This is a genomic window from Geodermatophilus sp. SYSU D01176 (genome assembly GCF_054050015.1).
Genome location: NZ_JBJGYN010000021.1, coordinates 1 through 81,126 on the forward strand (window position 1 = coordinate 1; position 81,126 = coordinate 81,126).

An 81,126-nucleotide genomic window follows, 5' to 3' on the forward strand; every position below is an offset into this window, starting at 1 on the left:
CCGGGAAAACCACGCCCACCCACCCCCCCCCCCCCCCCCCCCCCCCCCCCCCCCCCCCCCCCCCCCCCCCCCCGCGCCCCGGCCCCCCCCCCCCCCCCCCCCCCCCCACCTGGGGTCAGGACTCGAGGATCGCGACGACGCCCTGGCCGCCGGCCGCGCAGATGGAGATCAGGCCGCGCTTGCCGGGGCCGGCCTCGTGCAGCTGCTTGGCCAGCGAGGCGACGATCCGCCCGCCGGTCGCGGCGAACGGGTGCCCGGCCGCCAGCGACGAGCCGTTGACGTTGAGCTTCGAGCGGTCGACGGCGCCCAGCGGGGCGTCGAGGCCCAGCCGCTCCTTGCAGAACGCCGGGTCCTCCCAGGCCTTCAGCGTGGCGAGCACCGTCGAGGCGAACGCCTCGTGGATCTCGTAGAAGTCGACGTCCTGCAGCGTCAGGCCGTTGCGGGCCAGCAGCACCGGGACGGCGTACGCCGGGGCCATCAGCAGGCCCTCGCCCCCGTGCACGTAGTCGACGGCGGCGGTCTGCGCGTCGACCAGGTGGGCCAGCACGGGGAGCCCCCGCGCCGCGGCCCACTCGTCGGAGGCCAGCAGGACGGCGGAGGCACCGTCGGACAGCGGCGTGGAGTTGCCCGCGGTCATCGTGCCGCCCTCCCCGCCGAAGACCGGCTTCAGCGTCGCGAGCTTCTCCACCGAGGTGTCCGGCCGGAGGTTCTGGTCGCGGGTCAGGCCCAGGTAGGGGGTGACCAGGTCGTCGAAGAAGCCCCGGTCGTAGGCGGCGGCCAGGTTCTGGTGCGAGCGGACGGCCAGCTCGTCCTGGGCCTCGCGGCTGATGTCCCACTGCTCGGCGGTGATCGCCTGGTGGTCGCCCATCGCGAGGCCCGTGCGCGGCTCGGCGTTGCGCGGCATCTCGGGCACGAACATCCCCGGTCGCACGCCGGCCAGCGCCTCGAGCCGCTGCCGGAGGGTCCTGGCGCTGCTGAGCGCGATCAGGACGCGGCGCATCTCGTCGTGGATGGCCAGCGGGGCGTCGGAGGTGGTGTCGACGCCGCCGGCGATGCCGGACTCGATCTGCCCGAGCGCGATCTTGTTGGCGACGAGGACCGCGGCCTCGAGCCCGGTGCCGCAGGCCTGCTGGACGTCGTAGGCGGGGGTGGCGGCCGACAGCCGCGAGCCCAGCACCGCCTCGCGGGTCAGGTTGAAGTCGCGCGCGTGCTTGAGGACGGCGCCGGCGACGACCTCGCCGACCTGCTGGCCCTGCAGCCCGAAGCGGGCCACCAGCCCGTCCAGCGTCGCGGTGAGCATGTCCTGGTTGGACGCCTGCGCGTACGCGGAGTTCGAGCCGGCGAAGGGGATGCGGTTGCCGCCGACGACGGCGGCCTTCCGGGTCTGCGGAGCCATCGGGCCCTCCCGATCACTGGATGGGGGCAGGACGGCACGGCACCGCCCCGACAAGTGTCTGGAACCAACGGTATCAGGTACTGTCGGTGCCGTGAAAGCCGAGACGTCGAGGCGTGACCGCCGCCACTCGCGCTGGGACGAGCACCGCCGCGCCCGCCGCGAGCAGCTGGTCGACGCCACGATCGCCGCGGTCGGCCGGCACGGCGCCGGCGTCGGCATGGACGAGATCGCCACCGCGGCCGGCACCAGCAAGACCGTCGTCTACCGGCACTTCGCCGACCGCACCGAGCTGCACGTCGCCGTCTGCGCCCGGGTGGCCGACTCCCTCACCGCCCGGTTGCGCGAGGCGATGGACAGCACCGACGAGCCCCGCCAGATGGTGGCCGCCGCCGTCGAGACCTACCTGGCGTTCCTCGAGGCCGACCCGGAGCTGTACCGGTTCGTCGTCCAGGCGCCGGACCGCCCGGCCGACAGCGATCCGATCGCCAACCTGTCCTCCCTCGTGGGGAACCGGGCGGCCGCTCTGGTCGCCGTCGCCCTGGAGCAGGCCGGCCGTGACCCTGCCGCCGCACTCCCGTGGGGCCACGGCCTGGTCGGCCTCGTCCGCTCGGCCGCCGACTGGTGGCTGCAGGCCGACCGCCCGATGCCCCGCACGGAACTGGCCGCGCACCTGACCGATCTCGCCTGGGCCGGACTTTCCGCGATCGGGACCCGCAAGGAGGACAGCGAATGACCACGAGCCTGCCGCACGCGGTGGACCCGAGGGCGCTCACCGAGGTGCTCGACGGCCGCTGGGGCCACGTGCGCCGCGACGCACGGGAGAACCTGCACGACCCGGACCTGCTGCCGGCGTACGGCGAGAACGTGCAGGAGGCCCGCACGCGGGTCACCCGGATGGCGCGGAAACTCGCCCGGTCCGGCCGCGTCGTCCTCGGCTTCCCCAAGGAGTACGGCGGCGAGGACGACGCCGGCGGCTCGGTCACTGCGATCGAGATGCTGGCCTTCACCGACCTGTCGCTCATGGTCAAGGCCGGCGTCCAGTGGGGCCTGTTCGGCGGCGCCGTCCAGGCGCTGGGCACCGAGCGGCACCACGACGCGTACCTGCGCGACATCATGACCTTCGACCTGCCCGGCTGCTTCGCCATGACCGAGACCGGGCACGGCTCCGACGTCCAGCAGCTGCGGACGACGTGCACCTACGACCCCGGGACGCGGACGTTCGACCTGCACACGCCGCACGAGGCCGCCCGCAAGGACTACATCGGCAACGCGGCGCAGGACGGCCGGATGGCGGTCGTGTTCGCCCAGCTGGTCACCAAGGGCCAGCGGCACGGCCTGCACGCCTGGCTGGTGCCGATCCGTGACGAGCACGGCGACCCGATGCCCGGCGTGACGATCGGCGACGACGGCCCCAAGGCCGGCCTGCTCGGCGTCGACAACGGCCGGCTGAGCTTCGACCACGTGACCGTGCCGCGGGAGATGCTGCTCGACCGCTACGGCCAGGTCGCCGAGGACGGCACCTACAGCAGCTCCATCGAGAACGAGACCCGCCGCTTCTTCACCATGCTCGGCACGCTGGTGCGCGGCCGGGTCAGCGTGGGGGGTTCCGCGGCCTCGGCGACCAAGCTCGCCCTGGACATCGCCGTCCGCTACGGCGAGACCCGCCGGCAGTTCTCCGCGCCGGGCGCCGACCGCGAGATCCTGCTCAACGACTACCTCGTGCACCAGCGCAAGCTGCTGCCGGCCCTGGCCGCCACCTACGCCTACCACTTCGCACAGGAGGAGCTGGTCGGCACCATGCACGACGTCCAGGGCGCGGAGGACCTCGACGAGGGTGCGCAGCGGGAGCTGGAGTCCCGGGCCGCCGGGCTCAAGGCCGCGCAGACCTGGCACGCCTCGCGGACCATCCAGATGGCCCGCGAGGCCTGCGGAGGGGCGGGCTACCTGCAGGAGAACCGGCTGCCCCACCTCAAGGCCGACACCGACGTGTTCACCACCTTCGAGGGCGACAACACCGTCCTGCTGCAGCTGGTCGCCAAGGGCCTGCTCACCGGCTACCGCGACGCGTTCGGCTCGCTCGACGGCTGGGGCAAGGTGGGGTTCATCGCGGACATGGTGCGCGAGACCGTGCTGGAGCGGACGGCGGCCCGCGGCCTGATCGCCCGGCTCGTCGACGCCGTCCCCGGCCGGGACGACGAGGTGCCGCTGCTCGACCGCGGCTGGCAGCTGAAGATGCTCGAGGACCGCGAGAAGCACGTGCTCGACGGCGCCATCCGGCGGCTGCGGCGGGGCGCGGAGGCTACGACCTCACCCGGCCCACCCCGGCCCTTCGACGTGTTCAACGACGTCCAGGACCACGTGCTGCGCACGGCGCAGACGCACGTCGACCGCGTCGTGCTCGAGGCGTTCGTCGCCGGCATCGAGCGGACCACCGACGCCGGCGCCCGCGCCCTGCTCGAGCGGGTCTGCGACCTCTACGCGCTGTCCACGATCGAGGCCGACCGGGCCTGGTTCCTCGAGCACGGCCGGCTGACCGCGAACCGCTCCAAGGCGCTCACGGCCACGGTGAACGCGCTGCTCCGGGACCTGCGCCCGCACATGGTCACGCTGGTGGACGCCTTCGCCATCCCGGAGGACTGGAAGGGCGCGGCGATCCTGCGCGAGGAGGCCGCCCGCCAGGAGGCCATGTGCACCCACGACGGGGCCACCCGCGACGTCCAGCTGCGCCGCGGGACGGCGACCTCGGTGGAGGTCCCGCCCGGCCAGTGACCCGGGAACCCCTCCCCCGCAGTTGATCATGGCGTTGTTGACGCCGACACGGCTCGACACGCCGCTGCGGCCGGCGACATCCCCATGATCAACTGCGGGGGGAGACGGCGGGGTCGGAAGGAGCGGTCAGCGGGCGGGCGGTGGCGGGAACCCGCCCACCAGCTGCTCGAAGGCGTGCGCGACCTTCAGCGGCGTGGTGTCCTCGAAGCGGCGCCCGACCAGCATCATGCCGACCGGGAGCCCCTGCGACAGCCCCGCCGGGACGCTGGTGGCCGGGTGCCCGCTGACGTCGAACGGCGCGCAGTTGACGATCATCTCCAGCGCGCGGGCCACCTGGGTCTCCAGCGGGTCGTCCGCCGCCGGGATCTCCGGGGCCACCATCGGCACGGTGGGCATGACCAGCAGGTCGACGTCGGCCAGCGCGGCGTCGTACTGCCGGCGCACCTCGGTCGCCAGGTTCTGCGCCATCGCGTAGTGCCGGGTCTGCTGCTGTTCCAGTGACCACCGCCCGGCCAGGGCGACCGCGGTGACGGTCGGCGACCACCGGTCGACCACCTCGCGCCGCTGGCGGCCGTAGTGGGCGACCAGCTCGGGGTCGTAGCGGCCCTCGTAGTTCCAGCCGTACCCGTTGCCCTCGATCATCTGCACCGTCGCGCCGTCGGTCGCGATCACGTTCCAGACGTGCAGCGCGTGCCGGTGCCACGGCAGGTCGACGTCCACGACCTCGATGCCCAGCTCGCGCAGCCGGCCGGCCGCGGCCCGCACCGTCTCGTCGACGCCGGGCTCGGAGAGCTCCGCCCAGCCGAAGCCCTGCGCGACCACGCCGACCCGCAGACCGGAGACGTCCCCGCCGAGCGCGGCGGCGTACTGCTCGGGCACCAGGTCGGCGGGCTGGCGCGGGTCGTCGCCGTCCCGGCCGCCGAGGACGTCGAGCATCATCGCGGCGTCGGCGACCGTGCGGGTCATCGGGCCCAGGTGGTCGAGGGTCAACTCGATGGGGAACGCGCCGGTGTAGGGCACCAGCCCGTGCGTGGGCTTGTGGCCGACGATGCCGGAGAAGGCCGCGGGCATGCGGATCGAGCCGCCCTGGTCCCCGCCGAGCGCCAGGTCGACCTCCCCGGCCGCCACCAGCGCGGCGCTGCCGCTGGAGCTGCCGCCGGTCGTCCGCGACGGGTCCCACGGGTTGCGCACCGGGCCGGTGACGGAGGTGTGGCTCCCGCCGGAGAAGCAGAGGTCCTCGCAGACGGACTTGCCGGTGATCGTCGCGCCGGCCTCCAGCAGGCGGGTGACGACGGTGGCGTCCTCCCGCGGGACGAACCCCTCGACGGTGTGCGAGCCGTTCATCATCGGGACGCCGGCGACCGCGACGTTGTCCTTGACCGCGACCGTCCGGCCGGCCAGCGGCCCGTCGGCGGCGCCGCGGACCTCGGTGGTCACGTACCAGGCGCCGAGCGGGTTGGCGGCGTCGTCGGGGCGGGTGCTCGGCCGGTCGCCGGGCGCCTGCGGGGCGATGCCGGCGTAGAGCTCCTCGACCGCGTCGTAGGAGCTGAGGAAGGCCGCGACGATCGGGGTGTAGGCGGCCACCTCCTCGGGGCTGCGCTCCATGCCGTAGCTGGCCGCGAGCGCGGCCACCTCGTTCTCGTCCGGCGGGCGTACGGGCACGGCTGCCTCCAGGTGAGCGGTGGGTGGAGCCGCAAGCTAGCGGGCGTCCCGGCGGTCCTGCCACCGGCGCCGACGGCCTGCCACGGGAGACCCCGGGCCATGGGGCACGATCCCGGCCGTGGAGATCATCGCCGCGGCGGCCGAGACGCTGCGGGTGCCGGCGCCGGTCGACCTCGCCGCGATCGTGATCGGGGCGCTGACCGGCGGGCTGCTCGCCGCCCGCGAGGGGTTCGCCGTCTCCGGCGTGCTGCTGCTGGCCTTCAGCGGTGGGCTCGGCGGCGGGCTGGTCCGCGACCTGCTGCTCGGCGACCTGCCGCCGGTGGCGCTGACGAACCCGGCCTACCTGCCCACGGTGGCGATCACGGCGGCGGTGACCTTCTACTTCTCCGGCTGGCTGTCCCGGCTGACCCGGCTGCTGGTGGTGCTGGACGCCGTCACGCTCGGCTTCTTCACCGTCATCGGCGCGCAGAAGGCGCAGCTGGCCGCCCTCCCCAGCGCCAGCGTGGTCTTCGTCGGCACGGTCACGGCGGTCGGCGGCGCGGTGATCCGCGACGTCCTGCTGGCCCAGCGCGCCGACATCGTCCAGCCCGGCCCGTACAACGCGGTCGCCGCGCTGCTCGGCGCGATCGCGCTCACCGTGCTGGCCGGCCCGGTCGGCCTGGAGCCCATCCCGGTCGCGGCGCTGGTCATCGTGCTGGTCGCCACGCTGCGGGTGCTGTCGGTGTGGCGCGGCTGGGAGGCGCCGGTGGCCGTCGACCTGCCCGGCCGGGCCCGCCGCAGGCTGCTGCGGGTGCGGGCCGGGCGGCCGACCCGCTGGCGCCGCCGCGACCGGTGAAGGACCCCTCGAAGGACCACCCTTCCCCCCACGCCTCGCACGCTCGGCGCGGGACCCTGAAAGGGTGGCCGCCGCCGGACACCGAGGAGCCGCAGCACCGGTGGTGTCACCTCGCGGTGCCGGCCTCCGGGTGCACCGCGGGGGCGGGCGCGAACCCCGGCGGGAGCTGCTGCGGCCCGGCCTCGGGCGGGCGGGGCCGGGTCTGGGAGTGCATCCGGACGGCGAGCAGCGCGACGTCGTCCTCCGCGTCGGGCAGGAAGAGCCGTTCGAGGACCCGGTCGCACAGGTCGGCCAGCGGCAGATCGGCGTACTCGGCCAGCACGGCCACCAGCTCGGTGGTCCCGGTGTCCAGGTCGCGGTCGCGGCGCTCGACGAGCCCGTCGGTGTACAGGAAGACCGTGCTGCCCGCGGGGGCGACGGCGACGCGGTCCTGCCGCGGGGCCGACGGGTCGACGCCGAGCAGCAGGTCGGGCAGGTCGTCGGCGAGCACCTGCACCCGCCCGTCGGGCTGCACCAGCACCGGTGGCGGGTGCCCGGCGCTCGACCAGCGCAGCACGGTGTGGTCGGCGCGCAGGTCGGCGTCCTCCTGCTCGAGCCGGGCGACCAGCGCGGTGGCCATGGTGTCCAGCCCGAGTCCGCGGACGGCGCGGTCGAGCTGGGTGAGCACCTGCGCCGGCGGGGCTCCGCTGGAGTAGCTGATCCCACGCAGCAGGCCGCGCAGCTGGCCCATGGAGGCGGCGGCGCCGGTGTCGTGACCGACGACGTCACCGATGGCCAGCACGGTCGCGCCGCCCGGCTCGAGGAATGCGTCGTACCAGTCGCCGCCGATCTCCGCGCCGGCCGCGGCCGGCACGTAGCGCACCACGATCTCGCAGTGGTCCGGCTCCGGCGGGGCGGTGAGCATGCTGTGCTGCAGTGCGCCGGCCAGCGCCCGCTGCTGCCCGTAGAGCCGGGCGTGGTGCAGCGCGAGGCCGGCCCGGCGGCCCACCTCGACGGCGGTCTCGATCTCGGCCGGTGTGTGGGGGCCCCGGTCCGCGCCGTTGAACAGCCCGAAGGCGCCCAGCGTCTGCCCGCGGGCCACCAGCGGCACGATGACGCCGGAGTCCAGGCCCAGCCGGCCCAGCAGCTCGCGGGTCGCGGGCTCGGGGATGGCACGCTCCACCCGCTCGGCGTCGATCCGGGGCAGCACCAGCGGGCGGCCGGTGCGGGTCACCACCGGCGCGGCGGCCTCGTCGGTCATCACCGCGATCATCGAGTGCACGTACAGCTCCAGCTCGGCGCGCAGCTCGGGGTCGCGGTGCGCCGAGGCCAGCTCGTGCAGCCGGCCCTGCTCGTCGGTGACGACCAGCCAGCACCAGTCCGTGAGGGTGGGGACGACGAGATCGGCCAGCTGCTCCACCTGCCGGGAGATCTCGAGCGTCCCCGACAGCACCCGTCCGGCGTCGGCGAGCAGCTGCAGCCGGGCGGTGGCCTCGGTCATCGCGGCCACCGCGTCGGCGCGGACGGCGTCGGCCTGCAGCCGGGAAGCGGTGATCGCGATCTGCGCGGTCAGTCCCTCCAGCAGCTCGACGTCGCGGTCGGGAAAGGGGTGCTCGGTGGTCCACACGACGACGAAGGCACCGAGCAGCCGGCCCTCCACCCGCAGCGGCAGGGCGGCCAGCGCCCGGCTGCCGAGCACCTCGTTGATCTCGGCCATCCGCGGGAAGCGGGCCTCGGCGGAGGCCGCGTCGGGGAACAGCAGCGGCTCCCCGTGCCGGGCGACCCACTGGGTGGGCAGCTCGTCGTCCAGCGGGGTCTCCACGCCGCCGGCCGGCAGTCGGACGTCGGCGGCGCTGGCCACGCTGTCGACGATGCGGCGGGTCAGGTGCAGGTACAGCCGGTCGTCGCGCGGGTCGAACACCGCCAGCCCGATGGACTCGGCGCCGAGCACGGCGGCGGCGCGCAGCGCGATCTCGGCCAGCTGGGTGATCCGCGTGGCACCGGCGAGCTCGGCGGCGACCTCGGCGATCGCGGCGGCCCGGCGGATGGCGTCCAGCTCCCGGTCGGCCTGCTCGTGGGCCTCGGTGACGTCGACGACCGTGCCCACGATCCGCTCCGGCGCGCCGTCCGGGCCCGCCAGGACCCGGCCGCGGCTGACCGTCCAGCGCACCGCGCCGTCCGCCCGCACCACCCGCAGCTCGACCGTGTACCGGGCCAGGGCGCCGATCGCGGCCTGCATCTCCTCCTGCGCCCGCACCCGGTCCTCCGGGTGCACGTGCCGGCCGAACAGCCGGTCCAGGCCCATGCGGACGGTGGAGTCGTAGCCGAAGATCGCCGCGCAGCGCTCGTCCCAGTCGATGGTGTCCCGCCGCAGGTCGACCTCCCAGGTGCCCACGGCGCTGGCCTCCAGCGCCAGCTCCAGGCGCATCAGGGAGGCGTCCGCGGCGGACCGGGCGGCGGACAGCTCGAGCTCGGAGACCACCGAGGCGGCCAGGTTCTCCAGCGAGGCGACCTCGTCGGCCGACCAGCCGCGCCGGACGCCGTCGAACACCGCGAGCGCCCCGACCACCTGCCCGGACGGTGCCCGCAGGGGGACGCCGAGGTAGGCGACCAGGGCCCCCCGGACGGCCGCGGGCAACGAGGCGAGGCGCTCGTCCTGCGTCGCGTCGGCCACGACCACCGGGGCGCCGAGCCGGACGGTGACCGCGCACGGGGAGCCGTCGAGGGGCAGCGGGCCGCTGACGAGCGACGCCGGCAGGCCGCAGGACCCGACGGGCACCTCGACGTTGGTGACGAGACAGACCAGGGCCGCGGACGCCGAGGCCAGCCGAGCGGCGAGCTCGGCGAGCCGGTCGTGGACGCCGGGGGTCGCCTCGGCCAGGAGCCGGCGGGCGGCGGCGACCCGCCCAGGGTCGGTGAGCAGGTCAGGCCCGGAGGGCGGGGGTGCCGACGACATGCCCCACTCCCTCGACCCGTGGGCGGCGGATGCGCCGGCCGCGTCAACACCCCATCCTGACACGCCGGTCGGCCGTGCAACGGGATCGTCCCCCGCACGTGTCGTCCCCGTGTCCCACCCCGACGTGTGAGCCGGGGTCGAGCGCGGCGGCGCGCGGACCGATGGGGTCCCCATGACGGCCACCCTCGCGACCGGCCTGCCCGACTGCCGTCCGCTGCTCGGCGACCCCGACGACCTGACGCTGGTGTTCCAGCCGATCGTCGACCTCGCCGCGGTGCGCGTCGTGGGCTACCAGGCCCTCTGCCGCTTCCCGGGGACCGCCGGTCCCGAGGTCTGGGTCGCGGCTGCCGCCGACTGCGGGCTGGCCGCCGAGCTCGAGGCGCTGGCGCTGGCCAAGGTTCTGGCCGCCGTCCCGCAGCTGCCCGACGACACGTTCCTCGCCGTCGACCTGAGCCCGCAGCTGCTGGGCAGCAGCCCCGTCCGGGACGCCCTCACGACCCGGCCGGACCTGCACCGCGTCGTCGTCGCGCTCACCGCGCACGCGCCCGTCGACGACCTCGACGCGCTGCGCCGGGAGACCGACGCGGTGCGCGCCCGCGGGGCCCTGGTCGCGGTGGACGACGCCGGCCCGGGCTTCTCGGGCCTGCAGCAGATGGCCGCCGTCCGCCCGCAGCTGGTCACGCTCGACCGGGCCCGGCTGACCGGCGTCGGCAGCGACCCGGTCCGCACGGCGCTGACCGGGATGGTGGGCGAGTTCGCCGGCCGGCTCGACGCCCGGCTGCTCGCCCGGGGTGTCGAGACCGCCGCGGACCTGGCCGCGCTGGCCCGGCTGGGCGTGCCGCTGGCGCAGGGCTGGCTGCTCGGCCGCCCGGCGCCCGGGTTCGCCCCGCTGGCGCCCGCGGTGGCCGCCCTGGTCCGGACGCACGTCGCCCGCACGCAGGTCGCCGCCGGCGTCGCCTCCCTGGTGCGCCCGGTCCGGCAGGCCGACGTCACCGAGCCGCTGCCCGTCGTCCCCCCGGCGGTCCTGGTGGCCGAGCGGGGCGAGCCGGTGGCGCTGTGGCTGGCCTGCCCCCGGACGAGGGCGCCCTACACCGCGCCCGTCTCGCTGCGCGCGCACCCGTCGGACGACGCCGCCGAGACGCTGCAGCGGGCCCTCACCCGGCCCCCGGCGCTGCGCTTCGACCCGGTCGTCTGCACCGACGCCGGCGGCGCCGTCGTGGGGCTGCTGCGCGTCGAGGACCTGGCCGCCGCCGTCGCCCGCCGCTGATCAGGCGCTGGCGGCGTCCAGCAGTCGGGTCTCCTCGTCGGTGAGCACGAGGTCCTGCATCGGCAGCAGGTCGGCCAGCTGCTCCACCGACCGGCCGCTGGCGATCGGCGAGACGACGGTCGGCCGGTCGGCCAGCCAGCGCAGCGCCACCGCCGCGACGGGAACCCCGTGGGCGTCGGCGACCTGGCCCAGCGCCGTCAGCACCCGGTCGCCGCGCTCCCCCACGTAGGCCGAGGCGCCCTCCGCCCGCGGGGAGTCGACCTGCGCGCCGGGCCGGTACTTGCCGGTCAGGAAGCCCTTGGCCAGCGCGTAGTAGGGCAGCACGCCGAGGTCGTGCGCGGCCACGACGTCGCGCAGCCCGTCCTCGTAAGCGGCCCGCTCCACCAGGTTGTAGTGCGGCTGCAGCGCCACGTAGCGGGCCAGCCCCAGCCGCTCGGAGGTCTCCAGCGCCTCGCTCAGCCGCTCCGGCGAGTAGTTCGACGCCGCGACGTACCGGACCTTGCCCGCCCGGACGAGCTCGTCGAACGCGCGCAGCGTCTCCTCCAGCGGCGTGGAGGTGTCGTCGTAGTGCGCGTAGTACAGGTCGATGCGGTCGGTCTGCAGCCGGCGCAGCGAGCCCTCGACCGCCGTCCGGATCTCGGCCGCCGACAGCGGGTGCTCCTTCTCCAGCCGCGAGGCCTTGGTCGCCACCACCATCCGGTCGCGCTGCCCGCGCTCGGCCATCCAGTTGCCGAAGATCTGCTCCGAGGCGCCCCGGCCGTAGGACTCGGCGGTGTCCACGAACGGCCCCTGGGTGCTGGGCGTCGCGTCGACGAAGCGGTCCAGCAGGGCGAAGGACGTCGGCTCGTCCGCCGTCCAGCCGAAGACGTTGCCGCCCAGGCAGAGGTCGCTGACGGTGAGGTCGGTCCCCGGGATCACTGGCATGGTCCAACGCTAGGTCGGGGGGTGCCGGCGCGCCCCTCGCGAGAGGGAGCCGCCCTGGAGGGACCGGTGGGACGTGGGGGACCCGTTCACCCCCCTCGGTGGCGGGCTGTCAGGGCGGCATGGCACGGTGCCTGCGGTCCGACCTCGCCGTCCGGCGCGGTCAGGCACGCTCTGTCACCGACACGGAAGGAACCCCGTGAACAAGGCCGAACTCGTCTCCGCCATCGCCAAGCGGGCCGACGTGCCCACCTCGACCGTGGACTCGGTGCTCGCCGGGCTCCAGGACGAGCTCGTCGACGCCATCACCCGCGGCGAGAAGGTCGCCGTCTCCGGCCTGCTGACCGTCGAGCGCACGCAGCGCTCCGCGCGCACCGGCCGCAACCCGCAGACCGGCGAGTCCATCGACATCCCCGCTGCGAACACGGTCAAGGTCACCGCGGGCTCGAACCTGAAGAAGGCCGCCAGCAACGTCCCGGTCTGAGTGAGGACCCCCTTGCCCCCCACCCCTCGCACGCTCGCGGCGGGGCCCTGCAAGGGGGCCGCCCTCCGCCGTCGGGACGGCGGCCGCCCCTATGCCCTGGCCCACGAGCACGTGGGTCAGGATGCCCGGGCAGTCGCCGTCCGACGGCGGGCGGCGCGAGGGACGGAGGACGCGTGACGGCACTCGAGGTGGACACCGACCCGGCCGAGGTCGGCTTCGACGCCGGTCGGCTGACCCGGCTGGACCGGCGACTGGCCCGCTGGGTCGACGACGGCCAGCTGCCCGGCTACCTGGTGACCGTGGCCCGGCACGGGCACCTGGCGCACGTCGGCTCCGCCGGGTACCGCGACGTCGAGGCGGGGCTGCCGGTCGAGCGGGACACCCGCTGGCGCATCTACTCGATGACCAAGCCGATCACCTCGGTCGCGGCGATGATGCTGTACGAGGAGGGCGCCTTCGAGCTCAACGACCCGATCTCCCGCTGGCTGCCCGAGTTCGCCGAGACCCGCGTCTACGTGGCGGGTTCGGCGCAGAAGCCGGTCACCGCCCCGCAGACGGAGCCGATCCGGGTGCGGCACCTGCTCACCCACACGTCCGGGCTCACGTACGGCTTCCACCACGCCACGCCGGTCGACGCCATGTACCGGGCGGCCGGGCACGAGGTGGGCACCCCGGCCGGCGCGGACTCCGCCGAGGTGTGCCGGCAGTGGGCGGCGATCCCGCTGCTGTTCCAGCCCGGCGCGGAGTGGAACTACGGCGTCTCCACCGACGTCCTCGGCCGGCTGGTCGAGGTCCTCTCCGGTCAGCCGCTCGACGAGTTCTTCGAGCAGCGAATCCTCCGCCCGCTCGGCATGACCGACACCTCGTTCGGCCTGCGCGAGGGGGACGACGTCGACGCGCTGGCCCGGCTCTACGCCGCCGTCCCCGGGCAGCCCGGTGGCCCGGCCACCGGCTTCGCCCCGCTCGACACGATGGGCGCCGCGGCGCGCAGCAAGCCGGTCTTCCTCTCCGGCGGCGGCGGGCTGGTCTCGACGGCCGCCGACTACCTGCGCTTCGCCGAGCTGCTGCGCCGGGGCGGCTCCTACGACGGCGGCCGGCTGCTCAGCGCGCGCACGATCGCCTACATGACCCGCAACCACCTGCCGGGCAACGCCGACATCGAGACCTTCGGCCGGCCGGTGTTCGCCGAGACGCCGCTGCGCGGGGTGGGCTTCGGTCTGGGGGTCTCCGTGGTGATCGACCCGGTGCGCTACGGCGTGCTGTCCAACGTCGGCGACTACACGTGGGGCGGGTTGGCGTCCACCGTCTTCTACGTCGACCCGGTGGAGGACCTCACGGTGAGCTTCTACACCCAGCTGGTGCCCTCGAGCACGCTGCCGATCCGCAGCCACCTGCGCCAGCTGGTCAACCAGGCCCTGGTCGACTGAGCGAGGTCCCTCGGCGGCGGTCCCCGCGGGGACCGCCGCCGAGGGACCCGGGCCTCACAGGTAGCGGCGGAAGAGGATCGAGGCGACCATCGCCGGCTTGCTCTGGCCCTCGATCTCCATGGTGACGCCCAGGTTCATCTGCACGCCGCCCTCGAACTGCTTGGCCTCGTCGAGGGTCGCCGAGGCGCGGATGCGGGCACCGACCGGCACCGGCGACACGAAGCGGATCTTGTCGGCGCCGTAGTTGACGCCCATCCGGAAGCCCTTCGCCTCGATGATCTGCGCCGACAGCGCCGACACCAGCGACAACGTCAGGTAGCCGTGCGCGATCGGGCCACCGAACGGGCTCTCCCGCTTCGCCCGCTCGACGTCGACGTGGATCCACTGGTGGTCGTGGGTCGCCTCGGCGAACTGGTTCACCTGCTCCTGGGTGATCTCGAGCCAGTCGCTGTGCCCGAGGTGCTGGCCGACCTTCGCCAGCACGCCCTCGATGCCCTCCACCGTGGTCTGCGCCATGAGCCCCTCCTCCTGATCCGCGGGTCTGGTTTGCTGACTCCACCACACGGAGGTCCGACCGGAGAGGGCGGCGTGCTGCGACTGGGGTCCCTGGACGTGCCGCCCGGCCGGCTCGTGGTCATGGCGATCGTGAACCGCACCCCCGACTCCTTCTACGACCGCGGCGCGACCTACGAGCTCGCCGCCGCCGTCGGCCGGGTGGACCGGGTGGTGGCCGAGGGCGCGGACATGGTCGACGTCGGCGGGGTCAAGGCCGCACCCGGCGAGGAGGTGAGCGCCGCCGAGGAGGTGCGGCGCACCGTCGACCTGGTCGCGGCCATCCGCGCGGCCCACCCGACGCTGCCCATCTCCATCGACACCTGGCGGGCAGAGGTGGCGCGGGAGGCGCTGGCCGCGGGCGCCGACGTCGTCAACGACGCGTGGGGCGGCGTCGACCCGCAGCTCGCCGTCGTGGCGGCCGGGGCCGGCGCCGGGATCGTCTGCACCCACACCGGCGGGCTGCCCCCGCGCACCCGACCGCACCGGGTGCAGTACGACGACGTCGTGGCCGACGTGGTGGTCCGGACGACGGCGCTGGCCGAGGCCGCGGTCGCGGCGGGCGTGGACCGCGACCGGGTGCTCGTCGACCCCGGGCACGACTTCGGCAAGAACACCCGGCACTCGCTGCAGGCCACCCGGCGGCTGGACGAGCTGGTCGCCACCGGGTGGCCGGTGCTGGTGGCGCTGTCGAACAAGGACTTCGTCGGGGAGACCCTCGACGTCCCGCTGGACGAGCGGCTGACGGGCACCCTGGCGGCGACGGCGGTGAGCGCCTGGCTCGGAGCGACGGTGTTCCGCGCGCACGACGTCGCCGCGACCCGCCAGACGCTGGACATGGTGGCCTCCATCCGCGGCGACCGGCCCCCGGCGCGCACCACCCGCGGCCTGGCGTGAGACCCCTGGCGGCGACCGGCCGGCAGGCCTAGCCTGCGCCGCACCGATCGGCACAGGAGGTGGCGGCGATGAGTGGCCGGGTCGTGCACTTCGAGATCCCCGTGGACGACGGTGAGCGCGCACGGAGCTTCTACAAGGAGGCCTTCGGCTGGCAGCTGCAGGAGATGCCGGGCATGGACTACACGCTGGTCGTGACCGGCCCCAGCGGCGACCAGGGACCCACCGAGCCGGGCTTCGTCAACGGCGGGATGCTCGCCCGCAGCACCGCCGCGGCCCCGGGGCCCGTGGTCGTGGTGGACGTGGAGAGCATCGACGTCGCCCTGGAGCGGGTGAGCGACCTGGGCGGCTCGACCGTGCTCGGCAAGCAGCCGGTCGGCGACATGGGCTTCACCGCCTACGTGCGCGACCCCGAGGGCAACGTCGTCGGGCTCTGGGAGACCGCCGGCAGCTGACGGCGACCGTCCCGGACGATCAGCTCAGCTCACCGGAACGCGTCCTGGCTCACCGTCGACGGCGAGCCAGCACCCCGGACGACCAGCTGAGCTGATCGTCCTGGGCCGCGGGCCGGTGGGGGCCGCGGGCTACGTTGCCCGGCATGGCCGCCACCGGGTTCCACACCGCCGACGAGCTCAACGCCCTGCTGCCGGGCACCCTCCCGGGCCTGCTGGGGCTCACGATCACCGCGCACGAGCCCGGCCGGCTGGAGGCCGCGCTCGACGTCCGTCCCGAGCTGCTGGCGCCCAACGGCTACCTGCACGCCGCGACCGTCATCGGGCTGGCCGACACCGCGTGCGGGCTGGCCACCCGGGCGCTGCTGCCCCAGGGAGCCAGCGGCTTTACCACCATCGAGCTGAAGAGCAACTTCCTCGGCACCCTCCGCGAGGGCCGGGTCCTCACCGTGGCCACCAACGCGCACGCCGGGCGGACGACGCAGGTGTGGGACGCCGTCGTGACCGCGGAGGGGTCCGGCAAGACCATCGCGCTGTTCCGCTGCACCCAGTCCGTGCTCTGGCCGCGCTAGCACACGACCGGGTACTCGCGGGTAACCCCATGGTGACCGGGGCCACCGGGGATGTGAGACTGGCGCCACACCGACGTGCGAAGGAGTTCAACCCGTGGCGCTGGCCAGCCGTTACCCCGACGTCGAGATCCCCGACGTCTCCGTCCCCGAGTTCGTCCTCGCCGCCGGGCGCGAGAAGCCCGACGCACCCGCACTCGTCGACGGCCTCAAGGGCGACGTCATCACCCACGGCCAGCTGGCCGCCTACGTCGACCGGGTCGCCGCGGCCCTGCACGCGCGCGGCCTGCGCAAGGGCGACGTCGTCGCGATGTTCTGCCCGAACACCCCCTGGTACCCGGTGGTCTTCCACGGCATCGCCGCCGCCGGCTGCGTCATGTCGCCGATCAACTCGCTGTACACGCCCGACGAGATCGCGTTCCAGCTGCGCGACTCGGGCGCCAAGGTGCTGATCACCGTCTCGCCGTTCCTCGACCGGGTGAAGGCCGCCATCGAGACGTCCCCGGTCGACGAGGTCGTCGTCATGGACGGCGCCGAGGGCCACGCCTCGCTGGTGGACCTGCTGAGCACCGACGCCCCGTCGGTCCAGGTCGACATCGACCCGGCGAACGACCTGGTCACCCTGCCCTACTCGAGCGGCACCACCGGGCTGCCGAAGGGCGTCATGCTGACCCACCGCAACCTGGTGGCCAACGTGGCGCAGTGCCGCCCGCTCATCCAGCTGGGCGAGGACGAGCGGATCATCGCCGTCCTGCCGTTCTTCCACATCTACGGGCTCACCGTCCTGATGAACCAGGGCCTGGCGTGGGGTGGCGCGGTCGTGACGCTGCCGCGCTTCGACCTCGAGGACTTCCTGCGCACCATCCAGGACCACAAGATCACCCGAGCCTTCGTGGCGCCGCCCATCGTGCTGGCGCTGGCCAAGCACCCGCTGGTCGACCAGTACGACCTGTCGTCGCTGACCTCGATCCTCTCGGGCGCGGCCCCACTGGACGAGCAGCTGGCCCTCGCCGCCGAGAACCGGCTGCGCAAGGGCGCCGACAGCGGCGTCACGGTGGCCCAGGGCTACGGGATGACCGAGCTGTCGCCTGTCTCCCACACGACCCCCGACCTCGGTGCCGAGCCGCCGGGTGCGGCCCCGGGCTCGGTCCCGAAGGGCTCGGTCGGCTTCGCCGTCCCGAACTCCGAGTGCCGGCTGGTCGACCCGGCCACCGGTGAGGACGCCGCTCCCGGCGCGCGGGGCGAGCTGTGGGTGCGCGGCCCGAACGTCATGAAGGGCTACCTGAACAACCCCCAGGCGACGGCGGAGACGATCGACGCCGACGGCTGGCTGCACACCGGCGACGTCGCGGTCGTCGACGAGGACGGCCGCTACACCGTCGTCGACCGGGTCAAGGAGCTGATCAAGTACAAGGGCTACCAGGTGGCCCCGGCCGAGCTCGAGGCCGTGCTCCTCGGGCACCCGGAGATCGCCGACGCCGCGGTCATCGGCGTCCCCGACGAGGAGAGCGGCGAGGAACTGCCCAAGGCCTTCGTCGTCCGGGCCCCCGGCTCGACGCTCACCCAGGACGCGGTCATCGAGTACATGGCCGGCAAGGTGGCGCCGCACAAGAAGATCCGCATCGTCGAGTTCATCGAGGCGGTGCCGAAGTCCGCGGCCGGCAAGATCCTGCGCAAGGAGCTCCGCGCCGCAGGCTGAGAGAGGACCCCCCTGCCCCCGCCCCTCGTAGAAGGCCCCCTCCTCCTCACCACTCGCAGGCTCGCGGCGAGCCTCTGGACGGGGCCTGCGGGACCCTGCAGGGGGCCGCCGGAGGTCAGGCGCCGGCCGCACCCGCCGCGGCCGGCGCCCCGGCGCGTCCGGGACCCCGCCGCGCCGCCGTGACCGGCGGAACGCCGACCACCCGCTTGTAGGCCCGGGAGAAGGCGGCCTCCGACTCGTAGCCGAGGTGCCCGGCCAGCTCGCCGACCCGCGCCCCGTCGGCCAGGGCGACGGTGGCCAGGTGCATCCGCCAGCGCGCGACGTAGCGCATGGCCGGTTCCCCGGCCAGCTCGGTGAACCGGGCGGCGAACGAGGAGCGGGACATCCGGGCCTCCCGCGCCAGGCGCGTGAGCGTCCACGCCGCTCCCGGCTCCCTGTGCAGTTTCGCCACCGCGCGCCCCACCTGCGGGTCCCGCAGGGCCCGCAGCCAGCCCGGACCGGTGGCCGCGGTGTCCAGCCAGGCCCGCACGGCCTGGATGACGACGACGTCGGCGAGCCGGGTGACCACCGCCTCCGCCCCCGGCCGGTCGTGCCGGGCCTCGTCGGCGATCACCCCCAGCAGCACCGGCAGCCAGCCGCCGCGTGCCGCGTCCCGCCCGTCGACGTGCAGGACCGGCGGCAACAGGTCCAGCAGGTGCGCCGCCCCGGGCCGGTCGGGCTCCACGATGCCGCAGACCAGGCCGGTGCGGGCACCCCCACCGTCGAGCCGCAGCACCGAGTAGTGCTCCCCGAGGTACTGCTGCGGCAGCGCGTCCGCCCGACCGGCGATCCGGGCGCCCGGCCGGCTGCGCAGCAGGTGCCCCCGCCCGTGCGGCACCAGCGCCAGGTCACCGGGGCCGAGCAGCGCCCCGACGCCGTCGACCTCCAGCAGGCAGCTGCCCTCGGTGACGACGTGGAAGCTCATGCAGCCCTCGAGGGCGGGCATCTCCAGGCCCCACGGGGCGGCGACCTCCGCGCGGCAGTAGAAGGTGCCCCGGATCCGCAGGTCCGCCAGCACCCCGCCGATCGGGTCGACCGGCACCCACGGGCGGTCGGGACGCAGGCCGCGGAGCTCCCCGGTGGTCATGGGTCCACCCTCGTCAGGCCGGCACCAGGCGTCCAGGCCGTCCGGACGAACGGGCACGGACCCCGGACGCGTGGTCATGGGCCGGGCGCCTCGGGCTCGCCACTCTCGGGAGTGCCGGTCGGCGGGCCGGCACCACCGAGAGGAGCAGGGACGTGAAGGTGTCGGTCGTGGGCGCAACCGGGGGATCGGGCCGGGCGGCGGTGGAGACGCTGGCCGGCCGCGGGCACGAGGTGACCGCCTTCGCCCGCCGGGCGAGCGCGGTGTTCGGGGACCGCCCCGGGGTCCGGGCGGTGGACGGCGACGCCACCGTGCCGGGGGACGTCGGGGGCGCCGTCCGTGGGCAGGACGCCGTCGTGGTGACGCTGGGGATCAGCGAGCCCCCGCTGCGGGTGCGGCTGCTCGGCAGCGCGGGGACCGCGCCGGACGTGCGCTCCCGCGGCACCGCCACCGTGGTCGCCGCCATGGCAGAGCACGGCGTGCGGCGGCTGGTCGTCCAGTCGTCCTACGGCGTCGGGGAGACACGCGACCGGCTGCCGCTGTCCAGCAGGCTGGCGTTCGCCCTGCTGCTGCGTCCGCAGATCGCCGACCACGAGGTGCAGGAGCGGATCGTCCGCGGCAGCGGTCTGGACTGGACGCTGATGCAGCCGGTGTACCTGACCGACGGCGACGAGCCGGCGGCCCTCTCCTGCACGGGGGACGCCGAGGGGATGCGGGTGTCGCGGCGGGCGGTCGGCGGCGTCCTCGCGGACCTGGCGGAGGTCCCCGGCGACGGCCGGCGCAGCGTCGCGGTCTCCGGCGCCCGGACGGCGGGAGCACGCGGCGGCCCCGTGCCGGCCCCGCGCTGAGCCTGCAGAGAGCTGCGAGGACGGCGGCCTCCCACGGTGGGGGGCAGGGGGTCCTCCTAGGGTCGGGGCATGCGCGCGGTGACCCTCAGCGGATCCGGTGGCCCCGAGGTGCTCGGCTGGGGCGAGGTCCCCGACCCGGAACTGCGGCCCGGCGAGGTGCTCGTCGACGTCGTCGCCACCGCGGTCAACCGGGCCGACCTGCTGCAGCGGGCCGGCTTCTACCCGCCACCGCCAGGGGCCAGCGACATCCTGGGCCTGGAGTGCAGCGGGGTGGTCAGCGCGGTGGGTGAGGGCGTGACCGGCTGGTCGGTCGGCGACGAGGTGTGCGCGCTGCTGTCCGGCGGCGGATACGCCGAGCGGGTCGCCGTCCCGGCCGGGCAGCTGCTGCCCCGCCCGGCGGGCGTGGAGCTGGCCACCGCGGCGGCACTCCCCGAGGTCGTCTGCACGGTGTGGTCCAACGTGTTCATGCTCGCCCGGCTGCGCCGCGGCGACACGTTCCTGGTGCACGGCGGGTCCAGCGGGATCGGCACGATGGCCATCCAGCTGGCCGCCCGCGCCGGCGCCCGCGTGCTCACGACCGCGGGCACCCGGGCCAAGCTCGACGTCTGCCGCGAGCTCGGCGCCGAGGTCGGCATCAACTACCGCGACGAGGACTTCGTCGAGCGGGTGCTCGAGGAGACCGACGGCGCCGGCGCGGACGTCGTCCTGGACAACATGGGCGCCAAGTACCTGGCGCGCAACGTCGACGCCCTGGCCACCGGCGGGCGGCTGGTCTGCATCGGGATGCAGGGCGGCACCAAGGCCGAGCTGGACCTCGGGAAGCTGATGCGCAAGCGGGCCTCGGTGCACGCCACGACGCTGCGGTCCCGTCCGGCCACCGGGCCCGGCGGCAAGGCCGAGATCGTCGCGGCGGTGCGGCACGACGTCTGGCCCGACGTCGAGCGCGGCGTCGTCCGACCGATCGTCGACCGGCGGCTGCCGATGTCGCGGGCCGCGGAGGCGCACCGCGTGGTCGACGCCAGCGAGCACGTCGGCAAGGTGCTGCTGGTCAACGAGCCCTGAGCCCGACCGCGGACCCGGCACGGGGGTCCTCGTTCAGCGCGGGCGGAGCGCGGCGACCGCGTCGATCAGGTACCCGACCTCCTCGGCCGTGTTGTAGTGCATCAGCCCCAGCTGCACGGCGCCGCCCTCCTCGTTGGCGCCGAGCGCGTCGAACAGCTCGCGGGCGGAGAGGTCGCCGTCCCACGCGCAGATGCCGCGCCGGGACAGCTCGTGGGCCACCTGCCGCGGGCGCATCCCGGCGACGGTGAACGACAGCGCCGGGGTGGGCTGCGGGGCCGAGCCGATCACGTGCACGTGGCGCATGGCCCGCAGCGCCTGGTCCAGCCAGTCGAACAGCCCGCGCTCGTAGGCGGCCACGGCGGTCATCGAGGCCCGCAGCCGATCCCGCCGGGAGCCGGTGGCGACGTCGTCCAGCGCGGCGAGGTGCTCGACGGCGGCGGTGACGCCGGCCAGCAGCTCGTAGGCGTGTCCGCCGCTCTCGAACCGGTCGGGCACCCGGTCGGACACCGGCGCCAGCTTCTCCGGTTCCAGGTCCCCCAGCAGCGCCGGGTCGGCCACCACCGCGCCCACGCGGGGGCCGCACCACATGTCGGCGGCCAGGGCGAGGAAGTCCGCGCCCAGCAGCCCGACGTCGAGCAGGTCGTGGGCGGCGGCGTGCGTCCCGTCGACGAAGACCAGCGCGCCCACCGCGTGCGCCCGCCGGGCGATCGCCGCGACGTCCGGGCGGGTGCCGATGGCCGAGCTGGCCGCCGTCACGGCGACCAGCCGGGTGCGCGGGCCGAGCAGCTCGTCGTACTGCCAGTCGGGCAGCTCGCCGGTCTCGATGTCCACCTCTGCCCAGCGCACCCCCACGCCGGCGCGGGTGGCCAGCTCGACCCACGGCCGCACGTTGGCGTCGTGGTCCAGCCGGCTGACCACGACCTCGTCGCCGGGCCGCCAGGTGCGCGCCAGCGCGCGGGCGAGGGTCCAGGTCAGCCGCGAGGGGTCCGGCCCGAGGACGACGCCGGTGGAGACCCCGCCGACCAGGTCAGCCACGGCGGTGCGGGCGCTGGCTACCAGCCCCTCCGCGCGGGCGGACGCCGGGAACACCCCGCCGCGGTCGGCCACCGGCACCCGCATGGCCTGGGACACCGCCAGCACGACGTTCTCCGGGAGCAGGGCGCCGGCCGGCCCCTCGGCGTGCACCAGACCGTCGGAGAGACCCGGGAACAGGCCCCGGACACGGGCGACGTCCAGCCGCCCCTCCCCCGGTCCCATGGGCCTCGACACTAGCGTTGCCCCGCCCGACCGGAGGGGGCCCGGTACCACCCCGGCAGGCCCGCCCGGCGCCGGGGAGGATGGGGACATGACCGCACCTGACAACGGCAGTGGACGCCCCCAGCAGGTCGTCGTCGTCGGCCCCGACGGCCGGCCCGTCGGCACGATGCCCGTGCCCGACACCGGAGCCGTTGCTGCGGACGGCGGCGGTGCCGACAACGGCAGCATCGGCGACATGGTCGAGCAGCCGGCGAAGGTCATGCGGATCGGCACGATGATCAAGCAGCTGCTCGAGGAGGTCCGCGCCGCGCCGCTGGACGACGCCAGCCGCAACCGGCTGCGCGACATCCACGCCTCCTCGATCCGCGAGCTCGAGCAGGGGCTGGCCCCGGAGCTGCGGGAGGAGCTGGAGCGGATCACGCTGCCCTTCAGCGAGGGCGAGACCCCGTCGGACGCCGAGCTGCGCATCGCCCAGGCCCAGCTCGTCGGCTGGCTGGAGGGCGTCTTCCACGGCATCCAGACCGCGCTGTTCGCCCAGCAGATGGCCGCCCGCGCCCAGCTGGAGGAGATGCGCCGCCGGGCCCTCCCCGGCGGTTCGCAGCCGGCGCCGGGGCCGCACCCGCACCCGGGCGGCGGCCAGTACCTGTAGACGGCGTCGAGTGGCGGGTTGCCGTGGTCTCCGTGCGGATGGGACCACGGCAACTCGCCACTCGGTACCGGACGGGCGGTCCTCAGACCAGCGGGAGGTGCTTGACCACCCGGGCCGCGATACGGCCCGCTCGCCGCCACTCCGCGACGGGCGCCCCGGCCGGCGTCGCGGCCACCGGCCTGCGCTCGGGCAGCGTGCCGTGGTGGACGGCGGCGGCCCCTGCGGCGTCCAGGCCGATGCCCACACCCAGCCGGGACTCCGCGGCGGCGGCGTGGGCCAGGGCGGTGGCGTCGGACACCCCGGGGACGTCCTGGACGTCGGTGGGCACGCCCTCCTCCTCGACACCGGCGCAGACCTGGCGCAGCACCGCGGCCGGGGCCCCGGGGTGTCGGTACACCAGCACGGCCGGCCGCGGGCCCGGCTCGGTCACCGGGCCTCCGCGGCGACGAGAGCGGCGGCGTGTGCCCGGACCAGGCCGGACGCGACCGCGTTGCGGGGCCCCTCGGTGCCGAGCACGTTGCCCGTCCCGCACACCACCCCGTGGGGGGCCAGCGCGTCGGCGATCAGGTCGGGGATCTCGAAGTCCAGGGCCGACCCGCCCAGCAGCACGACGAAGTCCAGGGCGCGGAGGTTGGCACCCGGCGCCACCTGGCGCAGCGCCCGCAGCGCGTTCACCACGAACACCCGGCGCTTCGCCTCGCGGCGCACCCGCCGGACGTGGTCCAGGCCGTGCCGGGTCGGGACCGGCGCGGGCCCGTCGGGGGTCAGCACCACGACCCGGGCGAAGACGTGCGGCGGCAGCGGCTCGTCGACGAACTCCACCGTGCCGTCCTCGTGGCGCAGGTGGAAGAAGCTCTCGACCTTGCCCAGCGGGTACCGCTTGACGCCCTCGGCGGCCTCGCGGTCGTCGAGGGCGAGCTCCGAGTCGATCAGCTTGGTGACCAGCTCCCCGGCGCCGGCCACGTGCACGGCCGTGCACTCGCCCTCCCGGGTGAGCAGGGCGGCGTCGGTCGAGCCGCCGCCCAGGTCCAGCACGGCGACCGGCCGGTCGACGCCCGGGGTGGTGAGCGCGCCGCCCACCGCCATCTCCCCCTCGACGCCGCCGATCTCGGCCGCGGCCCCCAGCTGCCGGGACACCTCGTCGGCGACCAGCTGCATGCGGCTGCGGCTGGTGCTCACCATCGCCGCCAGCGCGACGGCGTTCTCCAGGGCCACCTCGCCGGCCAGCCCGCCGCGCACCTCGGCCGGGACGAAGGTGTCGACGGCGAGCACGTCGCGGATCGCGATCTCCGACGCCGGGACGTCGGGCTGCCCGGCGACGTCCATGACGTCGACCATCGTGTCGCGCACCTGGGCGAGCATGCCGCCGACGTGGGTGCCCGGCTCGCCGCGCGCGTCGTCCAGGGGCTGCACGCGGGCGACGGTGTCCATGATCGCCTCGGCCCCGGCGTCGACGTCCACCCGGAGGGTCTTGCCGGCGCCGTGCAGCACGAGTTCGCCCACCGGGATCCGGCGGTCGGTCACGTCCCCGGTCGGGGTGCGCACCACCACGGCCGACCGGTTGCCGGTGAGCGCCCGTGCGACCGGGGAGACCTGCCGGGTCTGGGCGGGGTCCAGCCCGAACACGGTGGCCAGCCCGTAGGAGTTCGACAGCGTCCGGATCGTCCGCCCCGGCGCCGCCACCTCGACGGCGGCCAGCATGCCCAGCGGGACGCGCTCCACCGCCGCGACCTCGTCCACCACGGGGATCGGCCGGTCCAGCCGGTTGGTGACCAGCACCGCGTCGTCCCCCGCCAGGACGGCGGCGACCACCACCACCCCCCGCCGGACGGCGGCGTTCACAGTGGCGGCGACGTCGTCGAAGTCCTCCCCGGCCGAGACCACGCACACCACGGGCTCGCCGGGCGCCTGCTCGTCCAGCGCACCGAGCGGCACGGTCGTGCCGACGCCCAGCCCCTCGCCGCCGGGGGTCGCCGGGTTGTGCCCGATCATCGTCGACTCGGTGATGATCGTCTCGGTGATCGTCTCCATGGCCAGGCCGCTGATCACCGGCGTGGCCTCGTTGAGCAGGACGGTGTGGACATCGTCGACGCGTCGCCCAGCCCGGTCCAGGGCGCCCCGGATGGCGGTCAGCGCCCCGGCCGTGTTGTCCGGGGTGCCCTTGACGCCCGTCGTCCGGGTCAGGGCGGTCGCCAGGTGGCTGACCGCCCCGTCCGGGCCGATCGAGGCCAGGCTGGCCTCGGTCGTCGAGTTGCCGATGTCCACGCCGACGACCAGCCGCACCGGCGGGCGGGCGGGATCGAGCGCGGTCACGTCAGCCGGCGCGTTCCCGTCCGAAGACGGGTTCCACCTCGACCGCGGGACGGCCGGCCTGGATGCACTCGAACTCCTTGAGGTGCAGCAGCGCGGCCTTGGCCTGCCACCGGGGTCGGGCCATCTGGTCGTTGCGCGTCGGTACCGGCTGCGGCGACTCGCCCTTGGCGTACTGCGCGGCGTTCGAGCCGATCTGCCGGAAGACCTCGGGGTCCAGCAGCGGGGACTGCGGGAACAGCTCGAGGTTGCTCAGCCGGGCCAGGTCCTTCTGGTGGATCATCGTCGTCCCGCGGGAGAGGATCCCCACGGCGATGCCCGACCCGGACAGCTTCGCGCCGGTGTGCGCGATCGCCGCCAGATCGGCGGTGTCCCACACCCGGATGACGCGCGCGGTGATCCCCTGCTCCTCGATGCCGGCGAGCACCTGGCGCAGCACCTCGGCGTGCGGCACGTCGACGATGGTCTTGGTGAAGTGCCCGGCGAAGGCCGGTGACACCGCGACCACGACCTCGTCGGGGCGGGTGCCGCGGCCGGCCGGGCCGACCTCGCGGAGGCTGAGCGTGCGCCCGGACTGCGCGGGCGCCGGCGTGGCAGTGGTCATCTCTCAGCCCACCTCGGTCTCGGGGTTCTCGGCGGAGGTGACGTGGCGGAGCCGCTTGAGCTCCTCCCAGCGCTCCCCCGCCAGCCGGTAGCCGGTGCCCGGGCCGGCGTAGTCGTTGACGTCGTTGATCGCCGACAGCGGCGTGAAGTCGGCGGTGAGCACCGCCGAGGTCTGCAGCAGGTCGCCGGAGACCCGCTGCCGGAGCACGTTCAGCAGGCTCTGCGCCACGTCGGAGAAGCCGGTCGTCTCCAGCCCCTTCACCAGGTCCAGCCCGGTGATGCCGCGCTCCATCACCGACTGCGCGCCCTTGAGGTCGGACAGCACGTCGCGCAGTGGGTAGTCGTTCGAGGAGTCGGCGTAGGTGGCCGCCTCGACCTCCTCGTCGGTGATCGCGGGCAGGTCCAGGTGGGCGAACAGCGCCTGCAGCGCCCGCGCCGCCTTGTTGCGGGCCTGCAGGACCTCGGCCTCCCGGACGTGCCGCAGCCCGCCGTCGACCTGCAGGTCGCGCTGGATGGTGTTCCAGTCGTCGTAGTCCTCGGTGTCGAAGTTCGACCCGGCGAACATGTTGTCGGCGTTGGGCACCGCCGAGTAACCCGAGCAGACGAAGTCGGTGCCGGGGAGCAGCTGGGGCATCAGGCGCGCGGTCCGGCGCATCGACGAGTGCGAGAAGGACTGGTCGTTCCCGGAGGCGCACTCGAGGTCGACCATGCTCGCCACCAGGTTCTCGGCGGCGACCGCGCGGATCCCGCCCGGCACGGCCCCCGGGACGCCGATGCAGCTGATCGAGCCGTTCTGCAGCCCCTGCACCCCGGCCCCCTTGGCCATGAGGATGCAGCGGATCTCCAGGTACAGCATCGACCGGCCCTCGGCGTTGCCCATCTGCACCTCCGAGCCGGTGCCCGAGGTGAAGCGCATCTTGATCCCGCGCGAGGCGTAGGCCGACGCGAGGAACGCCTTGGACCAGGGGGTGTCGTCGCCGTCGACGAACACCGACTCGGTGCCGTAGATCGAGATCGTCTCGGCGTAGGCGGTGATGCCGCGCATGCCGAGCTCGAGCTCGGTCGCCTCCTCCAGCGCGCACTGGGTCAGCACGCCACCGCGTCCGACCTGGGCACCGACCTGCAGCGCGATGGCGACCAGCGGGGCGTAGCGCACCACCCCGAGGGTGGTCTCCAGCTCGGCGAACCCCCGGAGGGCTCCCTCCGCGGCGTCCGCGGCGACCTGCACGGGGTTGTCCCGCGCGCTCGTGGAGTGCGCCTGGTTGGCCGGCGTGCGGCGGGCCCGCATCTTCTGCATCGCCTGCATGATCTCGACGACGTTCATCAACTTGACGACGTCGAGGATCTTGGCCGGCGTGAGGCCTCGGGTCACCGCGAGGATCTCGCCGCGGGAGACCCCCGGGTCGATGAGCATCCGCGCGATCTGCCCCGAGGGGATCGCCATGGACTGCTCGGCCGAGGCGACGTCGATCGCGTGGTTGGCGATGAAGGTGTCCATGAAGTCGAAGTCGGCGCGGCTCCTGCCGTCGAGCTCGACGATGCGGCCGTCCTCCACCCGGACGCTCGGAGCCGGGTCGAAGTCGCTCTCCATCGCGACGAGACCCTTCTCGGGCCACTCCTCGACGAACCCGTCGAGGTTGACCGGGCGGCTCTCGAGGACCTCGGTGCGGATCGATGGCCGGGGCTCGGTGGTGGTCATGGGCGGGACGTCCCCTCTCGGTCCTGGGTCACGGGTCAGCCGACGTCGGCCGTCGGGCGGGCGAGGAGGTCCCGGCGCGCGTAGACCTCGGCGGCCTCCCGGACCAGAGCCGCGCAGACCGGCGCCCCGTAGGTGCCCTCCAGGCGGTCGGCCAGCTCGGCGAGCTGCGCGGCGCTGGACGCGCGGGGGCGCAGCGCGTTGTACATGGCGAGGACCTCGTCGTCGGGGATGGCCGTCATCTCGGCCGCCCGGCGGAAGTTCGCCGCCAGCTGCGGCCGGCCGCTCGCGTCGGCGAGCTGGGCCTGCAGCTGGAGGGTCTCGGGGGCGATCCGCAGGTCCTCGGCCGACAGCTCGCCGGAGACCACCGCGTCCATGGTCAGTGCCGTGATCGGCTTGCCCGTGGGGGTGCGCAGCAGCTCCGGGCGGTTGATCGACAGGGGGTAGTCCGCAGTGGTCAGCGCGGGAGTCGGATCGGTCATCGACGGCTCGCTCCTGGGTCGGTCCGCATCGTCGCGCCACTGTGGCACGCGCCACGTTGCACCGACGTTGCTCCGCCGCCGGTTCGGCGCGGGCCCGTCCGTCCGGACAGGGGCGACCTGCCCGACCGGAGAGGTGCCCGGTCCTCCCCCGTGCGGTTGGCTCCCGGCATGAGCGCCTCGCTGACGTACGAGTCCGCCCGCCGGGTCCTGGACGCCGGGATCGCCTGCGCCGAGGAGATCGGGCAGCCGATGAACATCGCCGTGGTCGACGACGGCGGGCACCTCCTGGCCTTCGGGCGGATGGACGGCGCCATCAGGGCGAGCATCGACATCTCCACCCGCAAGGCGGTCACGTCCATCCTCATGGCCCTCCCCACGGAGGCCCTGATGCCGCTGGTGCAGCCGGGTGCCGAGCTCTACGGCCTCGAGCAGACCGCCGGTGGCCTGGTGGCGTTCGGCGGTGGCGTGCCGCTGTACCGCGACGGTGAGATCGTCGGGGCCGTCGGCGTCAGCGCCGGGACGGTGGAGCAGGACGTCACCGTGGCGAAGGCTGCCGCCGCCGCGCTGGAGGGCTGAGGCCGGGCCCTGCGGCTTCTCTTGCTGGCCGGACGGGCATGGGCGATGATCCGCGGCGTGCCGACGCCGCTCGCCCCTGAGGATGTCCGGGGGTGAGATGACCCGTTCCGCGCGGCTCCGGCGCCCCTGCACCGGCGCCCCGGGCACCGATCCCGCCGCTCACGCCAAGCAGCTGGCCGAGACCTTCGACGCCGTGCTCGGGAGCGATCCGGTCCGGCGGGCCCCACGTCCAGTGGTCTCGGCGTCCTGGGAGCGCAGCCTCGCGGCCCGGGTCGACCCCGACCACCGGACGCCGCCGGTGGTGCACGCCCCCGACGAGCTGCGCGACATCCGGTCGGCCCACCCGCTGAACGCCGTCCTGCCCCTGTTGCGGGGCAGCCTGGCGGGCATCGCCGAGGAGGCGGTGCACCTCATGCTCGTCACCGACGCCGACGGTCACGTCCTGTGGCGGGAGGGTGCGGTCGAACTGCTCACGCCGGCCGACCGGGTGGGACTGTTCCCGGGCACGGACTGGAGCGAGGCGGCCATCGGGACCAACGCGATGGGCACCACGCTCGCGGTGGACGCGCCGGTGCAGATCCACTCCGCCGAGCACCTGGTCCGCACGTACCACTCCTGGACCTGCGTGGCCGCGCCGGTGCACGACCCCGACACCGGGGCGGTCCTGGGCGCGGTCGACGTCAGCGGCCCGCTGCGGTCGATGCACCCGTCACTGGCGCAGCTGGTCGCCACGACCGCGCACCTGGCGGAGACCGAGCTCCGGGTGCGGTTGGCCGTGGCCGACCAGCGCTTCGTCCTGCGGAACAGCCCCCACCTGGCGCACCTGGGGGGTGCGCCGGGCGCGCTGGTCACCCCGACCGGGCGGGTGCTGGCCGCCGACCCGGCCGGCGGGTGGCCCGACCGCGTCGAGCTGGACGGCGCGACCGAACGCCTCCTGCTGCCCGACGGCCGGGAGGTGCTGGTGGAACCCCTCGCCGAGGGCTACCTGCTCCGGGCGTCGCCGCGTTCCTCCCGCGCTCAGGGCCCGGCGCGCACGGCGGCGCTCTCGCTGAGGTCCACCGGCAACGGCACGCCCAGCGCGGTGCTCGACGGCCGCCCCATCCCCCTCCCGCTGCGCGCGGCGGAGATCCTGACCGCTCTGGTCGTCCACCCCGAGGGCCTCACCGCGGAGCAGTTGGCCTACCTGCTCTACGGGGACGACGGCAACCAGACGACCGTGCGGGTCCAGGTGCGCAGGTTGCGGGCGCTTCTCGGTGCCGACGTGCTGCGGACCCGGCCCTACCGGCTCGTGGGGGCGGTGGACAGCGACTTCGGGTCGGCCCGCCGGGCCCTGCGGACCGGGCAGGTGGCCGCCGCCCTGCGGGCGTGCGCCGGTCCGCTGCTGCCGCGGTCGGACGTGACGGAGATCCGCCAGCTCCGTGAGGAGCTGACCGCCGGGCTCCGGTCCGCGGTGCTGGCCACCCGCGACGTCGGGCTGCTGCACACCTTCGCCGTACACCCCCTCGGCGAGGACGACCTCGACGTCCACGAGCGCCTGCTCGACCTCCTGCCGGCCGGTGACCCGCGGGCGGCCGGGATGGCCCTGCGGGCGGCCCGCCTCCGCGCCGAGTGACAGCGGTGTGCTGATCGGTTGACGGTTCGTGCCGGCCTAGCGGCGAGATCGGCGGTGCCGCACGGTCACCGGCCGCGAAGGGTGCGAGACCGCCGATCTCGCGCCAGGTGCTGCCACCGAGCCGCTGACACGGCGTCTCCGATGACCGGCCGCGTCGTGATCATCGGCGTCACAGACTGGCGAGGAAGGCCGCGACCCCGTCGTCCTCGTTGGTGCCGGTCACGTCGGTGGCCGCGGCCAGCAGGTCGGCGTGGGCGTGCGCCATCGCCACGGCCCGGCCGCCGCCCTCGCGCACCCAGTCGAAGGCGGCGATGTCGTTGGGCATGTCGCCGAAGACGACGACGTCCTCGGGGCCGACGCCGTGCTCGGCGGCCACCTTGGCGATCCCGGTGGCCTTGGTGACGCCCCGGGCGGAGATCTCGGCGAGCGCGTCGGTGGAGGAGTTGGTGACCGTGGCGCGGTCGCCCACCACCCGCTCCACCAGCGCGACGAACTCGTCCCGCGGCAGCGCCTCGTGCCGGGCCAGCAGCTTGGCCACGGGGGCGGACACCATCTCCTCCAGCGTCGCCACCGCCACGCCGGGCGCGTCGACGTCCCACCGCGGCTGGTAGACCGGCTCGTGGCGGAACTCCAGGCCGTACTCGACGGCGAACCAGGTGTCGGGCTGGTGCCGGCGCAGCTCGGCGGTCACCTCCTGGAGCACCTCCGGCTCCAGCGCGTCCTCCTCGAGCACCTCGAAGCCGGCCAGGTCCAGCAGGACGGCGCCGTTGCAGCACACCGCCGTGCCGTGGCGCAGCACCTCGCGGATGCGGACCATCCAGCGCGGCGGCCGGCCGGTCGCGAGCACGACCGGCACGCCCTCGGACCGCCACCGCTCCAGCTCGGCCACCGTCGCCGCGCTGACGGTGTCGTTCCCGCGCAGCAGGGTGCCGTCCATGTCGGTGGCGATGAGCCGGGGCTTCCAGTCAGACACCCGGCCGCCTCCCGTCGAGCACGGCCTCCAGGTAGCGCGCGACGCCGTCGACGTCGTGCCCGCTGGTGAGCAACGGGGTGGCCGCCCGGACCGCGGGGTGCGCGTTGGCCACCGCGACCGCCCGGCCGCCGGCGTCCCGCACCGCCTCGATCATCGGCAGGTCGTTGGGCATGTCCCCGAAGACCAGCACGTCGCCGAACCCGACGCCGTAGCGCTCCAGCGCGATCGCCAGGCCGGTCGCCTTGGTGATCCCCGGCGGCAGCACCTCGATGAACCCCAGCCCGGCGTGGGTGACCTCGGCCCGGGACGGGTCGACCACCTCGCGGGCCCGGGCCAGCAGCTCGTCCTGACCGAGGGTCTGGGAGCGGAGGAACACCTTGAGCACCGCCCCGGTGGGCAGCACCTGGTGCCGTGGCAGCAGGTGCGCCGGCTCCGGGTAGGGCCAGTCGAAGCCGTGCTGGACCCGCAGCGGGGAGTGCACCTCGCCCTGCTCCGCGGCGTCCTCCACGGCGATGATGAGCTCACCGGCGACCGACTCGATCCGCTCGATCACCGCGGTCGCCTGCTCGCGCGGCAGGCCCACCGTGCGCAGCACCTCGTCGCGCTCCAGGTCGACGACGAAGCCGCCCTGCGCCAGCACGGCGATGCCCCGCCCGTCGAGGGCCGCGCGGACGCTGTCGAACAGCCGCGGACCGCGGCCGGTGACACCGACGACCGGGATGCCGGCGTCCCAGCACGAGGTCAGCGCCGCCCGGGTGCGTGCGCTGACCTCGCCGTCGGAGCTGAGCAGCGTGCCGTCGAGGTCGCTGGCGACCAGCTTGGGCCGCCAGGTGCCGAGGTCGCCGAGCTCGACGACGTCGTCCGCCCGGGCGCCCGCGGTACCGGTGCTGGGCAGCACGCCCGGCCGGTCAGCCGTCATGCGCCCGGCGCCGGAGCGGGGGCCACGAGCGTCATGCCGGGGGTGAGGGCCTCGACACCACCCAGCCAGGGGCGCAGCGCCTTCGGCACGGACACCGACCCGTCGGCGCGCTGGTGCACCTCGAGCAGGCAGGCGATGGTGCGGGCGATCGCGCACAGCGTGCCGTTGAGCGTGGCCGCGGTCTGGTTCTTCCCGTCGGCGTCCCGGTAGCGGGTGCCCAGGCGCCGCGCCTGGAAGGTGGTGCAGTCGGAGGTCGAGGTGAGCTCCCGGTAGGTGCCCTGGGACGGGAACCAGGCCTCGATGTCGTACTTGCGGGCGGCGCTGGTGCCGAGGTCGCCGGCGGCGATGTCGACCACCCGGTAGGGCAGCTCGAGGGCCTGCAGGAACTGCTCCTCCCAGGCCAGCAGCCGCAGGTGCTCATCCGCGGCCTCCTCCGGCCGGCAGAAGCTGAACATCTCGACCTTGTCGAACCAGTGCACGCGGATGATGCCGCGGGTGTCCTTGCCGTAGGAGCCGGCCTCGCGGCGGAAGCAGGAGGACCAGCCGGCGTAGCGCAGCGGCCCCGCGGACAGGTCGAGCACCTCGTTGCTGCGCATGCCGGCCAGCGCCACCTCGGAGGTGCCGACGAGGTAGAGGTCGTCGCGCTCGACGCGGTAGACCTCCTCGTCGTGCTCGCCGAGGAAGCCGGTGCCCTCCATCGCCTCGGGCCGCACCAGGGCGGGGGCGACGACGGGGGTGAACCCGGCCGTGACCGCCTGGCCGATCGCCAGCTGCGCCAGGGCGAACTCCAGCATCGCGCCCGGGCCGGTGAGGAAGTAGAAGCGGGCGCCGGAGACCTTGGCCCCGCGCTCCGTGTCGATCGCGCCGAGCGCCTCGCCGATCTCCAGGTGGTCGCGCACCGGGAAGTCGTAGGTCGGCACCTCGCCCACGGTGCGCAGGGTCACCGCGTCGTCCTCACCGCCGGACGGGACGCCGTCGTGGACGACGTTGGGGATGCGCAGGTGCGCCTGGCGCAGCGCCGCGTCGGCCGCCCGCAGCGCCTCCTCGGCGTCCTTGACCTCGGCGGCGAGCGCCCGGGCCCGCTCGAGGACGGCGGGCCGCTCCTCCGGGCCGGCCTTCTTCACCGCCTGGGAGGCCGCCTTCTGCTCGGCGCGCAGGTCGTCGGCGCGCTTGACCGCCTCGCGGCGGGCGGCGTCGGCGGCCAGCAGCTCGTCGACCCGGGACTCGTCGGCCCCGCGGGCTCGCTGGCTGGCCTTGACGAGGTCGGGGTGCTCACGCACCAGGCGCAGGTCGATCACCGTTCGATCGTAGGTGCCCGGTGTGGGCAGCCCCGCCGCGCGGGCGGCGCTCCCCCACATCGGGTCGGTCGACGGGGCGCACCGTCGGGACGGGTACGCATCCGACGCCCATCCGGCCGCGGAAGGATACGACGACAGAGGGGAGGCCACGTGACGTCACACCCCACCCCCGGCGCCCGGGGTCGATGGGTCCTGCTGGCCACCGCGATCGCCCAGGCGGTCGCCCCGCCGTTCGCGGGCTTCGACCAGGGGTCGGGCAGCGACCCGGTGGTCGTCCCGCCCGGACCCTTCTTCGCCATCTGGGGACCGGTCGTCCTCGGTTGCCTGGCCGCGGCCGTGTGGGGGCTGCCGCTGCGGCGGGCGACCGTCGAACCGTGGCGGCGGATCCAGCTCCCCCTGTCCCTGGCCCAGGTCGGCTTCGTCGCCTGGCTGGTGGCCGCGGCCCGGCTCCCGGCGCTGACCCTGCCGGTCTTCGTGGGCATGCTCGTGGCCCTCGTCTCCTGCCTGCGCACGATCGTGACCACGCCCACCGATCCGGGAACCCGGGTCCTGCTCGGCGGCAGTGTCGGCCTCTATGCCGGGTGGGCCAGCGCCGCCGTCTGGGTCAACGCGGCCACGCTCCTGCCCGAGCGGCTCGCCGACGGCACAGCCGCGCCCGGCCTGCTCCTGGCCGGGGCCGCCCTCACCGCCGCGGTCGTCGCCTGGCGGGTGCACGGGCAGCCGGCCTTCGTGCTGGCCGCTGGCTGGGCGCTGCTCGGCGCGCTGGTCTCGAGCCTGGGGGCGGGCGCGACGGTCCTGGGAGCGGTCGCCGGGGCCGGGCTGGTCGCCGTGGCCGCCGTCGCGCTGCTCGCGGTCCGCCGTCCCGCCTGAGGGCGGCGGGCCCGGCGCACCCGGACGGGACCGCGGCCCCGCGCCGTGCGGGACAATGGTCGTCATGCGTTTCCTGGGTGGCACGCGGCCGGCGACCGACCTGACCTACGCCGACGTCTTCATGGTGCCCAACCACTCGACCGTGGGGTCGCGGCTCGAGGTCGACCTGACCACGCCCGACCGGGTGGGGACGACGATCCCGGTCGTCGTCGCCAACATGACCGCGATCTCCGGACGGCGGATGGCCGAGACCGTCGCCCGCCGCGGCGGCGTGGCCGTGCTGCCGCAGGACATCCCGGCCGACGTCGTCGCCGAGGTCGTCGCGTGGACCAAGGCCCGCCACCCGGTCTACGACACCCCGATCACGCTCTCGCCGACCTCCACCGTCGCCGAGGCGCTGTCGCTGCTGACCAAGCGGGCGCACGGGATCGTCGTGGTGGTCCAGGACGGCGTCCCGGTCGGCGTGGTCACCGACGGCCAGTGCCAGGGCGTGGACCGGTTCACCCAGCTGTCCCAGGTGATGACCGAGGACCCGCTCACCGTCCCCGCCGGCACCGACCTGCCCAAGATCTTCGACGTCCTCTCCGGGGAGCGGGTCAGCGCGGCGCCGGTGGTCGAGGGCGACCGGCTGGTCGGCGTCATCACCCGCAAGGGCGCGCTGCGCTCGGCGCTCTACCAGCCGGCCGTCGACGCGCAGGGCCGGCTGCTCACCTCCGCCGCCGTCGGCATCAACGGCGACGTGGCGGGCAAGACCGCCGCGCTGCTGGCCGCCGGTGTCGACGTGCTCGTCGTCGACACCGCGCACGGCCACCAGGAGAAGGCGGTGGAGGCGGTCCGCGCGGCCCGCTCGGTGGCCGGGACGACGCCGGTCGTCGCCGGCAACGTGGTCACCGCCGAGGGCACCCGCGACCTGATCGAGGCCGGGGCGGACGTCGTCAAGGTCGGCGTGGGCCCCGGCGCCATGTGCACCACGCGGATGATGACCGGTGTCGGGCGGCCGCAGTTCTCCGCCGTCGAGGAGTGCGCCGCCGCGGCCCGGGCGCTGGGCAGGCACGTGTGGGCCGACGGCGGGGTCCGGCACCCGCGCGACATCGCCCTCGCGCTGGCCGCCGGCGCGGCCAACGTGATGGTCGGCTCCTGGTTCGCCGGCACCTACGAGAGCGCCGGCGACATCCACGACGACGGCTCCGGCCGGCTGTACAAGGAGTCCTTCGGCATGGCCTCGGCCCGCGCGGTCAAGGCCCGGACGGCGACCCAGAGCGGCTTCGACCGGGCCCGCGCCGGCCTGTTCGAGGAGGGCATCTCCTCGTCGCGGATGTACCTGGACCCGGCCCGGCCCGGCGTCGAGGACCTGATCGACCAGATCGTGGCGGGCGTGCGGTCGTCGTGCACCTACGCCGGGGCGCGCACCGTCGACGAGCTGCACGAGCGCGCGGTGCTGGGGGTGCAGAGCTCGGCGGGCTACGAGGAGGGCCGCCCCCTGCCCACCTCCTGGTGAGGCCGCTCCCCCTCCCGGTGTTCGAGGAGCTGGTCGCCGACGCCCTCGACCAGGTGCCGCCGGAGCTGATGGCGCTGATGGACAACGTCGTCGTCCTGGTGGAGGACCGCAACGCCGACGAGCCGGACCTCCTCGGCCTCTACGAGGGGTACGCGCTGACCGAGCGCGGCTGGGAGTACGGCGGCGCGCTGCCGGACCGGATCATGGTCTACCGCGAGGCGATCTGCGACATCTGCTCGACCGCCGAGGAGGTCGTCGAGGAGGTGACGATCACCGTCGTCCATGAGATCGCGCACCACTTCGGCATCGACGACGACCGGCTGCACGAGCTGGGCTGGGGCTAGCCGGCGGTTTCCGCGGAAACCGCCGGGAGGGCGCCGCGTAACGTGATCAGGCGTGGCTGAGGGGAAGGGCAGCGGGCTGCCGATCAAGATGCTGCACGACCGCATCCTGGTGGCGCTGCGGCGGGAGGACGGCGAGCGGCGGTCCACCGGCGGCATCCTCATCCCGGCGACCGCCCAGGTGGCCAAGCGGCTGGTGTGGGGCGAGGCGCGCGGCGTCGGCTCCAGCGTCCGCCAGGTGAAGGTCGGCGACCAGGTGCTCTTCTCCCCGGAGGACCAGCACGAGGTCGAGGTGCACGGCGAGGAGCTGGTCATCCTGCGCGAGCGGGACGTGCACGCCGTCGCGGCCGAGCGGATCGAGGAGTCCACCGGCCTCTACCTCTGAGCCCGGCACAGGAGGCGACACCCCTCCCGGGCCCCGGACCCGTGGGTGTGGCCTCCTACACCTGGTGCGGCGCAGCCCGGGCGTGGCGCTCGACCACCGCCGTCGCCTCCGAGAGGAACCGGTGGACGACGGCGAGCTCCTCGTCGCTGAACCCCGCCATCGCGTCCAGCAGGTCGCGGTTCAGCGCGCCGAAGAACTGCCCACCGGCGGCCATCGCGCTCTCCGAGATCTCCAGGGCGACCCGCCGCCGGTCCTCCGGGTCACGCACCCGGCGCACGTGGCCCACCCGCTCCAGCCGGTCGAGCAGCGCGGTCACCGAGGCCGAGCTGAGGTCGACCGCCTGACCCAGTGCCCCTGCGGTCAGCGCCTCGCCGCGGCGGGCGGCGTCCATGATCGCCACCAGCGCCCGGACGTCGGTGCGGCCGAGCCCGTGCAGCGTCGCGAACCGCTGCCCCACGGCGTCGAGCTCCACGCTGAGCCGGCGCAGCAGCAGGGCGACCTCCTGGCGCTCGTCGCCGCCCATCGGCACCTCCGCTTGTGCTCCGCCTGGCCTCTCCCTATTGTCTCGATCGTCGAGATTATCGAACGTCGAGGGATGTCATCATGACACGCTGGCGCTGGCTGCTCCCCGCACTCGTCCTCCTGCTGTGGATCGGCGGCGCCGGTCCGCTCTCCACGCTGAGCGCGCAGCTGACCGGGCTGCAGGAGAACGACACCGCCGCCTTCCTCCCCGACAGCGCCGAGTCGACGCGGGTCGCCGAGCTGCAGCAGGGCTTCGCCCCGACCGAGTCGATCCCCGCGATCCTGCTGTGGGAGAGCACCGGCGGGCCGCTGGAGCCGCGGACCCTCGCCGCCATCGGCGAGCGGGTCCAGGAGGCGGCCCGCGTCGCCGACGAGGCCGGCGCCCTGGCCGGGCAGCCCTCCCCGCCGGTCCCGTCCCAGGACGGCGAGGCGGTGCAGGCCATCCTGCCGGTCACGCCGGACGTCGGCGACGAGATCGTGGCGCTGGTCGAGGACCTGCGGTCGGCGATCCCGGTCGAGGGCACGGACGCCTTCGTCACCGGTCCCGGCGGGATCTTCGCCGACTTCGCCAACGGCTTCGCCGGGATCGACGGCCTCCTCCTGCTCGCCGCGTTCGGCGTCGTCCTGCTCATCCTGCTGGTCGTCTACCGCAGCCCGATCCTGCCGTTCCTGGTGATCGGCACCGCCGGCCTGGCGCTCACCGCCGGGAACGCGGTCGCCTTCCTGCTGGCCGACGCGGGGCTGATCACCGTCAACGGCCAGAGCCAGGGCATCGCCTCGATCCTGGTCGTGGGCGCGGCCACCGACTACGGCCTGCTGCTGGTCGCCCGCTACCGCGAGGAGCTGCGTCGCGAGCAGTCGAAGTACGCCGCCATGCGCACCGCGCTGCGCCGGTCCTGGGAGCCGATCGTGGCCTCCGGTGCCACCGTCGTCCTGGGCGTGCTGTGCCTGCTCTTCTCCGACCTGGCCTCCAACCGCGGCCTCGGGCCGATCTCCGCGGTCAGCGTCACGCTCTCGGTCGTCGCCGCGCTGAGCTTCCTGCCGGCCGCGCTGGTGCTGCTCGGCCGCGCCGCCTTCTGGCCGTTCCGGCCGCGGTTCGGCGTCGAGCCGCCGCAGGGCCGCGGCTGGCAGCGGGTCGCCACCGCGGTGGGACGGCGTCCGCGCCGCGTGCTCGCCGCGAGCACGCTGGCACTGGTCGCGGCGGCCGTCTTCGCCCCCAGCTACGACGCCTCGGGCATCACCTTCTCCGACGCCATCCAGGGCGAGTCCAACGCCGTCGACGGGCAGGAGGCCCTCGGCCGGCACTTCGACGCCGGCTCCGGCAGCCCGACGGTGGTGGTGACGCCGGAGGCGACGTGGCCGGCGGTGGCCGAAGCGGCCGCGGCCACCGACGGGGTCGCGAGCGTCGTCCCGTTCACCGGCGCCGGCGGGCCCCCGCAGCCCGGCGCGGCGCCGGTGGTCGTGGACGGCCTGGTCCGGCTGGACGTCGTCCTCGCCGTCCCCGCGGACAGCGTCGAGGCGATCGACACCGTCCAGACGCTGCGGACCACCCTGGACGCCGCCGACCCGGACGCGCTCGTCGGGGGCGACACGGCCAGCAACCTCGACGCCCGCGAGACCGCCGCCCGCGACCTGCGGGTGATCGTGCCCAGCGTGCTGGTGGTCATCACCGTGGTCCTGGCGCTCCTGCTGCGGTCCCTCGTCGCCCCGCTGCTGCTGGTGGTCACCGTGGTGCTCAGCGTCGGCGCGACGGTCGGGGTGGCCGCGCTGCTCTTCGACGACGTGTTCGGCTTCCCGGGCAGCGACCCCGGCATCCTGCTGATCGGGTTCGTGTTCCTCGTCGCGCTGGGGATCGACTACAACATCTTCCTCATGACCCGGGCCCGGGAGGAGTCGCTGCGGCACGGCACCCGGGACGGCGTCCTGCGGGCGCTGGCGGTCACCGGCGGGGTGATCACGAGCGCCGGGCTGGTCCTGGCGGCGACGTTCGGGGCGCTGTCGGTGCTGCCGCTGCTGTTCCTCGTGCAGCTGGCGTTCCTCGTCGGCTTCGGCGTCCTGCTCGACACCTTCGTCGTCCGCTCGCTGGTGGTGCCCTCGGCGGTCGCGCTGCTGGGCGACCGCACCTGGTGGCCCAGCCGGCTGGCCCGCCGTCCCACCCCCGAGCCGGAGCGCGAGCTCGAACGGGTCTGACCCCGGTGGTCATCGGCGGGTGGCTGGCCGACACGCCGGCGACGCCCGCCACGCGCCGATGATCGCGGTGGAACCACGACTACACCCGGCCGGCGCGCACCTGCTCCAGCCACCCGGCGGCCTCCCCGAACGCCGCGTCGGTGGACACCGGCGTGACCGGCTTGTTCTCCCGGCCGTCGGCCCGCGGGTAGGAGCCGAGGAAGCGCAGCTCGTCGCACACCCGGTGCAGGGCGGCGAGCGCCTCCCCCACCCGGGCGTCGGCGACGTGCCCCTCGCAGTCGAGGGAGAAGGAGTAGACGCCCAGCCGCTCGCGGGTCGGCCGCGACTCGATCCGGGTCAGGCTGATCTCGCGGACGGCGAACTCGCGGAGCAGGTCCAGCAGCGCGCCGGTGCGGTCCCCGACGACGGCGACCAGCGAGGTCTTGTCGTTGCCGGTCGGCGCGGGCAGCGGCCCCGGTGGTGCGACCAGCACGAACCGGGTGACCGCGCCGGGGCGGTCGGCGATGTCCTCGGCCAGCGCGGTGAGCCCGTATCGCTCCGCGGCGATCGGCGCGCAGACCGCCGCGTCGTGCTCGCCGTCGGCCACCTGCCGGGCGGCCTCGGCGGTGGAGGTGGCCGGCAGCGGGACGATGCCGGGCAGCAGCTCGGCCAGCCGGCCGGCGGTCTGCGCCAGCGCGTGCGGGTGGCTGGCCACCGAGCGGACGTCGGACAGCGCCGTCCCCTGGCGGCCGGCGAGGACGAAGGAGACGGCCAGGAACACCTCGCGGGTGATAAGCAGCGGGGCGCCGTCGGCCAGGCCGTCCATGGTCGCCGGGACGGAGCCCTCGACGGAGTTCTCGAGCGGCACGAGCGCGGCGTCGGCGTCCCCCGACCGGACGGCGGCCAGCGCCGCAGGCACCCCCGCTGCGGGGTAGCGGGGACCCTCGTCCGGGCCGACGGCGCTGATCAGGGCCGCTTCGGCGAAGGTACCCTCGGGGCCGAGATAGGCGTACCGCGTCGGAGGCATCCCAGGCACCCGACGAGGGTAGTGCGGTCGGGAGAGGGCGGATGCCCCACCCGGGGAGCTGCCACGGCGGCCGCTGGACCCGTGGCCGCGCAGCGGCCGGACACCGTCGTGGGAGGGATGCGTGACCCCGCGTCCGGAACGCACCAGCGAGGGTGACCTCGACGATGCGCTCTGGCGTCTGCTGTCCGCCAGCGACCGGGACGACCCCGCCGCCTTCACCGCGGAGCACGACCGCGCCGCCGAGACCCTGGAGGCCGCCACCGACCCGCGCTGGGTCGCCTGGCGGCACGCGCTGGCCGCCCGCCGCGCCCTGGTCGACGGCGACCGCGAGGCCGTCGCGGCGGAGGTGTCCGCGGCCCGCGACGCCCTTGGCCGCTGCCTGCCCTGCGCCCAGACCGCGCTGACGCTGGCGTACCTGGCCGCCGTCGAGGTGGCCGCCGACCGCGTCGACGCGGCGATGATGCTGGCCATCGACGCCAGCCTGCTGGCCGAGACGGCAGCCGCAGACGAGCCCTCCCGCGCCCTGCACCAGGCCCACCTGTGGCTCTCGCTGGCCCTGGCCACCCTCGACCTCGAGGAGCTCGCCGTCGCCCAGGCGCTGCAGGGCTCCCGGGTGGCGGACAGGCTGCCGGGCGTCGCCGACCGCTGGCGGCTGCTGCAGCTGTGCGCACAGCAGCACGCCGAGCTGGCGCACACGCTGCACCGCCGCGGCCGGGCCGAGCGCGCCCGCGACCTGGCCGGGACGGCGGTGGGCTGCGCGGAGGCCGCCCGCGCCCTGGACTGGGAGGCCGAGCCGGGCGACCAGGACCTGCTCGACGTCGTCCAGGCGTGGGCGATGGCCGGCCGCGGTGGGGTCGAGGACGCGATCGGCCCGATGCGCCGCGCCCACAAGCGGGTGCACCGGGACGGCGGCACCTGGCTGCGCGGCTACGCCGACCTTGTGCTGGCCCGCCTGCTGACCCTGCTCGCCCGAACCCGGTCCGGCGGCGGGCACGACGCCGAGGCCAGCGACCTGCTGGTGGACGCGGCGGGGGCCTTCGCGGCCAGCGGCGACCGCCGCCGCTACCGCCAGTGCCTGCTCGAACTCGGCCAGGGCACCGCGGCCATGGGTCGCCCGGCTGAGGCGCTGCACTGGCTCGACGCCTACCGCGCCGACACCGGCCGGGCGCACGCCCGCGGCCGCGAGCTGTGGGCGGAGATGTTCGTGCGCCGCAGCCGGCTGCGCGAGGCCGAGCGGCAGACCGCGCACCTGCGCCGGGTCGCGCTGGAGGACCCGCTCACCGGGCTGGGCAACCGGCGCAGCGCCGAGCGCCGGCTGGGCAGCATGCGCGTGGGCGCCCAGCCGGTGTCGCTGGCCGTCGTCGACATCGACCGGTTCAAGGCGGTCAACGACGACACGTCCCACTCGCACGGCGACGAGGTGCTGCGCCGGGTGGCCGACCTGCTGCGCGAGCACAGCCGCACCGGCGACGAGGTGTACCGGTGGGCCGGCGACGAGTTCCTCGTCGTCCTGCCCGAGGCGACCGAGAGCCAGGCGCTGGCCGCCGTCGACCGGCTGCGCGCCGCCGTCGCCGACGCCGACTGGGGCGACCTGCAGCTGCCGCAGCCGGTGACCGTGAGCATCGGCGTGGCCACCGCGCCGGCGGCCGCCGACGAGCCGCTGGGCTGGCGGTCGCTGTTCGACACCGCCGACCTGCACCTGTTCACCGCCAAGCGCGGCGGCCGCAACCGGGTGCGCGCGCCCGGCAGCCGCGGCTCCGGGGACGGCGCGCCGTGACGGCACGGGCCGGGTGGGACGGCTGTGACGGGAGCGCACCCGGCGCCCGGCGTGCCCCCGGTGGGGTGCTCGACTCGGTTGACAACGGCGGGCACAGTGCGCTCGTGCCTCCCGGAGCCCTGCACCACCGGGTGACCGCCGCCCTCAGCAACGGGCGGCTCGACGACGCCGAGGAGCTGCTGGCCGACGTCGGCAGCGACTCCTCCCCCTACGTGGCGCCCGCGCCGCGCGCCGGCGCCGCCGACCGCCCCTCCGACCTGGGCCGGGCCTGGGCCGACACGCTGCGCGCCGAGCTGCTCGTGCGCCGGCTGCGGCAGGCCGGCTTCACCCTGGTCGGCGACCCGGTCGAGCCCGCGTCCGCACCCGGGACCGGCGTGGCGCTGGACCTGCACGCCGGCGTGGCCGAGCTGATCGACGGGCCGCCCCCCGGCACCGAGGACGGCGACCCGCGCGCCTCGCGCGCCGCGCTGGCCATCGCCCTGGTGCGCTCGGCGAAGGCCGCCTTCGACGCCACCGAGGACGAGCTGCAGCGCGCCGCCGGCCTGGCCCGGCACGCCCGCATCGAGCTGCTCTCCCGCCGCATCGACGCCGCCATGGACGAGGCGGTGGAGGCGGCCAGCCTGCTCGACCCCGCCTTGCCGCCCTCCGCGCTGCTGGTGGAGACGCTGGGCACCCTCGCCGGGGTGCTCGCCGACCTCGAGCTGATGCCGCTGGCCCTGGACTACCGGCGGCGCGCGCACGAGACCGCGGTGGCGGCCGCCGCGCTGCCGGGCGCGCTGCGCGCGGAGGACGGCGCCCCCGACGTCCTGGTCGCCCGCGCGGCCGCCCGCCTGGGCGAGCTGTGCGCCGAGCTCGGGGAGGCGCTGCTCGACGACGGCGACCCGGACGCGGCCGCCGCCCACTTCGCCGAGGCCCGCGCGCTGGCCGAGCAGGCGCTGGCGCTGCTCCCGCCGGAGTCGGCCGAGGCGGTGGTGGCCGCCCAGGTCGTGCACGGCTGGGCGCTGGTCGGGCTGGGCGAGCACGCCGCGGCGGCGGGTGCGCTGCGGGCCGCCGTCCGGGCGACCGCGGCCACCGGCGACCGGGCGCGGCAGGCGGCGGCACTGCTCGCCCTGGGCCGCGCGCTGCGCCGGCAGGGCGACGGGCGCGGCGCCGACGAGCAGCTGGCCCGGGCCCTCGCCACGGCGAGCGAGCACGGCCTGCCGCGGCTGCGCCGGGCGGCGCTGCGCGAGCTGTGCACGCTGCACGCCGAGCTGGACGACGCCGGCCGGGCGCTGCCGTACCTGCAGGCCTACCTGGCCGACGAGCTGGACCGGGTCGACGAGCGGCGCACCCGCTGGGTGGAGCTGTTCGGCCGGCGCAAGAGCCTCCTGGAGACCGAGCGGGCCGCCGGGCAGCTGCGCCGGCAGGCCTACGAGGACCCGCTGACCCACCTGCCCAACCGGCGCTACGCCGAGGCGACGATCGACGGGCTGCTGGGCAGCGGGGCGGCGCCGGCCCTGGCGGTGGTGGACGTCGACCGGTTCAAGGAGGTCAACGACGCCGTCGGCCACGCCGGTGGGGACGAGGTCCTGCGCCGGGTGGCCGAGATCCTGGTGGCCGGGTGCCGCGACACCGACGAGGTGTGCCGCTGGGCCGGCGACGAGTTCGTCGTCCTGCTGCCCGACACCACCGCCGAGCAGGCCGAGTTCGCGCTCGAGCGCTGCCGCCGCGCGGTCGCGGAGACCGACTGGGCGGCGCTCGGGCTGCCGGTGCCGGTGACGATCAGCGTCGGCATCGCGTCGGCCACCCGCGGCGACGACCGGCGCACGCTGTTCGCCGCGGCCGACGGCGTCCTCTACGACGCCAAGCGCACCGGCCGGGACCGCGTCGTCCGGCTCTCGGCGGTGACCCAGACCCGCGCGGTGGGCGGCCCGTCGGACGGGCCGGCTGGGGCTGCTGTGACGGACGGGTCCTCCCGGGACGACACGGCCGCCGCGGGCTCCCCGGGGCAGGCCGCGGGCGCCCCTAGGGTCCCTGCCGTGCAGCCTTCCCCGCTGGCCGACCCGACCGCTGTGAGCAGCGGTTTCGCCCCGCTCCTCGTGGAGCCCGCCGATCCGCCGCTGGGCCTGGGCACCTCGGCGGAGCCCGCGCTGGGACCGCTGCCGCCGGCCGCTGCACTGCCCACCGACCCGCCGCTCCCGCCGGCCGCACCGGCCCGCGGGGTGCCGGCCGAGCCCGACGTCATCTGGGGCACCGGCCGAAGCACCGAGCAGGTGCTCGCGCTGGTCCGCGGGGCGCGCCGGCAGTTCCCGGACCGGCCTGCGGTCGTCGTCCGGGCCACTCCCGAGACGCTGGTGGCCCTGGCCAGCGAGCACGACGCCTACACGATCGTGGACGCCGCGTCGATGTCGGCGGCGGTGGGGCCGCTGCCCGAGCCCGTCGGCCGCATCGGCGTGCTGTGCGGGGCCGGCGGCGACCTCGCGGTGGCCGCCGAGGCCGCCTTCGCCGCGCGCGTCACCGGCACCGGGGTGGTCCGGGTGGACGACGTCGGCGCCGGCCGGTTCCGCGCCGGCCCCCCGGACGACGTGCTGCCCGAGGACGTCGACTGCCTGGTCGTCGTCGCCGGGCTGGACGCCTCGCTGGCCGGCCTGGTCGGTGTGCTGACCGACGTGCCGATCGTCGCCGTCCCGACCTCGACCGGGCAGCCGGGCGCCTTCGGCGGCTTCGGCGCGCTGCTGACGATGCTGAACTCGGCCGCGCCCGGCGTCGTGGTGAGCAGCATCGACAACGGGCACGCCGCCGGGGTCTTCGCTGCGCGGGTCGCCCGGAGGACGCGCCGGTAGTCGCGCTGCGACTCGCCCTCTCCCGCGCGGAGGCAGTACGGGCGATGGGGACGGTGCAGAGTGCCCGATGCCGTCGAGAGCCGCTCCCGGCTGCGGACCCCGGCTCTGCGGCCGCCAACTCGAGCCTGCGGTCGTGGACGCCATGTGCATCCCCGTTCGGCGTTCCTCTTGCGGTGATCGCTGGTCAGGAGCCAGGTGCACGGGACATCGGCCTCGTGGACGGCGGGTGACACGGTCCGGCGGCCGGCTGGGTGAGCACACCGTCCCTGTCGGGGCGGTGAATGCCTGGCGCCCGCCGCTCAACGGCGCGGTTGCACGTCGAGCCGTGCGGCCTGTCGCGTCAGGTGGTCGCGTTCGGGGAGGCTGGGCGCTGAGCGGGCGGCTTCGGCGTAGAGCCGTGCGCGGTCACCGGGTCACCGTCACGCTCGTGCACGTACGCCGCGGCGGCGTGGCGGGACAGGGCGGGGTCGAGCGCTGCCAGGGCGGCTAGGACCTGTCTGACGGATCACGGGAGCCAGGTCAGTGGCGGATGGCGGAGGAGACGATCCGGGCCTACCAGGACACCGGGGGTGGGTTCGCCAGCGCCGGCGCAAGCGGCGCACCGACCGTCGGTGGGTCAGCGTCGGCGGGTGCGGGCTCGGTGAGTGGGCACTGTTCCAGTGGACGCGGTACCGGCAGGAGTGGAGCCGCGGCGGTGATGAGCAGCGGCAGCCAGCGGTGAGGTCACCGCTGACCTCCGCCGACGCGGTCGAGCCTGGCCCCTCCACCGCTCACCAGGAGACGCCGGGCTCGTAGGTCCCGAAGCTCCACTCCTGACCGCCGGGGTCCAGGACCCGGGCCCGCCGGGTGTGGAAGGGAGTGCTCTCCGGCGACATCACCGGTTGGGCACCTGCGGCAACGGCCCGATCGAACACCCCGTCGACGTCCTCGACGCGCAGGTAGAGACCGCGTCCGGTGGACCGCCCGATCAGCGGCGGCACCTGGTAGTCGGCGTCGTCACTGCTCACCATCAAGGCGACATCCCCCCAGCGGACCTCGGCGTGCGTCACCTTCCCGTCCTCCCCCTGCTGACGCCGCACCTCCGAGAAGCCGAGCGCGGCCAGCCAGTCGAGTGCGGCCGGGGCGTCGCGGTAGCTGAGGTAGGCGAACAACTGCGGGGTCACGCGGCCGAACCTAGGGGTTCCCGGCTACTCCCAGGAAGGGTGGAGGCGCCCTCTGAGGATGAGGCCACGGTCGGCGTAGCCAACTCGATGGGGACGATCCGCGTCGTTGGCCAAGGCGCGGAAGCGGCTGCCGGAAACGGGAGTGCACCACGGTGCCGACCGGGTCCGTGGTCGTCGGCGTTGCGACGGGCCTCGCGTTCCGGTCACGGTCGGAGCGGCTGATCCGGACGCCGGTGTGCGCGGTCACCGCCGTCCGCGCTGACCCGCCGTGTCCGCGGTCGTCTCCGGCGCGGAGGGGCACGAGCAGCACTCCACGACGATCACCACGGCGTTCCGGGATCCGCGGCTCGCCATCGAGGGCCCCCGCCGGAGCGAGGCCCCGCGCCCTCGGCCGAGGCGTCGAGGGGTGCGGCGACGTCCTGCCGTCGTCGATGACTTCCGAGGCCGCCGGAGGTCACCCTCTCCGACGACGGTGCTCCGGCCCCGTCCCGTCCGAGGAACAGGACTCGTGGCGGTCGAGCGCCACGGCATGCGCATCCGACGGGAGGACGACCGATGCAGAGCCTGATGGTGGACTTCATCATCTCCCTCGATGGCTACGGGGCCGCCGAGGGCTGGCCCGGCTACTGGGGCCTGGAAGGGCCCGAGTACATGGGGTGGCTCGATGAGCAGGAGGAGCACACGGCCCTCATGGGAGCGACGACCTACCGGCTGATGTCCGGGTTCGCCGCGCAGATGCCCGACGAGCCCGGCCTGGCGGGGCTGACCGCGATGCCGAAGGTGGTGTTCTCCTCGACTCTGGAGCCGCCACTGTCGTGGGCCAACACGGAGCTGGTCGACGGTGACGCGGTGGAGGCCGTGCGGGCGATGAAGCGGGAGGCCAGCCGCCCGATGCGCACCATCGGCAGCCTCGCCCTCAGCCGGTCGCTCCTCCGGGCCGGTCTGGTGGATCGCTACCGGGTCGTCGTCTTCCCCGTCATCACCGGTGCCACCGGCCGTGACCGGGTCTTCGACGGGTACCCCGACGTCGCCCTCGAGCTGGTGGACCACCGCACCTTCGACGGCCGGCTGCAGATGCTCGAGTACGTCCCCACGGTCCTCGACGCCCCGCCTGGCGTCGGCGAGTGGCCGAACGCCTGAGGAACGTCCCTCGGACGCCGTCGTGCGCGGGAGGGACGAGCCCGTCGAGGGCGTGTGGACGGACGAGCTCGTCGGGCGCGCTCCGTGGTGACCGCCTGGACGGCCCGGGAGCCGGCACGGCGTCCTGGACAGCGGCCACCGCGGGCTCGCCGGGCGCGGTCGGGAGGGACTTCCCCGGTGATGGCTCGGCAGTCCTCGGCCACGGAGATGGAGCTGTCGGTGCAGCCCACCACTCCTCCTGTCACTGCTGGGCGCCCCACTCGGCCAGGCGCCGCTCCTGCTCCTCGGGACCGACGTCCTCGACCTTGGTCATCACCGCCCAGCGGTGGCCGAACGGGTCGTAGACGGAGGCGAAGCGGTCGCCGGTGACGAAGGTGGCCGGCTCCTCCCGCACCGTGGCGCCGCGCTCCACAGCGCGGGCGAACACCGCGTCGACGTCGGCGACGTAGACACAGGTGGAGCTGCTCACCCGGTCCTCGGCGTACCCACTCGGCGCCACCAGGCCGTAGGCGTCGTTGGGGTCACCGAGCTGCAGCCGCCCGAGCCCGAGGTCGAGCTCCGCGTGCACGACCGTGCCGTCGGGGCCGTCCATCCGCTGGACGACGGTGGCGCCGAAGACGTCGGCGTAGAAGCGGATCGCCTCGGCCGCGGGGGAGCAGACGAGGAACGGGGTCAGCGTGGTGTAGCCGTCGGGACGGCCGTTCGTGATCGCCATGTCGCCGAGCCTGCCTAGGCTCCGGCCGTGCCGTCTTGGACGAACGCGACAGGTCCGGCGAGCGGCCTGCTGCGGCCGGCCGAGACCGCCCGGGAGGCGGGCCTGCGCCGCGACGCCCCGGTGTCCCCGGTGCTGACCCCGTTCGTGGAGCGGTACTGGTCGGTGCGCTGGGACCGGACCGGCCGAGCGCCGCACCGCTCCGAGGTGCTCAGCCATCCCAGCGTGAACCTGTCGGTGGAGTCCGGCTCCGAGCCGCGGTTCGGGCACGCGCTGCCCGCCGTCCTGGTGCACGGCGTCATCCCACGCCGCTTCACCATCGACCTCGTCGGGACCGGCCGGGTCACCGCGGCCAAGTTCCGGCCGGGCGGCTGGGTGGCCTTCGGCGGCCCGCTGCCCGGTCGGGCCACGGTGACGCCGCTGGGTTCCGCGCTCGGCCTCGACGCCGCCCGGCTGCTCGACGCGGTGCTCGGCGTCGGGGACGACGACGCCCGCGCCGCGGTGCTGGACGAGGCCCTCGCCCCCCTGGCCCCGGACCCGCCCGCGGCGTACCGGGAGCTGCTCGCCCTGCTCGAGCGGATGGCCGCCGACCGGTCGCTGGTCCGCGTCGAGCAGGTGGCGGCGCTGGGTGCGATGAGCGTCCGGTCGCTGCAGCGGCTGTTCGCCGGCTACGTCGGGCTGAGCCCCAAGGCGGTGCTCGCCCGGTACCGCCTGCAGGACGCCGCGGCGACGATCGACGCCGGCGGGGTCGGCGACCTGGCGGGCCTGGCGGCGTCCCTGGGCTGGTTCGACCAGGCGCACTTCAGCCGCGACTTCCGGGCGGTCACCGGCACGACCCCGTCGGCCTACCTGCGGCAGGCCCGCGCGGCGGAGGGCACCGGGAGGGCGACGAACCGGCCGACGTGGGTCGGATCGGTCTCCGGCACCGGTGCGGTCAGCCCGCCTCCTCCTGACGGACAGCCAGCCGGTCGAGCGCGGATCTCCAGATCCTCGGGAACAGGAAGGGCCCGAGGAGGCGCTGCAGGAGCAGGATGATCGCTCCGCGCACTCCTCGGGGGTCCGTGTGGTGGATCAGGACGTCGACCCGGCTGCCCCCGCCGTCCCGCGGACTGATCCGCACCTCACCCCTACCTGCGCCACAGTGATCGCTGTCCACCAGTGACCAGCGGACGACGCCGGGCTCCCAGTCGTAGCGCAGGAGGACCCAGATCTTCGTCCCGCCGCTGCCCTCGCGGACCACGGCCCAGGTGTCACCGAGTTCACGGACCTCGTACTTGCCGGGATCGAGGCTCTTGCTCCACACCTCCAGGCGACGGGCGCTGAAATCGGTGAAGGCCCGGAAGACCTGATCCGGTGTCGCTGCCGTCTCCAGACTGAACCGGAAGAGCATGACGCCTCCAGGTGCGTCGACAGAGGCTCACCGTGGCCTCGCTGGGGAGGTCGCCCTAGAGGCTTCGGTCACCAGCTGAGATGCGACCGGCTGCGCAGCACCGGCTGAGCCCGGTCAGACCACCGGCTGCGGCTCGTCGACGGCGTCCGCCGGCGGTCGCGCCCCGGTCGCCGCGGCGTCGGCGCGCGCGAGCAGGACGACGGCCCGGCGCAGCACGTCCGGCGGCTGGGTGTAGGGCAGCCGGAGCCGGTCGTCGAGGGCGTGCCCGGTGCCGAACAGCGGACCCGCCGCCAGGCGCAGCCCGAGCCGCTCGGCGGCGGCCACCACCGCGCGGGAGCGCGGCGAGGGCAGCCCGCACCACAGCACCAGTCCCCCGGCCGGCTCGGGGACCTGCCAGTCCGGTAGCAGCCGGCGCACCTCGGCGGTCAGCACCGCCCGCCGCTCGCGCAGCTGCTCGCGCAGGGCGGCCAGCGACTCGTCGAGGCCGTCCAGCAGCGCACAGGCGGCCAGCTGCTCGACGACGGGGCCGGACATCGACGTCCGGACGGCGACCGCGGCCAGCCGGCGCACGACGTCGGCCTCGGCGCGCACCCATCCCACCCGCAGTCCGCCCCACGCCACCTTGCTCAGCGTCCCCACGGACAGGTGCCCGGCGCCGAAGGCGGCCAGCGGCGGAGGCGCCGTCGTGTCGAGCCCCAGCTCGGCGAACGTCTCGTCGACCACGGCCGGGGTGCCGGTGCGGCGCAGCGCCCGGGCCAGCCGCTCCCGCCCGGCGGCGTCGAGCAGGACGCCGGTCGGGTTCTGGAAGTCCGGCATCAGGTAGGCCGCCGCGGGCCGGACGGCGGACAGGATGCGCTCGGTGGCATCGAGCCAGGCCGCGGGCTCGTCGGGGTCGAGCGCGACGGGCAGCACGCGGGCGCCGACGGCCCGGGCGGCCTGCAGGGCGTTGGGGTAGCTCGGCTGCTCGACCAGCACCCGCCGCCCGCGCCCCAGCAGGCCCGCGAACCCGATCGACACCCCGTGCAGCGCACCGTTGGTGACCAGCACCTGCTCGGGCGCCGTGGGCAGGCCGCGGGCGGTGTAGCGCGCCGCGATCCGGGCCCGCAGGTCGGGCAGGCCGGCGGGGTGGTAGCCGTGGGACCCCAGGAAGCGGGGCAGTTCCTCGAGCGCCGCGGCCAGGGCGGCCGGCACCGAGGCGGGCGCCGCCGGTGCGGCGTGGGCCAGGTCGACGGCACCGTCGTCCGGCGGGCCGGGCACCCACGCGCCGCGGTGCGGACCCGCGGGCAGGGCCGCGAAGGTCCCGGCTCCCTGGCGGGCGGTGGCCCAGCCGTCCTCGCGCAGCCGGGTGTAGGCGGCGGTGACGGTGGCCCGGCTGACCGCCAGCGCCGTCGCCAGCTCCCGCTCCGCCGGCAGCCGGGTGCCCAGGGGCACGCGACCGTCGGCGACCAGCCGGCGGATCCGCACGGCCAGGGCCGCGTAGCGCGGCGGCCGGTCGGTGGCGAGGTCCCCGACGAGGGCGCCGAGCGCGCGGGCCGACGTGGTCTCCATGCCACCTCCTGCGGATTGGCCTGGGATCTCCAGGCCGATCCTGGCGCAGCATGGACGCATGCACCAGCTCCGCACCCGGCCGGCCCGTCGCCTCGTCCAGCTGTACGCGGGCCTGGTGCTCTACGGCCTCTCCATGGCCCTGCTCGTGCGCTCGGGGCTGGGGGTCATGCCGTGGGACGTGCTGCACCAGGGCCTGGCCCGCCAGCTCGGCTGGTCGCTCGGGGTCGTCACCATCGTCGTCGGCGCCCTCGTGCTGCTCGCCTGGATCCCGCTGCGCGAGCGGCCGGGGCTGGGCACGGTGAGCAACGTCGTGGTCATCGGCCTGGCGCTCGACGCCGCGCTCGCCGTCCTGCCGGAGCCCACGTCCCTCCCGATCCGCGTCGCGCTGGTCCCCCTCGGGATCGCGCTCAACGCGGTCGCGACCGCCGCCTACATCGGCGTGCACCTCGGCCCGGGTCCGCGGGACGGGCTGATGACCGGCCTGGTGCACCGCAGCGGTCGATCGGTGCGGCTGGTGCGCACGTCGATCGAGGTCGCGGTCGTCGTCCTGGGCTGGCTGCTCGGCGGCACGCTCGGCGTCGCCACCGTGCTGTACGCGCTGGCCATCGGCCCGCTCGTGCACGCCCTGCTCCTCCGGCTGTCGGTGGAGGTGCCCGCCGCGCGGGCGGTCCAGCCGGTCAGCTGAGGACCGTCCGCCGCAGGCCGGCCGCCACCACGGGGACGACGGCGAGCACGAGCACCGCCACCGCGACGACGCCGCCGAGCGCCCAGGCCGCGAAGACCAGCAGGCCGGCCAGCTCGATGCCGAGGCCGGCGACCGAGGTGACCGTCGCCCGCCGGCTGCTGTCGATGCGCTCCTGCAGCCGGGCCTCGGCGACGACGAGCACCGCCAGGTACAGCGCGTAGGAGACCGCGACCACCGCCAGCGCGGCCGGCCCGGGCACCACGGCCACCGCCCCGAGCAGCAAGCCGGCGAGGAGCAGCAGCAGGGGCAGCGTGCGGTCGGGCAGCCGGTCGGCCCGGCCGCCCAGCGCGGCGCCGAGCGCCCCGGCCAGCGTGATGCCCAGGACGGCGACCGGGACGGCGGTCGTCGACACGCCGCGGTCGCCGGCGAGCACCGGGAAGTACTCCTCCACCGCGTCCAGCCCGCCGACCAGCGCGACCGCCAGCACGGCGAGCCGCAGCGCGGGCACCCGGGCGGCCTCGGCCACGCCGCTGCGCAGGGTGCCGAGCAGCGACTCGCCGTCGGGCTCCCGCGGCGGCTCCGGGAACCGCAGGGCGAGCACCGCCCAGACCAGGCAGACCGCCGCGCTGGCCCAGCCGACCAGCGGGTAGCCGCCGAGGGCGTACAGCAGGCTGGCCGCCACCGCCGTCGGCACCTGGACGAGCAGCTCGGCCGACGTCATCCAGCCGTTGACCCGCGCGAACGCGGCCTCGGCGCCGACCTCGGCCAGCCCGTCGTAGACCAGCGCCTCCACCGTGCCCGAGACCAGCGCGCCGGCCACGCCCCAGACCGCGAAACCGGCGGCGAACCCCCAGAGCCCGGGCGCGAGCGTCCACACGACGAAGGCGGCCGCCTGCAGGACGCCGCCGAGGACCAGCGCGCCCCGGCGGGACCACCGGTCGGCCAGCGCCCCGGCCGGGACCTCGGTGACCAGCGCGGTGACCGACCAGGCGGCGAACAGCAGCGACAGCTCGGCGGCCGAGACGCCGGTGTCGAGGAACAGCAGCGCGTAGAGCGGGTAGAGCGGCACCAGCTCGGACAGCGCGGTCCAGCCCACCGCCAGGCGGGCGAGCGGCCGGGCGGCGGGTGGCAGGGGCGGCAAGGTCGGGCGTCAACGGAACGGCACGGCGCGGACCGTAGCGCGGGTCACCCCGGGCCGCAGCCGGATTTCCGCGACCGCTGGGCTAGGCTCGTCGGCCGAGAAGGGGAGTAGCCCCCCGTCCGCTGGTCGACACGCTGGCGCCCCCGGGCGCCCGGTCAGCGGGCCCACGTTCGGCCGTGGGTGGGCGAGACCTTCGACCGCAGCAGCCATCGCGGCTGCCGGTCGGAGGCTGCCCGCATCCGTCCGGCAGCGCCCTGACGGAAGTGAGAACCCGTGTCCCTGACGGTCGTGCTGACCGCCTTCGTGCTCGTCCTGCCGGTGGAGCTGCCGGACAAGACGCTGTTCGCCAGCCTGGTCCTGGCCACCCGCTTCCCCCCGCTGCCGGTGTTCGTCGGCGTCGGGGCGGCGTTCGGGCTGCAGGTCGCCATCGCGGTCACCGCCGGTAGCCTGCTGTCGCTGCTGCCCGAGGCGCTGGTCAGCGGGGTGGTCGCGGTGCTGTTCCTGGTCGGCGCCGTCCTGCTGTGGCGCAGCGCGACGGAGGGCCCGGAGGACGCCGGGGACGTGGCGGCCGGCCGGGAGGGGACGTCGTTCCTCCGGGTCGCCGCCATCTCCTTCGGCGTCCTCTTCGCCGCCGAGTGGGGCGACCTGTCCCAGCTGGCCACCGCCGGCCTGGCCGCCCGCCTCGACGACCCGATCTCGGTCTTCGCCGGGGCCTGGGCCGCGCTGCTCACCGTCTCCGCGCTGGCCGTCTTCCTCGGCACGAAGCTGGCCGACCGGCTGCCGGTGGCGCTGATCCGCCGGGTGGCCGCCGTCCTGTTCCTGGTCTTCGCCGTCGTCGCGGCGGTCGAGACGGTCCGCACCCTCGCCGGCTGAGGAAGGCCCCCCGCCCCACCGCTCGCAGGCTCACGCCGGGACCCGTCCAGCGGCTCGCCGCAGACCTCGTCCCAGGTCCCACCCCGAGCCTGCGAAGGGTGGGGAGGACGAGGTCCTCCCCACGCTGAGGAGGACGGGGTCCTCCTACCTGCAGGGGGCCGGGGTCCGAAGCCCCTCCACGCCCGCGGGAGGGCGGCCTAGCGTCACTCCCCCACGGGGGAGAACCCGAGGAGGTCGCCGTGCCCGTCATCCCCGAGCTGCCGTGGACCGCCCAGCACATCGGCGACGGCCCGGGCGTCGTCGTGGTCACCCACCTGCACCTGCGCCGGCTCCGCGACGTCCCGGCGTTCCTCCGCACATCGCTGGCCATCCGCGCGCAGGCAGCGGCCGCGCCGGGTGCCCGCTCGCTGTACCTGCGGGCCCAGCCCCTCGCCCGGCACTTCACCACCGTGTCGTGGTGGGACGACCAGGCCGCCGTCGTCGCGTTCGTCCGCACCGACCCGCACCGCTCGGCGATGCGGCGCTGGGGCCCCGAGATGCGCGAGTTCAGCAACCGGTCGTACCCCGGCACCGATGGCACCGTCCCCACCGTGCAGACGGCCGCTGCGCTCCCCGCGTAACCCGGTCGGCCGCGGTCGCTCCCGGTGGCAGCATGGCCGCTGATGGATGCGGCCGTGCGGGTGACCGACCTCGTCAAGCGCTATCCCGGCCGGCCGGTCAACGCCGTCGACGGGATCTCCTTCGCGGTGCAGCGCGGGGAGGTGTTCGGCCTGCTCGGCCCCAACGGCGCGGGCAAGACGACGACGATCGGCGTCCTGACCACGCGGGTGCTGCCCACCTCGGGCACCGCCAGTGTCGCCGGGGTGGACGTCGCCGCCGACCCGGTGACCGCCCGCAGCCGGCTGTCGGTGGTGCCGCAGCGCCCGAACCTGGACCGCGCGCTCACCGCCCGCCAGAACCTCGTCTTCCACGCCGCGTACCACGGCGTCGGCCGGGCCGAGCGCAACCGCCGGGCCGACGCGCTGCTCGAGCAGCTGGGCCTGGGCGGGCGCGGCGGGGACAAGGTCGACGACTACTCCGGCGGGATGGCGCAGCGGCTGCTCATCGCCCGCGCGCTCATGCACGCCCCGCAGGTGGTGTTCCTGGACGAGCCGAGCACCGGGCTGGACCCGCAGGCCCGGCTGTTCGTCTGGGACCGGGTGCGGGAGCTGCGCGCGGGCGGGACCACCGTCGTCCTCACCACCCACGACATGGACGAGGCGGCGACGCTGTCCGACCGGGTCGGCATCATGGACCACGGCCGGCTGCTCGCCCTGGACACCCCGGCCGCGCTCACCCGCTCGCTGCCCGGCAGCGCCACCCTCGACATCGACGTCGAGCGCGCGCCCGCGGACACCGACGAGGCGGTGCTGGCGGCCCTCGCCCCGCTGGCCGAGCGCGTCGAGCCGGTCGCCGACGGCTCCGGGCTGCGGGCCCGCCTCTACCTCTCCGGGGACGCCGCCGCGCTGGTCGGCCCGGTGTCCGAGGCGCTGGGTGCCCGGCGCGCGCGGCTGACCGGGGTGCGCATCGGCGAGCCGAGCCTCGAGGACGTCTTCCTCAGCCTCACGGGACGGGAGCTGCGATGAGCACGGACACGGTCGCGCCGGGCCTGGCCGCCGGGGTCGGCGGCGCCGCACCGGGCCGGCCCGACGTCGGCCGGGCGTTCCGCGCGCTGCTGTGGCGCGACGTGTTCGTCACCGGCCGCGAGCTGGTGCCCTTCCTGCTGCAGGTGGTGCTGCAGCCGGTGTTCCTGCTCTTCGTCTTCGGCAAGGTGCTCGTCGAGCTCGGCTTCGCCACCGCGCAGTACTCCGACGTGCTCCTGCCCGGCGTCATCGCGCTGACCGCGTTCCTCACCGCGCTGCAGAACACCGCGTTCCCCCTGGTCATCGACTTCTCCTTCACCAAGGAGATCGAGGACCGGCTGCTCGCGCCGCTGCCCACCGCGCTGGTCGCCGTCGAGAAGGTGGTGTTCGCGGTGCTGCGGGCGCTGGTCGCCGCGGCGGTGATGTTCCCGATCAGCTGGTGGGTGCTCGGCACGCTGCCGGTGCAGTGGGGCGACCTGCCGGTGCTGACCGCGTTCCTCGTGCTGGGCTCGCTGGTCGGCGCGGTGATGGGGATGACGCTCGGGACGTTCGTGAAGCCCAACCGGATCAACGTCGTCTTCGCCGTCGTCTTGACGCCGGTGCTGTTCACCGGCTCCACCCAGTTCCCGTGGCAGTCGCTGGACACGCTGCGCTGGTTCCAGGTCGTCTGCGCGCTCAACCCGCTGACCTACGTCAGCGAGGCGCTGCGCGCAGAGATGGCGCCGGGCGTGCCGCACCTGCCGCTGTGGCTGTGTGCCCTGGCGCTGGGGGGCTTCCTCGTCGTCTTCGGGGTGACGAGCCTGGTCGGCTTCCGCCGCCGCGCGCTCGACTGACGGAGGACCTCCCTGCCCCACCGTCACGGCCCCGTCCCGAGCCTGCGCGGGGTGGGGAGCCCGAGACCCGCGCCGCCCGGATCCAGAAGACGGCCGGGGCGCTGAGCGCGGGCCGCAGGACCCGCTGACGTCCTCCCGACCCGGGTGCCCGGTGGTCTCCCCCGGAGGCTCCGGCGGTGAGTGCAGGTGCACTCACCGCCGGAGCGTCCCGGAACACCACCCCGGGCCGGCCGGGTCGGGCCACCCCCGGCCGGTCAGCGCAGGGTCGGGATCCACTCGGCCAGCGCGCGGCCGATCTCGTGCGGGGAGTCCTCGGGCACGAAGTGCCCGCCGGGGACGGTCACCTCGGTCACCGCCTTCCACTTGCGCACGAAGGCCCGCGGCCGGCCGACCAGGATCGAGCCCGGGTCGGCGTTGATGAACAGCTTGGGGACGTCGCTGGTGCGCAGCCACTGGCCGTACCCGGCGACCACGTCGCGGACCTTCGGCGGCACGTTCTCGATCGGCAGCTGCCGCGGCCACTCGAGGGTCGGCCAGCGGTGTGCCGGGTCGGCGAAGGGTTCGCGGTAGCGCGCGTGCGCCTCCGGGGAGAGGCCCCGGGCCACCGACGCCGGCAGGATGCGCTCGACGAAGGCGTTCTTCTCCAGCACCGCGGCCTCGCCGTCCGGACCGCGCATCGTCCGGAAGATCTTCCGCGCGGCGGCCGGCCAGTCGGCCCAGGTCAGCGGGACGACCAGCGCCTCGGTGAAGGCGATGCCGCGGACCGCCCCGGGGTGGCGGTGCGCCCAGTCGAAGCCCAGGGCCGAGCCCCAGTCGTGCAGCACGAAGGTGACCCGCTCGGTGGCGCCGACCGCCTCGAGGAACCGCGCGAGGAAGCCCGCGTGGGCGGAGAACGAGTAGCTGCCGGGGCCGGGGTCGGGCAGCTTGTCCGACTCCCCCATGCCGATCAGGTCCGGCGCGAGGCAGCGGCCGAGGTGCTGGACGTGCGGGATGACGTTGCGCCACAGGTAGGACGACGTGGGGTTGCCGTGCAGGAAGACGATCGGGTCGCCCTCCCCGGCCTCGACGTAGGCCATCTGCAGGGTGCCGTCGGCCCGGCGGTCGACCCGGACGCGCTTGCGGGGGAACGGGTCGTCGGGTGAGACGTCGGCGGCCATGCCTGCGATCCTCACCCATCCCCCGGCGCGGCACCGCTCGGGGTGGCCGACCCGGAGCCTCGCGAGCCCGGCAGGGGTCCTCCAGGCGGGTGCACCGTCGACAGCGGGGCGTCACCCCCGGGAGACCAGCCCCTCGGACACCAGCCAGTCCAGGGCCACGTCCGCGGGGTCCTCCCCGTCGACGTCGACCCGGGCGTTGAGCTGCTGCAGCACGTCGTCGGTGAGCAGCGGGGTGATCTGCGCGAACACGTCGGCGATCCCCGGGTGCCGCTCGAGGACCTCGGTCAGCACCACCGGGGCGACGTTGTAGGCCGGGAAGAACGCGCGGTCGTCCGCCAGCACGGTGAGGTCCAGCGCCGGGATGCGCCCGTCGGTGGTGAAGACCTCGCCGAAGTCGCACAGCCCGTTGTCGGTGGCGGTGTAGACCGCGCCGGTGTCCAGGATGCTCACGTTCTCGCGCGGCACCCCCTGCGGGTCCCCGAGCGGGATGCCGTAGGCCTCGAGCATCGGCTCGAACCCGTCGCTGCGCGTGGCGAACTCGGACTCGACGCATAAGGTGCGCTCCTCCACCGGCAGCGCGGCGACGTCGGAGAGGGCGTCGATGCCGCCCAGCTCCGGCACGGCCTCGCTGCGGACGGCGAAGGCGTAGGTGTTGTTCGCCGGCGCGGGCGGCAGCCAGGTCAGGCCGTTGGCGAGGTCGGCGTCCCGCACGGCCTCGTACTGCTCCTGCCGGTCGGGGATCCCCTCGGGCATCCCCAGGTAGTTCAGCCAGCCGGTCCCGGTGTACTCCCACTGCACCTCGACCTCGCCGTCGAGCATCGCCGCCCGCGCGGGCGCCGCCCCCGGGATGCCGCTGCGGTCGGTGACGTCGAACCCGGCGGTCTGCAGGGCGATCACCGCGATCTTGCCCAGGACCAGCGCCTCGGTGAAGTTCTTGGTGCCCACCACGACCTCGGCGCCGTCAGCTCCGGGCAGCGGCTCGATCTGCCCGGGCGCGGCCTGCGGCGCGAAGGTGTTGGCGCTCTCCAGGCCGCAGCCGCTCAGCGCGAGGACGGCCGCCAGGGCGACGGCGGGGAGTCGCGGTCCCATGTCAGAGCCCCTTCGGTCGGGCGACGTGCTCGACGACGCGGCCCAGCCAGTCGACGGCGAGGGCCAGCAGGGCCACGAGCACCGCCCCGCTGACCAGCAGCGAGTCCAGGGACAGCGTGATGCCGGTGTTGATCAGGACGCCCAGCCCGCCACCGTCGATGAAGGTGGCCAGGGTCGCCGTGCCCACGAGCAGCACCAGCGCGGTCCGCACCCCGGCCAGCACGACCGGGACGGCGAGCGGCAGCTCCACGCGGAACAGGACGGCGGCGGCGCTCATGCCCATGCCGCGACCGGCCTCGACCAGACGCGGGTCCACGCCCTGGATGCCGACCATCGTGTTGCGGAGCACGGGCAGGGCCGCGTAGACGACCAGCGCGACCACCGTCGTCCCGAAGCCGAAGCCCAGCCAGGTGGCCAGCAGGACGAACAGGCCGATCGCCGGCGCCGCCTGGCCGGTGTTGGCGATCCCGCTGATCAGCGGGCTGAACCGGCGCAGCGGCCGCCGGGTGAGGGCGATGCCCAGCGGCACCGCGATGAGCAGCACGATCACGGCGGCGGCGACGGTCAGCAGCAGGTGCTCGCGGATGCCGGTCCACAGCGCCGTCCAGCCCAGCTGCCGGGCCTCGGTCTCGGTCAGCGTGGCGTTGGCCCGCCACAGCACGAAGGCCAGCACGCCGGCGGCGACCAGCAGCGGCTGGGTGGCCAGGGCGCGCCAGCCGCCGCGGCCGGCGCCGGCCGACGTCTCGTCGGCTGGCCGGGTCGCCGACTCCGGGGTGCCCAGCGACGGGCTCTCGGGAGCGACGGTCATCCGGCCACCTCCGCCCGCGAGCGCTGGATCGCCGCCATCACGCTCTCCACCATGAGCACCCCGGCCAGCGCCTCCCGCCGTCCGGTCACGACCACCCCGCCCTGGCTGGCGGCCAGCATGGTGTCCAGCGCGTCGTTGAGCGTGGACCGCAGGTCCACGACGGGCAGCCGCTGGTCCACGGTGGCCGGCACGGTCGTCGTCCGGGTGAGCTCGGCCAGGGTCGGCCAGCTGATCGGCCGTCCGCGCCCGTCCAGGACGACGACGAAGTCGTGCCCGGCCGCGCGTGCGGCGGCGACGGCCTGGGCGGAGTCCGCACCGACGGCCGCCGTGGTGACCTGCCGCAGCTCCACGTCCCCCACCCGGGTCAGCGTGAGCTGCTTGAGCGTGGCGCCCGCGCCGACGAAGTCCGCGACGTACTCCTCCGCCGGGTTGGCGAGGATCGCCTCGGGGGTGTCGAACTGGACCACCCGGGCCCCGACGTCGAAGACGACGATGCGGTCGCCGAGCTTCACCGCCTCGTCGAAGTCGTGGGTGACGAAGACGATCGTCTTGCCCAGCTCCTCCTGGATGCGCAGCAGCTCGTCCTGCAGCCGCAGGCGGGTGACCGGGTCGACGGCGCCGAACGGCTCGTCCATCAGCAGCACCGGGGGGTCGGCGGCCAGCGCGCGGGCGACACCGACGCGCTGCTGCTGCCCGCCGGAGAGCTCGCGCGGGTAGCGGTCGCGGTAGACGGCCGGGTCCAGGCCGACCAGGTCGAGCAGCTCCTCGGTGCGGGCGGCGGTGCGCGTCCTGTCCCAGCCGAGCATCCGCGGGACCAGGCCGACGTTGGTGCCGACCGTCATGTGCGGGAACAGCCCGCCGGCCTGGATGACGTAGCCGATCCGGCGGCGCAGCCGGTCGGGGTCCTGGTCGGTGACGTCCTCGTCGCCCAGGTGGATGCGCCCGCCGGTCGGCTCGATGAGCCGGTTGAGCATCTTCAGCAGGGTGGTCTTCCCGCAGCCGGAGGGGCCGACGAACATGACGGTCTCCCCGGCGGGGATCTCCAGGCTCACGTCGTCCACGGCCGGGCGGGCCTGCCCGGGGTAGCGCTTGGTCACCCCGTCGAGGCGGATGGAGACCCCGCTGACCCGGCGGTCCGGCGAGGCGGCGGTGGCGGGTGTCGTCGTCTCAGACACGGATCCCCCTGGGCGTGGTCAGGCGACCGGCCAGCACGAGCAGCAGGTCGAGGACGAGGGCCAGCAGGACGATCGCGATCGTCCCGACGAGTGTGGAGTTCAGAGCGTTGGCGCCGCCCAGCCGGGAGAGGCCGGAGAAGATCAGGCCGCCCAGCCCCGGGCCGAGCACGTAGGCGGCGATGGCCGCGATGCCCATGACCATCTGGGTGGACACCCGGATGCCGGCGAGGACGACCGGCCAGGCCAGCGGCAGTTCGACGCGCAGGAGGACCGCCGCCCGGCTCATGCCGATGCCGCGGGCGGACTCGACCAGCGAGCGGTCGACGCCCGCGAGCCCCACGACGGCGTTGCGGAGCACCGGCAGGGCCGCGTAGAAGGTGACCGCGATGACCGCGGGGGTGATGCCGAAGCCGAACGGGGCCAGCAGGATCCCCAGCAGCGCGAACGCCGGGATGGTCAGGCCCACCGCCGAGACGCCGTTGGCCAGCGCGGTGGCCGCGGGGCTGCGGTAGACCAGCACGGCCAGCGCGACGGCGAGCACCGTGCCCAGGAGCACGCACTGGACCACCAGGCTCACGTGCTGGAAGGCCTGGAAGGCGATGAGCCCGCGGCGCTCGACCACGTAGTCCCACATCAGGCGGCACCTCTCCGCGCCCGGGCGGAGCCGGGCACTGCTCGTCGGTCGTCTCGTGGGCGGGGCTGCGGGTCCGGCACGGCTCGCCGACTCCGGCCACCACTGCGAGGCCGGGTGCGCCTCCTGCCCGGACGGCGCGCCGCTCCCCCGGCCGGCGCCGTCCTCGCCGTCGGACGACGCTGCCACAGCACCGGGCCGTCGGCGACCCGAGTCACGAGACGGTGCTGTGCCGGATCCGCGCCGGCCATGCGGCCGCGACCCGGTCGGGCGACGTCGCCCACCCCTTCGCTTGACCCTGACGCGACGTCAGGCTGTGCACTCGTGCCCGTCAGGAGGGAGGACACCCGTGAACGTGGGCGAGGTCGCAGCGCTGGCCGGTGTGACGGTCCGCACGCTGCACCACTACGACCGGATCGGGCTGCTGTCGCCGTCCGGCCGGACGGCTGCGGGCTACCGCCGGTACGCGCCGGCGGATCTGGACCGGCTGCACCGGGTGCTGGTCTACCGGGAGCTCGGGTTCCCCCTCGAGGAGGTCGCGACCCTCCTCGACGACCCCGCCGCCGACCCGGCCGAGCACCTGCGCCGCCAGCACCGGCTGCTGCTCGACCGGCTGGAGCGGACGCGGGCGATGGTCGCGGCCGTCGAGAAGGAGATGGAGGCACGGGCCATGGGGATCTCCCTGACCCCGGAGGAGCGGTTCGAGGTGTTCGGCGAGCACGACCCCGCGCGGTACGAGGCCGAGGCCGAGGAGCGCTGGGGCGACACCGAGGCGTGGGCGCAGTCCCAGGCGCGCACCCGCGGCTACACCAAGGAGGACTGGGTGCGGGTCAAGGCCGAGGGGGAGGACGTCGAGCGCCGCTTCGCCGAGGCGCTGCGGTCCGGCGTCCCGGCCGACTCGGAGCGGGCGATGGACCTCGCGGAGGAGCACCGGCAGCAGATCAGCCGGAACTTCTACGACTGCCCGCCGGAGATGCACGCCGCCCTGGGCCGGATGTACGTCGAGGACGAGCGGTTCACCGCCCACTACGAGCGCATCGCACCCGGCCTGGCGCGGTACGTGAGCACCGCCGTCCAGGCCAACGCCGCCCGCCAGGGAGGCTGACCGCGGGGCGAGATCTGCACACTCGTCACCATCGGACCCCTGATGGGCGCGAGTGTGCAGATCTCGCGACACCGAGCGGCGCCGGAACCCGGCGCAACGGCGGGCTGCACCACCGGTCATCCTGGCTCCTCGTGGGAAGCCTGTGGGTGCTGCTGCACCGGCCCGCCGTGCAGCGCGGGGTGCGGGCGGCGGTGGCGGCCGCACTCGCCTGGCAGGTCGCCGTCCTGCTGCCGCCCCTGCTGAGCGAGTACGCCTTCTACGCCCCGCTCGGCGCGGTGGTCGCGGTGCACCCGACGATCGCCGACTCCGCCAGCGCCGCCTGGCGCAGCGTGCTGGCCCTCCTCACCGGCTTCGCGCTGGCCGTGGCCCTGTACGAGCTCACCCGGGCGGTGCCGAACGCCCTCACCATCGCGCTGATCGTCGCCGTGGCCATCGCCGTCGAGCAGTGGGGGCTGTGGCGGGAGCAGGCCAGCTGGGTCAGCTTCGCCGCCGTCCTCATGATCACCGTCGGCCTCGACGACCCCGAGACCTACGTGCTGCGCTACGCCGGGCTGACGCTGCTGGGCGCGGCGATCGGCGTCCTGGTCACCACGCTGCTCTTCCCGCCGATGCAGCTGACCCGCGCGGTCGAGCAGATCGCCGTCGCCCGGTCGCTGCTGGCCACACACCTGGAGGAGATCGTGACCACGCTGCGCGAGGGGCGGGTGCCCGACCCGGCGGAGTGGGAGGGCCGCGCGGCGGGGCTGGACCGAGCCCTGGACCGGATGCGCGCGGCGGAGGCGCAGGTCGAGCGCGCCCGGCGGGCCAACCCGCGGGCGCGCCGGTGGCAGGGCCGGGCGGTCGGGATCCGCGAGGAGTCCCGCTCGCTGGACCGCGTCGCCGTCCTCGTCGACGACCTCACCTCGCTGGTCGTCGAGCTGCAGCCGCACCGGCGCGGCATCGACCGGGTCGAGGCCGGCACCGGCTGGGTGCTCGCCGACGCCCTCGCCGGCCTGGCCGGCGTGGGCCGGGCGCCGCACCACAGGTCCGACGGGACGACGCCGGTTCGCCGCAACCAGCGGATCGCCGCCGCGGAGGCCGCCCTCGACCGGCTGGTCACGCCGCTGCGCACCGCGCGGGTGGCCGACGAGGACGGCTTCTTCGCCCTGGGCGCGGTGGCGGTCGGCGTCCGGCGCGGGCTGGCCGCGCTCGGTGCGCAGCGGCGACAGCCCCTGCCCGCCTGACCGGCCGGGTCAGCTGCGGTGCAGCTCGTCGGGGCCGGCGGACCCGTCGAGCGCGTCGGGCCGGCCGGCACCGGCCGCGCCCGGGTCGTCGGGCAGCGGCCGGTCGTTCAGGTGGGCGGTCAGGCCGGCCGGCTCGTCGGCGGGGACCTCGGCGCGGCGGCCCGGCCGCGCCCCCAGCCGCAGCCGGCGGCCGGGCAGCCCGCCGGCCTGCGCGGCGGCGAGCAGCTCGGCCAGGTGCAGCACGCGGACGCGGGAGCGGCGGCGGCGCAGGCCGGTGACCAGCTGCCGCTGGCAGCCGGGGTTCACCGCGACGACGTAGTCGACGCCGGCCGCCTCGATCTGGTCGAGCTTCGGATCCAGCACCCGGCGGCTGTCCCTCGGCCGCAGCAGCGAGTACGTGCCCGCCGAGCCGCAGCACTGGGCCGCGCCGGGCAGCTCCACGTAGTCGGCGACGGCGGCGATCAGCTCCCGCGGCTCCCGCCAGACGTCCATCCCGTTGCGCAGGTGGCAGGAGTCCTGCAGCGCCACCCGTGCGCGCCGGCCGTCGACCCGCAGCTCCCCGAGGACCGCCGAGCCGTCACCGACCACGTACTCGGAGAACTCCTTGACCCGGTCGCGGCCGAGCACGCCGGCCAGGTGCGCCGCGCAGCCGCCCGCGGTGGTGACGATCGTGCCGGGCAACTGCTCGCCGAGCCGCCGCGCCATCGTGCGGCCCAGCTCCAGGTCCCCGTTGTGCGCGTGCAGGGCGCCGCAGCACCCCTGGTCGCCGGGCGCGTCGAGCTCCGGGCGCAGCCGCCGCGCGGCCCGACTCACCCCGGGGAAGAGCGCGCGCTCGAAGCAGCCCAGCATCAGGTGCGGCCCGTGCGGGGACGACGTGGCCGTGCGGGCGTGCCCGCGGAAGGTGCCGAGGCGGCGCACCAGCCAGTTCCGGACGACGACGTTGGTGAGCACCCGAACCAGCGGCGGCCGGCGCCGGCCCTGCCACTGGTGGGAGCGCCAGTGCTCCAGCAGCTCGCCGTACTGCACGCCGGCGGGGCAGACCGGCTCGCACGCCCGGCAGCCCAGGCAGAACGAGGACTCCTCCCGCAGGGTCGGGTCGTCGTCGGGCAGGACGCCGGTCTCCAGCGCGCGCATCAGCGTGATCCGGCCCCGCGGCGAGGACTTCTCGTCCTTGCTCAGCGCGTAGGTCGGGCAGGCCGGCAGGCAGAACCCGCAGGAGATGCACCGGTCCAGCAGCTCGGGCGGGAAGATGCCGCGTGCGGCGGCCCCGGCGGCGCCCGGGGCGTCGGTTGCCTCGGCGCTCACGCGACCTCCTCGCTGCGCTCGTCGGCGCGTTCGCGCCGCGCTGCTGTGTCCATCCGTGAGCTCGCACGCTCGCTCACGAGCCCACCTTCCCGGGGTTGAGGATGCCGGCCGGGTCGAACGCGGCCTTGATCCGCTTGGTCAGGGCCATCTGGTCGTCCCCCAGCCGGTCGCGCAGGTAGGGCAGCTTGGCGGCGCCCACGCCGTGCTCCCCGGTGATGGTGCCGTCGAGCTCCAGGGCCGCGGCGAAGATCTCGGCGAAGGCGGCGTGGGTGCGGTCGGCGGCCGCCGGGTCGCGGGCGTCGACGACGGCGGTCGGGTGCAGGTTGCCGTCCCCGGCGTGGCCGAAGGTGCCGATCAGCAGGTCGTGGCGGGCGGCGACGGCGTCGATCCGGTCCACCATCTCGGCCAGCCGCGGGCGGGGCACGGTGACGTCCTCCAGTACGGTGAGCGTGTCCAGCCGGGACAGCGCCGGCAGCGAGCAGCGGCGCGCGGCCAGCAGCGCCTCGGACTGGGCGACCTCCTTGGCCACGGTGACCTCGAGGGCGCCCTCGTCGGCGCACAGCTCGCCCATGCGGGTCAGGTTGCGCTCCACGGCGTCCGGCTCGCCGTCGTCCCCGAAGAGCAGCAGCGCCCCGGCGTCGGTGCGCAGCCCCAGCCGGGCGTAGTCCTCCACCGCGCCGATGCAGGTGCGGTCGAGGAACTCCAGGGTGGCCGGCACCACGCCGTGGGCGAGGATCGCGGTGACCGCGCGGCCGGCGTCGGCCAGCGAGGGGAAGTAGGCCACCCCGGTGCTCGCCGTGGCCGGCATGGGCAGCAGCGCGAGGGTCACCTCGGTGATCACGCCGAGGGTGCCCTCCGAGCCGGTGAGCAGGCGGGTCAGGTCGTAGCCGGCGACGTCCTTCCACAGCCGCCCGCCGGTGCGGATGACCTCGCCGGTGGGCAGCACGACCTCGAGACCGAGCACGTAGTTGCGGGTGACGCCGTACTTGAGGCCGCGCAGGCCGCCGGCGCAGGTGGCGACGTTGCCGCCCACGGTGGAGACGGTGCGGCTGCCCGGGTCGGGCGCGAACAGCAGCCCCTTCGCGGCGGCGGCCTCGGCGACCGTGGCCGTGGTGGCGCCGGGCTCGGCGCGGACCAGCAGCTCGTCGGTGCTGATCTCCAGCACCCGGTCCATGCGGGTGAGCACCAGCAGGATGCCGCCCTGCAGCGGCACGGTCGCCGCGCACAGGTTCGAGCCCGCGCCGCGGGGCACGACCGGGACGCGGTGGGCGGTGGCCAGCCGCAGGACGGCCGCGACCTCCTCGGTGCGCGCCGGGAAGACGACCGCGTCGGGCGGGGAGGAGAACAGCGGGGTGGCGTCCCGGGCGTAGGGCGCGACCTCACCCTGCTCGTGACGGACGTGCTCCCGGCCGACGATCGACTCCAGCTCGGCCAGCACCCCGGGATCCAGTGCCACGTCGCACCCCCTCACGGCGGTCGGGTGGGCCCCGCTCGGCCGCAGCGGGGAGCCTAGTGACCTCCGCCACGATCCGCCCTGCGGAGACGTCCGGCGAGATCGCGCGATCTCGCACGGTCCAGGGCCGCAGCCGGGCGAGATCTCGTGATCTCGACCCGTTCAGACCTCGGCGGCGAGCACCTAGCCGCGTCGAGGGCCACACCCGCACCGGTCACCCCGCCGCCGCCACCACGTCGACGGCCGCACCGGCGCCGGCGTCGAGGTCGGCGGGTCCCGGGCCGGGCACCGGCAGACTGTAGCCGTGCCCGAGCAGCCCGAACTGACGATCCAGGGCTGGGGTCCGGCCGCCGGCCCCCGCGACGCGACGGTGACCCGCGGGGCGGACGGCGGCTCCGGCAGCCTGGAGCTGGCCGCGTTCCCCGACGTCGCCGAGGTGCTGCCCAAGGCCGCCCGCCGGCACCTGGCCCGCGAGCTCGGCTGGACGCCGCGGCGCACCCCGCCGGTGCCCGTCGCCGAGATCCGGCTGGCCCCCTCCCGGCTGGCCGAGGAGTGCCGGCTGCGCCTGGTCGACCTGCTCGGCGCCGAGCACGTCCGGACCGACCGCGAGGCCCGCCTGCGGCACGCCGGCGGCAAGAGCTACCTGGACCTGCTGCGCCGCCGGGAGGGCGACGCCTCCGACGCGCCGGACGCCGTGGTCCGGCCGGGCAGCACCGGGGAGACCGCCGCCCTGCTGGCGCTGTGCAGCGAGATGGGCGTGGTCGTGGTGCCCTTCGGCGGCGGCACCAGCGTGGTCGGCGGGCTGTCCGGCGTCGACGCCGACGACCGGCCCTCGATCTCGGTCGACCTGGGCCGCATGGCGTCGGTGCACGCCCTCGACGTCGCGTCGTCGCTGGTCACGGTGGGGCCGGGCGTGCGCGGGCCGGCACTGGAGGAGCACCTGGGCCGGCACGGGCTGACCCTCGGCCACCTGCCGCAGAGCTGGGAGTTCGCCACGATGGGCGGCTACGCGGCCACCCGGTCGGCAGGGCAGGCCTCCACCGGCGTCGGCCGCTTCGACGACCTCGTCGCCGGGCTGACGCTGGCGACGCCGGCCGGGGTGCTCGAGCTCGGCTCCCCGCCGGCGTCGGCGGCCGGCCCGGACCTGCTCGGCCTGGCGCTGGGCTCGGAGGGCGCGCTGGGGGTCATCACCGAGCTGACGCTGCGGGTGCGGCCCGAGCCGCGGGAGCGGCACTACGAGGGCTGGTCGTTCCGGACCTGGGAGGCCGGGCTGGCCGGGCTGCAGCGGCTGGCCCGGCACGACCTGCTGCCCGACGTCGTCCGGCTGTCCGACCCCGACGAGACGCGGGCGAACCTGCTGCACGGCTCCGGCACCGGCGGGTCGCTGCTGCGCGGCTCGCTGCGGCTGCGCCGGCGGGCCGCGGGCTGCCTGCTCGTCGTCGGCTGGGAGGGGCTGCCGGCGGCGGTGCGCGCCCGGCGGCGGTCGGGGGCCTCGGTGCTGCGCGGGGCCGGGGCGGTGCGGCTGGGCACCCGCGTCGGGGAGGCCTGGCGGAGGCACCGGTACGCCGCGCCGTACACCCGCGACAGCCTGCTGGACGCCGGGCTGCTGGTCGAGACGCTGGAGACCGCGGCCACGTGGACCGCGCTGCCCACCGTCTACGACGCCGTCCGCGGGGCGCTGCGCGAGTCGCTCGGGAGGCGCGGGAAGCAGCCGCTGCTGATGAGCCACGTCTCGCACGGCTACGCGACCGGCGCCTCGCTGTACGTCACCGTGCTGGCCGACCGGGACGACGCCCTGCCGATCCAGCAGTGGCTGTCGGCCAAGCGGGCGGCGACCGACGCGCTGCTGGCGGCCGGCGGCACGCTGACCCACCACCACGCCGTCGGGGCCGACCACCGCCCCTGGCTGGAGCGCGAGCTCGGCCCGCTGGGCGTGGAGGTGCTGCGGGCGGTCAAGCAGCGGCTGGACCCGCAGCGCATCTGCAACCCCGGCGTCCTGCTGCCGGACTGAACGAGGCCCCCCGCCCCGCCGCTCGCAGGCCCGCGCGACGCCGAGGGACCGGCCCGACGACCAGCTGGGCTCACGGTCGTGGGGGGGGGGGGGGGGGGGGGGGGGGGGGGGGGGGGGGGGGGGGGGGGGGGGGGGGGGGGGGGGGGGGGGGGGGGGGGGGGGGCGCGCCCGGGCGCGCGGGGGGGCGCTCCGCGGGGCGCGCGCGCGGCCGCCGGCGGGCGCCCGGGGGGGGGGCCGCCGCCCCCCCGCCCCCGCCCCCCCTGGACGCTGGACGATCAGCTCAGCTGATCATCCGCCGGACGAACCATCTCCTCAGCCGCGCGGGGGCAGGGCGTGGCCGGAGGAGAAGACGCCGCCGGGGTCGACGGCGGCCTTGAGGGCCAGCAGCCGCTCGCGCACCACGGGCGGGTAGGACGCGGCGACCTCGGCGGGCCCGGCGACGTCGCCGAGGAAGTTGGTCATGGCGCCGGGGGCGGCCCACGGCTGCAGCGCCGCCAGCACCCTGCGACCGGCCTGCGGCAGCACCTCGGCGAGCTCGGGCACCATCGGGCCGAGGACCAGCACCGACCAGGCGGCGTCCCGCCCGGCCACCGCGTTGGGGACGTGCGGCTCGCGGGCCAGCGCGCCGCCCAGCAGCCGGATCTCGGCCATGAGCAGCGGCGAGGGCCGGTCCGGACCGGCCGCGCCGAGGAACGCGTCGACCGTCTCCTCGGTGAGCTCGGCCAGCAGCATGCCCTTCTCCCAGCCGGGCATCGGGTCCTTCGGGTCCATGTGCACCGCGTCCAGTTCGGTGGTCAGCAGCGGGCCGAGGTGGCCGAGCACGATGCGCCCGGCCGACGTCATCGGCTCGACCAGCCGCTCCCCCTCGGCGGTGTCCCAGCCGGAGTACACGTACCGGAGGTGGACGACGGTCTGCCCGCGCAGCGGCTCCGGCAGCTCCTCCATCGGCGGCAGCCGCAGGACGGCGATCGACGTCCCGACCTCCTCCGGCATCGTGGGCGCCCACTGCCGGAAGGCGTGCAGGACGGCGGCGGCGTCCTCGGCGGCGAAGAAGATGCCGCCACCGAGCACGGAGCGGACCGGGAACAGCCCGAACTCCAGCGAGGTGACGACGCCGAAGCTGCCCTTGCCGCCGCGCACCGCCCAGAACAGCTCGGGCTCACTATCGGCGCAGACGCTCCGTAGTGCGCCGTCGGCGGTGACGATGTCGAAGGAGACCACGGCGTCGGCGGCGAAGCCGTACCGGCGGCCCAGCGAGCCCATGCCGCCGCCGAGGGTGTAGCCGACCACCCCGACGTCGGACGACGACCCGCACAGGCCGGTCAGCCCGTGCTCGAACGCGGCGGCCAGCACCTTCTCCCACGTCACGCCGGCCTCCACGCGGGCGGTGCGGCGGACCGGGTCGATCGTCACGCCCTGCATGCGGCGGGTGGAGACGAGCACCGTCCCGTCGGCGTTGCGGACCGGGCCGTGGCCGGTGGCCTGCACGGCGACCGGCAGGCCGTGCGCGACGGCCCAGGTGACGGCGGCGGCGACGTCCGCGGCGCAGGTCGCGCCGACGGCGACGGCGGGGGTGTGCCGGACGGCGACGTTCCAGGCGGCGACCTCGGCGGCCAGCCCCTCGTCGCCGGCGGCGTAGACCGGGCCGTGGACCCGGCGGCGCAGGTCGTCGACGGCCCCGGCCGGTACGGCGGGGACGGGCGCGTCGTCGGCGGCGGCGCGCGGGGCGGGGACGGTTCCGGCAACGACCTCGGTGCGGCTCATGTCTGGGTTTCCTCGCGGGACGGGATCGGGACGCCGACGACCCTCGCCGCCCCCGCTTGCGGCGGGCTTGCGGCCGGCTTGGCGGCCACCGGGGCCGGATCGCCCCCACCGGGGGCCCTGAGCTGCCAGGATCCCCGGCCGTGCACTTCCGCGTCCTCGGCCCGCTGGAGGTGGCGGACGCCGAGGGCCGGCCGGTGGACGTGGGCGGGGCCAAGCCGCGGGCGCTGCTGACCCTCCTGCTGGCCGAGCCGGGGCGGGTGGTGGCCGTCGATCGGATCGTGGCGGCGCTGTGGGGGGAGCAGCCCCCGCCGACCGCCACCGGCACCCTGCAGGCGCACGTCTCCCACCTGCGGCGGGTGCTCGAGCCCGGCCGCGGCCCGCGCGAGGCGCCGTCCGTGCTGCTCACCCGCCCACCGGGCTACCTGCTGCAGGCCGGCCCGGCCGAGCTCGACAGCCTCTGCTTCGTGCAGCTGGCCGAGGAGGGCGACCGCGCGGTGGCCGGCGGGGACCCGGCGCGCGGCGTGGCCCTGCTCGACCGGGCGCTGGAGCTGTGGCGCGGCGAGCCGCTGGCCGAGCTGGGCGACCTGCCGAGCGCGGCCACCGACCGGCTGCGGCTGACCGAGCTGCACGTGAGGGCCCGCGAGCGCCGCTGCGACGCCCTGCTGGCCACCGGCCGGCCCGATGCCGCGGCTGCCGACCTGCAGCACCTGGTCGCCGAGCACCCGCTGCGCGAGCGGCTGTGGGCCCGGCTGGTCACCGCGCTGTACGCCGCCGACCGGCAGGCCGACGCGCTCGACGCGCTGCGCCGCTGCACCGAGCGGCTGCGCGACGAGCTCGGCATCGACCCCGGCCCCGAGCTGCGCGACCTGGAGCGGGCGGTGCTCCGGCAGGACCCGCGGCTCACCGAGCGGGTGCCCCGCCCGGTGCTGTCCGTCGTCCCGCCCCCGGCCGCGGTGCCCACCGCGGCGCCCGGCGCGGAGGCCCTGGTCGGCCGGCAGGCGGAGCTGGCGCACCTGCGGGCGGTCGCCGAGCAGGCCGCGGGCGGGCGGCCCGCGGTCGTCGTCCTCGGCGGGGAGGCCGGCATCGGCAAGACCCGGCTGGCCGAGGCCGCCGCGGACGCCGGGCGGGCGGCCGGCTGGTCGGTGGCCTGGAGCCGGTGCGCGGACGACGCCGGCGCCCCGGCGCTGTGGCCGTGGACGCAGGTGCTCGAGCAGCTGGGCCAGGAGCAGCTGGTGCTCCCGGCCGAGGACGCCACCGGGGACGCCGACGCCGCCCGCTTCCGGCTGTTCCAGGACCTGCGCGCCCGGCTGGCCGCCGCCGCGACCCGCCCGGTGCTCGTCGTCCTCGACGACCTGCAGGGCGCCGACACCACCTCGGTCGCGCTGCTGGCGCTGCTCGCCCGGCACCTGCCGCGGGTTCCCCTGCTGGTCGTCGTGACGGTGCGCACCGTGGGCGAGGAGCTGCCCGAGGCGGTGGTCGACTGCCTGGGCCGGCTCAACCGCGAGCCGGCGGCCAGCCGGCTGCGGCTGGAGGGGCTGTCCACCGGCGACGTCGCCGCGCTCATGGCCGCCCAGCTGGGCTCGCCCGGGGACCGGGCGCTGGCCGCGGCGGTGCACGACCGCACCGCGGGCAACCCGTTCTTCGTCGTCGAGCTGGCCCGCTGGATGCTCGGCGCGCACGACCTGCACCTGGACCGCGAGCCGGTGCCGCCGTCCGTCGGCGAGGTGCTGCGCACGCGGCTGGGCCGGCTGCCCGCGGACGCCCGCGAGGTGCTGGAGCTGGCCGCCGTGGCCGGCCGCGAGGTGTCCCTGGACCTGCTGGAGGCCGCCGGCACCCCGGCCGAGACCGCGCTGACCGCGCTGGACACCGCGACCGCGTGCGGGCTGGTCGTCGAGGGCCCGGCGCCGTGGCGCTGGCGGTTCGCCCACGCGCTGGTGCAGGAGGTGCTGACCGGCGACCTGCCGGCGCTGCGGCGGGCGCGGCTGCACGCCCGGGTCGGCGAGGCGCTGGAGCGCCGCGTCCCGGGCACGACCGACGACGAGCTGGTGGAGCGGCTGGCCCGCCACTTCGTCGCGGCGCTGCCGGTCACCGGCCCGGGCCCGGCGCGGCTGTACGCGACGGCCGCGGCCCGCAGCGCCCGCGCCCGCCTGGCGCACGGCGAGGCCGCCGCGCACACCCGGCGGGCGCTGGAGCTGCTCGACCCGGTCGCGCCGGACGCCGCGCGGACCCGGCACGACCTGCTCACCGCGCTCGGCAACGACCTGCTGCGCAGCGGCCAACTCACCGAGGCCCGCGAGGTCGTCGCCGAGGCGATCACCGTCGCGCGGCAGCTGGGCGACCGGGAGTGCCTGGCCGAGGCCGCGGCGGTGTGGGGCAGCGTCACGCTGTGGAACTGGCGACCGCACGGCGTGGTCGACGACGACATGGTGGCGCTGCTGGAGGACCTCGCCGCGTCCCGTCCGGACGGCGACGACGCGACGACCGCCCGGCTGCTGGGCACCCTGGGCGTCGAGCTCGCCTTCTCCCCCGACGACCGCGGTGTGCGGGCCGCCCGGCGGGCGGTCGAGCTGGCCCGGCGGACCGGGGACCCCGAGCTGCTGGGGCGCACGCTGAACAACCTCAGCCTCGCGGTGTGGGGGCGGCCGGGCGCCGCGGAGCTGCGGCTGGCCGCGGCCGACGAGACCCTGGAGCTGGCCGGGCGCGGGCTGCCGCGGCGCACCGAGTTCGTGGCGCACCTGCACCGGGCGGCGATCCGGCTGCACCTGGCCGACCTCGCCGGGTTCGAGGCCGACCACGACCAGGCCCGCCGGCTGGCCGTGTCGCTGAGCGGGCCGGAGGTGCGCCCGCACGTGCTCTGGCAGGCCGGCGGGCTGGCCTGGCTGCGCGGGGACGCCGCCCGGGCCGAGGAGCTGACCACCGAGGCCTACGAGCGGTTCCGCCGGGTCACCCCGCACGCGCGGCACGCCTACGCCGCCCACCAGTTCACCCTCCGGCGGGCCGACCACCGCGAGGGCGACGCGCTGCCCCTGCTGGTCGAGACCGGCGACGAGGGCAGCCCGCTGCTGCAGGAGATGGCGGTGCTGGCCGCGGCGGAGTCCGGCGACCTCGCCGAGGCCCGCCGGCTGCGGGCGCGGTGGGGGCGCACGCTGGTCCGCGACTGGGCCAGCGACGTCGCGCTCTACCTGCAGGCCGAGTCGTCGCTGTGGCTGGGCGACGAGCCGGCCTGGGCGGCCGCGACGGAGTCGCTGCTGCCGTACGCCGGCCGCCAGGCGGTGCTGGGGACGCCGTCGCTCACGCTGGGCGCCTACGACGAACTGCTCGGCCGGATCGCCGAACGCCGCGGGGACCCGGCCGCGGCCCGCGGGTGGTGGTCCGCCGCGGCGCGGCAGGGCCGGCAGGTGGGGTCGCCGCACCAGGTGGCGCTGGCCGAGTCCCACCTGGCCCGGGTGCCCGGTGAGCCGGTCGCGGTCACGGCAGCTGCACCGTCGTCGTCACCCGGGCCAGGCTCGGTCGCGGCGGCACCGACCCGAAGCCGAAGGTGACCGGCGGGCGCACCGGGGCCAGCGCGCCCAGCGGTCCGCCGTCCCACGTCGCGTCCAGCGCCGTCACCGCGTGCAGGTCCTGCACGCCGTACCACTCGGTCCGGCCGCCTCCGGCCGACCCGGTGGTGCGCAGCCCGGTCAGCAGCCGCGCGAGCCGGTCCAGCAGGCCGACCCACGCCGGGGTGCGGGCCAGCGGGGCGGGGACGGCGCGCAGCAGCCGGCCCAGCGGCGGCCGGCGGCCGGTCGTGGCGTGCAGCCGCAGCGGACCGGCCGCCACCGCCCAGCTGCGCGGGTCCGGCCGCCGCACCGTCACCGGGACCAGCCGGACCTCGTCGAAGGCGTAGGTCGCGGCGATGAAGTCGGCGACCTCCCGGCTGGGGGCGAGCAGCACCCGGACGCCGTCCGGCCGCTGGACCATGACGTCGGACAGCGGCCCGAACGGGGAGCGCGGCCAGTGCCCGACGACGAGGCGGGTGCCCGATGCGGTGCCGACCCCGAGGATCCAGCCGTCGAACCGCAGCCGCGTCACAGCGTGGTCGCGCGGCCGCCGTCCACCGGGATGACCGCGCCGGTGACGTACGCGCCCGCCCGCCCGGCGAGGTAGACCACGACGCCGGCCATGTCGTCGGGCCGGCCGATGCGGCCCAGCGGGGACGACGCGGCGATCTCGTCGCCGTGGGCGGCCAGCGTCGCGGCCATCATCTTGGACTCGAACGGCCCCGGGGCGACGGCGTTGACCGTGATCCGCCTCGGCCCGAGCTCCTTGGCCAGCACCCGGGTGAGGTGGTGCACCCCGGCCTTGCTCGCCGAGTAGGAGTAGGTGGGCAGGGACGGGGCGTGCAGCCCGTCGATGCTGCCGACGTTGACCACCCGGGCCGGGTCGTCGTCGGTGCCGGCGGCCTCCAGCAACGGCAGGAACGCGCGGGTGAGGAAGAACGGCGCCTTGAGGTTGAGGTCGAGCACCTTGTCCCAGGCCGCGGCGGGGAACTCGGCGAACGGCGCGCCCCAGGTGGCCCCCGCGTTGTTGACCAGGACGTGCAGCCGCTCCTCGCGGCGGCCGACCTCCTCGGCCAGCCGCAGGCACTCCGCCTCGGTGGAGACGTCGGCGGGGATCGACCCGACCGTCCCGAACTGCGACAGCTCGGCGACCGCGGCCTCCCCCGCCTCGGCCTTGCGGGAGGAGACGTAGACCGACGCCCCGGCCTGCAGCAGGCCGCGGGCCATCATCAGCCCGATGCCGCGGGTGCCGCCGGTGACCAGGGCCACCTTCCCGGTCAGGTCGAACAGGTGCACGAGGGGGCCTCCGCGGTGTGGTGGGGACGTCGTCGGCCCCGGCCGGGGCACCCTATCCAGCGCTCCGGAGCGCTCCCTGTGCCAGCCTCGGCCCATGACCGCACCCGCCGCCGCGACCGCCGCTCTGGGCGCCACCAGCGAGGTAGGGCCGCTGCGGACGGTGCTGCTGCACCGGCCGGGCGCCGAACTGCGCCGGCTGACCCCGCGCAACAACGACCAGCTGCTGTTCGACGGCGTGCCGTGGGTGCGCCGGGCGCAGGAGGAGCACGACGCCTTCGCCGCCGAGCTCACCGCCCGCGGGGTGGAGGTGCTCCACCTGGACCGGCTGCTGGCCGAGGTGCTGACCTCGCCCGTGGCCCGCACGGAGCTGATCACCGCCGCCGTCGACGACCCGCGGCTGGGCGCGACGCTCACCCGCACCGCGGCCGCGCACCTGGCCGGCCTCGCCCCCGAGGACCTCGCCCGGGCGCTGGTCGCCGGGGTCGCGCACGAGGAGCTACCCGGCGGGCGGGGCCTGGGCTACGAGCTCATGGACCGCGCCGACTTCGTCGTCCCCCCGCTGCCGAACCTGCTGTTCACCCGCGACTCGTCGGTGTGGGTGGGCGACCAGGTGGCGGTGACCTCGCTGGCCATGCCCGCCCGGCACCGGGAGAGCACGATCACCGCCGCGGTGTACGCCCACCACCCGCGCTTCGCCGGCGCCGAGCAGCTCTACGACGCCTCGCTGGAGCACCTCGAGGGCGGCGACGTGCTGCTGCTGGCCCCGGGGGTGGTCGCGGTCGGGGTCGGCGAGCGGACGACGCCCGGCGGTGCGGAGCGGCTGGCCCGGCGGGTGTTCGCCCGGGGCCTGGCGCACACGGTGCTCGTCGTACCGATCGCCCAGCAGCGGGCGACCATGCACCTGGACACCATCGCCACGATGGTCGACGTCGACGCCATGGTCGTGTACCCCGCCGTCGCCGACTCGTTGGTCGCGTGGACGGTCACCGCCGACGAGCCGCCCGACCACGACGACACCACCGACCTCGTCGTCCGCGGCCCGGCGCCGTTCCTGGAGGCCGCGGCGGCCGCGATGGGCATCGACCGGCTGCGGGTGATCGACACCGGGCTGGACCCGGTCACCGCCGAGCGCGAGCAGTGGGACGACGGCAACAACACCCTCGCGCTGGCCCCGCGGCTGGCCGTGGCCTACGAGCGCAACACCGTCACCAACGCCGCACTCGAGGCGGCCGGCATCGAGGTGGTGCGGATCGCCGGCTCGGAGCTCGGCAGCGGCCGCGGCGGACCGAGGTGCATGTCCTGCCCCGTCCGCCGCGACCCGCTGTAGGTGCCTTTCGCGCGCGAAAGGCACCTACAGGACCGCCTTTCGCGCGCGAAAGGCAGTTACAGGCCCTGGGCCAGCCGGTGGTAGGCCGCGCCCCAGCGCAGCTCCTTCGCCAGCGACCGGCGGGTGGTGTCGCCGTCGATGACCACCAGCTCGGTCGCGAAGACCTCGGCCAGGTCGGTCAGCTCGTCGGCGCCGATCGCGGTCGACAGCACCGTGTGGTGCGGGCCGCCGGCGGTCAACCAGCCCTCGGTCGCCGTCTCGAAGTCCGGCCGCGGCTGCCACACCGCGCGGGCCACCGGCAGGTTGGGCAGCGGCTCGTCGGGCTCGACGACGTCGACCTCGTTGGCCACCCAGCGGAACCGGTCGCCCAGGTCGCACCAGCCGACGACGACGCCCTCGCCCGGCGCCGCGGTGAACACCAGCCGCGCCGGGTCCTCGCGGCCGCCGATGGACAACGGGTGCACCTCGACGCGGGGCCGGTCGCCCGCGATGGTCGGGCAGACCTCGAGCATGTGCGCCCCCAGGATCCTCGGCGTCCCGGTGAGGTCGTAGGTGTAGTCCTCCATGAACGAGGTGCCGCCGGGCTGCCCGGCCGCGGCGACCTTCAGGGTGCGCAGCAGCGCCGCGGTCTTCCAGTCGCCCTCGCCGCCGAAGCCGTACCCGTCGGCCATCAGCCGCTGGACGGCGAGGCCGGGGAGCTGGCGCAGCCCGCCGAGGTCCTCGAAGTTCGTGGTGAACGCGGTGAAGCCGCCGTCCTCGAGGAAGCTGCGCAGCGCCGCCTCGATGCGGGCCTGGTAGCGCACCGCCTCGTGCCGCTCCCCGCCCGGCCGGCAGTCGTCGGCGAACTCGTAGCGGTCGCCGTACTCCTCGACGAGGGCGTCGACCACCTTGTCCTCGACGGCGTCGACCACGGCGACGAGGTCGTTGACGCCCCAGGTGTTCACCGACATGCCGAAGCGGATCTCGGCCTCGACCTTGTCGCCCTCGGTCACCGCGACGTTGCGCATGTTGTCGCCGAAGCGGGCCAGCCGCAGCGACCGGGCGGCAGCCGCCGCCGTCGCCGCGCGCGCCCACGAGCCGACCCGGGAGCGCACCCGCGGGTTGGACACGTGGCCGGCGACCGTCGTCCGCGGCATGCGCAGCCGGGTCAGCACGAACCCGTACTCCCGGTCGCCGTGCGCGGCCTGGTTGAGGTTCATGAAGTCCATGTCGATCGTCGCCCAGGGCAGGGCGGCGTCGGCCTGGGTGTGCAGGTGCAGCAGCGGCTTGCGCAGCGCGTCGAGCCCGGAGATCCACATCTTCGCGGGCGAGAAGGTGTGCATCCAGGTGACGACACCGACGCAGGCCGGGTCCTCGTTGGCCTCGCCCATCGCCCGCCGGATGGCCGCGGCGTCGGTGAGCACCGGCTTCCACACCACCCGCACCGGGACCTCGGCGGCCTCGTCGAGCGCCGCGGCGACCCGCTGCGACTGCTCGGCGACCTGCTGCAGGGTCTCCTCGCCGTACAGCCCCTGGCTGCCGGTCAGGAACCAGACCTCGTGCCCCTCGAACGGGTCAGCGACCACGACGGGACCTCTCCTCACTGTCCGTAGACGTTCTGGTAGCGGGCGTACAGCGAGTCGATGTCCGACTGCGCGATGGGCAGGGGCTCGCCGAGCTGGCGGGACAGGTGCACCGTGCGGGCGACGTCCTCGGTCATGACCGCGGCCTTCACCGCCGCCTTGGCCGATGGCCCGATCGTGAAGACGCCGTGGTTCTGCATGAGCACCGCGGGTGAGCGCGAGTCGCGCAGCGTCTCGACGATGCCGCGGCCGATCGAGTCGTCCCCGATGAGCGCGAACGGGCCGACCGGGATGGGCCCCCCGAACTCGTCGGCCATGGCCGTGAGCACGCAGGGGACCGGCTCGGCGCGCGCCGCCCAGGCCGTGGCGTACGGGCTGTGCGTGTGCACCTGGCCGTCGACCTCCGGCATGTGCCGGTAGACGTAGGCGTGCGCGTCGGTGTCGCTGGAGGGCTTCTTCACCCCGTCGACGGCGTTCCCGTCCAGGTCGCAGACGGTGATGCCCTCCCAGGTCAGCTCGTCGTAGAGGACGCCGCTGCCCTTGATGACGAACAGGTCCTCGCCGGGCACCCGCTCCGACACGTTGCCCGAGGTCCAGGTGACCAGGCCGTTGCGGGTCAGCTCGGCGTGCAGGGCGGCGACGTGCTCGCGCTGCGCTCGGTGGGTGCCCCGCTCGGTGCGGGGCTGGGTGGCCGCCGCCGGGGTCCCCGCAGAGACGTGGAGCGCCAGCGGAGCGTCTTCGTGGGGATGGCTCATACCGGCTGCTCCTCGGGACGTGCGGTGGACGTGGTCTGGGCGTCGGCGATCCGCGGCTCGGCCGGCCGGTGGTCGTTGCCCACGTGGTCGACGGCGGCCCGCTCGACCGGGAGCCCGGCGACGTACCGCTGCATGAACGCGTCGAAGCCGGCGACGTCGGCCGGCTCGGGCTGAGCGGTCTGCAGGCCGGTGCCGGTGAAGACCGTCGAGTCCAGGTAGTCCGCCAGGCTGCGGTCCGAGCCACTGGAGGCGAAAGCGGCCAGGACGGCGATCCCCCAGGCGCCACCCTCGGCAGCGACGTCCCCCACGGACACCGGGGTGTCGATCGCGGCGGCCAGGAAGCGTTGCGCCACGCCCTTGGTCCGGAACAGGCCACCGTGCGCGAACATCCGGTCGATCCGCACGCCCTCGGCCTTCTGCAGGACGTCCATGCCGATCCGCAGCGTGGCGAGGGACGCGAACAGGTGCGTCCGCATGAAGGTGGCGAGGTCGAACCTGCTGTCCGGGGACCGCACGAACAGCGGCCGCCCCTCCTCGAGGCCGGTGATCGGCTCCCCGGAGAGGTAGTTGTAGGCCAGCATCCCGCCGCCGTCGCTGGCGCCACCGAGCGCGGCGGAGAACAGGATCTCGAAGACCGCCGACGGGTCCGCCTCGGAACCCAGCGCCCGGGCGAACTCGGTGAACAGACCGACCCAGGCATTCACCTCGCTGGCCCCGTTGTTGCAGTGCACCATGGCCACCGGGTCGCCGGCCGGCGTGGTCACGAGGTCCAGTTCGCGGTGCATCCGGGTGAGTTCGCGCTCGAGCACGACCATGGCGAAGATGCTCGTCCCGGCGGAGACGTTGCCGGTGCGCGGAGCGACCGAGTTGGTGGCGACCATCCCCGTGCCCGCGTCGCCCTCGGGTGGGCAGAGCGGGGTGCCGGGACGCAGCCGCCCGGTCGGGTCGAGCAGCGTCGCGCCCGCCTCGGTGAGCTCGCCGGCCGGCTGGCCGGCGGACGCGATCCCGGGCAGCAGGTCGGCGAGGGTGAGCTCGACCCCGGCCTCGGCAGCCAGCTGGTCGAACCGGGCCAGCATCGGAGCGGAGTAACCGCCGGTGCCGACGTCGATCGGGAACATGCCGCTGGCGTCGCCGATGCCGAGGACCTTCTCGCCGGTGAGCTGCCAGTGCACGTAGCCGGCCAGGGTCGTCAGGTGATCGAGCCGACCGACGTGGTCCTCGCCGTCCAGGATCGCCTGGTAGAGGTGCGCGACGCTCCACCGGTGCGGGATGTTGACGCCGAACTCCGCGCTGAGCCGCTCCGCCGCTCGGCCCGTGTTCGTGTTGCGCCAGGTGCGGAACGGCGTGAGCAGCTCGCCGTCGACGTCGAACGCCAGGTAGCCGTGCATCATCGCCGACACGCCGAGCGCGCCGACCCCTGCCAGCTCGACCCCGTGGCGTCGCCGCACGTCGCCCGCCAGGGCCGCGACGCTCTGCTGCACCCCTGCCCAGACGGCCCCCAGCGAGTACGTCCACCGCCGGTCGACGAACTGGTTCTCCCAGTCGTGGCTGCCGACCGCGAGCGGAGCGTGGTCCGGGCCGACGAGCACTGCCTTGATCCGGGTCGATCCCAGCTCGATCCCCAGGGCCGTGCGACCTCCGGTGATCGCCTCGCCGACATCCATCGTCATCTCTCGCGACCCTCTCGCTCCGGACTGGTGGCCCCGCCCGGGGTCCCGGTGAGCGCAGCACCGCCGGTCGCCGTGCCCCGCCGGTCGCGGACGACGTCCGCCGGCGTCCCGACGTCCACCCCGACGACGTCGGGGTCGCCCGTTCCTGCCGTGTCCGGCATCGGTTCCTCCTGCGCCCAGCGGCTCGGACGACGGCCGATCGGCCACGTCGCCGCAGGGATGTTAGCGCTAACAGGGACAGTCGTCACACCCCGACGGGGGTCCTCCCGACCGGAACGGGGCCGGTGCTGGAGCGGACGAGCAGCACCGGCGGCACCGGCTGCGGGTGCAGCTCCCGGCCGGCCAGCCGGGCGAGCACGAGCTCGACCGCCCGGTGGCCGAGCTCGGCGAAGTCCTGCCGCACCGTCGTCAGCGGCGGCATGAGGTACGGGGCCTCGGGCAGGTCGTCGAAGCCGACGACGCTGACGTCGCGCGGGGCCTCGAGCCCCTCCTCGTGCAGCGCGGCGAGCAGCCCCATGGCCATCTGGTCGTTGGCCATGAAGACCGCGGTGATCTCCTCGCCCGCGCGTCGGCGGGCGGCGAGCCGGCGACCGGCCTCGTAGCCCGAGGACGGCGTCCAGTCGCCGTGCAGGCACTCGGGGACGCCGGCCCCGGCACCGGCCAGCTCGGCGCGCCAGCCGGCGATCCGGTCCCGGGCCTCCTGCGAGTCGGCGGGACCGGTGACGTGGTGGACGGTGCGGTGGCCGAGGTCGAGCAGGTGCCGGGTGGCCAGCCGCGCGCCGGCGACCTGGTCGACGCCGACCGCGGGCTCCTCGAGCGCCCCGCCGCTCTGCACGGTGACCAGCGGCAGCGGGGCGTGCACCACGTGCAGCGCCTCGACCGCGTCGTCGTAGGTGGCCAGCGCCAGGACGGCGTCCACCGACTGGGCAACGAACCGGTCGACGGCGTCGCGCATCGCGTCGGCGGTCGCCTCGTCGAGGACCGTGACGCTCAGCGAGTACCCGGCCGCCCGCGCCGCCCGCTCCAGGCCGACGAGGGTCTGCGCCGGCCCGTACTGGTTGATGTTGACGGTGACGAACCCGAGCGTCCGCGTGGAACCCGTGACGAGGGCCCGCGCGGCGGTGTTGGGCCGGTAGCCCAGCTCGCGGATGGCCCGCTCGACGCGCTCGCGGGTCTGCGGCGCGACGTTGGGATGCCCGTTGATGACCCGGGACACCGTCTGGTGGGACACGCCCGCCCGAGCCGCGACGTCGGACATGACCAGCGCTCGGGTCGCCCCCTCGGGCTCCACCGCTCCCCCTCCCCGTCGAGGGTCGGCCTCGTCTCGGCCACCTCGGTCCGTGCCCTGCCGGGGGGGGGGGGGGGGGGGGGGGGGGGGGGGGGGGGGGGGGGGGGGGGGGGGGGGGGGGGGGGGGGGGGGGGGGGGGGGGGGGGGGGGGGGGGGGGGGGGGGGGTGGGGGTGGCGCCG

Annotated in this window: 70 protein-coding genes; 34 read left to right on the forward strand and 36 right to left on the reverse strand. The window is 75.6% G+C overall.

Translation table 11 applies throughout. From position 1 onward, the window contains the following. Positions 1 to 115 precede the first annotated feature (115 nt). The gene (locus tag ACI78Z_RS12935) at positions 116 to 1,396 is read right to left on the reverse strand and encodes an acetyl-CoA C-acetyltransferase (protein WP_457036942.1); all 1,281 of its coding nucleotides are present in this window, start codon (positions 1,394 to 1,396) and stop codon (positions 116 to 118) included. A 91-nt stretch (positions 1,397 to 1,487) separates the two neighbouring features. On the opposite strand from ACI78Z_RS12935, the gene ACI78Z_RS12940 reads away from it, so the two are divergent. Together ACI78Z_RS12940 and ACI78Z_RS12945 are read left to right on the forward strand one after the other, a co-directional pair. After that, the gene (locus tag ACI78Z_RS12940) at positions 1,488 to 2,129 is read left to right on the forward strand and encodes a TetR family transcriptional regulator (protein ID WP_457036943.1); all 642 of its coding nucleotides are present in this window, start codon (positions 1,488 to 1,490) and stop codon (positions 2,127 to 2,129) included. Continuing rightward, on the forward strand, positions 2,126 to 4,165 hold the full coding sequence (locus ACI78Z_RS12945; RefSeq protein ID WP_457036944.1) for an acyl-CoA dehydrogenase family protein: 2,040 nt from the start codon (positions 2,126 to 2,128) through the stop codon (positions 4,163 to 4,165). Before ACI78Z_RS12940 ends, ACI78Z_RS12945 begins: the two co-directional genes overlap by 4 nt. Positions 4,166 to 4,291: 126 nt before the next feature. On the opposite strand, the gene ACI78Z_RS12950 is transcribed toward ACI78Z_RS12945, so the two are convergent. Next, entirely contained in the window at positions 4,292 to 5,827 is a 1,536-nt protein-coding gene (locus ACI78Z_RS12950) for an amidase (protein WP_457036945.1), read from the reverse strand. A gap of 118 nt (positions 5,828 to 5,945) precedes the next feature. Between ACI78Z_RS12950 and ACI78Z_RS12955 the strand changes: the two genes are divergently transcribed. Beyond that, positions 5,946 to 6,662, forward strand: a complete 717-nt coding sequence (locus ACI78Z_RS12955) for a trimeric intracellular cation channel family protein (RefSeq protein ID WP_457036946.1) — start codon at positions 5,946 to 5,948, stop codon at positions 6,660 to 6,662. 106 nt (positions 6,663 to 6,768) lie between these two features. On the opposite strand, the gene ACI78Z_RS12960 is transcribed toward ACI78Z_RS12955, so the two are convergent. Then, positions 6,769 to 9,597: a SpoIIE family protein phosphatase gene (locus tag ACI78Z_RS12960; protein WP_457036947.1), complete on the reverse strand. Its 2,829-nt coding sequence runs from the start codon at positions 9,595 to 9,597 to the stop codon at positions 6,769 to 6,771. Between the two features lie 172 nt (positions 9,598 to 9,769). On the opposite strand from ACI78Z_RS12960, the gene ACI78Z_RS12965 reads away from it, so the two are divergent. Continuing rightward, positions 9,770 to 10,864 carry an EAL domain-containing protein gene (locus tag ACI78Z_RS12965; RefSeq protein ID WP_457036948.1) on the forward strand — a complete coding sequence of 365 codons (1,095 nt, stop codon included), beginning with the start codon at positions 9,770 to 9,772 and terminating at the stop codon, positions 10,862 to 10,864. On the opposite strand, the gene ACI78Z_RS12970 is transcribed toward ACI78Z_RS12965, so the two are convergent. Further along, on the reverse strand, positions 10,865 to 11,788 hold the full coding sequence (locus ACI78Z_RS12970; RefSeq protein WP_457036949.1) for an aldo/keto reductase: 924 nt from the start codon (positions 11,786 to 11,788) through the stop codon (positions 10,865 to 10,867). Positions 11,789 to 11,984: 196 nt separating this feature from the next. Between ACI78Z_RS12970 and ACI78Z_RS12975 the strand changes: the two genes are divergently transcribed. After that, a complete protein-coding gene (locus ACI78Z_RS12975) occupies positions 11,985 to 12,269 on the forward strand; it encodes an HU family DNA-binding protein (RefSeq protein WP_091223132.1) in 285 nt (94 codons plus the stop codon). A 173-nt stretch (positions 12,270 to 12,442) separates the two neighbouring features. Next, positions 12,443 to 13,696, forward strand: a complete 1,254-nt coding sequence (locus tag ACI78Z_RS12980) for a serine hydrolase domain-containing protein (RefSeq protein WP_457036950.1) — start codon at positions 12,443 to 12,445, stop codon at positions 13,694 to 13,696. A gap of 54 nt (positions 13,697 to 13,750) precedes the next feature. Here ACI78Z_RS12980 and ACI78Z_RS12985 read toward each other — a convergent pair whose 3' ends face one another. Continuing rightward, a complete protein-coding gene (locus ACI78Z_RS12985; RefSeq protein ID WP_457036951.1) occupies positions 13,751 to 14,212 on the reverse strand; it encodes a MaoC family dehydratase in 462 nt (153 codons plus the stop codon). A gap of 72 nt (positions 14,213 to 14,284) precedes the next feature. Here ACI78Z_RS12985 and folP point away from each other — a divergent pair, with 72 nt between their 5' ends. The 4 genes from folP (at position 14,285) to ACI78Z_RS13005 (ending at position 17,862) form a co-directional block, all read left to right on the forward strand. Continuing rightward, the gene (gene folP / locus ACI78Z_RS12990; RefSeq protein WP_457036952.1) at positions 14,285 to 15,145 is read left to right on the forward strand and encodes a dihydropteroate synthase; all 861 of its coding nucleotides are present in this window, start codon (positions 14,285 to 14,287) and stop codon (positions 15,143 to 15,145) included. A 68-nt stretch (positions 15,146 to 15,213) separates the two neighbouring features. Next, the gene (locus ACI78Z_RS12995) at positions 15,214 to 15,597 is read left to right on the forward strand and encodes a VOC family protein (protein WP_457036953.1); all 384 of its coding nucleotides are present in this window, start codon (positions 15,214 to 15,216) and stop codon (positions 15,595 to 15,597) included. 143 nt (positions 15,598 to 15,740) lie between these two features. Next, positions 15,741 to 16,166 (forward strand): PaaI family thioesterase, encoded by a 426-nt coding sequence (locus tag ACI78Z_RS13000; protein WP_457036954.1) that lies wholly within the window; start codon positions 15,741 to 15,743, stop codon positions 16,164 to 16,166. Between the two features lie 94 nt (positions 16,167 to 16,260). After that, positions 16,261 to 17,862 carry a 4-coumarate--CoA ligase family protein gene (locus ACI78Z_RS13005; protein WP_457036955.1) on the forward strand — a complete coding sequence of 534 codons (1,602 nt, stop codon included), beginning with the start codon at positions 16,261 to 16,263 and terminating at the stop codon, positions 17,860 to 17,862. A gap of 115 nt (positions 17,863 to 17,977) precedes the next feature. On the opposite strand, the gene ACI78Z_RS13010 is transcribed toward ACI78Z_RS13005, so the two are convergent. Further along, a complete protein-coding gene (locus ACI78Z_RS13010) occupies positions 17,978 to 18,988 on the reverse strand; it encodes an AraC family transcriptional regulator (protein ID WP_457036956.1) in 1,011 nt (336 codons plus the stop codon). Positions 18,989 to 19,140: 152 nt separating this feature from the next. On the opposite strand from ACI78Z_RS13010, the gene ACI78Z_RS13015 reads away from it, so the two are divergent. Together ACI78Z_RS13015 and ACI78Z_RS13020 are read left to right on the forward strand one after the other, a co-directional pair. Beyond that, entirely contained in the window at positions 19,141 to 19,833 is a 693-nt protein-coding gene (locus ACI78Z_RS13015) for an NAD(P)-dependent oxidoreductase (RefSeq protein ID WP_457036957.1), read from the forward strand. Between the two features lie 69 nt (positions 19,834 to 19,902). Then, positions 19,903 to 20,895: an NAD(P)H-quinone oxidoreductase gene (locus ACI78Z_RS13020; protein ID WP_457036958.1), complete on the forward strand. Its 993-nt coding sequence runs from the start codon at positions 19,903 to 19,905 to the stop codon at positions 20,893 to 20,895. A gap of 33 nt (positions 20,896 to 20,928) precedes the next feature. Here the strand turns inward: ACI78Z_RS13020 and ACI78Z_RS13025 are convergent, their stop codons facing one another. Beyond that, a complete protein-coding gene (locus tag ACI78Z_RS13025; RefSeq protein ID WP_457036959.1) occupies positions 20,929 to 22,152 on the reverse strand; it encodes a cysteine desulfurase-like protein in 1,224 nt (407 codons plus the stop codon). An 88-nt stretch (positions 22,153 to 22,240) separates the two neighbouring features. Between ACI78Z_RS13025 and ACI78Z_RS13030 the strand changes: the two genes are divergently transcribed. Further along, on the forward strand, positions 22,241 to 22,801 hold the full coding sequence (locus ACI78Z_RS13030; protein WP_457036960.1) for a bacterial proteasome activator family protein: 561 nt from the start codon (positions 22,241 to 22,243) through the stop codon (positions 22,799 to 22,801). An 82-nt stretch (positions 22,802 to 22,883) separates the two neighbouring features. Here ACI78Z_RS13030 and ACI78Z_RS13035 read toward each other — a convergent pair whose 3' ends face one another. The 5 genes from ACI78Z_RS13035 to ACI78Z_RS13055 are packed head-to-tail and all read right to left on the reverse strand — an operon-like array spanning position 22,884 to position 27,892. Next, positions 22,884 to 23,231, reverse strand: a complete 348-nt coding sequence (locus ACI78Z_RS13035) for a glycerol dehydratase reactivase beta/small subunit family protein (protein WP_457036961.1) — start codon at positions 23,229 to 23,231, stop codon at positions 22,884 to 22,886. Further along, entirely contained in the window at positions 23,228 to 25,114 is a 1,887-nt protein-coding gene (locus ACI78Z_RS13040) for a diol dehydratase reactivase subunit alpha (protein WP_457036962.1), read from the reverse strand. The genes ACI78Z_RS13035 and ACI78Z_RS13040 overlap by 4 nt, the downstream gene beginning before the upstream one ends. A gap of 1 nt (position 25,115) precedes the next feature. Next, on the reverse strand, positions 25,116 to 25,715 hold the full coding sequence (locus tag ACI78Z_RS13045; RefSeq protein WP_457036963.1) for a propanediol/glycerol family dehydratase medium subunit: 600 nt from the start codon (positions 25,713 to 25,715) through the stop codon (positions 25,116 to 25,118). 3 nt (positions 25,716 to 25,718) lie between these two features. Continuing rightward, positions 25,719 to 27,413, reverse strand: a complete 1,695-nt coding sequence (locus ACI78Z_RS13050) for a propanediol/glycerol family dehydratase large subunit (RefSeq protein ID WP_457036964.1) — start codon at positions 27,411 to 27,413, stop codon at positions 25,719 to 25,721. Positions 27,414 to 27,448: 35 nt separating this feature from the next. Beyond that, positions 27,449 to 27,892: a diol dehydratase small subunit gene (locus tag ACI78Z_RS13055; RefSeq protein WP_457036965.1), complete on the reverse strand. Its 444-nt coding sequence runs from the start codon at positions 27,890 to 27,892 to the stop codon at positions 27,449 to 27,451. Between the two features lie 168 nt (positions 27,893 to 28,060). Between ACI78Z_RS13055 and ACI78Z_RS13060 the strand changes: the two genes are divergently transcribed. Both ACI78Z_RS13060 and ACI78Z_RS13065 read left to right on the forward strand, forming a co-directional pair. Further along, positions 28,061 to 28,468 (forward strand): GlcG/HbpS family heme-binding protein, encoded by a 408-nt coding sequence (locus tag ACI78Z_RS13060; RefSeq protein ID WP_457036966.1) that lies wholly within the window; start codon positions 28,061 to 28,063, stop codon positions 28,466 to 28,468. A gap of 97 nt (positions 28,469 to 28,565) precedes the next feature. Then, complete coding sequence (locus ACI78Z_RS13065) at positions 28,566 to 30,080, forward strand: GAF domain-containing protein (protein ID WP_457036967.1); 1,515 nt, start codon at positions 28,566 to 28,568, stop codon at positions 30,078 to 30,080. A gap of 169 nt (positions 30,081 to 30,249) precedes the next feature. Here the strand turns inward: ACI78Z_RS13065 and ACI78Z_RS13070 are convergent, their stop codons facing one another. From ACI78Z_RS13070 to serS, 3 genes are read right to left on the reverse strand one after another with little or no spacing between them, the layout of a single operon-like run. Next, positions 30,250 to 31,053: an HAD-IIB family hydrolase gene (locus ACI78Z_RS13070; protein WP_457036968.1), complete on the reverse strand. Its 804-nt coding sequence runs from the start codon at positions 31,051 to 31,053 to the stop codon at positions 30,250 to 30,252. Beyond that, a complete protein-coding gene (locus tag ACI78Z_RS13075; RefSeq protein ID WP_457036969.1) occupies positions 31,046 to 31,972 on the reverse strand; it encodes an HAD family hydrolase in 927 nt (308 codons plus the stop codon). Before ACI78Z_RS13075 ends, ACI78Z_RS13070 begins: the two co-directional genes overlap by 8 nt. Continuing rightward, positions 31,969 to 33,270 (reverse strand): serine--tRNA ligase, encoded by a 1,302-nt coding sequence (serS, locus tag ACI78Z_RS13080; RefSeq protein WP_457036970.1) that lies wholly within the window; start codon positions 33,268 to 33,270, stop codon positions 31,969 to 31,971. Before serS ends, ACI78Z_RS13075 begins: the two co-directional genes overlap by 4 nt. A gap of 150 nt (positions 33,271 to 33,420) precedes the next feature. Here serS and ACI78Z_RS13085 point away from each other — a divergent pair, with 150 nt between their 5' ends. The 4 genes from ACI78Z_RS13085 (at position 33,421) to ACI78Z_RS13100 (ending at position 36,364) form a co-directional block, all read left to right on the forward strand. Further along, the gene (locus ACI78Z_RS13085) at positions 33,421 to 34,140 is read left to right on the forward strand and encodes a hypothetical protein (protein ID WP_457036971.1); all 720 of its coding nucleotides are present in this window, start codon (positions 33,421 to 33,423) and stop codon (positions 34,138 to 34,140) included. Positions 34,141 to 34,204: 64 nt separating this feature from the next. Next, complete coding sequence (locus ACI78Z_RS13090; protein ID WP_457036972.1) at positions 34,205 to 35,638, forward strand: GuaB1 family IMP dehydrogenase-related protein; 1,434 nt, start codon at positions 34,205 to 34,207, stop codon at positions 35,636 to 35,638. Then, positions 35,635 to 35,982 (forward strand): metallopeptidase family protein, encoded by a 348-nt coding sequence (locus ACI78Z_RS13095; protein WP_457036973.1) that lies wholly within the window; start codon positions 35,635 to 35,637, stop codon positions 35,980 to 35,982. Before ACI78Z_RS13090 ends, ACI78Z_RS13095 begins: the two co-directional genes overlap by 4 nt. A 52-nt stretch (positions 35,983 to 36,034) precedes the next feature. Then, positions 36,035 to 36,364: a GroES family chaperonin gene (locus tag ACI78Z_RS13100; RefSeq protein ID WP_255363279.1), complete on the forward strand. Its 330-nt coding sequence runs from the start codon at positions 36,035 to 36,037 to the stop codon at positions 36,362 to 36,364. 55 nt (positions 36,365 to 36,419) lie between these two features. Here the strand turns inward: ACI78Z_RS13100 and ACI78Z_RS13105 are convergent, their stop codons facing one another. Further along, positions 36,420 to 36,887, reverse strand: coding sequence for a MarR family winged helix-turn-helix transcriptional regulator (locus ACI78Z_RS13105; protein WP_457036974.1), 468 nt, complete (start codon positions 36,885 to 36,887; stop codon positions 36,420 to 36,422). 80 nt (positions 36,888 to 36,967) lie between these two features. On the opposite strand from ACI78Z_RS13105, the gene ACI78Z_RS13110 reads away from it, so the two are divergent. After that, positions 36,968 to 39,076, forward strand: a complete 2,109-nt coding sequence (locus ACI78Z_RS13110; RefSeq protein WP_457036975.1) for an MMPL family transporter — start codon at positions 36,968 to 36,970, stop codon at positions 39,074 to 39,076. 79 nt (positions 39,077 to 39,155) lie between these two features. On the opposite strand, the gene pheA is transcribed toward ACI78Z_RS13110, so the two are convergent. Beyond that, a complete protein-coding gene (gene pheA / locus ACI78Z_RS13115) occupies positions 39,156 to 40,082 on the reverse strand; it encodes a prephenate dehydratase (protein ID WP_457037009.1) in 927 nt (308 codons plus the stop codon). 121 nt (positions 40,083 to 40,203) lie between these two features. Between pheA and ACI78Z_RS13120 the strand changes: the two genes are divergently transcribed. Both ACI78Z_RS13120 and ACI78Z_RS13125 read left to right on the forward strand, forming a co-directional pair. Further along, positions 40,204 to 41,859 carry a diguanylate cyclase gene (locus tag ACI78Z_RS13120; protein ID WP_457036976.1) on the forward strand — a complete coding sequence of 552 codons (1,656 nt, stop codon included), beginning with the start codon at positions 40,204 to 40,206 and terminating at the stop codon, positions 41,857 to 41,859. Between the two features lie 104 nt (positions 41,860 to 41,963). Further along, positions 41,964 to 44,681, forward strand: a complete 2,718-nt coding sequence (locus ACI78Z_RS13125; RefSeq protein ID WP_457036977.1) for a diguanylate cyclase domain-containing protein — start codon at positions 41,964 to 41,966, stop codon at positions 44,679 to 44,681. 770 nt (positions 44,682 to 45,451) lie between these two features. On the opposite strand, the gene ACI78Z_RS13130 is transcribed toward ACI78Z_RS13125, so the two are convergent. Further along, the gene (locus tag ACI78Z_RS13130; protein WP_457036978.1) at positions 45,452 to 45,844 is read right to left on the reverse strand and encodes a VOC family protein; all 393 of its coding nucleotides are present in this window, start codon (positions 45,842 to 45,844) and stop codon (positions 45,452 to 45,454) included. A 555-nt stretch (positions 45,845 to 46,399) separates the two neighbouring features. On the opposite strand from ACI78Z_RS13130, the gene ACI78Z_RS13135 reads away from it, so the two are divergent. After that, positions 46,400 to 46,984 (forward strand): dihydrofolate reductase family protein, encoded by a 585-nt coding sequence (locus tag ACI78Z_RS13135; RefSeq protein ID WP_457036979.1) that lies wholly within the window; start codon positions 46,400 to 46,402, stop codon positions 46,982 to 46,984. A 241-nt stretch (positions 46,985 to 47,225) separates the two neighbouring features. Here the strand turns inward: ACI78Z_RS13135 and ACI78Z_RS13140 are convergent, their stop codons facing one another. Continuing rightward, a complete protein-coding gene (locus ACI78Z_RS13140; protein WP_457036980.1) occupies positions 47,226 to 47,699 on the reverse strand; it encodes a VOC family protein in 474 nt (157 codons plus the stop codon). A gap of 27 nt (positions 47,700 to 47,726) precedes the next feature. Between ACI78Z_RS13140 and ACI78Z_RS13145 the strand changes: the two genes are divergently transcribed. Then, positions 47,727 to 48,731, forward strand: coding sequence for a helix-turn-helix domain-containing protein (locus tag ACI78Z_RS13145; protein ID WP_457036981.1), 1,005 nt, complete (start codon positions 47,727 to 47,729; stop codon positions 48,729 to 48,731). On the opposite strand, the gene ACI78Z_RS13150 is transcribed toward ACI78Z_RS13145, so the two are convergent. Then, entirely contained in the window at positions 48,631 to 49,086 is a 456-nt protein-coding gene (locus ACI78Z_RS13150; protein WP_457036982.1) for an SRPBCC family protein, read from the reverse strand. The genes ACI78Z_RS13145 and ACI78Z_RS13150 overlap by 101 nt on opposite strands. A 114-nt stretch (positions 49,087 to 49,200) precedes the next feature. After that, positions 49,201 to 50,634, reverse strand: coding sequence for a MocR-like transcription factor YczR (gene yczR, locus ACI78Z_RS13155; protein WP_457036983.1), 1,434 nt, complete (start codon positions 50,632 to 50,634; stop codon positions 49,201 to 49,203). Positions 50,635 to 50,692: 58 nt separating this feature from the next. Between yczR and yczE the strand changes: the two genes are divergently transcribed. Continuing rightward, the gene (gene yczE, locus ACI78Z_RS13160) at positions 50,693 to 51,319 is read left to right on the forward strand and encodes a membrane protein YczE (RefSeq protein ID WP_457036984.1); all 627 of its coding nucleotides are present in this window, start codon (positions 50,693 to 50,695) and stop codon (positions 51,317 to 51,319) included. On the opposite strand, the gene ACI78Z_RS13165 is transcribed toward yczE, so the two are convergent. Further along, positions 51,312 to 52,460 (reverse strand): MFS transporter, encoded by a 1,149-nt coding sequence (locus ACI78Z_RS13165; RefSeq protein ID WP_457036985.1) that lies wholly within the window; start codon positions 52,458 to 52,460, stop codon positions 51,312 to 51,314. The genes yczE and ACI78Z_RS13165 overlap by 8 nt on opposite strands. Before the next feature lie 273 nt (positions 52,461 to 52,733). On the opposite strand from ACI78Z_RS13165, the gene ACI78Z_RS13170 reads away from it, so the two are divergent. The 4 genes from ACI78Z_RS13170 (at position 52,734) to ACI78Z_RS13185 (ending at position 55,788) form a co-directional block, all read left to right on the forward strand. Next, on the forward strand, positions 52,734 to 53,333 hold the full coding sequence (locus ACI78Z_RS13170) for a TMEM165/GDT1 family protein (protein WP_457036986.1): 600 nt from the start codon (positions 52,734 to 52,736) through the stop codon (positions 53,331 to 53,333). A 239-nt stretch (positions 53,334 to 53,572) separates the two neighbouring features. Continuing rightward, positions 53,573 to 53,953 (forward strand): hypothetical protein, encoded by a 381-nt coding sequence (locus ACI78Z_RS13175; protein ID WP_457036987.1) that lies wholly within the window; start codon positions 53,573 to 53,575, stop codon positions 53,951 to 53,953. A gap of 42 nt (positions 53,954 to 53,995) precedes the next feature. Next, the gene (locus ACI78Z_RS13180) at positions 53,996 to 54,958 is read left to right on the forward strand and encodes an ABC transporter ATP-binding protein (protein WP_457036988.1); all 963 of its coding nucleotides are present in this window, start codon (positions 53,996 to 53,998) and stop codon (positions 54,956 to 54,958) included. After that, the gene (locus tag ACI78Z_RS13185; protein ID WP_457036989.1) at positions 54,955 to 55,788 is read left to right on the forward strand and encodes an ABC transporter permease; all 834 of its coding nucleotides are present in this window, start codon (positions 54,955 to 54,957) and stop codon (positions 55,786 to 55,788) included. The genes ACI78Z_RS13180 and ACI78Z_RS13185 overlap by 4 nt, the downstream gene beginning before the upstream one ends. Positions 55,789 to 56,042: 254 nt before the next feature. Here the strand turns inward: ACI78Z_RS13185 and ACI78Z_RS13190 are convergent, their stop codons facing one another. The 5 genes from ACI78Z_RS13190 to ACI78Z_RS13210 all read right to left on the reverse strand — a co-directional run bounded on the left by ACI78Z_RS13190 (position 56,043) and on the right by ACI78Z_RS13210 (position 60,651). Beyond that, on the reverse strand, positions 56,043 to 56,945 hold the full coding sequence (locus tag ACI78Z_RS13190; RefSeq protein WP_457036990.1) for a haloalkane dehalogenase: 903 nt from the start codon (positions 56,943 to 56,945) through the stop codon (positions 56,043 to 56,045). Between the two features lie 111 nt (positions 56,946 to 57,056). Then, positions 57,057 to 58,034 carry a glycine betaine ABC transporter substrate-binding protein gene (locus ACI78Z_RS13195; RefSeq protein WP_457036991.1) on the reverse strand — a complete coding sequence of 326 codons (978 nt, stop codon included), beginning with the start codon at positions 58,032 to 58,034 and terminating at the stop codon, positions 57,057 to 57,059. Position 58,035: 1 nt separating this feature from the next. After that, positions 58,036 to 58,842 carry an ABC transporter permease gene (locus tag ACI78Z_RS13200; protein ID WP_457036992.1) on the reverse strand — a complete coding sequence of 269 codons (807 nt, stop codon included), beginning with the start codon at positions 58,840 to 58,842 and terminating at the stop codon, positions 58,036 to 58,038. Continuing rightward, positions 58,839 to 60,017: an ABC transporter ATP-binding protein gene (locus tag ACI78Z_RS13205; RefSeq protein ID WP_457036993.1), complete on the reverse strand. Its 1,179-nt coding sequence runs from the start codon at positions 60,015 to 60,017 to the stop codon at positions 58,839 to 58,841. Before ACI78Z_RS13205 ends, ACI78Z_RS13200 begins: the two co-directional genes overlap by 4 nt. Beyond that, the gene (locus ACI78Z_RS13210) at positions 60,010 to 60,651 is read right to left on the reverse strand and encodes an ABC transporter permease (RefSeq protein ID WP_457036994.1); all 642 of its coding nucleotides are present in this window, start codon (positions 60,649 to 60,651) and stop codon (positions 60,010 to 60,012) included. Before ACI78Z_RS13210 ends, ACI78Z_RS13205 begins: the two co-directional genes overlap by 8 nt. Before the next feature lie 352 nt (positions 60,652 to 61,003). Here ACI78Z_RS13210 and ACI78Z_RS13215 point away from each other — a divergent pair, with 352 nt between their 5' ends. Next, positions 61,004 to 61,753, forward strand: a complete 750-nt coding sequence (locus ACI78Z_RS13215; protein ID WP_457036995.1) for a MerR family transcriptional regulator — start codon at positions 61,004 to 61,006, stop codon at positions 61,751 to 61,753. 131 nt (positions 61,754 to 61,884) lie between these two features. After that, positions 61,885 to 62,976: an FUSC family protein gene (locus ACI78Z_RS13220; RefSeq protein ID WP_457036996.1), complete on the forward strand. Its 1,092-nt coding sequence runs from the start codon at positions 61,885 to 61,887 to the stop codon at positions 62,974 to 62,976. Positions 62,977 to 62,985: 9 nt separating this feature from the next. Here ACI78Z_RS13220 and ACI78Z_RS13225 read toward each other — a convergent pair whose 3' ends face one another. Continuing rightward, positions 62,986 to 64,281: a (Fe-S)-binding protein gene (locus ACI78Z_RS13225; RefSeq protein WP_457036997.1), complete on the reverse strand. Its 1,296-nt coding sequence runs from the start codon at positions 64,279 to 64,281 to the stop codon at positions 62,986 to 62,988. A 73-nt stretch (positions 64,282 to 64,354) separates the two neighbouring features. Then, positions 64,355 to 65,737: an FAD-binding oxidoreductase gene (locus ACI78Z_RS13230; protein ID WP_457036998.1), complete on the reverse strand. Its 1,383-nt coding sequence runs from the start codon at positions 65,735 to 65,737 to the stop codon at positions 64,355 to 64,357. A gap of 301 nt (positions 65,738 to 66,038) precedes the next feature. On the opposite strand from ACI78Z_RS13230, the gene ACI78Z_RS13235 reads away from it, so the two are divergent. Next, positions 66,039 to 67,745 carry an FAD-binding oxidoreductase gene (locus tag ACI78Z_RS13235; protein ID WP_457036999.1) on the forward strand — a complete coding sequence of 569 codons (1,707 nt, stop codon included), beginning with the start codon at positions 66,039 to 66,041 and terminating at the stop codon, positions 67,743 to 67,745. Positions 67,746 to 68,057: 312 nt separating this feature from the next. Here ACI78Z_RS13235 and ACI78Z_RS13240 read toward each other — a convergent pair whose 3' ends face one another. After that, on the reverse strand, positions 68,058 to 69,509 hold the full coding sequence (locus ACI78Z_RS13240) for an FAD-binding oxidoreductase (protein ID WP_457037000.1): 1,452 nt from the start codon (positions 69,507 to 69,509) through the stop codon (positions 68,058 to 68,060). 140 nt (positions 69,510 to 69,649) lie between these two features. On the opposite strand from ACI78Z_RS13240, the gene ACI78Z_RS13245 reads away from it, so the two are divergent. Continuing rightward, on the forward strand, positions 69,650 to 73,051 hold the full coding sequence (locus ACI78Z_RS13245; protein WP_457037001.1) for a BTAD domain-containing putative transcriptional regulator: 3,402 nt from the start codon (positions 69,650 to 69,652) through the stop codon (positions 73,049 to 73,051). Here the strand turns inward: ACI78Z_RS13245 and ACI78Z_RS13250 are convergent. Together ACI78Z_RS13250 and ACI78Z_RS13255 are read right to left on the reverse strand one after the other, a co-directional pair. Beyond that, the gene (locus ACI78Z_RS13250) at positions 72,978 to 73,580 is read right to left on the reverse strand and encodes a hypothetical protein (protein ID WP_457037002.1); all 603 of its coding nucleotides are present in this window, start codon (positions 73,578 to 73,580) and stop codon (positions 72,978 to 72,980) included. The two genes, ACI78Z_RS13245 and ACI78Z_RS13250, sit on opposite strands and share 74 nt — an antisense overlap. After that, a complete protein-coding gene (locus ACI78Z_RS13255) occupies positions 73,577 to 74,344 on the reverse strand; it encodes an SDR family oxidoreductase (protein ID WP_457037003.1) in 768 nt (255 codons plus the stop codon). Before ACI78Z_RS13255 ends, ACI78Z_RS13250 begins: the two co-directional genes overlap by 4 nt. Positions 74,345 to 74,438: 94 nt before the next feature. Here ACI78Z_RS13255 and ACI78Z_RS13260 point away from each other — a divergent pair, with 94 nt between their 5' ends. Next, positions 74,439 to 75,671 (forward strand): arginine deiminase, encoded by a 1,233-nt coding sequence (locus tag ACI78Z_RS13260; protein ID WP_457037004.1) that lies wholly within the window; start codon positions 74,439 to 74,441, stop codon positions 75,669 to 75,671. 56 nt (positions 75,672 to 75,727) lie between these two features. On the opposite strand, the gene araA is transcribed toward ACI78Z_RS13260, so the two are convergent. The 4 genes from araA to ACI78Z_RS13280 form a co-directional block, all read right to left on the reverse strand. Then, the gene (gene araA / locus ACI78Z_RS13265; RefSeq protein WP_457037005.1) at positions 75,728 to 77,236 is read right to left on the reverse strand and encodes an L-arabinose isomerase; all 1,509 of its coding nucleotides are present in this window, start codon (positions 77,234 to 77,236) and stop codon (positions 75,728 to 75,730) included. 14 nt (positions 77,237 to 77,250) lie between these two features. Beyond that, the gene (locus ACI78Z_RS13270) at positions 77,251 to 77,988 is read right to left on the reverse strand and encodes an L-ribulose-5-phosphate 4-epimerase (RefSeq protein ID WP_457037006.1); all 738 of its coding nucleotides are present in this window, start codon (positions 77,986 to 77,988) and stop codon (positions 77,251 to 77,253) included. Then, positions 77,985 to 79,658 (reverse strand): xylulokinase, encoded by a 1,674-nt coding sequence (locus tag ACI78Z_RS13275; protein WP_457037007.1) that lies wholly within the window; start codon positions 79,656 to 79,658, stop codon positions 77,985 to 77,987. Before ACI78Z_RS13275 ends, ACI78Z_RS13270 begins: the two co-directional genes overlap by 4 nt. A 244-nt stretch (positions 79,659 to 79,902) precedes the next feature. Beyond that, positions 79,903 to 80,949: a LacI family DNA-binding transcriptional regulator gene (locus tag ACI78Z_RS13280; protein ID WP_457037008.1), complete on the reverse strand. Its 1,047-nt coding sequence runs from the start codon at positions 80,947 to 80,949 to the stop codon at positions 79,903 to 79,905. Between the last annotated feature and the right edge of the window lie 177 nt (positions 80,950 to 81,126).

Coding starts and splice junctions, on each gene's coding strand:
- ACI78Z_RS13135 (WP_457036979.1), top strand. CDS start 46,400: ATGCAGAGCCTGATGGTGGACTTCATCATCTCCCTCGATGGCTACGGG.
- ACI78Z_RS13200 (WP_457036992.1), bottom strand. CDS start 58,842: ATGACCGTCGCTCCCGAGAGCCCGTCGCTGGGCACCCCGGAGTCGGCG.
- ACI78Z_RS13140 (WP_457036980.1), bottom strand. CDS start 47,699: ATGGCGATCACGAACGGCCGTCCCGACGGCTACACCACGCTGACCCCG.
- ACI78Z_RS13025 (WP_457036959.1), bottom strand. CDS start 22,152: ATGGGACCGGGGGAGGGGCGGCTGGACGTCGCCCGTGTCCGGGGCCTG.
- ACI78Z_RS13110 (WP_457036975.1), top strand. CDS start 36,968: ATGACACGCTGGCGCTGGCTGCTCCCCGCACTCGTCCTCCTGCTGTGG.
- ACI78Z_RS13050 (WP_457036964.1), bottom strand. CDS start 27,413: ATGACCACCACCGAGCCCCGGCCATCGATCCGCACCGAGGTCCTCGAG.
- ACI78Z_RS13105 (WP_457036974.1), bottom strand. CDS start 36,887: ATGGGCGGCGACGAGCGCCAGGAGGTCGCCCTGCTGCTGCGCCGGCTC.
- ACI78Z_RS13055 (WP_457036965.1), bottom strand. CDS start 27,892: ATGACCGATCCGACTCCCGCGCTGACCACTGCGGACTACCCCCTGTCG.
- ACI78Z_RS13260 (WP_457037004.1), top strand. CDS start 74,439: ATGACCGCACCCGCCGCCGCGACCGCCGCTCTGGGCGCCACCAGCGAG.
- ACI78Z_RS13060 (WP_457036966.1), top strand. CDS start 28,061: ATGAGCGCCTCGCTGACGTACGAGTCCGCCCGCCGGGTCCTGGACGCC.
- ACI78Z_RS13185 (WP_457036989.1), top strand. CDS start 54,955: ATGAGCACGGACACGGTCGCGCCGGGCCTGGCCGCCGGGGTCGGCGGC.
- ACI78Z_RS12935 (WP_457036942.1), bottom strand. CDS start 1,396: ATGGCTCCGCAGACCCGGAAGGCCGCCGTCGTCGGCGGCAACCGCATC.
- ACI78Z_RS13275 (WP_457037007.1), bottom strand. CDS start 79,658: ATGACGATGGATGTCGGCGAGGCGATCACCGGAGGTCGCACGGCCCTG.
- ACI78Z_RS13090 (WP_457036972.1), top strand. CDS start 34,205: ATGCGTTTCCTGGGTGGCACGCGGCCGGCGACCGACCTGACCTACGCC.
- ACI78Z_RS13190 (WP_457036990.1), bottom strand. CDS start 56,945: ATGGCCGCCGACGTCTCACCCGACGACCCGTTCCCCCGCAAGCGCGTC.
- ACI78Z_RS13030 (WP_457036960.1), top strand. CDS start 22,241: ATGACCGCACCTGACAACGGCAGTGGACGCCCCCAGCAGGTCGTCGTC.
- ACI78Z_RS12985 (WP_457036951.1), bottom strand. CDS start 14,212: ATGGCGCAGACCACGGTGGAGGGCATCGAGGGCGTGCTGGCGAAGGTC.
- ACI78Z_RS13065 (WP_457036967.1), top strand. CDS start 28,566: ATGACCCGTTCCGCGCGGCTCCGGCGCCCCTGCACCGGCGCCCCGGGC.
- ACI78Z_RS13020 (WP_457036958.1), top strand. CDS start 19,903: ATGCGCGCGGTGACCCTCAGCGGATCCGGTGGCCCCGAGGTGCTCGGC.
- ACI78Z_RS13075 (WP_457036969.1), bottom strand. CDS start 31,972: ATGACGGCTGACCGGCCGGGCGTGCTGCCCAGCACCGGTACCGCGGGC.
- pheA (WP_457037009.1), bottom strand. CDS start 40,082: ATGCCTCCGACGCGGTACGCCTATCTCGGCCCCGAGGGTACCTTCGCC.
- ACI78Z_RS13210 (WP_457036994.1), bottom strand. CDS start 60,651: ATGTGGGACTACGTGGTCGAGCGCCGCGGGCTCATCGCCTTCCAGGCC.
- ACI78Z_RS12945 (WP_457036944.1), top strand. CDS start 2,126: ATGACCACGAGCCTGCCGCACGCGGTGGACCCGAGGGCGCTCACCGAG.
- ACI78Z_RS13010 (WP_457036956.1), bottom strand. CDS start 18,988: ATGACCACCGGGGAGCTCCGCGGCCTGCGTCCCGACCGCCCGTGGGTG.
- ACI78Z_RS13240 (WP_457037000.1), bottom strand. CDS start 69,509: ATGAGCCGCACCGAGGTCGTTGCCGGAACCGTCCCCGCCCCGCGCGCC.
- ACI78Z_RS12965 (WP_457036948.1), top strand. CDS start 9,770: ATGACGGCCACCCTCGCGACCGGCCTGCCCGACTGCCGTCCGCTGCTC.
- ACI78Z_RS13270 (WP_457037006.1), bottom strand. CDS start 77,988: ATGAGCCATCCCCACGAAGACGCTCCGCTGGCGCTCCACGTCTCTGCG.
- ACI78Z_RS13150 (WP_457036982.1), bottom strand. CDS start 49,086: ATGCTCTTCCGGTTCAGTCTGGAGACGGCAGCGACACCGGATCAGGTC.
- ACI78Z_RS12970 (WP_457036949.1), bottom strand. CDS start 11,788: ATGCCAGTGATCCCGGGGACCGACCTCACCGTCAGCGACCTCTGCCTG.
- ACI78Z_RS12960 (WP_457036947.1), bottom strand. CDS start 9,597: ATGTCGTCGGCACCCCCGCCCTCCGGGCCTGACCTGCTCACCGACCCT.
- ACI78Z_RS13195 (WP_457036991.1), bottom strand. CDS start 58,034: ATGGGACCGCGACTCCCCGCCGTCGCCCTGGCGGCCGTCCTCGCGCTG.
- ACI78Z_RS13000 (WP_457036954.1), top strand. CDS start 15,741: ATGGCCGCCACCGGGTTCCACACCGCCGACGAGCTCAACGCCCTGCTG.
- ACI78Z_RS12995 (WP_457036953.1), top strand. CDS start 15,214: ATGAGTGGCCGGGTCGTGCACTTCGAGATCCCCGTGGACGACGGTGAG.
- ACI78Z_RS13180 (WP_457036988.1), top strand. CDS start 53,996: ATGGATGCGGCCGTGCGGGTGACCGACCTCGTCAAGCGCTATCCCGGC.
- yczE (WP_457036984.1), top strand. CDS start 50,693: ATGCACCAGCTCCGCACCCGGCCGGCCCGTCGCCTCGTCCAGCTGTAC.
- yczR (WP_457036983.1), bottom strand. CDS start 50,634: ATGGAGACCACGTCGGCCCGCGCGCTCGGCGCCCTCGTCGGGGACCTC.
- ACI78Z_RS13045 (WP_457036963.1), bottom strand. CDS start 25,715: ATGACCACTGCCACGCCGGCGCCCGCGCAGTCCGGGCGCACGCTCAGC.